We start from the raw sequence: 115,343 nt of genomic DNA on the forward strand, positions 1-115,343 counted from the left end.
CCGTTGCGTGCCCTTTATAAGCCCGGCCCGCGTGCTGGTCTGGAACTTGTCGAACGTCCTGAGCCTGAGCCTGGTCGGGCGGAGGTGAAGATCCGGGTGTTGACTACGGGGATTTGCGGGACGGATCTGCATATCCGTAATTGGGACTCCTGGGCGGCCTCGATGGTGACTGCTCCCTATATTCCCGGGCATGAGTTCTATGGCGAGGTGGTGGCCGTGGGGGATCTGGTGCAGGACGTCAAGGTCGGGGACAGGGTCTCTGGTGAGGGTCATATCGTGTGCGGGACCTGCCGCAACTGTCGCGCCGGGCAACGCCAGTTGTGTATCCGCACCATCTCGGTGGGGGTGCAGCGCGACGGGGCTTTCGCTGAGTTCGTGGTGATTCCGGCGGAGAATGTGTGGGTGCACACCTTCCGGGAGGGGCAGCAGCCCATCACTGCCGAACTGGGTGCGATCTTTGACCCGTTCGGTAATGCGGTGCATACCGCGTTGAAGTTCTCGGTGGTGGGTGAGGATGTGCTGATCACCGGCGCCGGGCCGATCGGGTTGATGGCCGCGGCGGTGGTGCGTCATGTGGGTGCCCGGTACATCGCGATCACCGATGTGTCCGCGCCCCGGTTGGCTCTGGCCGAGCGGATGGGGGTGGACCTGAGTGTGGATGTGTCCAAGACCAGCATCGAGTGGGCTTTCGGGGAGTTGGGGTTGAAGGAGGGGTTCGATGTGGGCCTGGAGATGTCCGGGCACCCCGATGCGCTGCCGGAGATGATCCGGGATATGAACCACGGGGGTCGTATCGCGCTGCTGGGGCTGCCTACTGCCTCCATCGATATCGACTGGTCGGTGGTGGTGACGCACATGCTCACGTTGCAGGGGATCTACGGGCGGGAGATGTTCGAGACCTGGAACGCGATGGCCGCGATGCTGAGTTCGTCCACCTGGCTGCACCACACCATCTCCTCGGTGATCACCGACGTCCTACCCGCCACCCAGTGGGAGCGCGGCTTCGAGATCGCCGCCAACGGCACCAGCGGCAAAGTCGTCCTGGACTGGTCCACCCTCTCCTAGCGAAACGCGGGGCAGGTCTCGCGTTCCATGACCGTCCTGTTGTCACAACCCGAAGGAGCCACGTGCGACGTATCGCCTACCGTCGGGCCTCCACTGGATGGCTCGACGCCCTGCCGCTGGGTAACGGGCGGGTCGGTGCGATGGTTTTCGGCGAGGATGATGGCGTCCGCCTACAGCTGACGGAGGGCACCGGATGGTCCGGCTCCCCAGCGAGTGAGCACCGCGACGGTCGCATCGACACTGCGGCCGCGGTCACAGCCCGCCAGGAGGCCCACCACCTCTTCGATGCCGGCCAGGTCGTTGCTGCCGAAGAGGTTCTGCGCCGTGTGCAGTCCCGCCAGCCCCAGGCACTCCTTCCCTTCGGTGACGTGGAGTTGCGCCACCGCACGGGCGACGTCACCCGCATCCTGGATCTGGCTGATGCGGTCCACACCGCAAGTGTTGGCGCTGTGAAGCATGAAAGTTTCGTCAGTGCGCCGGACAATGTCATGGTCCACCACCTCATCTCCAAGTCGCCGGTGGACGTGACCGTGCGGGGTTCCACTCTGCTGCGCATCCTCGACATCTCGGCGGACGCCTATGGCTTGGAGATCTTGACAGCCCTCCCGGAGGATTACGACCGCACGCCCACCGACGAGGGGATGATCCGGTGGACCGGTGCGGGGGTAACTCCGGTGCGTGGTGCTCTCAGCCTCCGTTGGGAGCACGACGGGATCACCGCCGTCAGCCCGGATGAGCAGACCGCGGCTGAGATCGACGTGAAACTTCTCGGCGTGCGCAGGTTGGTGCTCGTCGCGGCGATCGAGACCACCTTCGATCAGATCGGTGCTCCGACGCGTGGGAGCCTCGAGAGGGCGGCGGAGTGCGCGCGAGCGCGCGCGCACCGGGCCCTGCGCGTTGGCCATTCTTCCCTGCGAGAGCGCCATGTCAGCGAGCACCGTGCCTTGTTCGACCGCGCGGGGCTGCGGCTCACAGCGACTGACATGATCACCGATCCTGATCAACTCCTGGCCGCGCACGGCAACGGCGCTGATCCGGTGATGTTGGAAGCGCTGTTCGACTATGGGCGCTATCTGCTCATCGCTTCCTCCCGCCCCGGTGGACTGCCGGCTACCTTGCAAGGGCTCTGGAACGGTTCACTCGAGCCACCGTGGTCTTCGGCCTACACGATCAACATCAACACCGAGATGAACTACTGGCTCGCCGGGCCAACGAACCTGCCGGAGGCGGCTGAGCCCCTCATGAACCTGGTGGAAGCACTCGCGAAGCGGGGCCGGGAGACCGCACAGCGGTTGTACGGCGCCCGGGGTTGGGTGGCACACCACAACACCGATGCCTGGGCCTTCTCCACACCCACCTCAGGCGACGCCTCGTGGGCTCAATGGCCCATGGGAGGTGTGTGGCTGGTCTGCGAACTCGACCGGCTGCGCGGCTACGGCACATGTCCGGCGACATGGGCGGACCGGTTATGGCCGCTGGCTATAGGCGCGGCGGAGTTCGTCCTCGACCTGCTGCAGTCAGGGCAGGACGGATGGAGGCACACCTTCCCCTCGACGTCGCCGGAGAACCGGTACCACACCCCCGATGGCCCGGCGTCGGTCTCGGTGGGCACTGGCATGGATCGGACCTTGATCACCGAACTCTTCGCCGTCGTGCAGGGTTTGGCGGCCGTTACCGGCAACACCGACCACCCAGCGCTACCCGAGGTACACGCAGCAAGCGAGTGGATCCATCCGCCGATCATCGACGACGACGGCACCGTTCGCGAGTGGCACGCCGGTGCGGTGGCTATCGACCCGCACCACCGGCACCTCTCCCACCTGGCCTTTGCCTACCCCGGTGGCACGGACCTGGACGCGGATGATGGTGCACTCGCCGCCGCCGTCGACCGGACGTTGCGTGCTCGTGGGGACGAGGCCACCGGATGGTCGCTGGCCTGGAAACTCGCGCTCCGGGCACGACTGCGCCAAGCCGATTCCTTCACCCGGTTATTGCCGCTGCTGTGCCGACCGGCGGGGCATCGGAGCGCAGGTTTGTACAGCAATCTCTTCGCAGCCCATCCCCCGTTCCAGATCGATGGGAACCTGGGCTTCACGGCGGCCATGTGTGAGGCGTTGTTGCAGAGTCACCGCGAGGAGATCGAGGTGCTGCCTGCGCTGCCTGAGAAACTGGGGTCCGGATCCTTCCATGGCCTGGTCGCTCGCCCGGGCCTGAGCGTGGACCTGACCTGGGAGAACGGGCGCCCCATCTCGGTGGTCCTTCGTGCCCTGAACACGTCCGCGGCGGGCCCTCACCAGCTGCGGCATGGCGACACAGTCTTGTCCGTCGACGTCCCGGCCCACTCTGTCGCCGGATACGCATGGCCCAGGTGACACCGTCGCTGAAAGTTGGCAGGGTCGCCCAACAACTACCCGGAGGTTGAACGTGTCAGTAAGCATGACGAACGCGAGGAAACGGCCGGCCACGCGTCCAAACATCATGGTGATCTGTGTCGACCAATGGCGCGGTGATGCGCTCACTGCCGCCGGCCACCCCCTCGTGCGAACGCCGCACCTCGACGAATTGGCTGATCAGGGAACCAGGTTCGCCCGTGCCTACTCAGCCACCCCGACCTGCGTACCCGCTCGGGTGGCCCTGTTCACCGGCCAGTCACCCGAGCGGCACGGACGCTATGGATACCGCGAAGGGGTGCCGTTCGACCTGGCTCACCCGGTCACGATGCAGGGGACGCTGCGGGAGGCGGGGTATCAGACCCATGCCGTGGGGAAGATGCACGTGTACCCCGAACGGGCTCGCTGCGGCTTCGACGAGGTGAGGCTGCACGATGGATTCATGCATTTCGGGCGCGGGTACGGGCATCGGAACCTGGAGGCGCATGACGACTACGTCACCTGGTTGCGTCGTCAACCCGGCATGCACGCCGGGGCCGACTACTTCGATGACGGCCTCGGCTGCAACTCCATGGTCGCGATCCCATGGAGTCGTCCAGAGGAACTCCACCCGACCAACTGGGTGGTCAGCGAGACGCTGGACTTCCTGCGTCGGCGGGACCCGACAGTGCCGTTCTTCAGTTGGGTGTCCTTCCATCGGCCGCACGCACCTTTCAATCCACCGCAGTGGGCGTTCGACCAGTACCTGCACGGTGATGTCCAGAGGCCGCCGGTGGGTGATTGGATCTCCAATTTCGACGAGTTCCGCCGGGACAACCACCACCAGACGGTGCTCGGCCGTCTCCAGCCTGATATGCACCACCGTGCGATGAGCGGCTACTACGGGAACATCACCCACATCGACCTGCAACTGAACCGGCTGTTCGAGGGCCTCGGGGAGTACGGGCTGGCGCAGGACACCACCATCATCTTCACCTCTGACCACGGCGAGATGATGGGCGACCACGACATGTACCGCAAGAGCGTGGGCTATGAAGGGAGCGCACATGTACCTCTCATCGTGCGACCTGCTCCGGCCTTCTTCCCGGACGCTGTCCGCGGCCGGGTCGTCGAGGACGTCACCGAGCTGCGAGATGTGATGCCCACCGTGCTGGACACCGCCGGGGTGGCCGTCCCAGACTCGGTCGACGGCTTGAGCCTGGTCCCGCACACACTGGGCCAGTCCCCGTCCTGGCGTCAGGAGATCCATGGTGAACACGTCCACTTCGGGCAGTCGCTGCAGTGGGTGACCGATGGTCGACGGAAGTACCTCTGGGCCTCAGGGCGTGGCATTGAACAGTTCTTCGATCTCGAGGAGGATCCCCACGAGGTGCATGACCTCATCACCGATTCTGATAGGCAAGCGGAGATCGAGGCGTGGCGGCAGCGCCTGGTGGGCTACCTTGATGGCCGGCCGGAGGGCTTCGTGGCTGATGGGCGGCTCGTTCCGGGCTGCCCGGTGCGCTCTGAAGCCCCCCACATCTCCGAACTCGTGGGCCAGTGACTGCCGGCGCGGCCGACCGCTCGGCTACGGTTCGACGTCGGCGCAGCCGACTTCCATGGCTGGTTCGCCGTGTGTCCTGACGAATTTCAGGTACGGCCCGGCCTGGAACGTCGATGCTTCAAACGGGCGTAGGCGTCGACCACGATGCCGGAGGAGAAGTCCGCCTACTGCCCCTTGACGTTGATGATCTGGCGCAGCACGTGGTCCACTTCCACCAGGTCCGCGGCATCGTCCATCACCTGGTCGATGTCCTTGTAGGCATCGGGGATCTCATCGATGAAGGCTGCGTCGTCGCGGTACTCGATACCGGCCATCCGCCGGCGCAGATCATCCTGGCTGAACGTCTGGCGGGCCTTGCGTCGGGAGTACATCCGCCCCGCGCCGTGTGGGGCCGAGCACAGCGACATCTCGTTGCCCTTGCCCGTCACCACGTACGAGGCGGTGCCCATCGAACCGGGGATCAGCCCACGGGTCCCGGCGTGCGCGGCGATCGCGCCCTTGCGGGAGACCACCAGGTTCTGCCCGAAATGGGTTTCGGTGGCGGTGTAGTTGTGGTGGCAGTTCACCTCCTCCAGGCGCTGCACCTCCTGATCCATGAACGTCCCGAGTTGATCGATCACCCGGTCCATCATCACCTCCCGGTTCAGCCGGGCGAACTCCTGGGCCCAGTGCAGGTGTGACATGTACCCCGCGTAGTGGAAGTCGGTCATGGCCAGGTGCGCCAGGTTGGCATCGGGTAGATCAGGGTCGCGTTTGGTGGCGTACTTCTTGGCCTGCTTGATGTAGCGCTGGGCGATCTTGTTCCCCACCCCGCGGCTGCCGGAGTGCAGGAACGTCCACACCGCGCCGGTCTCATCAGCGGTGACCTCGATGAAGTGGTTCCCCCCGCCCAGCGACCCCAACTGCAATCGCCAGTTCTTCGCGAACTCCTCCGGCGTCACGCTCTCTGCTGCGGCCAACTCCTCCAACTGGGCCACCTTCGGCGCCGTGGCCTCCTGCACCTTGCGGTTGTGCCGGCCGGGGCTGAGGGGAACGGCCCGTTCGATCCGCTCCCGTAGGTGCGACAGCGGCCGGCCGGCGGCGCGCAATTGCTCAACGGAGAACTGGGTGCGCACCGCCACCATCCCGCACCCGATGTCCACGCCGACCGCCGCGGGGATCACAGCCCCCTGGGTGGGGATGACCGAACCGACGGTGGCGCCCATCCCCACATGCGCATCCGGCATCAGCGCCACGTGCGGGGTCACGAAGGGCAGCGCGGCCGTCAGCTCGGCCTGCGCGAGCGCATGCTCGTCGATGATCGAGGCCCAGGAGTACAGCTTCTCGCTGATTTGCTTCATGCGCGCCACCCTCTCAGGTGCGCCCCCGCCCAGCACCCCCGCCCCGCGCACCCCAGCACCGCCGCCCCGCACCGCCGCCCCGCGCCGCCGCCCCGCGCCGCCGCCCCGCGCCGCCGCCCCGCGCCGCCGCCCCGCGCCGCCGCCCCGCGCCGCCGCCCCGCGCCGCCGCCCCGCACCGCCGCCCCACGCCCTCGTGCCGCCGTGGCAGCTTGGCAAGCGCCGAGGGCGATCCTGGTGGCCGAGGACGAGTGGCAGAAGGCTCGTCCTCGGCGGCGGGGCTCGCCCTCGGCGGATCCGGCGACGGTAGCCGCTGGGCTGCGGACGCTCGCCCAGCCGCGGCCAGGCGCCGCCAGCCGCGCCGCCGCCCAGCGCCGCAGCGCGCCGAGGGCGATCCTGGTGGCCGAGGACGAGTGGTAGAAGGCTCGTCCTCGGCCGCGGGGCTCGGTCTGGGCGGATGTGGCGGCGGGAGCCCTGGCACCATGGCCGCGGGGCTCGGTCTGGGCGAATGTGGCGGCGGGAGCCCTGGCACCATGGCCGCGGGGCTCGGTCTGGGCGGATGTGGCGGCGGGAGCCCTGGCACCATGGCCGCGGGGGCTCGCTCTCGGCGGGAGTTGTGAGGGGAGGGGGTCAGGGGAGGCCGTGCACCGCGGAGCCGTGCGGGTTGGTGCGTGCCCGGGGGATGCCGTCGACGGTCAGCAGGAACCGGCCGTCGTCGGGGGCGTCGTCGGCCTCGCCGTCGGTGCGCTGCGTGGAGGCACCCGGCGGGGAGCCACCCTGCGTGGAGGCATCCGGCGGGGAGCCACCCTGCTCGGAGGCACCCGGCGGGGAGCCACCCAGTGCAGCGGACGGCAGGACCGGGGCGAGCACTGAAGCGCCCTCGTTGCTGATCCAATGTCCGGGGAGACCGCTGACCACGTCCACGAACTTGGCCCGTGCGTCGGTGTCCAGATAGGCCAGCACCGCGGAGTGGAACACCACCAGCGTGGCCTCCGGTGGGGCCTGGGCGGCCAGGGACGGCAGCGCCTCGCCCAGATCACCGGCGACCAGGTGCAGGCGCTCGCGAGCGGCGATGTCCAACGCGGCCCGCAACCGCTGGCGGCGGGCCTGTTGCCCGGGCCAGATGAGGGTCTCCAGCCATGCCCGGGCATCGGGGTCGGTGGCATCGATGGGGTTCAGATCGATTCCGGCGCGCCAGGCGATCTGCGGCATCGCGGGGGCGGGCACACCGGCACCCAGGTGAGCCTCGATCACCACCGGGGAGGGACCGCCGTCAGGGTCGAGGCGGGTGCCGTCGTCGTAGGCGTAGGAGTAGTGGTCCGGCAGTAGGCAGAGCCCGGCGGCGGTACCGACCTCGATCAGGGCCAACGGTTGGGGAAGTTCGGCCAGGAACGGGAGCAGGGTGGCGCAGCGAGCGGCCTCGTTGGTCTGGGTCGCCCTGGCCATGATGGTGGCGCGGACCTGATCCCAGCGCTGCAGCACCGTCTCCCGGAAGGAGGCATAGGACTCCTCCGCCCCGTGCCAGCGGGCCGCCGCGAAGACCAGGTTCGGCTGTCGCTTACCCCCGGGCAGCCTGGAGAGAAGGTCCAACACCTCCCCGTCCTGGGCGACCGCGTGCGCCCAGTCCGCATAGACCGCCGAGACCCCCCGCGCCTCCCGTTCGGCGAACAATCGGTAGCCCTCGGCGAGGGGGCGCCGGCCCAGATGAATAGATGGATCCATCGGGCCATCCTGCCCGGGACCACCCGCTGGTGGGCAAGCCCTTACTGCCCTGCGCCCTCAGCCGCCAAGGGGTTGAGCACCCGGCGCAGGAAATCGCGGGTGCGCGGCATCTGCGGGTCGCCGATCAGTTCGGCGGCCGGTCCCTCCTCCACCACCACGCCCTCGTCCAGGAAGACCACCCGGTCGGCGACCTCCCTGGCGAAGCCCATCTCATGGGTGACCACGAGCATGGTCATCCCGGCCTGCGCCAAGTCCCGCATGGTCGAGAGCACATCGCCCACGGTCTCGGGGTCCAGCGCGGAGGTCGGTTCGTCGAAGAGCATCAGTTCCGGTTTCATGGTCAGTGCCCGGGCGATCGCCACCCGCTGCTGCTGACCGCCGGAGAGTTGCGATGGCCGCCGCTGCGCCAGGTCCTTCAGACCCACCAGGTCCAACTGGTGCATCGCCTCGGTCTCCGCGGCCTCCCGGGAGAGTCTGAGCACCCGGCGGGGAGTGATCGTGCAGTTCTCCAGCACGCTCAGGTGCGGAAACAGGTTGAACTGCTGGAAGACCATGCCGATCCGCCGGCGCATCGCATCAAGGTTCACGTCCAGGTCGGTGGCATCGAACTGCCCCACGGTGATCCGGCCGGAATCGGGGTCCTCCAACCGGTTCACGCAGCGCAGCAGGGTTGACTTGCCCGACCCGGAGGCCCCGATCAGGCAGACCACCTCCCCGGGGTCGACGGTGAGGCTCACGCCCTTGAGGACCTCGTTGTCGCCGAAGGACTTGTACAGGCCGGAGATGGTGACCCCGGAATACTGCTCGGCCGGCGCGCTCGGCTGCTTGCTCATGGCACTCCCTGGGTCGCCGGTGTGGTCGTGATGGGTTTCTTGCGCCGCCGGGCGGGTTTGCCCGAGCCGCGGCTCTCCATCCGGCGGGCGAGCAGCGCCAGCGGCACCGTGATGATCAGGTAACACGCTCCGGCGACCACCAGCGGGGTCATGCCTGCCTGGTACATGGTGATGCCGTCGCGGCCCATCTTGGTCAGCTCCGCCGCGGATCCGGCCATCCCCACCACGTAGATCAGCGAGGAGTCCTTGGTCAGCAGGATCGCCTCGTTCGTCAGCGGGGGCAGCACGATCCGGAAGGCCTGGGGGATCTGGATGGTGATCATCGCCCGCCACGCCGGCATGCCGAGCGCCCGGGCGGCTTCCACCTGCCCCTTGGGCACTGCCTGCAGGCCGGCGCGGATGGTCTCGGCGATGTAGGCGCTGCCCACGATCGCCAGGGCGGTGGCCGCGGTCTGCAGGGTGCTCAGGTTGAGCCCGAACGCCAGGCTGGCCCCGAATCCCAGCGCGATGAACACCAGGATCGCGGGGATGCCGCGGAAGAACTCGATATAGCCGGTGGCCAGCCAGCGATAGACCGGGAAACTGGCCATGCGCATCAGCGCCAGCAGAGTGCCCGCGAGCAGCCCGAAGACGAACCCGAAGAACGTGTACTGCACCGTGTTGACCAGGCCGGTGGTGATCACCCCGGGGAACATGGAGCTGATCCGCTCGAAGTTGAAGAAACTCTGCTGAACGGCGCCCCAGTCGATGAGGACCAGCAGGGTGACCACCACGACGACGAACAGCAGGGACTGGATCCCCAGGCTGATCCTGCGCCGCTGACGGTTCGACAGGGCCATGGGGCTTAGGCGTCGTCCCCGGTGTCGCCCTCTTCAGGAGTCTCGGAGTGGAACCAGGCCTCCTCGATCTCCTCCAGGCCGCCACTGGACCTCAACTCCGCGAGGACCTCGTTGACGGCGTCGATGAGTTCGGTGTTGTCCAGTTGGGCCGCGATGCCGAGTTGCTCCCCGGTGTCGATCTCCTCCACGAACACGTACTGCGGATCCTCCCCGGCCTGGTACCCGAGAATGGAGATGTTGCCGATCAGGGCCTCCACCTGGCCCGCCTGCAGACCCTGGAGCATCAGCCCCGAATCCTCGTACTGCACCACGTCCAGACCCAGTTCCTCGCTGGCGTAGACATCACCGGTGGTGGCGGCCTGAACGCCGACCGAGACCCCTTCCAGATCATCGACGCTCTCGATTCCGGAGCCCTCGGTGGCCAGCAGCCCCAGGTTGTCGTCCAGGTAGGGGTCACTGAAGAGCATGTTCCCGCTGCGATCCTCGGTGATCGTCATCCCGGAGATCGTCAGGTCGCAGTCCTGGGCGTTCAGGGCCACACCGGACTCCAGACCGTCCCAGGAGGATTCGATGATCTCCAGGTCCAGGCCCAGGCCGTCGGCGATGGCAGAGGCGATGTCGATGTCGAAGCCGACGACGTTGCCGTCGCCGTCGTAGTACTCGAACGGCGGGTAGGGCACGTCGGAGCAGACCTGCAGGGTGCCTTCGTTGAGCGTCTGGACCTCAGCATCGACGCTCACGTCGGCGTCGACCTCGGATTCGGCGTCGACTCCGTCGCCGTCAGCACCGTTGCCGCCGCAGGCGGTCAGTGCCAGGGTCGCGACGGAGGCGAGTGCGAGGCCCTTCAGCCAGGGCCTTGCGTGAATCTGTGCGGTGTTGCGCATGCGTCTTTCCTCCGTCGGATGGTGGAGCGCTCAGGTGCCTGGTGGGTGAGGCTGAGTATAGATCGGCGGAACCGCGAACCGGCGCGATAGCGTGGCGCACAGTTCGCCCGATGGTCACCTGCACTGGAGGAACGATGTCCACCCCACCCCTGCCGCACGTCACCGAGGACTGGGACCGGGCCCTCGCCGTCGTTGCCCACCCCGATGACATGGAGTTCGGCTTCGCCGCCGCCGTGGCCCGCTGGACCTGCCAGGGCAAACAGATCACCTACTGCATGGTGACCTCCGGGGAGGCCGGCATCGACGGCATCGAACCCGGGGAGGCCGGGCCGTTGCGGGAGGCCGAACAGGTCGAGGCCTGCCGGATCGTGGGTGTGGCAGACGTGGTCTTCCTACGCGAAGGGGACGGTGTGCTGGAGTACGGCCTGCACCTGCGCCGGCGCATCGCCCACCAGATCCGCCGGCACCGCCCCCAGATCGTCATCACCAACAACTTCCGCGAGTCCTGGATGGGCGGCGGACTGAACCAGGCCGACCACATCGCCACCGGTCAGGCCACCCTGGACGCCGTGCGCGACGCCGGGAACCGCTGGGTCTTTCCCGACCAGGTCAGCGAGGGCGGCCTGCAACCCTGGGACGGGGTGCGCCAGGTGTGGCTGCCCGGCTCACCGCAGGAGAACCACGGTGTGGACGTCAGCGGCACGATGGACGACGGCGATGCCTCCCTGCGTGCGCATCGCGCCTACCTGGAGGGGCTGGGTGGGGACTTCGACTTCCCTGCGATGATCCAGCAGAACGCCCGGGCCACCGGAGAGCGGATGGGTGTGGCCTTCGGTGCCGGGCTGGAGGTATTGGAGCCGTAAGCGGCGATGACCGTTGCGCAGTAGTCGATCCTGCGGGTGTCGCAGAGCGCCCCCACCAGCGGGCGGAGTTCAGCGGTACTTGTCGGCCTCAGCGATGGCGGCGGCGAACACCTGCTCCTGCTTGCGCACCTTCTTCTTCGCATCCTTGGCCGCGGCCCTGGCCTGCGCGAGCGCCTCCTCGCTCATCGTCTCGGCCAGCCGCCGCTTCTGGGTCGCCACCTTCCACCGGGGCGTGGGCCAGGCCAGGTCGAGGTCGATGAGCGCCTGGGTGAGCAACTCGGAGACGGCCAGCCGGGCGTACCACTTCCGGTCGGCAGGGATCACGTGCCAGGGCGCGACCTCGGTGTGGGTGCGGGCGAACACGTCGGCGTAGGCGTCCCGGTAGTCCTCCCACTGACGGCGCGCGTCGACGTCGGCGGGGTCGAACTTCCAGTACTTGTCGCTGCGGTGCAACCGCTTCATCAGCCGCAAGCCCTGCTCCTCATGGGAGATCATCAGTGCGACCTTGACGATGGTGGTGCCGGACTCGGCGACCGTCTCCTCGAACTGGTTGATCTCCTCGTACCGCTTCTGCCAGACGGCCTCCTCCACCAGGCCGTCCACGCGCGCGATGAGGACGTCCTCGTAATGGGACCGGTCGAACACCCCGATCTGACCGCCGGCCGGTAGGGCCCGACGGATCCGCCACAGGAAGTGATGATCCAGTTCCTCCTGCGTGGGCCTGCCGAAGGCGCGCAGCGTCACGCCCTGGGGATCGACCATCCCGATCACGTGCCGGGCGATGCCACCTTTCCCGGAGGTGTCCATGCCCTGGATCACCAACAGCACCGACTTCTCCCCACCGCTGCGGCCGTGGGCGTACAGACGCTCCTGCAACTCCGAGAGCAGCCCGCCGCGATGCGCCATGAACTCGCGCGCGTGCCGCTTCTTCCCCGACCAGCCCGGGGTGGAGCGGTGGTCCAGATCGGCCAGGGAGAAGTCCTCACCGGGGCGCAGCAGGGTGCGCGGGTGCTCGGTCCAACGATTCTTCGGTGGCATGGCGATCCTTCGTCGGGGCTGGCTCGGTACGCTAGCGCGCGGCGCCGCTACGCGCTCGCCGTACCTTCGGGTGACCTGCTCCGGCAGGCTCACCTGCCCCGACAGAGAGGCCCGGATGACTGAGGATCGCGCGCCCGCAGACGTGCTCCGGGCCGCACTGGCCGCAGCGACCGACACCCGGGTCCTGACCGCGGGCACGGACGTGCTGGGACGCACCGGTTCGGTGTTCGCCGAGGCCTTCGGCACACCCACCGGGTCGCCATCGGCGCAACTGATCGCCGACGGGAACACCTGGGCCGTGGCCGGGGAGCAGGTCGGTGCTGCGCTTCGCCAGGTCGGGGTGGAGGTGGGCGAGCCGCTCATCTTCCCGGCCGTCCCCACGGTGTACGCCTCCTACGACAACGTCGAACAGATCCGGGAGCACCTGCGCACCCGGGACGGCGTACCGGTGGTGATCGGCTCGGGCACCCTGAACGACCTGGTCAAACTGGCCGCGTGGGAACTGGAGCGGGAGTACCTGGTGGTGGCCACCGCCGCCTCGATGGACGGCTACGCCGCCTACGGCGCCTCCATCACCAAGGACGGCTTCAAGATCACCCGATACTGCCCGGCACCGGCGGCGATCGTGGCCGACTACGGACTCCTAGCCGCCGCCCCGGGCCGGCTGACCGCCACCGGTGTGGGTGACCTGGTGGAGAAGATCCCGGCCGGCGGGGACTGGATCCTGGCGGATGCCTTGGGTATCGAGGCGATCGACGACGACGTGTGGCACCTGGTGCAGGGCCCGCTGCGGGCCTCGATCGCGCACCCGGAACTGATCGCCGCCGGTGACCCGGGGGCGATCAGGGGGCTCTCGGAGGGGTTGTTGATGTCCGGCCTGGCGATGCAGGCGCACCAGTCCTCCCGGCCGGCCTCCGGCGCCGGACATCAGTTCTCCCACCTGTGGGAGATGGAAGGGCTCGGCCTCGATGAGGAGCCCCCGCTCTCCCACGGGATGAAGGTGGGGTTGGGCACCATCTCCCTGTGCGCGCTGTACGAGGTGGCCCTGAACCGGGATCTGGCGACCCTGGACGTCGAGGCGGCCGTGGCGGCCTGGCCGACCTGGGAACAGATGGAGGCGCGGGTGCGCGGGGCCGAGTTGCCGCCGGAGGTCACCGAGGCGGCCGTGGAACAGTCGCGGCTGAAGTACCTGGCGGCGCCGGAGCTGCGGGCTCGACTGGAGCGCCTGCGGGACCTGTGGCCCGGGCTCGCCCAGCGCCTGCGGGCCCAACTGCTGCCCGCGGCCGACATCCAGCACCGCCTGGCGACGGTCGGCGCGATCACCCACCCGAGCCAGATCGGGGTGGATGAGGCCCGCTTCCGGGCCACCTATGTGCGCGCGCAGATGATCCGCAGCCGCTACACCCTGCTCGATGTGCTGCTGGAGGCGAACCTGCTGGAGGAGTGCGTAGCCGACCTGTTCGCCCCCGGCGGTTTCTGGGGCTCCCAACCGTGGCGGGCGCCCGGGGAACTCACGAACTGACCGCGTCAGCCTCCTCCTGGGCGGCCAGAACGGCCTGGGCGGCGGCGAACCGGGCGATGGGCACCCGGTAGGGGGAGCAGGAGACGTAGTCCAGCCCGATCCGGTTGAACAGGTCGATCGAGGCCGGGTCCCCACCGTGCTCACCGCACACCCCCAACTTCAGTCCCGCCTTGGCGGCCCTGCCCTTGGTGGCACCGATGCGCACGAGTTCGCCCACGCCGTCGGCGTCGATCGTGGCGAACGGGTTCTCCGGCACGATCCCGCCCTCCTCATAGGCCGCCAGGAAGGAGCCCTCGGCGTCATCACGGGAGATGCCGATCCCGGTCTGGGTAAGGTCGTTGGTGCCGAAGGAGAAGAAGTCGGCGTGCTCGGCGATCTCATCGGCGGTCACCGCCGCCCGTGGCAGTTCGATCATGGTGCCCACGCTGATGTCCAAGTCCGCCCCGGCCGCGGAGAGTTCCTCCGCCACGGTCTCGGTGACGATCGCGCGCATCCGGCGCAGCTCCTCGGCGAAGGCCACCAGCGGCACCATGATCTCCACCACCGGCTCCCCGCCGCCCGCCCGCACGGCCAGGGCGGCGCGCACGATGGCGCGCACCTGCATCCGGGCGATCTCGGGGTACAGCAGTGCCAGGCGCACCCCGCGGGTGCCCAGCATCGGGTTCATCTCCGTGAGCGAGCGCACCTGCCCCAGCAGCCGTCTGGCCCGGGCCAACTCGGCGGCGTTGTCATCGCCGCTCAGCTCCAGGCGCTGGACGGTCAGGGCCTGGGTGACCAGATCCGGCAGGAACTCGTGCAGCGGGGGGTCCAGCAACCGGATCGTGACCGGCAGGTGGGACATCGCCGAGAGGATCTCGGTGAAGTCGTCCTGCTGCATCGGCAGCAACGCCTCCAGCGCCTGCGCACGCTCGGAATCGTCGGCGGCCAGGATCATCGCCCGCACCGCGGGCAGGCGGTCCTCGGCCATGAACATGTGCTCGGTGCGGCACAACCCGATGCCCTCGGCGCCGAACTCCCGGGCCTTGGCCGCGTCGGCACCGGTGTCGGCGTTGGCGCGCACCCCCAACGTCCGGATCTCATCGGCCCAGCCCACGATCGTGGCGAAGTCCTCACCCAGTTGCGGTGGCACCAGGTCCAGCGCCCCGGCGAAGACCTCACCGGTGGACCCGTCCAGGGTGATCAGATCACCCTCGTGCAGCACCACATCCCCTACGGCCAGGGTGCCGGCGTCGGTGTCGATGCGGATCTGCCCGGCCCCGGCCACGCACGGTTTGCCCATCCCACGGGCCACGACCGCCGCGTGGGAGGTCATCCCCCCGTGTGCGGTGAGCACACCTTGCGCGGCGAGGGTGCCGGCGATGTCGTCGGGGGTGGTCTCCCAGCGCACCAGCACCACCGGGGTGCCGGCCTTGCCGCGCTGCTCGGCCACATCGGAGTCGAACACGATCTGGCCCACGGCCGCCCCGGGGGAGGCGTTCAGCCCGCGGGTGAGCACCTCGCGGTGGGCGCCGGGGTCGATCGCCGGGTGCAGAAGCTGGTCCAGGTGGGCCGGTTCGATGCGGCGCAGCGCCTCGGCGCGGTCGATCACGCCGTCGGCCTCCAGGTCCCGGACCACTTTGAGCGCCGCTGCCGCGGTGCGCTTACCGCTGCGGGTCTGCAGCAGGTACAACGACCCTTCCTCCACGGTGAACTCGATGTCCTGCATGTCGCCGTAGTGGACCTCCAGGCGGTTCATCGTCTCCACCAACTGCGCGAACGCCTCGGGCAGCACCTCCTCCATCTGGGCCAGCGGCAGCGGTGTGCGGATCCCGGCGACCACGTCCTCCCCCTGGGCGTTCAGCAGGAACTCCCCGTAGAGTTCCTTGGCGCCGGTGGAGGGGTTGCGGGTGAAGCACACCCCGGTGGCGGAAGTGTCGCCGCGGTTGCCGAACACCATCTGCATCACGTTCACCGCGGTGCCCAGGTCGTCGGGGATCCGGTGCGCCCTGCGGTACACCCCGGCGCGCGGGTTCTGCCAGGAGGCGAACACCGCCTCGATGGCCCGTTCGAGCTGGGTGTGCGGGTCGGTGGGTAGGTCGGTGCCGATGTGCTCGGCCGAGACCCCCTTGAACGTCTGCACCAACTCGCGCAGGTCCGCGGTGGTCAGATCGGTGTCGTTGTGCACGCCCCGGTTGCGCTTCATCGCGCTCAGGGCGTCCTCGTAGGCATGCGCCGGCACCCCCTCGACCACCTCGCCGTACATCTGCAGGAACCGGCGGTAGGAGTCCCAGGCGAACCGCGGGTCGTCGGCCTCGGCACCCAGGGCCTCCACGGTGTCATCGGAGATCCCCAGATTCAGGATGGTGTCCATCATCCCCGGCATCGAGACCACCGCCCCCGAACGCACCGACACCAGCAGCGGGCGCTGCGACCCGCCCAGGGTGCGGCCGGTGCGTTCCTCCAGGGACGCCAGCGAGGCGCGGATCTGTTCGGCCAGCCCATCGGGCCACTGTCCGCCGGCCCGGGTGGCCGCCACGCAGGCGGTGGTGGTGACGGTGAACCCGTCCGGCACCGGGATACCCAGGTTGAGCATCTCCGAGGCGTTGGCACCCTTGCCGCCGAGCAAGTCCTTCAGGTGCGCCCCGCCCTCGGCGAGGTCGTAGACGTAGCGGTTTGCGTCGTCCTCGGCCCTGCCCTGATCGGAGCCGCCCGCCCGGGAGGCTTCCTGGACCCCGGTTGCCCCCGGCTGGTTCTGGTTGGTCATCTGTTCCTCCTGCTCAACTGCCCGTCAGGGCCCGACGCCGGTTCTCCACGAGTTCGATCACCCGCACCGCGGCTTCTTCCAGCGCCAACTCGGTGGTGTCCACCACCGGGCAGCCGAGGCGCCGCTGGATCGCCTTGGCGTGGTCGAGTTCGTCGTAGATCGCCGCCAGGTCCGAGTACCCCTCGTTCACCCCGGAGGCCCCCATCGTGCGCAGCCGGCGCTGGCGGATGTGCAGCAGACGTTCGGGGTCGATGCTCAGCCCGACCACGTGCCAGGGGGTCACCTTGAACAACTCCTGCGGTGGCGCCACCCCGGCCACCAGCGGGATGTTCGCGGTCTTGTAGCCCAGGTATCCCAGGTACATCGACAGCGGGGTCTTGCCGGTGCGCGAGACGCCCACGAGCACGATGTCGGCCTCGGGCAGGGAGTCCGCGCGTTGGCCGTCGTCCAGGGCGATCGCGAACTCCATCGCCTGGATCTTCTTGAAGTAGTCGGCGTCTATGCCCACCGGGCGGATCTTGCGCCGCGGTGCGGTGCCGGTGACCCGTTCCATCGCCTGCATCGCCGGCAGCAGCAGGTCCACGTGGGAGATCCGGTGCTCATCGCACAGGTCATCGAGCAGGCTGCGCAGCCCGTCGTCGACGAGCGTGGAGAAGACCACCACGTTCTCCTCCGCACTGGTGATGTCGCGGAACGCTGCGCGCAGCACCGCGGAGGTGCGGATGCGCGGGTGGCGCACGATCCGGGTGTCGAAGTCCTCGTACTGCACACGTGTGGCCCGGGCCACACGTGCGGCGGTGTCCCCGGTTGAATCGGCCATCACGTGGATCGCGATCGGCACCTCGCTGACCATGGGCCTCACAGTACGGCCAGAACCTCGTCCGGGCTGCACCCATGGGGGAGTGGAACGGTTCAACGGATGGTCCGTCTTGCCCGCGCGGCCTCGTGGCTGCGATAGCGGTACCACTGCGGGGCCGGGGGCACCAGGAAAAGAACGACGACGAGGGCCGGGATGAGCACGGCCAGCGCGCTCTCCACGGTGGGCACCTCCACCACGGCCGGCAGGGCACTCAGCGCGGCCAGGCCGATCAGGATCACCAGCACCCAGCGGGCCCCGTTGGAGCCGCGGAAGGCGCCGACCGTCAACGCGCCGAAGACCAGGCCCATCGCGATGGCGAAGGCGCCGATGAGGCTGATCAGGATCGAGAAGCCGGTGTGGAACTCCGGGATCATGAACGGCAGCGAGACCAGCAGGTCCGCGGCCCGGCCCCGGACCACCAGCACCCCGATCCCCGTGACAAGGGAGGCGGCGCAGGCCAGCCACACCAGGATCGAGCCCAGCAGCACGGTGATCGGGCGGCGTGGCGGTGGGCCCTGAGGATGGTCAGCGGTGGTGTGCATGCCCTGATGGCCGGGTGGGGCGTAGGGGTACTGAGGTGGTGCCGGTTGCGTGCCGGGCTGGGCATAGCCCGGCTGGCCGTAGGGGTACTGAGGTGGTGCCGGTTGCGTGCCGGGCTGGGCATAGCCCGGCTGGCCGTAGGGGTACTGAGGTGGTGCCGGTTGCGTGCCGGGCTGGGCATAGCCCGGCTGGCCGTAGGCGGGGTGGATGCCCGGCTGACTGTGTGGGGACTGGCCGTAGGCGGGCTGGCCGTGGGCGGAGTGAGCGCCGGGCGGCGGGCTCTGTGCGGCGTCGCCGTCACCGCCCCGGGTGCCGGGGTGCCCGTAACCCGGTGGCGTTGCGTCGGGCTGGGCGGGCGGGTTCTGCTCGGGCCCGCCGGTCCACTGCCCGCCGTCGTGCTGCTGCGGGTATGGATTCGTCACGGTCCCCTCCACGCCGTCGTCCTCTCGGCCGCACCCAGCGAGGGGTGCTCCCGCGCCAGCCTAATCTCGGCGGGGTCGGTTCCGGGCTCATTCGGCAGCGCCGCAGGCAACTTTCCATGGCCGACGGCTACCTGCCCGGGGACGCTGGGTGGCCCGGTCGTGCTGGGCGCCCCGGGGGCGCGTCCCCTCCGGCGCCCCGGACGGCGCTGGATCTCGATCAGGTGGCGGTTCCACTGCCGCCGGGATGTCTGGTGCCGGTACCAGGCCGAGGCCGGCGGGAGTAGGAACAGCAGGATCACCACCGCTGGACCGAAGCCCACGAGCAGGCTCACCGGGTGCGGGTGGACGGCTCCGGCGAGCAGCGTCGGCAGCGACCAGAAGCCGAGCAAACCCACCAGCACCCACCGGCTTGCGTTCGACCCCTGGAAGGCGGCCACGGCCAGCAGTGCGAGGGTGAGCATCACCGCCATGGCGGCCAGGTACAGCGTGAGTTCCAGGATCCTGATACCGGTGCCGTGCGGGGGATGGCCGAAGAGGAACCGCGGCAGCAGTTCACGGACGAGCAGATCGTCGGTGGCCAGGGCCAGCACGCCCACACCGAGCCCCAGGGCGCCGGCCACCCACATCAACGCAGCGGCGATGGTCACGGCGAGCGGTCGCCGTGGTGGCGGCGCCGCGCCCCCGGGCCGTACCCCACCCGGTGGGTGGTGCCCACCGGGCGCCCCGGGTGGATGGTGGCCAAGGTGCGGATTCGGCATCGGCTGCTCCCGCCGTCGTCCTCCGGGAGCACGCGCGCCCCACCGGAGGGAGGGACCTGACGAAGCCCGACGGTACGAACCGCACCGGCCACCCCGCCCGCGCCTCACCCGGCCATGTGGACAACGAAGAGCGGGGCCACCCGTTGTGGATGTACCCCGCCGGGGGATCAGTCTCTGTCCGGTGCAGCCGGCCAGTCGGCGCAGCCGGCGCCGGAGGTGCGGGTCAGCGCCGGAAAGGGGCCGACGACGGCGGCTCGGTGCCGTAGCTCGTCGCGGGCCCGTGCGGCCCACCCCTTGGTCCACCGGGGCCACCGGCGGCGCCACCGTAGCGGCCGCCGTCACGACCCGCGGTCTGCGGGCGTTGACGCTGGAGGTACCACTGCCGGGAGGAGGTGACGTGGAACAGGATCACGGCGACACCGGTCCAGGAGGCGGCGATGAGGGAGAGCAGTTCACCGGCGAGCAGCAGGATCGAGATCGCCAGCACGAAGACGATGCCCATCACCGTCACCCCCCAGACCGCTGCCCGGGAGCCCCGGAAGGCGAGCACCGCCAGCAGGAACACCACCGCGCCCCAGACCAGCGAGACCACCCCCGCCGCGGTCATGATCGGCGACAGGTAGGGCAGCGCCTCGCGCAACAGCGCCAGGAAATCGGCCGCCTGCGAGGGGTGCACCCCCACATCGACCAGCCCCTGCTCACCACCGGCGATCAGGTCCGCGATCATCGCCAGCAGGGAATCCCGCGCCATCAGCAGCACCGCCCCACCCACGATCGGCAACAGCGCGCCGAACCAGGTCATGAGCGAGGCGGCCGCGACCGTGCCGGGTCGGTGGGTCTGTTCAGCCGCGTTGCCGGGGTGTCCTTCGGTGATCGAGCCCATCCAGGAGTTCAGCGGGTGTAGTTGCCGGGGTTGAACTGGGTGGTCTTGCGGGCGTTGTACCAGTCCCGCGACTTCGGGGCCAGGAACAGCCCCACCGACAGGCCCACCCAGATGATGGAGATGAGAGCGAGCGCGTTGCCGTCGAAGAGGTTGAACAGGCTGCCGGCGATGGCCAGGGCACCGAACACCACCAGCACCCAGCGGGCCCAGTTGGCACCACGGAAGGCGAAGATCGCCATCACCAGCACCAGCACACCCCACACGGCGGCGCCCACCCCAAAGATGGCGATGAACTGCAGCACCACGCCCTCGTCGGCGCTCAGGCCGAGATCGGCGGGGTCGAGCGCCTGGGCGAACATCAGCAGTAGCCCAAGGATGATCATGACCGCAGAGCCGATCCAGGCCAGCACCGCCCCGCCGGTGACCGTCCCGGGCCGGAAACTGCGGGAGCCTGCGGCCGAGCCAGCGGGACCGGAGCCGTAGGGGGCGCTCTGGGCGTACTGGGCGCTCTGGCCGTACTGGGCGCCCTGGCCCGCCTGCTGCGTGTACTGGCCCGGCTGCGACGGCTGCCCCGGCTGTGGCGGCTGGCCGGGTTGAGTGGGCTGGCCGTACTGCCCGGGCTGAGCCTGCGGCTGCTGGCCGTACTGATCAGGTTGCGGCGTACCGGATGGCGTGGTCATGGTGTCCTCCCTCGTCCGTGCGTCCATCATGACGCATTCGGGGCCAATCGTGTCGGATGAGTTCAGCGATACCGATGGGCAGATCTGCCCGGAGCAACACCGATCGGGCGCCCGTTCCGCGCTCACGCGCCCACCCGCCCGTTCCGCGCTCACGCGCCGGCCCGCACGGGCGTAGGGTCGGCACTGTGAGAGTCACCGAGGATCTGCTGGCGCAAGTGCGCGACGTCGCCGCCCCGGCCGCCTGGAGCACCGATCAGGCCACCCGGACCGCGATTGCCCATGACGCTTCGCACTACCTGCTCACCCCGCGTGCGGTGCACACCCCTCGCACGCTGGGCGAACTCACCGCCGTTCTGGCCCGCGCGAGCACCGCCGGGGTGCCGGTGACCTTCCGCGCGGGCGGCACCAGTCTGTCCGGGCAGGGCGTGGGCGATGGGGTGCTCATCGACGTGCGGCGCCACTTCGCCGGGTTCGACGTGCTCGACGACGGCGCCCGGGTGCGCTGCGAACCGGGGGTGCTGCTGCGCAAGGTCAACGCCGCGCTCATGCCGTACGGGCGCCGGCTGGGACCGGACCCGGCCAGTGAGATCGCCTGCACCATCGGGGGGGTGGTGGCCAACAACTCCTCCGGGATGACCAGCGGCTCGGCCGCCACGGCCTATCACACGATGGAATCCGCGGTGTTCGTACTCCCCTCGGGAACGGCGATCGACACCGCCGCCACGGACGCCGACGCCCGCCTGCGGGAGCAGGAACCAGCCCTGCACGCCGAACTTGCGCGGATCCGGGACACCATCCGCACCACCCCGGCGCTGCGCCGCACCGTCGAGCACCAATTCTCGATGAAGAACACCATGGGTTACGGGCTGAACGCCTTCCTGGACCACCACGAGCCGGTCCAGATCCTGGCGCACCTGATCGTCGGGTCCGAGGGCACCCTGGCCTACCTGGCCTCGGTGGTGCTGGCCACCGTGCCCGCCCACCCGCACGTGGCGACCTCGCTGCTGGTGTTCGACGACATCAACCGAGCCACGGACGCGTTGCCGGCGATCCTGGGCGCCGGCGCCCGGGCGGCCGAACTCATGGACGCCCGCGCGCTGCGGGTGGCCCAGCGACTTCCGGCGGCACCGGAGCCGATGCGCGGGATCGACGTGGATGCCCACACCGCCCTGCTGGTGGAACTGCAGGCCGAGCAGGAGACCGAACTGACCGAGCAGAGTCAGGACCTGCTCGCGGCACTGGCCGACGCCCGGCTGTCGATGCCGGCCGAACTCAGCCAGGACCGCGCCGCCCGCGCGGCTATGTGGACGGTGCGCAAGGGGCTCTACCCCGCGGTGGCCGGGGCGCGCCCACCCGGCACCACCAACCTGCTGGAGGACGTCGCCGTCCCCGCCGAACACCTGCGGTCCACCGTGGGCGACCTGGCGGAGTTGTTCGTGCGGCACGGGTATGACGACGCGGTCATCTTCGGCCACGCCCGCGACGCGAACCTGCACTTCATGATCAACCCGCGCTTGGACGATCCGGCGCAGGTGGACACCTACGCCGCTTTCACCGAGGACATGGTCGGGATGATCCTGGGCGCCGGCGGCACGCTGAAGGCCGAGCACGGCACCGGGCGGATCATGTCCGCCTACGTCGAGCGCCAGTTCGGCCCGGAGTTGTACGCCTTGATGCGCCGGATCAAGGCGGCCTGCGACCCCGCCGGCATCCTCGCCCCCGGGGTGGTGCTGAACGAGGACCCGCTGGCCCACCTCAAGCACCTGAAGACGATGCCCACCGCCCACCCGCTCGTGGACGCGTGCGTGGAGTGCGGGTTCTGTGAGCCGGTGTGCCCCTCCCGGGACGTCACCACCACCCCGCGCCAGCGCATCGTGCTGATGCGGGAGATGGCGGTGGCCGACCCCCAGCGCCGGGAGGAGTTGGCCAAGGCGTTCGAGTACCAGGCGGTGCAGACCTGCGCCGGGGACTCCATGTGCGTGACCGTGTGCCCGGTGGGCATCGACACCGGCGCGGTGATGAAGGGCATGCGCGCCGAGGCGGCACCCCCGGTGGCGCAACGGGCCGGACGGACGGCCGCGATGCACTGGGCGGGCACGACGACGGCGGTGCGGGCCGGCCTGGGCGTCGCCTCGGTGCTCCCTGGCGGAGTGCTCGCGGCGGGCAGCCGGGCGGTGCGCACCGCGGCGCCCCACGACCTGGTGCCCGAGGTGGGCAAGGACCTGCCCGGGCCCGGTACGAGACGCTCGGCGCTGCGCCTCGGCGCGGTGACCACACGTACCCCCGCGACTGGGGGTGCCACGGCTGACCAGGGGGCTGTTGGCGTCGTCCTCTTCCCCTCCTGTACCGGGGCGATGTTCGGCTCGGACTCACCCGGGGCCGCCCAGGCCTTCCTGGACCTGTGCGCCCGGGCCGGGGTGCACGTGCGGATCCCGGAGCAGATCGACTCCCTGTGCTGCACCGTGCCATGGACCTCCAAGGGCCTGACCGATGGCGCCCGGACCATGGCTGAGCAGGTGCGCCAGGTGCTCACCGAGGCGAGTGAGGGGGGCCGGTTGCCGGTGGTGACCGACGCGGCCTCGTGCACCCTGGGTCTGGTGGAGTCGGACTCTGGCCTGCAGGTGATGGATGCCCTGGCATTCGTGCGCGCCCACGTGCTGCCGAGGGTGCCGGTGGACCCCGGCCGGCGCCTGGCCTCGGTGGCGGTGCACCCCACGTGTGCCACCACCCACCTGGACGTCACCGATGACCTGCTCGCCCTGGCCCGCTCGGTGGCGCGGCAGGTGACCGTTCCGGTGAGTTGGGGGTGCTGCGGGTTCGCCGGTGACCGGGGCATGCTGCACCCCGAACTGACCGCTGGCGCCACCGCACCCCAGGTGGCCGAAATCGCTGCGGCCGAGGCCCGGCACGGTGTGTTCGATGCCTACATCTCCGCCAACCGCACCTGTGAGATGGGGATGAGCCGGGCCACCGGGCGCACCTATGAGCATGTGCTGGAAGTGCTGGCGCGCCTGGTCCACTGACCCGCTGCCGGACCTCACGAAATGAGGCGTTGCAGTGTCTACCGGACAACAGCGGGAGGAGGGGACGATGATGACCGAACACTTCCTGCCCGCCCGCGGCCCGTGGGATACCCGCGCGACCCTGACCACACTGGGCTACCACAGCATCCCCGGTGCACACCGCACCGACCCCGCGAGGGGGACTCACTCCCGGGTGCTGACGCTCGGTGGAGGCCACCACATCATCGAGCTGCGGCTCACCCCGGACGGCGTGCACTGGCGCGTGCCCGGCCGCGACCGGGCCGCCGGGGTGCCCGGAGAGAGTGCCCTGGAGCCACTGCTGCGCTGGTGGTTCGACCTGGACGCGAAGATCCAGTCCATCGACGCCCGCCTGCGCGGCGATCCACTGCTGGCGGGGCAGGTCGCGGACCGACCCGGCATCCGCATCACCCGTCATCCCGACGCGGCGTCCGGGGTCCTCACCACGATCCTCGGTCAGCAGGTGTCCCTGGCGGCCGGGCGCACCTTCGCCGGGAGGTTGGCGGCTGCCTACGGCGATGAGACCGCCGGCCTGCGGGCCTTCCCGACGCCCGCGCGGATCGCGGCGGTGGAGGCGGAGGACCTGCGGGCAGCGATCGGCCTGACCAGTGCGCGTGCCCGCACGCTACGGGAAGCCGCCGCGCTGCTGGCCGAGCAGCCGGCGCCTGCCGACGCGCCGCACCTGCTCGAGCAGGACGTGCTCACCCGGCTCGCCGACCTTCCCGGGATCGGCCCGTGGACCGTCTCCATCCTGGCGTTACGCGGTAGCGGCGACGGTGATGCGCTGCCGGCCTCCGACCTGGTGCTGCGCCGCAGCATGGGCGGTCTGCCGGCGCGCGAACTGCGGGTCGCGGCCGAGGCTTGGCGCCCATACCGCGGCTACGCCGTCGTGCGGCTGTGGGCACAAGCCGGCTACCGCGCGGGACGGCGGGAGGCCCGCGGAAGTGATTCCGGCTAGCGGGTGATGTCGCCGAGGTGGTGGATGACGTCGTGCAGGTGGTACTGGGCGAGGGTGACAGCGGTGAACTGCGCGCCGTCGGAGCGGCGGCCGGTGCGCTGCCACTGGTCCCGGGTCAGGTCCTGGTACCGCTGGGCGATGGCATCGGCGTGTTCGCGCGACTCCGCCAGGACCTGATCGGGATCCTCCTGGGCGTAGTTGCCCTCGATCGCGGCGGCGTCCTGGTCCCAGTTGGGGAACGTGGGGTCCTCCTCGGTCTGCATCAGCCCCAGGCGCTCGGTGAACACCCCGTGCACATCGCGCACGTGCGCTGCGTACTCCAGCGGTGACCACGTCTGAGCGTTCGGGCGCTGGGTCCACCAGTGGGCGTCGGTGCGCGCCCGCACCTCCTGCCATTGCCTGGCGTTGTCCCGCAGCATCTGGGGGATCAGCTCCGGCACCACGGTGCCCGCCTCGAGCCCGCACTCATCGCAAGGTTCGCGCAGCACCCAGGTCCAGTCCTTGGCATCGGGTTCGATGCTCATCGGTTCCTCACCTTCGCCAGTGCCGATCGCGGGCATGGATGGAGTCTGCCAGCCATCGGGTGGGCCCGGTACCCGCTGCCTAGAAGAGGGTCGCCGGGACGAGTGGCGGCGGATCCTTGGGGCGACCGGGATCCGACCCGCGGCGGCCGGTTCGAGCGGGCTCGCGTGCGGCGTCGGTGGCCCCTCCGCACCGGCGGCACACCCGTTGCCGCTTGGCCCGCCGGGCTGCGTCGTGCAGGGCCCGATGGTAGGTGGGGCCGGGTTGCATGGGCTCGCCGTCGCGGGTCCAGATGATCAGGTTCGCGATGCAGAACTGCGGGCAGCACCGGCTGCAACTGACCGGGCGCGCCGGCTTGCGGAACCGTCGGTGCTCGTGCCCGCCGGGACAGTGGCCCTCCCACGGCGCCGGCGGCAGCGGGGCTTCAGCGGGCAGGGTCCGCTCCGGGCGGGCACCGATCCGGCCGGCGACCTGGCGCCACTGGGTGCCGTGCCCGGCATCGGGGCCGGCCAGGGCGTGGGCGATCTCGTGCAGCACGGTATCCCGCACCAGATCGTCGGGGTGCAGTTCGGTCAGGTGCCGGCTCAGGGAGATGGTGCGGGTGTGGAACCGGCATAGTCCCGCGCGGCGTTTGGCGCGATCGAAGGCGAAGGTCCAGTCCCTCAGGCCGTGTTCGGCCATCAGGTCACGGGCCATCGACTCGGCTTGCTCCAGATTCACCACATCACCCCAACTGCACCGGTTGGTGCCGACTCTAATCGCTGCCACCGACACCCTCCGGCACCGCTGGTCCGGCCTCAGGCCGAGCCGACCTCGGCGAGGGCCTTGCGGATGCGCTTGGCCGAGACCGGGGTCGCGGTGCCCAGTTGTTGCGCGAAGAAACTGACCCGCAACTCCTCCAGCATCCACCGCACCTGCGCCAACTGCTCGGCGTGGTCCGGGTCGGTGGTGGCCCGGTCCGCGGCCCACCAGGCATCGTGCAGGTCCCGGATCTGCCAGGCCAGATCCGCGTCCCGGTTCGGGTTCTCCGCGGCCTTGGCCAGCCGCATCGTGGCCGCCTGCAGGTACCGGGGCAGATGCGTCAGTTGCTCCGGTGGGGTGGTGGTGAGGAACCGGTCATGAATCAACGCGGCGTGCTGGTCGCGCACATCCGTGAGCACATCGAGCAGTGCCATGGAGGTGGTGGCCTTGATCTGGGCCTGCAGCTCCCGGGAGGCATCCAGGATCTGCACCGTCAGGGCCGCCAACCGGTAGATCTCATCCTCCAGCCGGGCCCGCACATCGGCCTGGACCTGCGCGAACGCCTCGGCGGTGCGCACCTGCGCCAGGTCCCTGGTCGCGGTGAGGGAGGCCACCGCGGCCCGGTGCAAACCGGTGACCAGGGCGGCGGTGTCCCGGTACGGGCTGGCGGCCAGCGACAGCGCCTCCCGTCCGCCCCACCGGCTGGAGACCCGCCCGGTGGGCAGAGCGGTGCTGTCGGCCAGCAACCGCCGCACACCGGCGCGGTGGGCGCCGGGCTGGGCCGCGGCATCCTGCAGCACCCGTAGCGACACCCGGCCGGTGGCCTCACCCTCCACCACCAACGCCGGGTGGCCGCGGATCTCCAACCCGCCGGCGCCGGTGGCGGTGACCACGTCGGGGATCTGGCCCATCGAAGGCCATCCGGTCAGGTTCTTCTCCTCAGCCAGCCCGGCGCGCACGCCGCCCTGCGGGGAGGCCGAGCGGTCGCCGCCGCCTTCCGCCGCCCCGGCACCGGCTGATGCCGCGCCGGCACTCGCCGCTCCAGCACCCGCCGATGCCGCGCCGGCGGTTCCGGGCCCGGCAGCCGGGGACCCGGCGCGTTTCTGGGCCGCCAGCAGCGCCGACTTCACCGCCGTGCGCACCGCGTCGCCGGACTGCCGGGACAACTCCCGCTGTAACGCCTCCAGATGTTGACCGGTGCCCAGCACCGCCCCGCGCTCGGCGTGCACCTGGAAGGTGATGCGCAGGTGCGGGGGCAGTTTCTCCGGATCGCGGTCATCGGCGCTGATCTCCAGCTCCGGGCGCACCTGCCGGGCGGCGGCGGCGAAGGCCTCGGCGTAGGAGACCGCTCCCTCTCCGGCCGGGGCCATCTGCTCCCACGGCGGCAACAACTCGGCGATCGCGCGGGCGGTGTCCGGCGCCGGCACCAGATGCTTACGGATCGGCTTGGGCAGCGCCTTGATGCTGGCCACCGTCAGTTCCTGCAGGAGTCCGGGCACCAGCCAGTCGAATCCCTCCGGCCGCACCCGGCTCAGCACCGCGATCGGGATGTGCACGGTGACCCCGTCGGCCTCGGTGCCCGGTTCGAACTGGTAGGACAGCGGCAACGTCAGGTCCCCCTGCTGCCACACCTGCGGGTACCGGCCGGAATCGAGTTCCTGCACCTGCGGCACCAGCAGTTCCACGCTCAGGTTCAGCAGGTCCGGGTGCTCGCGGCGGGTCTGCTTCCACCAGGTGTCGAAGTGGGCGGCGGTGACCACGTGCTCGGGGATGCGTTCGTCGTAGAAGTCGAACAGGCCGTCCTCATCCAGCATCAGGTCCCGCCGGCGCTCGCGGGCCTGCAGTTCCTCGGCCTCGGCGATCACACCGGCGTTGTGCTCGACGAAGGCGTGGTGGGTGCGCCACTCACCGTCCACCAGGGCGCGGCGGATGAACATCTCCCGCGCCGCCGGGGCATCGACCCGGGCGTAGGGGACGGGCCGGTCGGCCACCAGGGTGAGCCCATAGAGCATCACCTTCTCCTTGACCATGCCCGCACCCTGCCGGGTGGACCAGTACGGCTCGGAGTAACTTCGTTTGATCAGGTGGGCCGCCAGCGGCTCGACCCACTCGGGGCGGATCCGGGCCGCGGTGCGGGCGAACAGCCGCGAGGTCTCCACCAGTTCGGCCGCCATCACCCAATCCGGGCGCTTCTTCGCCAGGTGGGAGCCGGGGAAGATCACGAACCGGGCCCCGCGGGCGCCGAGATAGTCCCGTTTGCGCTCATCCCAGGAACCGATCTGGGTCAACAGCCCAGTCAGCATCGCCTGGTGCACCGCGTCGGCGTCGATGTCCCCGGGTGCCTGCAGACGACCCAGGTGGATGCCCAGCGGCTTGATCATCTGCCGCAGTTGGGTGTGCACGTCCTGCCACTCCCGGATCCGCAGGAAGTGCAGGTACTCCGCCCGGCACATCCGCCGGAACGCCGAGGACGACAACTCGGCCCGCTTGGTGCGCAGGTAGTCCCACAGCCGCAGGATGGACAGGAAGTCGGATGTCTCATCGGCGAACCGGCGGTGCTTGGCGTCGGCCTGCTGCTGGGCATCCGGTGGGCGCTCGCGCACGTCCTGGATGGACAAGGCCGCCACGATCACCAGCACCTCGGCGGCCACCCCGAGCCGGTCGGCCTCCAAGAGCATCCGGCCCAGGCGCGGGTCGATCGGCAGGTGCGCCAGGGAGCGGCCCACCTTGGTCAGGCGCAGCCCGGGAGTGGCCGACGACGACGCGCCCCGCGGGGCTGTCTTCGCTGCGGTGGGGTGCAACTCACCCGGGTGAGCTGCGTCCGCGGGACCCGGACGGGCGGGCCGGGCACCGTCGTCCTCGGTGATCGCACCCAGTTCGGTGAGGAGGGCTACCCCGTCCCGGACGGAGCGGGTGTCGGGCGGGTCGACGAAGCCGAACTTGGCGACCTCCCCCAGACCCAGGGCGGTCATCTGCAGGATCACCGAGGCCAGGGAGGTGCGCAGGATCTCCGGTTCGGTGAACTCCGGGCGGGATTCGTAGTCGGCCTTGGAGTACAGCCGGATGCAGATGCCGTCGGCCACCCGCCCGCAGCGGCCGGCGCGCTGGTCGGCGCTGGCCTGGGAGACCGGTTCGATCGGTAGTCGCTGGACCTTGGTGCCCTTGGAGTAGCGGGAGATGCGGGCGGTGCCCGGGTCGATCACGTACCGGATGCCCGGCACGGTCAGGGACGTCTCGGCGATGTTGGTGGCCAGCACGATGCGCCGGTTGGAGTGCGCGGCGAAGACCCGGTGCTGGTCTGCCGCAGACAGCCGCGCGTACAGCGGCAGGATTTCCACCTCGGGGCCCGGGCGGCCGGACAGGTGATTGGTGAGGGCCTCGGCGCCGTCGCGGATCTCGCGCTCCCCGGAGCAGAACACCAGGATGTCGCCGGGTCCCTCGGCCATCAGTTCATCGGCGGCCAGGCAGATGGCGGTGGCCTGGTCCAGGGGTTCGCGCTCGCCTGAGTTTCCGCGGGAGCGTGTGGCAGCGGCGCTTCCGCGGGAGCGCGCGGGGTCGCCTGCGCCGGCCCCAGCGCCGGTGCCGCCCGCGCGGCCGGGTGCTTCGTCGTCGTCCGGGGTTGTCTCCGTGTCCGGCACCAGGGGGCGGTAGCGCACCTCGACGGGGTAGGTGCGTCCGGACACCTCGATCACGGGGGCGGGGGTGCCGGGGGAGCCGAAGTGCTCGGCGAAGCGCTCCGAGTCGATGGTGGCCGAGGTGATGATCACCTTCAGGTCCGGGCGCTTGGGCAGGAGTTGGTGCAGGTAGCCGAGCAGGAAATCGATGTTGAGGGACCGTTCGTGGGCCTCGTCGACGATGATGGTGTCGTAACGGCGCAGCATCGGGTCGCGCTGGACCTCGGCCAGCAGGATGCCGTCGGTCATCACCTTGATCAGCGTGGTCTCGGAGACCTGGTCGGTGAAGCGCACCTGGTAGCCCACGGCCTGGCCGACTTCCGTGCCCAGTTCCTCGGCGATGCGTTCGGCCACGGTGCGCGCGGCGATCCGGCGGGGTTGGGTGTGCCCGATCGTGCCCTCGATACCGCGGCCCAGGTCCAGGCAGATCTTCGGCAACTGGGTGGTCTTGCCCGACCCGGTCTCCCCGGACAGGATCACCACCTGGTTCTTCTCGACGGCCTCGGCGATCTCCTCCCGGCGGGCGGAGACCGGCAACTGCTCCGGATAGGCCACCTTCGGGACGGCGTCCCTGCGCCGCTGGAGTAACTGGGGACCGGGCTTTCGGTAGCCCTCGCGGCGGCGCCGGGGTCGGCGACGTCGTGACCCGCGCTCGGGCCGCCTCTGGTTGTGCTTCGTCTCGGTCACCGCGCGCCATTGTCTCAGGCGGGCAGGCGGCGGTGAACTCAATAGTGGGTTCGAACCGGCGTGGCCATGGCGTCAGGGCAGCATGCGCGGAGCGTGCTCATAGTCCGAACGCGGGGGTGGGGCGGAGCCGTAACCGTCGCGGTTGACGGTCCGGATCGCGAAGGCCACCAGGGACAGGATCAAGGCGAGAACAACGATGAGAGTAAGCATGGCAGTTATCGTGCGCCCATCGCGTCCCTGCCACCAGTGGCAGATATGCCAACATCCGTTTAGTTTCTGCCAACCGTCCCGAGGCCTCATCGGACGATGCGGTGGCAGAGATATTGCTACCCATTGATTTCCTGCCATCGGTGCAGGATGCTGGGGTGATGCGAAAGGTCGCGGTGATCGTGCAGGACGGCGTCGAGCCGTTCGGGCTCGGCGCGTTGTGTGAACTCTGGGACGAGCCCTACCACCCCGATGACGACAACCCGGTGTTCGACTTCGTCGTCTGTGCTCCCGAGCCGGGCCGGATCCGAGCCAACTCCGGTTTCGATGTGCACGTCGAGTACAGCCTGGATGCCGCGAGGGATGCGGACCTGATCTGCGTGGCCCCGAAGCGGGATATCGACGCCGATCACCCGGACGTGCTGGACCTCCTCCGCGAGGCCGATGCCGAGGGCCGGAGCCTGTTCTCGCACTGCACCGCGGCCTTCACCCTCGGACGGGCCGGCCTGCTGGATGGTCGGCGGTGTGCCACGCACTGGCGTTATGCGGACCGTCTGATCGCCATGTTCCCCGAGGCCGTGGTGGACCGGGACGTGCTGTACGTGACCGACGGCAGCCTGACCACCGGTGCCGGTGCGGCCGCGGTGCTGGACGCCGGCCTGCACCTGATGCGTGAACTCTTCGGTGCGGGTACCGCGGCGACCGCGGCCCGGCGGATGGTGGTGCCCCCGCACCGCTCCGGTGGCCAGAGTCAGTACATCGCCCGAGCGGTCCCGGACTGCCGGGCCGAGACGCTCGGACCCCTGCTGACCTGGATCGTGGCGAACCTGCAGGAGGATCTGAGCGTGGAGGCGCTCGCCCGCCGTGCGCACATGTCGGCGCGCACCTTCGCCCGGCGCTTCCGGGCCGAGACGGGTCAGACACCGCACGCCTGGGTGGTCAGTCAGCGAGTGGCCGCGGCCGAGGAGATGCTGGAGAGCGGCGACGGGTCCGTGGAGTGGGTCGCCGACCAGGTCGGATTCGGCAACGCCGGCACCCTGCGTCAGCACTTCCTGCGTGAACGAGGTGTGTCCCCGCAGGCCTACCGGCGCACGTTCGGGACGCTGGAGAAGGCCGGGCGCTGACCGGCAGCGATGTCGCAGGTCTGGTACGTCAGTTACGGCTCGAACATGAGCCGGCAGCGGTTGCTGTGCTACTTGCAAGGCGGCTGCCCTCCGGGTGGAGCTCGAACCTACCCCGGAGCGCGGGACCCGAGCCCGCCCACCCGGGCTGTGGCCGTCCATCTGCCCGGGCGAATCTACTTCGCCGGGCGCTCGCTGACCTGGGGCGGTGGGATGGCCTTCTACGACCACCACCAGCCCGGCCCCACGCCCGCGCGGGCCTACCGGATCACGGTCGGGCAGTTCGCCGATATCACCGCCCAGGAGATGCGGAGGGAGCCGGTGGCCGACGGCCGGCTGGAGCAACTCCTTGCCCGCGGCCTCACCGACTCCAGCCACCGGGTCGGGCCCGGTCGGTACGAGACGTTGGTGGACGTCGGTGCACGGGATGGGCTGCCGATGCTGACCTTCACCAGCCCGGGCGGGCTCGATCACACCGAGCAGGTCGCCCCTACCCCGGCCTACCTGGCCATGCTTGCTCAAGGGCTGCGGGAGGGGCACGCCTGGACCGACGAGCGCATCGCCCGCTACCTGGAGGACGTGAAGCCCTGAGCGTCCGTGTGGGGGCGCATGGTCGCAATCAGGCGTGCCCGGGCCGCGGCAATGGTGCGGGAGCCGCGGCCCGGTGCTGCCAGTGCCCCGGCGCCGAGACGTACACACGACCTCCTCTCCGTCACTCGGCCCTCGCAGGGCCCGTTGCCGTCGGCGCCTGTAACACGGGTGCGTCATCGGGCAGAGTCCGCCCCTCGTCGTCGGACTCGTCGTGCCCGCTCGGAGGGCTGTCGCCGTCGACTTCCTCGACGCCCGGGTCGGAGTCGATGCGCGCGTGCCGTAGGCCCCACAGGATCACCGCCGCGAGTACCGCTAGACCGAGGGTCGCGAAGGCATAGGTGTTCCGGGTGGCGACGGCGAAGGCGTCGATGGCGGCAGCGTGCAGCGGCACGCCGAGTTCGTCCGGTAGCGACCGGGCGGCCGCGAGTGCCGAGCCGATGCTCTGCAGGCTCAGTTCGCGCGTGGCCTCATCCAGACCGGCCGGCAGGGTACCGCCGAGTCTGCTCTGGTAACTGACGAAGGCGATCGTTCCCCCGGTGGCCAGTCCGATGGTGTTCCCGAGGCTCCCGGCGACGTCGGTGCTCGCCGAGGCCGAGCCGGTCTGCGCCGCGGGGGCGCTGTTGACGATGATGACCGCGCCGAGCGCGAAGACTGGTGCTGCGCCGGCAGCGATGATCGATACTGCCGCAAGGGCCGGTGCCACCGACGCCTCGCCCTGGAGCAATACGGCCATGAGGAGCGCTCCACCGGCGGCGATCAGGACGCCTGTTCCCATGACTGCGCTCGGCCGGACCCACCGTAGGAGTGATGGCGCCAGAACCGTCGCGACGATGGAGAGGGTCGCGGGGATGATCAGCAGCATGCCGGCGGTGAACGGGGAGTGCCCGAGCCCGACCTGCAAGTACTGGGCGAACTGCATGTCGGCACCAGCGGTGGCAAGGATCACCAGCAGGATCGCCACGAGCCCCACGGTGAACGACCGGGAGGCAAACAGTGCCGGGTCCAGCAACGGCGCGGTCAGCCGGAGTTGACGCCGGATGAACAGCAGGCCCGCGACGAGACCGACGGCGACCGCTGCCACCTGCGGCAGTCCCACGTTCCGGGAGGCGAGTTCCTGGCCGCCGTAGACCACGAGGGCCACCGCGGTCAGGGACAGCAGCACGCTCACGGTGTCGATCCGTCCGGCCCCGCTCCCGGGGACCTTGGGCAGGGTCGGCGCCAGCAGTGCTACGAGGAACGCGATCGGCACGTTGAGCAGGAAGATCGACCCCCACCAGAAGTTCTCCAACAGGGCGCCGCCGATGGGTGGGCCGAATGCCACCCCGCCGGAGAACGCCGACATGAAGATGGCCACGGCGCGGGAGAACTGGGCATCGGATGTGAACATGCGCCGCAGCAGGGCCATCCCTGCCGGGATCATGGAGATAGCCGAGAAGCCGATCAACGCCCGGGCGGCTATCAGGTACTCGATCGAGGGGGCGTAGGCGGCCAGCAGGTTCGCACTGCCGTAGGCGAGTGCGCTGATGACCAGCAGCCGTCGCGGGCCGAACCGGTCCACCAGGCGCCCGGCGGTCAGCACCAGCCCGGCGCCGACCAGGTCTCCGATGTGCAGCATCCATAACTGCTGGGTGGCAGTGGGTTCCAGAGCTGCGGCGATCGTCGGGGTGGCCAGGAAGAGCACGGTCATGTCGATGGCGACCATGAACACCGGGACGGTCAGCAGGGCCAGACCTGCCCATGCGGCCAGGTTCGCCCGCGCAGGACGTGGAGTAGTCATCTCAAGTCTCATAACGTTACGTAATGGAACGTTATGAACGTAGGCGATGCGCGCGTCGGCCGTCAACCCCCTCGGCAACACGATCGGGCGATCCAGGGGCTCTACGTCCACTCACGTCCGCACCGGTTCGCGGGAACTTGCTCCGATGTATTAGTGCCCTACTCCGCCGCTTCGGGGATAACGTCACCGGATCGTAATCAAACATCGGAGCGCTCAACCCTTGTTGGCCAACTTGTGTCCAAGTAGGGTGACGGCCAACCACCGAGATCAATGAGGCTTCGATGACGACCAAGGCTCGCCAGTCGCTGAGCGTGCAGATCTACACCGAACTACGTCACGAGATCGCCACGCTGCAGTTGCGGCCCGGCACGATGCTGTTCGAGAACTCCCTGGCGGCCCGGTACGAGACCAGCCGGACCCCGGTGCGTCAGGCCCTGACCCGCCTGGAGCAGGAGGAGTTGATCGAGGTACTGCCTCAGCGCGGGGCGCAGATCGCCCCCCTCTCGATCCAGCGCATCCTCGAAGCCCAGGAGATCCGCAACAGCCTGGAGGTTACCGCGATCCGTAAGGCGGCGGAGCTGTGGCGATCGTCGGAGTTGAGGTTCCGTCGCTACGACGAGCAGATCCGGGAGAACCTGCGCGAGCAGGACCACGCCTCGAGCCAGGGCGACCTGGCCTCCTTCGCCCGCCTGGACGGGGAGTTCCACGCCATCTTCATGCGGGTGGCCGGGAACCTCCTGCTGCTGCACATGGTGGAACAGGCCCGGGTGCACCTGATGCGGATGCGTTACCTGGAGTTGCGCACCATGCGCCACGACGAGAGGGCCATCGCCCAGCACCGCCGGCTCCACCAAGCCGTGCGGTCCAACGACGCCGAGCGTGCCGTCCTGATCCTGATCGACCACCTGCAACTGCTCACCGCCGCCCGTGCTGAACTCGTCGCCGCCCATACCGAACTGTTCTCCGCCTGAAGGCAAGGAGCCCCATGTCCCGAATCACCGATGTCTCGGTCCGCATGCTCGACATCCCCGTCGAGGTGCCCCGCTCCGACGCCATCCAAGCCTTCACCTCCCAGGAGACCCCGTTCGTTGAGATCCGCACCGACGACGGGCTCACCGGCCGCGGATACACCTACACCATCGGCACCGGTGGCAGCGCGGTGATGGCCCTGCTGCGCGATGTGTTCGCGCCCCAGTTGCCCGGTCAGGACGCCCGCCGGATCGAGGCGATCTGGTCCGCCCTGCACGGCTCCACCCGCGCCACCACCACCGGTGCGCTGACCTCCCTGGCGCTGGCCGCCGTCGACACCGCTCTGTGGGATCTGAAGGCCCAGCGGCAGAACGAACCACTGTGGATCGCCGCCGGCGGGTACCGCCGTCAGGTCCCGATGTATGACACCGAGAGCGGTTGGCTGCACCTGGACGCCGACGACCTCATCACCGGGGCGCAGGCGATGCGGGACAAGGGCTGGAGCGCGCTGAAGGTCAAGGTCGGCAAACCCACCATGGCCGAGGACCTGGAACGGCTCCGGGCGGTTCGCGAGGTGGTCGGTGACGACGTCGACATCATGATCGATGCCAACCAGGCCTTCACCGGAGCCGAGGCGCTGCGCCGCATCACCGCCTTCGACGCTGCCGTCGGGATCGCCTGGTTCGAGGAGCCACTCCCGGCCGACGACGTGCTCGGCCACGTGGAGCTGGCCCGGCGCACCTCGGTGCCGATCGCGGTGGGGGAGACCCTGTACAGCCCGGCCCAGTTCCGCACCTACCTGAACAGCAACGCCGCTGCCATCGTGCAGGTCGATGTGGCCCGCGTCGGGGGTATCACCCCCTGGCTCAAGGTCGCCCACCTGGCCGAGGTCTCCAATGTGGATGTGTGCCCCCACTTCCTGATGGAACTGCACGTGAGCCTGGTGGCGGCCATCCCGAACGGGCGCTACGTGGAGCACATCCCGCAACTGACCACCCTGACCCGCACGCACGTGGAGATCGAGGGGGACCGGGCCAGCGCCCCTCGCACCCCCGGCCTGGGTATCGACTGGGACCTGGACAGGGTTGAGGAGTTGACGATCGCATGAGCAGAGTCCGCCTCGACGTCGACCACGCCCGGGATGTGGCGGCCGCGCTGCTGCGCGGCGCGGGAGTGCCCGACGACGACGCGCACCTGACCGCCGACTGTCTGGTCTACGCCGATCGCCGTGGCACCGCCTCACACGGTTTGCTGCGCCTGCCGCTCTACCTGAGCGCACTGGTAGCCGGGGGCATCAACCCGCGGCCCCAGGTGCGCTGGCTCAACTCCCACCCCGGCGGTGGCCTGCTGCACGCCGACGGCGCCCTGGGGCAGGTGGCGATGGGACAGGCTGTGGAGTTCGTCGCCGAACGGATCGAGGCAAGCCCGGTGGTGGCCGTCGTCGTCCAGGACTCCACCCACTACGGCGCCGGCGCGTACTGGTCCGACCTCATCGCAGACCTGGGCTGCGTGGCCCTGATCACCTCCACCACCGGCCCGGTCGCCACCCCGCACGGGGCGCACCGCACCATCCTGGGCTCCAACCCCTTGACCATCGTCCTGCCCGCCGGCACCGAGGGCCACCTCACCGCAGACATCGCCACCAGTGCCGGTGCCTACGGGAAAGTGGTGGAGGCCGCCAACGCCGGGGAGCAGATTCCCCCCGGCTGGGCGGTGGACTCGGCCGGACGGCCCACCACCGATCCCGACCAGGCCCTGCGTGGGGCCCTGATCGCGATGGGCGGCCACAAGGGCTCGGCGCTGATGGTGGCCCTGGAAGGGCTGTCCGCGGCCCTGGGGTCGGCGGCCTACGCCTTCGAGACCGAGGACATCTGGGTCAATCCCGCCTCCCGGATGAACGTGGGCCACACGCTGATCGCGTTGAACCCGGCCTTCTTCGGTGGCACCGACCACACCGCCGCCCGGGTGGAGACCCTGCGGCAGGCCGTACGCGACGCCGGCGAGCCGGGAGCGGTGCACGCACCGGGAGATATCGAACTGGCTCGCGCTGCCCGGAACACCCGCACCATCGAGGTGGCCGAGTCCACCGTGACCGCCGTCAATGACCTCGCCCTGGCCCACCACACCCCCCTCCTGCGCCCCGACAACCAGCCCGGGGATGGCCCCGCCTCCTAGAGAAGCCCCTACCACCCACCTTCCGAACCCGAACCACTCAGCAGTTCAAAGGAGAATGAGATGAAGACCCGCACCCGCACCATCGCCAGCCAGGTGAGCATGCTCGCCGCGATCGGCCTGGTCGCCACCGCCTGCGTCTCCAGCGAGGCACCCGGCTCCGGCGACGCCGAACCCGACACCGACGACAACGGCACCGAGGTGACCGAGGACGACGCCGAGCCGGGCGATGACGTGGAGACCACCACCGCCCGGTTCGCCTACGTCTACGACCCCTCCCACCCGGTGGGAAGCTGCGGCGTCCCCGCCATCCAGGACGGGCTCGAGGGCAGCGGCATCTCCATCGACGACTACCCCGCGGCGCAACTGGGCAACGAGGCCGAACTGCTCGAGCAGGTGGCCAGTGGTGGCCTCGAACTGGCTGTGGCCGGCCCCTCCTTCCTCGGGGTGTGGCACGAGGAGGCGGCAATGTTCGACGCCCCGTTCCTGTTCCGGGACGTGGACCACTTCCAGGAGACCCTCGATGGCCCCATCGCCGAGGACGTCTGGGGTGACCTGGCTGAGGCCTCCGGCCTGAACGTGCTGTCCTCCTGGTACTACGGCACCCGGCACGTGACCTCGAACATGGAGGTGAACACCTCCGCCGACCTGCAGGGGGTGACCCTGCGCGCCGCGGACGCCCCGCTGTACCTGACCATGGCCGAGATCATGGGCGGCTCACCCACACCGATGGCTCTGGACGAGGTGTACCTGGCACTGCAGCAGGGCACCATCGACGCCCAGGAGAACCCGATCCCGACCATCGCCAGCCAGGGCTTCCACGAGGTGCAGGACTACATCAACCTCACCGGCCACATGATCCAGGGCGTCATGGTGGTCACCAGCGACCAGTACCTGGACTCCCTCTCCGATGAGGACCGCACCGCCCTGGAGGAGGCCATGGTCGGGGCAACCGAGGCCGTGCGCGACTGCATCGAGCAGCAGGAGAACGACTTCCTCGAGGAATGGCGCGAGACCGGTGAGATCACCGTGAACGACGACGTCGACCACGACCACTTCCGCGAGCGGGCGATGGAGATCGTGCCGGAGAACTTCGCCTGGGGTGACCTCTACCTCGAGATCCAGGGTTCCTGACGGTGACGGCGGCGCCCTCGGACCAGGACTACCTGGAGAAGAAGTCGCGGATATACGGCGCGGTGGTGTTCATCGAGCGTGTGCTCTCGATGTGGTTGCTCACCGCGTTGCTGGTGCTCATCGGGATCCAGGTGTTCACCCGGTACGTGCTGAACTCCCCGTTCGTCTGGACGGAAGAGTTAGCCAGGTTCGTGTTGATCTGGTTCGCGTTCATGTCCGCGGCCTTCGTCATGGCGCGCCGCCGTCACATCACCGTGCTGCTCTATTCGGCCCGCTCCTCCGGGCGGGTGATCGCCGCGATCGATGCGTTCGCCTACTTCGTGGTCCTGATGGTCTCGGCGGTGATGACCTACGGCGGTTGGGACCTGGTGCGCGCAACCGGCCGGCTGAATGCCCCGGCCACCGACATTCCGCTGAGCGTGGTCTATGCGGCGTTGTTGGTCGGGTCGGTACTGATGACGCTGCACGCGGCGTTCAACCTGTACCTGGCCGCGCGGTACCCGGGCCGGTACCAGGAGTCCGACGACATCGAGAAGATCGGACTCTGAGATGACCGTTCTGTGGATGATTCTGGCCCTGTTCCTGCTCCTGGGGCTGCGCGTGCCGGTGGCGTGGGCCCTGCTGGTCCCGGCCCTGGTGTACGTGGCGTTGGACGGTTCGGCGAGTTTCCAGATCGCCGCCCAGCAGACCGTCTCCGGGGTGAACACGTTCCCGTTGCTGGCGGTGCCGTTGTTCATCATGCTGGGCAACATCGCCAACGTCTCCGGCATCTCCGACCGGTTGTTCAACGCGGCCACCGCGCTGCTGGGTCACTTCCGCGGCAGCCTGGGCTACGTCAACGTGTTCACCAGCTTCGGGTTCGCGTGGATGAGCGGCGCGGCGATCAGTGACGCCGCGGCACTCGGCCGGGTGCAGGTGCCGGCGATGCTCAAGCGGAACTATCCCGAGGGCCTGACGCTGGGTATCACGGCCGGTTCCTCGCTGATCGCCCCGATCCTGCCGCCGTCGATCCCGGCGATCATCTACGCCGTCACCGCCGGGATCTCGGTGGGTGCGCTGTTCATCGCCGGGATCGTGCCCGCGCTGCTGCTGCTCACGGTGCTGTGCGTGACGGTGTTCGTCTCCCTGCGCAAGCGCAACGACCTGCGCCTGGCCAAGGCCAGTGTCCGGGACCAGGTGACGCTGTCACTGAAGGCCCTGCCGGCGCTGGGCGCGGCCATCGTGGTGCTCGGCGGGATCCTGGGCGGGATCTTCACCCCCACCGAGGCCGCCGGGATCGGCGTGGTCTACATGACCGTACTGGCGATCTTCTACGGGGCGATGAACTGGCACAACGTCAGGCGCGTGCTGCAGAACACGGTGGAGACCACCGGGTCGGTGCTGATCATCGTGTGCGCAGCGGCGTTGTTCGGTTGGGTCCTGGCCCGTGAACGGGTTCCGCAACTGGCCGGGGAGTTCATCTTCGGCCTGACCGAGAACCCGATCGTGTTCCTGCTGCTGCTGAACGTGCTGCTGTTCATCATCGGGGCGATCATCGAGCCGACCGCGGCGATCCTGGTGCTGGTCCCGGTGCTGGCACCGGTGGCCACCCTGTACGGGCTCGACCCACTGCACGTGGGCTCGGTGATTATCTTCAACCTGATGCTGGGCCTGCTCACCCCACCGGTGGGACTGGTGCTGTTCGTGCTGTCCAGCGTGACCGACATACCGGTCTCACGGATCATCCGCGGAGTGGTGCCGGTGTACGTGCCGCTGGTGGCCGTGCTCCTGCTGATCAGTTTCATCCCGTTCTTCACCACCTGGCTGCCCGGAGTGCTCGGGTAGCCGCCCGTTAACCGAAAGGACCTTCATGACCACCATCGCCTCGGTGCGCACCGACGACGTGCGGTTCCCCACCTCCCTGGAGCTGGACGGCTCCGACGCGGTCAATGTGGACCCGGACTATTCCGCGGCCTACGTGCAGATCACCACCGAGTCCGGGGAGAGCGGGCACGGCCTGGTGTTCACCGCCGGGCGCGGGAACGAGATCGTGGCCCGGGCCATCGACTCCTACGGTGACCTGCTCATCGGCAAGGACACCGATGAGTTGCTGGGTGACCTGGGCGCGGCAGCGAAACTGCTCGTGCACGACTCGCAGATGCGCTGGCTGGGCCCGGAGAAGGGGGTGAGCCAGATGGCCGCCGGGGCTCTGATCAACGCCCTGTGGGACCTGGCCGCCCGCCGCGCCGGCACACCGCTGTGGCGGTTCATCGCGGAGATGAAGCCGGAGGAGATCGTGCGTGCGGTCGACTTCACCCATATCACCGACGCGCTCACGCCGGAGGAGGCCCTGGAGATCCTGCGTAAGGGGCAGGAAGGCAAGGCCGAACGGATCGAACAGCTCCAGCGCGAGGGCTTTCCCGCCTACACCACGACCCCGGGCTGGCTGGGCTACTCCGATGAGAAACTCCTCCGGCTGAGCAGGGAGGCTGTGGCCGAGGGGTTCGACCTGATCAAACTCAAGGTCGGCGGCTCCCTGGAGGACGACCGGCGCCGCATGGCGCTGGTGCGCAGCGAGTTCGGCCCGGACCTTCGGGTGGCCATCGATGCCAACCAGCGTTGGGACGTGAACGAGGCGATCGAATGGGTGAACGCGCTGGCCGAGTTCGACCCGTGGTGGATCGAGGAGGCCACCAGCACCGATGAGATCCTGGGGCATGCGCGGATCCGCGCCGAGGTGGCGCCGGTGAGGGTGGCCACCGGTGAGGCGGTGGCGAACCGGATCGTGTTCAAGCAACTGCTGCAGGCCGGGGGGATCGACATCATGCAGATCGACGCCACCCGGGTGGCCGGGGTGAACGAGAACCTGGCGAACCTGCTGCTGGCCGCCAAGTTCGGGGTTCCGGTATGCCCGCACGCCGGTGGGGTGGGGTTGTGCGAATTGGTGCAGCACTTCTCCTTCATCGACTATGCGGTGGTGTCCACCTCCCAGCAGGACCGATACATTGAGTTCGTCGACCACCTGCACGAGCACTTCGTGGAACCCGTGCGGGTCCGCGGTGGCCGTTACCAGGCACCCGTACAGCCCGGCATCGGCGCCGAGATGCACGCCGCATCGCGGCAGCGCTGGACCTTCCCCGACGGCCCCGGGTGGCAGGAGGTCGCAGGCCGGGCGGCAGTGACCGGTGCCACGCGCGCCCACGCCGACTCCAGTGCCGACACCGACACCAACCCCATGGAGACGTCCCGATGAGCGCGGACCTGAACGAGACCCTCACCGCCGCGAAACTGCTGCCCGACGACGTCGGCAACGCCACCCTGATCGGGCGGGTCTGGGACCCGGCGGCCGGGGGCCCCTCGGTGGTGCGGGTGAGCGCCGACGACGTGATCGACCTGAGCGGTTCGGTGGCCACGGTGCGCGACATCACCGAGCACCCCGACCCGTCCGGCTACGCGGCCGGACTGGACGGGCCGAGCCTGGGGTCGCCGTCGGCGATCGTGGCCAACACCCCGCCGGAGCGGCGGGATGCGTCCCTGCCCGGGTTCCTCTCGCCGGTGGATGTGCACGTGGTCAAGGCCGCCGGGGTGACCTTCCCGGTGTCGATGATCGAACGGGTCATCGAGGAGCGCGCCCATGGCGACGCCGGCGCCGCGGCGAAGATCCGTGAGCAGATCGGCGCGGTGGTGGGCGGGTCGCTGCAGGACCTCAAGCCCGGCTCGGAGGAAGCGGCCCGGGTCAAGGACATGCTGGTGGAGCGGGGCTGGTGGAGCCAGTACCTGGAGGTCGGCATCGGCCCGGATCCCGAGGTGTTCACCAAGGCACCGGTGCTGGCCAGTGTGGGCACCGGGGTGGAGGTCGGGCTGCACGCGGACTCGGCCTGGAACAACCCCGAGCCCGAGGTGGTGCTGGTGGTCTCCTCCACCGGGCGCGTCGTGGGGGCCACGCTCGGTAACGACGTGAACCTGCGCGATGTGGAGGGTCGCTCCGCGCTGCTGCTGCCCAAGGCCAAGGACAACAACGCCTCGGCCGCGATCGGCCCGTTCCTGCGCCTGTTCGACGAGGGCTATCGGATGGATCAGGTGCGCGCAGCGGACGTGACGCTGACCATCGAGGGCACCGATGGGTTCCGGCTGGAGGCCAACAGCCCGCTGTCGAAGATCAGCCGGGACCCGGAGGACCTGGTCTCCCACGTGATCGGTGACCATCACCAGTACCCCGACGGGTTCGCGCTGTACCTGGGCACGCTGTTCGCACCCACCCAGGACCGCGGGGAAGGTGGTTCGGGCTTCACCCACTCCCTGGGCGACATCGTCACCATCAGTGAGCCCGGTCTCGGGTCGTTGGTGAACCGGGTGACCCACAGTCACCAGGCCGAGCCGTGGACGATGGGGATCGACGCCTTCTACCGCAACCTGCTGCAGCGGGGTCTGTTGCGCTGAGGTGGCGCGGGGTCTGGGCGCAAGGCGGGTCGCTGCCGTTGGGCCTGCCGCAGTTTGCCGACTGTGCCAAGGTGAACGGCATGGGCGATGTGCAGCTGATCACCAGCCGGGAGGTGCCCCTCGGGGGGCCGCGGGCGATGCGGGTGCGCCGGACCTTACCGCAGCGGGCCCGCTCGCTCATCGGCGCCTGGTGCTTCGTCGATCACTACGGTCCCGACGATGTCGCGAGCACTGGTGGGATGGATGTCCCGCCGCATCCGCACACCGGCCTGCAGACAGTCAGCTGGTTGTTCACCGGAGAGATCGAACACCGCGACACCACCGGTGCCCACGCCCTGGTCCGACCAGGGGAAGTGAACATCATGACCGCCGGGCACGGCGTGGCCCACTCGGAGGTCTCCACCCCCGCGTGTGGCACCTTGCACGGGGTGCAGTTGTGGACCGTGCTGCCCGAGGCCTCCAGGCACTCCACCCGGGACTTCACCCACCACGTCCCCGAACCGCTCACCCTCCAGGGTGGTGAGGCCCGGGTGCTGATCGGGTCGTTGGCCGGCCATACCTCCCCGGTGCCGGCTTACAGCCCGCTGCTGGGTGCTGAACTGACGCTCGATCCCGGCACCGGGATCGCCCTCGACGTCGAGCCGGACTTCGAGCACGGAGTGCTGGTGGACGCCGGGCCGGTACGCCTGGAGCAGACGGAGTTGGAACCGAGCGAACTCGGCTACCTGGGCACGGGCCATGACCGGCTGAGGCTGACCAACCCGACCGACCGGCCCGCCCGGGTGATGCTGCTGGGCGGTGAACCGTTCCCGGAGCCGGTGATGATGTGGTGGAACTTCATCGGCCGCACCCATGAGGAGATCGTCGACTACCGCACGGCATGGGAGGCGGGCTCGGAACGATTCGGACGGGTCCAGGGCTACACCGGCACTGTGCAGCGTCTGCCGGCCCCGCCGATGCCCAACGTCCGTCTGAAACCCCGCATGAACCCGCCCGGTGACGGCGACCCGAGCGCCTGGGGCTAGGACGGGACCGCCACGAGCGTGGTGCCTCAGTCCCCGGTGAGGCGCGCGGCGCCGTGCAGCCAGTGCTCCACACCGGCGATGTGCGCTGCCGCCTGGGCGCGGGCCAGGTCCGGGTCGCGCACCTCGATCGCATCCAGGATGGCGGTGTGGTCGGCCAGGGTGCGTTCGACGACGCCGGCCTGGGTGATGCCGCGCCAGATACGGGCGCGCACGGTGGCACTGGAGATGGAGTCGATCAGGCTGCCCAGGTAGTTGTTTCCGGCCGCGTCGGTGATGCCCTTGTGGAATCGCAGGTCGTGCTCGACCAGCTCCTCCACCGTCGCGGCCTTGGCCACCTGGTCCAGGTCGGCGCGCAGGGCGGCGATCTGCTCGTCGGTCATCCGGCTGGTGGCGCGCGCCGCGGCAGCCTCCTCCAGCACCCGCCGCACCTCGAAGATCTCCAGCACCGAGGCGTCGTCGTGCAGGTCGATCACGAACGAGATCGCCTCGAGCAGTAACCTCGGATCCAGGCTGGTGACGTAGGTGCCGTCGCCGCGGCGCACGTCCAGCACCCGGATCACCTCCAGGGCCTTGACCGCCTCGCGCATCGAGGAGCGGGAGAGCCCCAGGCGCTCGCTCAGTTCCTTCTCCGGCGGCAGCCGCATCCCGGGCTTCAGTTCACCGCTCATGATCATCGACTTGATTTTGGTGATCGCGTGGTCGGTGACTGCCATAGCGTTGAGCATAGTGAGGGGGTGGGATCGCCTGGGGCTGTACCGCGCTGAACGTACCGGCCTCAGGAAGGCATGCGCAGGTCGTTCATCCCGCCGTCGACCGACAGCGAGATACCCGTCACCGCTCCGGACAGCGGCGAAGCCAGGTAGGCGATCGCGCGTGCCACGTCGATCGGTTCGACCAGCTCATTGGTGGGCTGGCGAGCACGCAACTGCGCGAGCATCGTCTCGGGGTTCTCGGCCGAGGCGAGCAGCCGCTGCACCCACGGTGTGTTCACAGTGCCGGGGGAGACGCAGTTGACCCGGATGCCCTCACGCACGTGATCGGCCGCCATCGCCCGGGTCAGCGCCAGCACCGCGCCCTTGGAGGCGGTGTAAACGGCCCGCTGGGGCAGCCCCACCAGCGCGGCGATGGAGCAGGTGTTGACGATCGCGGCAGCCCGGGAGCGGCGCAGGTGCGGGATCGCTGCCGCGCTGACCCGGGCGATACCGACCACGTTGATGTCCAGTACCTGCAGCCAATCCGCGGAGGAGTTCTGGGTGACGTCGCCCTGGGCGCCGATCCCGGCGTTGTTGACCACGATGTCCAACCCGCCGAGATCAGCAACGACCCGTTCGATCGCGGCTTTGACCTCGTCATCGGACTGCACATCGGCCCGGTACAGGGGCAGCCCCTCCGGTGGTGCGCCCTCGTCACGGTCCAGGAGCGCCACCCGCGCCCCACGCTCGGACAACTCGACGGCGGTGGTGGCTCCGATCCCGGAAGCACCGCCGGTGACCACGGCCACCAGACCCGAGAGGTCCTGTGCCGGGGCGCTCATGCCTGCACCAGTTCCTGGCGCTGACGGCCCAGGCCCTCGATCTCCAGTTCCATCACGTCACCGGCGCGCAGGTAGGGCTGGCCGGGCAGGCCCATCGCCACGCCGGCCGGGGTGCCGGTGTTCACCACATCACCGGGGTGCAGCACCATGAACTGGCTCAGGTAGTGGATGATGTGCCCGACGCCGAACACCATGTCCGCGGTGGTGCCGTCCTGGCGCAGTTCCCCGTTCACCCACAGGCGCAGATTCAGGTTGCCCGGGTCGGCCACCTCATCGGCGGTGACCAGGACCGGGCCGAGCGGGTTGAACGTCTCGCAACTCTTGCCCTTGTCCCACTGCCCGCCGCGCTCGAGCTGGAACTCCCGCTCCGACACGTCGTTGGCGATGGCGTACCCGGCCACGCAGTCCAGGGCCGCCTGCTCATCGGGCAGGTACCGGGCGGTGCGACCGATGACGACGGCGAGTTCGACCTCCCAGTCGGTCTTGACCGACTCGCGGGGGATGAGCACCTGATCATCCGGGCCGACGACGGTAGCCGGGTCCTTCATGAACAGCACCGGTTCGGCGGGGATGTCCATCCCGGACTCGGCGGCGTGGTCGCGGTAGTTCAGGCCGATGCAGACAACCTTGCCGGGCCGTGCGATCGGGGCGCCGATGCGGCCGGGCTCCAGCGGCGGCAGGCCCCCGAGCACCTCGGCCCAGTCCACCTCACCCTGTCGGCCGAGGAACTCGCCGTCGACCTCCTTGGTCACCGAGCGCAGGTCGCGCCAGGTGTCGCCGTCCAGTGCTGCCGGGACCTCAGCCCCGGCGGGTCCTACTCGTCCGAATCGCATGGTGTTCTTTCCCTGCTCTGGTGTGGTGTTATCAGGCCTGCCCGGGGATTCCCAGATGCCAGCCCAAAGCCTAGTCATCCGATGTTTAGGGTGTCGACCTTGACCGGATGGCGGAACCTCGGGCTCGAGGTCGGGTGTGCCATCCACCTGCGGACCGATTCTCCGACTGAATCGGCTGTGGGTGTCTGTCGCTCAAGGCGTGTTGCTCGGGCGGAACCTCAACCCGGGCGGGATGACTCAGGCGCCGAGCCGTTGATCCCACTGCTCGAGTTCGCTCAGCAGCGACCACTCCCAGCCGGTCAGGCCTTCGCCGTCCAGCCGTGCCCGCAGGCCGTCCTCGTCCCCGCCGATCAGGTGCAGGACCGCGTCGCGTTCAGCGCGCGCCTCGGCCTCGGTGGTCTCGGTGTGGTCCCTGTGCTGTGTCATGATTTCCTCCGCATCCGCGGGCGATCGGCGCCGGCGTCCAGCCGATGCCATCTGCCTCCAATGTCGCACCCGCTCAGCATGCACCCCGGCACCGACACTCCGCCGGAAGCGTTCTGTTTCACACGTTGCGCCGGTACTGGCCGCCCACCTCGAAGAATGCCTCGGTCACCTGCTGCAGGGAACACACCCGGGCCGCGGCCATCAATTCGGCGAAGGCGTTCTCGCCGGTCACCGCCACCCGCTTGAGCCGCTCCAGCGCCTCGGTGGCCTCCTCGCGGTGGCGCTCCTGGAAGTCGGCAACACGCTCCAACTGGGAGCGCTTCTCCGCTTCGGTGGCGCGGGCCAACTCCACCGTGGCGTCCTCGGGCTCTTCCGAGGGCGGACGGCGGAAGGTGTTCACGCCGATGATCGGCAGCGTGCCGTCGTGCTTGCGGTGTTCGTACAGCAGTGATTCGTCCTGGATCTTGCCGCGCTGGTACCCGGTCTCCATCGCGCCGAGCACGCCCCCGCGTTCGGAGATCCGGTCGAACTCGGCCAGCACGGCTTCCTCGACCAGGTCGGTGAGTTCATCGATGATGAACGAGCCCTGGTTGGGGTTCTCGTTCAGCGCCAGCCCCCACTCGGAGTTGATGATCAACTGGATCGCCAGCGCCCGTCGCACCGACTCGGCCGACGGGGTGGTCACCGCCTCGTCGTAGGCGTTGGTGTGCAGGCTGTTGGCATTGTCGTAGATGGCGATCAGGGCTTGCAGGGTGGTGCGGATGTCGTTGAAGTCCATCTCCTGGGCGTGCAGGGAGCGCCCCGACGTCTGCACGTGGTACTTCAGTTTCTGGCTGCGCTCCCCGCCGCCGTACTTCTCCCGCATCGCCACCGCCCAGATGCGGCGGGCCACCCGCCCGATCACCGAGTACTCCGGGTCCATCCCGTTGGAGAAGAAGAAGGACAGGTTGGGTGCGAAGTCGTCGATGTCCATCCCCCGGGCCAGGTAGGACTCCACGTACGTGAACCCGTTGGCCAACGTGAACGCCAACTGGCTGAGCGGGTTCGCCCCGGCCTCGGCGATGTGATAACCGGAGATCGAGACCGAGTAGAAGTTGCGTACCCCGTTGTCGATGAACCACTGCTGGATGTCGCCCATCATCCGCAGCGAGAACTCGGTGGTGAACAGGCAGGTGTTCTGCCCCTGGTCCTCCTTGAGGATGTCGGCCTGCACGGTGCCGCGCACGTTCGCCAAGGCGTGCCCGCGTAACTCCTCGGCTTCGGCGGCGCAGGGCTCGCGCCCCTCGTCCTGGCGGAAGGCGTCCAGTTGCTGGTCGATGGCGGCATTGAGGAAGAACGCCAGCACGGTGGGTGCCGGCCCGTTGATCGTCATCGACACCGAGGTCGCCGGCGACACCAGGTCGAAGCCGTCGTAGAGGGCCTTCATATCCTCCAACGAGGCGATCGAGACACCGGAGGTGCCGACCTTGCCGTAGATATCGGGCCGGGCGGCAGGGTCGTGACCGTAGAGGGTGACCGAATCGAACGCGGTGGACAGCCGAGTGGCCGGCTGGCCCTCGGAGAGCAGTTTGAAACGCCGGTTGGTGCGGAAGGCGTCGCCCTCACCGGCGAACATCCGGGTCGGATCCTCATCGGCTCGCTTGAACGCATAGAGCCCGGCGGTGAACGGGAAGCGCCCGGGCAGGTTCTCCCGGCGCCAGAAGCGCACCATGTCCCCGGCGTCGCGGAAGCGCGGCAGCGCCACCCGGGGCACCTTCGTGCCGGACAGGGATTCCCGGGTCAGGCGGGTGGTGATGTCGCGCTCGCGCACCCGCACCGTGTGCTCGCTCCCGGAGTAGACCTGCACCGTCGCCGGCCATTGCTGCTGCTGCTGGAGCACCTCGGCCGGCAACGCCCGGCGTGCGTCCTCGGCAAGCCGGGCCACGTCGTCGTGCGCTTTGCCTGCCGCGGACAACTCCTCGAGCGCGAACTCCAGGTGCTGCACCCGGCTGGCCGCATCGGCGTAGGTCTCGGTGTCGGCATGGTAGCCCCGGACCGTCTCGGCGATCTCGGACAGGTAGCGCACCCGGGCCGCGGGGACCACCGGGGTGATCATCGAGGAGTACTGGACGTCGACTCTGGGCAACGCGCCCTCGCCCACCTCCAGCCCGCGTTCGCCGAGCCGGTCGCGCAACTCCTGGTACAGCGCCGTCACGCCGTCGTCGTTGAAGGTGGCCGCGGAGGTGCCGTAGACGGGCATGTCCTGCGGTGTGGAACCGAAGGCCTCCCGGTTGCGCACCATCTGGCGGCCCACATCGCGCAGCGCATCCATCGCTCCGCGGCGCTCGAACTTGTTGATCGCGACCACGTCGGCGAAGTCGAGCATGTCGATCTTCTCCAGTTGGCTGGCCGCTCCGAACTCCGGCGTCATCACATACAGCGACACATCGGCCAGCGGAACGATGCCCGCGTCACCCTGCCCGATCCCGGGGGTCTCGACGATGATGAGGTCGAAACCCGCGGCCTTGAGGATCTCGAGGACGGCCGGTACCGCCTCGGGCACCTCGCTGTGCCCGCGGGTCGCCATGGACCGGAAGTAGGTCTGCTCACCGCCCAGTGCGTTCATCCGGATCCGGTCGGCCAGCAGCGCACCACCACCCTTGCGGCGCGTGGGGTCGATGGCCAGCACCGCGATGCGTAACCGGTCGCCCTGGTCCACCCGGAAGCGGCGCAGCACCTCATCGGTCAGGGACGACTTGCCTGACCCCCCGGTGCCGGTGATACCCAGCACCGGCACCGGATTGCGCCCGGCGGCCTCGGCGTACCGGCCTCGGTCGGCCTCGCTGATGCGCCCCAGTTCGGCGCCGGTCACCGCCCGGGCCAGCGCGGTCCGGTCACCGGCCAGGACGTCGTGGACGTCGGCTCCACCGAGTTCCCACAGGTCGACGTCGGCCTGTTCGATGACCTGGTTGACCATCCCCGGCAGTCCGAGTCGTTGACCGTCCTCGGGGGAGAAGATCGTCACTCCCGATTCGCGTAGCCGAGTGATCTCCTCGGGCACGATCACGCCGCCCCCGCCACCGACCACCTTGATGTGGCCGGCACCGCGCTCGGCGAGCTGGTCGACGAGGTACTCGAAGTACTCCACGTGCCCGCCCTGGTAGGAGGAGACGGCAACCGCCTGGACGTCCTCCTCCAGGGCGGCTTCGGCGACCTCCTGCACCGACCGGTTGTGGCCCAGGTGCACCACCTCGGCGCCCTGGGACTGCATGATCCGGCGCATGATGTTGATCGAGGCGTCGTGCCCGTCGAACAGGCTGGCAGCGGTGACGACGCGGACCGGGTGCTCCGGCACATGCAGGGGTCGTGCGTGTTCGGTCATGGCGTCCTCGGCTCACCGTCGGGTGCATCTACTCCAGATACTAGGACATCCAACTATTCCTCGATAGGGGGTGGCTGCACCTGATCGCCGCCGTCGGCGCGCATCAGGCCCAGCAACTTCGTCAGTTCCCGAACCTGTTCGGGCGGCAGACCGGGCCGGGCGAAGACCTCGGCGTTGAGCGCGCTGGTCGCCTCCTCCACGGCCGTCCTCCCGGTGACGGTCAGGGAGGCCAGCACGACCCGGCCGTCGGAGTTGCTGCGCACCCGCTCCACGTAGCCCTGCCGCACCAGCCGCTCGACCAGGCTGGTCACGCTGGTCGGGTGCACCTGCAGCAATGAGCCCATCCGGGACATCGCCATCTCCCCTCCGGCGGCGAACGACAGTAACCGGAGCACCTCGTACCGGGCGAAGGTCAACTCCATCGGGCGCAGGACCGCATCGATGCGCTCGGCCAGCAACTGGTTGACCCGCACGATCGAGGTAACCAGGGCCATGCCGTCGGCGGCTTCGGCCCAGCCGTGCCGGACCCACTGTTGATGGGCCTGATGGATCGGGTCCCGGTCGGCGCGCACGCGACCACCCTACGGCGCAAGCCGAGTGCGCCCCGGGGGCGTTGCGGAGTGCTCACGAGCGTCACGGCGCCAGCCAGACCGGAATCTCAGGGGATGAGACAGGCGGGCTTTACTCTTGTGCCTGCCAGGCAGCAGGCCCGTAGTCTGGCTACCGACCATCCAGAGCGGCCGAGAGACCTGGCTCCACGACGCCGCAGCAACCCCCAACGGAAGCCTCCCGCGGGAAGGGTGCTCACGCCAGGACCGATGGAGTTCTTCATGCAGGCATCCCCCGACGGGCGCATCCGATGAGCACGGCTAGCCTTCTTCGTGTGCCCTCCGACCGACCGACCATCTCCTTCGAGCTCTACCCCCCGCGCTCGGAGAAGGGTGAGCGCGTCCTGGTGCGCACCCTCGCGGAACTGGCCGCGGCACAACCGGACTTCTTCTCCATCACCTACGGCGCGTCCGGCTCCACCCGGGAGACCTCACGGGAGTTGATCCGGCGGGTCGTCACCGAGACCGAGGTCACCCCGATCGCCCACCTGACCTGTGTGGGGGCCTCCGAGGAGGAACTGCGCGGGGTGATCGAGGACCTGCTCGACGAGGGGGTGCGCGACTTCCTCGCCCTACGCGGGGACCCGCCCGCGGGGCAACCGGACTGGGAGCCGCACCCGCAGGGGCTGACCCGCTCCAGCCAACTGGTGCGCCTGCTGCGGTCCATCGAGGCCGAACGGTTCGGCGATGCCGGTGCCACCACCGGGCAGGTGAACCCGCTGAGCATCTCGGTGGCGACCTATCCCGGCGCACTGCGCGACAAGACCGGCAACCCGGTGGTCGACCCGCGTGACATCGCCGCCCTGGTGGAGAAGCAGGAGGCCGGTGCCGACTTCGCGATCACCCAGATCTTCTACGACGCCGGGCACTACGCCGCGTTGCTGGAACAGGCCCGATCGGCCGGGGTGCACATCCCGATCCTGCCGGGGGTGATCCCGTTGACCGACCCGCGCCGGCTGCGCAAACTGCACCAGCTCACCGGCGTACGCCCCCCCGAGGAGCTGTTGGCCACGCTGGATGGAGCTGCCTCCAAGCAGGAGGCCTACCGGCTGGGCCTGCGGGCCACCCGCTCGCTGGTCAACGACATCCTCGCCCTCGGGGCACCCGGCCTGCACGTGTACACCTTCAACACCGCCACGCCGGCACTGGACCTGCTCTACGGGTCCGGGCTGCGTCCGGTTCCCACCCTGGCCTGAGCCTCGGCGAGGAGCGCACCCGCCCGGCCCCGCCGTCGTCGGCTTGATCTTCAACCGCACCCGAACAGGAAGTCTCATGACACAGCACACCCCGTTCCCCGCCGCCACCATCCTGGGCTACCCCCGGATCGGCCCGGATCGCGAACTCAAACGAGCCGTGGAGTCCTTCTGGGCCGGCCGCACCGACGCCGCCGAACTGACCGCCTCCGCACGCGCGCTGCGTGCGGACCTGCGCTCCCGCCTGCGCGGCCTGGGTCTGGACGCCCAGGACGCCTCGATCCCCTCCGACTTCACCTTCTATGACCAGGTGCTCTCGGTGGCCGCACAGGTGGGGGCGATCCCGGAGCGGTTCGAGGACCTGCGCGATCAGAACGGATCGCTGGACCTGGCCGGGTACTTCACCGTGGCCCGCGGGGAGGGTGACCGGGCACCGCTGGAGATGACCAAGTGGTTCGACTCCAACTATCACTACCTGGTGCCCGAGATCGGCCCGGAGACCACCTTCGATCTGGTTGAGACCCCCAGCGTGACAGCGTTCACCGAGGCCGCCGAGGACGGCGTGATCACCCGCCCGGTGCTGGTGGGTCCGATCACGTTCCTGCTGCTGTCCAAGGCCAGTGAGGCGGCCCCGGACGGCTTCAACCCGCTGGACCGTATCGATGACCTGACCGCGGTGTACGCCCGGTGGCTGGCCGCCTTCGCCGAGGCCGGTGCTCCCTGGGTGCAGCTGGACGAGCCGGGGCTGGTCTCCGACACCTGGCCGATCTCCCGGGCCGAACTCGGCGAACTGGTCTCCCGGGTCTACACCACCCTGGCCGGGGCGAGGCAGCGACCGGCGCTGTTCGTGGCCGCGCCCTACCACCGGCTGGGCAGCGCGTTCACCCCGTTGGCGGCCAGCGGGGTGGAGGCGATCGGGCTGGACCTGGTGCGCGGGGACATCCCCGACGGCGTGGCGGGCGCGGACCTGTCCGGGGTGACCCTGGTGGCCGGGCTGGTCGATGGGCACAACGTGTGGCGCACCGACCTGGACACCGCCCACGAGAAACTCACCGCCCTGCGCAGCGCTGCCGGGCCGGAGGCCACCGTGGCGGTGTCCACCTCCACCTCGCTGTTCCACGTGCCGCACACCGTGGCCGATGAACCCCAGCTGCCCGAGCAACTGCGGTCCTGGCTGGCGTTCGCCGATGAGAAAGTCGGTGAGGTCCGGGCCCTGGCGGCCGGGCCCGAGCAGGCCGCCGAGGCGTTCGAGGCCTCCCGCGCGGTGCGGGCCGATCGGGCCGGGGCCGAGGGGGTCAGGGTGTCCGCGGTGCGTGAGCGCACGGGCCGGCTGTCGAAGGCCGACTTCGCGCGCAGCGATTACCCCACCCGACAGGCCGCCCAGCGGGCGGCACTGGACCTACCGGAGTTGCCGACGACGACGATCGGGTCGTTCCCGCAGACCGCCGAGGTGCGGCGCGCCCGGGCGCAGGCACGACGCGGCGACATCACCGGCGAGGAGTACCTGGCGGCGATGCGCGCCGAGATCGACCGGGTGATCGCACTGCAGGAAGAGTTGGGCCTGGACGTATTGGTGCACGGCGAGCCCGAGCGCAACGACATGGTGCAGTATTTCGCCGAGAACCTCGACGGTTTCGCCGTCACCCAGAACGGGTGGGTGCAGTCCTACGGATCACGGTGCACCCGGCCCTCGATCCTGTGGGGTGATGTGTCCCGGCCCGAACCGATCACGGTGCAGTGGTCCACCTACGCCGCCTCCCGCACGGACAAGCCGGTCAAGGGCATGCTCACCGGTCCGGTGACGATCCTGGCCTGGTCCTTCGTGCGCGATGATCAGGCTCTGGGTGAGACCGCCAACCAGGTGGCCCTGGCGCTGCGCGATGAGGTGGCGGATCTGGAGGCGGCCGGGATCGGGCTGATCCAGGTGGATGAGCCGGCGCTGCGGGAACTGCTGCCGCTGCGCCAGGAAGAACACGAGGACTACCTGGACTGGTCGGTCAACGCGTTCCGGCTGGCTACCGCCGGCGCCGGGGACGCCACCCAGGTGCACACCCACCTGTGCTACTCCGAGTTCGGTGAGGTCATCGGGGCTATCGATGGCCTCGATGCCGACGTGACCTCGGTGGAAGCGGCCCGGTCCAAGATGGAGATCGTCCCGGACATCGCCGCCTCCTCCTTCGCCCGGGGGATCGGGCCGGGGGTCTACGACATCCACTCACCCCGGGTGCCCAGCACCGCCGAACTCACCGGACTGCTCCGGATCGCGCTGGGATCGGTGGACGCGCACCAGTTGTGGGTCAACCCCGACTGCGGGTTGAAGACCCGTGGCTATGAGGAGACCACGGCCTCGCTGCGCAACCTGGTGGCCGCGGCCAAGGAGGCGCGGGCGAGCGTGCGGACCTGATCCGGCCGGGGTTCATGCCGCGGGCCGACTCATGCCACAGCCCTCCCGGGGTGCGGTCGTGGCGAGCAGCGCTAGCGTTGGAGACCCAAAGACGATGAGGGAGTGGATGCCATGAAGGGCAAGGTCCTGTTTGTGCTGGGCGCCGCCGTGGGATACCTGCTGGGTAGCCGCGCCGGCCAGGAGCACTACGAGAAGGTCAAGGAGCAGGCGAAGAGCGTCTGGGAGAACCCGTCGGTGCAGGAGAAGGTCAACGCCGCGGAGAGCAGGATCGGTACCGTGGTGCGCGAGCAGGGCTCGCACGTGGCGGAGAAGATCAGCGGCACGGTCAAGAACAAGTTCGGCTCCGACTCCTCCGACTCCGTCGGCTCCGAGGATGTCCAGGCCCCGGCGGAGCCCTACCCTCCGGCCCCCCGTCCCCACGACTGAGAAGGTGCGCTCACCGAGGCCGGGTCGGGCTGCCGGGACCGGCCTCGGGCGGTGGCAACTCGTCAGCCGGCCGGGCAGGCTCGGACGACCTCGGTGAGCGCGCCCAGCTCCTCCGGGGTCACGCCCAACCGGTAGGCGTCCTTGATCAGCACCTGCTGCACGGCATAGGCGCAGTGGAACCGCTCATCGGGCGGCAACCAGTGCGCGGCATCGGATGCGCCCTTGTCCTGGTTGGCCGCGCCGTCCGCCGCGATCAGATTTCCCGGATCGTTGGCGAAGACCAGGGCCACCGACGGCGGCCAGGTATCGGCTCCCTTGCTCCACGCATCGGCCAGGGCGACCACATGATCAATCTGCACCGCCGAACTGGTGTCCGGCCCGCGTTCGAACTCGATCCGGTGCCCGGTGTAGGGGTCGTGCAGCACGCCGGCCACCACCACACACGGTTGCACCGGGTCGAGGGAGACCTCGATGAGCCAGTGCGCGAGTTGGTCGTTGCGGGTGTCGCAGCCGTTGCCGTCCACGTCGAACCAGGCCGGGCCGAAGTGGTCCCGGTCATAATTGGTTAGCGGTCGCGGCTCGCCCACCACCACCAGCCGGGTCAGCGCCTCCGTCGCGGCCTGCACCCGCTCGGGTGGGACCGTCCACGCCGGGGCCGGGGTCACCTGCGCCCACCACGTCGGGGCCACCAGCGCGAACACCACGCACAGCACCGCCACGGCGAGGGCATGCAACACCCGCCGCACCAGGCCGGGCTCCCACGCCAGCAGTTCCGCCAGTCTGTTCACCACCAGGAGCCTCACACGGCACACCCGGCCCGGGCCCGCGTCGCCGAGTCGGGTGTGGACCCCGGGATCGCCCCGGGCAACCCTGTGGACACCGGCGCGGCGCCGTCATCGGGTGTACCCCGGGATACGCAACACTTGTCCCCATGTCCAACTCTTCCTCGCGCAAAGCCCAGGTGCGCCGGTGGCGCCGCTACCTGGCCGAGGAGCAGGCCGAGGCCAAGGTCTACCGGGCGCTCGCGCAGCGCCGCAGTGGTGAGGAGGCGCAGATCCTGAACGCCCTCGCCGAGGCCGAAGCGCGCCATGCCGCGCACTGGGAGCACCTGCTGGCCGATTACCCCGGCCGCGCCCGCGGCCCTTCGTTGCGGTCACGCCTGTTGATCCTGCTGGCCGGATGGTTCGGCTCGGTGTTCGTGCTCGCCCTGGCCCAGCGTGCCGAGTCGCGTTCGTCCTATGCCGAGGACGCCGACGCCACCGACGCCATGGCCGCTGACGAGCGGATCCATGCCGAGGTGGTGCGTTCGCTGGCGGTGCGGGGCCGGGCCAGGATGTCCGGTTCGTTCCGGGCCGCGGTGTTCGGGATGAACGACGGGCTGGTCTCCAACCTTGCTCTGGTGCTGGGGATCGGCGCGGCGGGCACCTCCACGACCGTGATCCTGCTGACCGGGTTGTCCGGGCTGTTGGCCGGGGCGTTGTCGATGGCGGCGGGGGAGTACGTCTCGGTGCAGTCCCAGCGGGAACTGGTCGACGCCTCCGCCCCGAGTCCCTCGGCCCACACCGTGATCGAGCACCTGGACGTCAACGCCAACGAACTGGCCCTGATCTACCGGGCTCGGGGCATGTCGCAGGAGGACGCCGCCGCCCGGGCCGCCGAGCGGCTGGCCGTGGCCGACCCGGAGCGTCAGCAGCCGCTCCGGGCGGGCTCGACGCCGGTGGAACTGGGGTCCGCGCTGAGTGCGGCCGTGGCCAGCTTCTTCCTCTTCGCCGCCGGCGCGATCATCCCGGTGCTGCCCTACCTCTTCGGCGCCACCGGCACGACGGCGGTGCTGCTGGCCGCGGTACTGGTCGGGTTGGCCCTGGTGGTCACCGGGGCGACCGTGGGGTTGCTCTCCGGCTCCTCGCCCTGGTTGCGGGCGCTGCGCCAACTGGGGATCGGTTGGGGTGCGGCGGCGGTCACCTATGCGCTGGGCCTGGCCTTCGGGGCGTTGGTGGGCTGAACGCGGGCAGGTCCGCCGGCGCGCCGAGTGGGCGCTGCGTTGTTCAACCCGTGGAAGCCGGCTCCGGTACCTGGTCCCGCAAGGTGGCGACCACCCGGGGGGCCAGGGCCACGCCGTCGCCGCCGTGAGACGTGGGCACGCCCCCGTCCCCGCTGCGGCGCCTGGTCTCGGGGATCGCCACCGGGGTGCCGTGGGACAGGATCTGCTCACCGGGGGTGAGTTGGCGGATCGCGATCGCCGCCACTGCCTCGGGGAACTCCTGGGCGAACTCGGCGTAGATCGCCGGATCGCGCTGGCCGTCGTCGCCCACCAGCACCCAGTGCACGTGGGGAAACTCGGTGCGCAACCGGCGCAGGGTGCGCTCCTTGTGCTCCCGGCCGGAACGGAACCAGCCGGTATTGGTCGGGCCCCAGTCCGTCATCAACTTCGGGCCGAACGGATAGTCGTGCTCGTGCAGGAACTCCGCGATCGCGGGCACCACGTTCCACGCACCGGTGGACAGGTAGAACACCGGGAGATCGCCGACGTGCTCCTCGACCCGGCGGTAGAACCGGGCCATCCCCGGAACGACACGGCGGCTGCTGTGGTGGCGCACGAAGGTGTTCCACACGGCGATCAGCGGGCGCGGTACGGCGGTGATCATCACGGTGTCGTCGATGTCGCTGACCAAACCCACTCGTGCGCGCGGGGAGATGATGCGCACCCGGGCCGGGACCGGCGTGCTGGCCCGGGCGCGCAACGTGACCTGGTGCCACCCGGGCTCCAGACCGTGATCGGGCACGGACAGGTCGATGTAGCCGCCACGGTCGGCGCGGGTGTGGTGATCACGGCCGTTGACGGTGACCGTCACCGGGATCATCCCCACCGGCGCGGTCACGTACGGCCGCCAGCCCCGCACCGGTTTGGCCGGGGCGTCGGCCTCGGCGTCGGCCTCCGGCAGCGGGTTACGGGTCATCACCACCCGGCCCAGGATGCGCACGAAGTCCGGTGAGCCGTACCCGGTGTGGGCGATGGTGCGGGGGCGCCATCCGCGGTTGCGGAGGAAACTGATCAACCTCCGGTTCAGCGCGTCCTCGACGGCGGCGGCAACGTGAGTACCCGATGGCATGTGATCGGCGTCCGCTCCGGTGCGCCGGCTCAGACCCGCGGTGCCGGGGGCGGGCCCTCGTCGCGGCGCTCCACCACCTCACGGTGGGAGGTGTTGGCCCGCTGACCCTGCAGCACCAGGGACAGTACGATCGCCAACACACCGGCACCCATGCAGATGTAGCCGATCATGGTCAGGTCCACGGCGTTGATGTTGTCCCTGACGGCGAAGCCCAGGATCGCTCCGACCACCAACAAGAAGACTCCAAGTCCGATCCTCATCTGCCAACCTCTCTCTCGGTTCGGCGCCGGGGCTCGGCGCGTGGCGCGCGGTGGCGCCGACACCATGGTGGCGCACGTCGGCCGGTCCGGCATGTTGAGCGGCGCTCGCGGCCTCCGCCGGCACCCCCGGGCGCGTCCCGCGGGGGCGAGCCCCGTCGTCGCGGGCTACCACGGGCGTGGCTCACTCGCCGGGCGACCCCCGCCGTCGTCCGGGGTTGACCGTGCCCAGCACCGCCCCGGGGGTAGCGCCGGCGGCGCGGGCGCGTTCCTGCAGCGTGTGCGCCTCGGCCTTGGTCATCGGGTTCCGGGCACCGCAGAAGACGCACTCCACCTCATACTTGGTGGAGACCGTGGCGGTAGGGATGAAGAACAGCGTGAGTTTGCTGATGTCCTCGATCAGCCGGTGCGCCGCCGGGTTCTGGCAGTGCCCGCAGATGAGCGTGACCGTGGCCAGCACGGTGCGGTAGGGCTTCACCCCGCCGATCAGGATCATGCCACCAGGGTACGCGCGCGGGCAGAGCCACGGGCCCGCTCGCGCGCACCACGCAGGTCAGGTCAGGTGCACCTGACCGTTCGAGGTTTGCAACCGGGCGTGCAGGGCGGCACTCGCCCCGGACTCGAGGCTCAGGTCCACCCCGAGCAGGTCCAGCACGCCACGCACCCGATCCGGTTCCGGGTGCGTGGCGTGCACGCCGAGCAGTTCCACGGTGGGGATCTCGCTCAGGGCCGGATGGTTTGTGCTGCCCCAGTCGATCAGGAACGGCACCACCGGGGAGAGAGCCTCGGCGCGGGAGAGCCGCCAGTGCAGTTCGGTACCGTCCGGGGTGCGTCGCGACAATGGTTCGATCGAGCCGGGGTCGTACCCACCGGCCCGGGCCCGCTCGATCACCGACTCCAGGTCCGGCGGGTGCACGGCGAAGGTGACCAGGCCGGCGTCGTCCAACTCATCGATGCCGAACGTGGTGATCGGTTCGGTGGACGTGCGGTCCGGGTCCGGACCGATGATCTCCAGGTACCCACGGGTGCGCTGCCCGCCGACGGTGAAGGCCACCAGGTAGTTCGCGGTGCCGCGGGGGTGCCTGCCTCCCGGCGCGGGAACAACCCCGGTGCGTTCGGTGAACCCGGCCACCGCGGCGTTCAGGTCCGGTCCGGCGTAGACGAGGTGGTCGAAGTGGGTCGGTACGGGGGCGTTCATAGCGGCAACCGTAGGCGGGGGCCGACGACGACGCACCGGACCCGGTTCCTGTCTCACCTGACGGTCGGCACACCCCGGGGCGGCCGAGGGGATCGGGCGCGGCTGTGCCGGTTGGGGCTACCGCAACAGGCTGCGCACTCCGCGCAGGGCCACCGACAGCGGTGCCAGGCCGGGGGAGTCGATCGCCAGGATATCGGCCAGGGACTCCTCCACCCGGCCCACCGCGGCACCGATCTGCTCGGCCCAGTTCTCGATCCGAGCCGGCGCCGCATCCTCCTCGGTCTCACGCATGATCACCGCGCTGAGCAACTCGGCGGTGGCGTAGAGGTCATCGCGCATCGAGGCCCGGGCAAGGGTGGCCCAGCGTTCGTCTCGCGGCAACCCGGCCACCTCGATGAGAAGATCGTCGATGCGGAACCGTTCCGAGACCGCGAAGTACAGTTCCGCGGACCGCTCCGGCGGGCACTCGGCCTCATCGGCGAGCTGGACCACATCCAGCAGCGACAGGCTGGGCAACAAGCCGGCGAACTGCTGCGCCAGTTCCTCCGGCACCCCCGCCTCGCGCATCTGCTCGGCGCGGGCGTGGAAGCGCTCCAGTTCGGACCCGCGCAGGAACTGCGGCAACTGGGCACGCAGCGCCGTGACCCGCTCGGAGAAGCGTTCGATCTCCGCGGCCACGTCCAACTGGTCGTGCCGCTGGTGGGCGAACCAGCGGGTGGCCCGGTCCAGCAACCTGCGGAAGGACAGGTACAGCTCGGCCTGGGTGCCGGCGTCCACCTTGGTGTCCAACGCCTCCACCGCGCTGGTGAACTCGACCAGATCGAAGATTTCCCGGCTGGCTGCGTAGGCCCGCGCCACCTGCTCGCTGCTGGCGCCGGTCTCATCGGCAGCCCGGAACGCGAAACTGATGCCACCGCGGTTGACCATCGAGTTCACCACCGTGTTGATGATGATCTCGGAGCGCAGCGGGTGGGCCTCGATCGCGTCGGCGTACTTCTCGCGCATGGCGGTGGGGAAGTACTCGGCCAGGGTCTTGCTGAACCAGGAGCCATCGGCGATGGAGGTCCGGGCCAGGTCGTCCTTCAGGGCGATCTTGGAGTAGGCCATCAGCACGCTGAACTCCGGCTGGGTGAGCCCGTGCCCGGCCTCGGCCCGGGCGTCCAGCTCCTCCTCATCGGGTAGGAACTCCAGCTCCCGGTCCAGGTCGCCACGCTTCACCAACCACTGGATCAACCGGCGGTGCACCCCGAGCATCTGCGCGGACTGGGCGCGGGAATTGGACAGCAGCACGTTCTGTTCGTAGTTGTCCCGCAGCACCAGTTCGGCGACCTCATCGGTCATCGAGGCCAGCAGTTCGTTGCGCTCGGATCGGTCCAGACCCCCATCGCGCATCACCTCCCGCAGCGGGATCTTGATGTTGACCTCAAGGTCCGAACTGGACACGCCCGCAGAGTTGTCGATCGCGTCGGTATTGATCCGCACCCCGTTCATCGCGGCCTCGATCCGGCCCAACTGGCTGGCCCCGAGGTTGCCGCCCTCGCCCACCACCTTGACGCGCAGGTCCCGCCCGTCCACGCGGATCGCGTCGTTGGCGCGGTCGCCGATGTCGCTGTGGGACTCGGCCGAGGACTTGATGTAGGTGCCGATCCCGCCGTTCCAGAGCAGGTCCACCGGCGCCAGGAGCATCGCCTTGATCAGCTCGGTCGGGGCCAGTTCGGTCACGTCCTCACCGAGCCCCAACGTGGCGCGTACCTGCGGGGTGATCTCGATGGACTTGGCGGTGCGCGGGTACACCCCACCCCCGTCGCTGATGAGGTCGGTGTCGTAGGACTCCCAGGTGGTGCGGGCCTCGGAGAACAGTCGCTCGCGTTCGGCGAAGGAGGTGGTGGCATCCGGGTCCGGGTCCAGGAAGATGTGCCGGTGGTCGAAGGCGCCCACCAGGCGGATGTGTTCGGACAGGAGCATCCCGTTGCCGAAGACGTCCCCGCTCATGTCCCCGATACCCACCACGGTGAAGTCCTCGGACTGGGTATCCATCCCCCGCTCGCGGAAGTGCCGCTTGACCGACTCCCAGGCGCCCCGGGCGGTGATGCCCATCGCCTTGTGGTCATACCCGGCCGAGCCACCGGAGGCGAAGGCGTCGTCGAGCCAGAACTCGTACTCGGCGGAGATCTCATTGGCCACATCGGAGAAGGTCGCAGTGCCCTTGTCCGCAGCCACTACCAGGTAGGGGTCGTCATCGTCGTGGCGCACCACCCGCTCCGGTGGCACCACCTCGTCGCCGCGCCGGTTGTCGGTCACGTCCAACATGCCGCGGATGAACGCCCGGTAGGAGGCCTCGCCCTCGGCGAGCCAGGCGTCCCGGTCCGCTGCCGGGTCGGGTAGTTGCTTGGCGTAGAAGCCGCCCTTGGACCCGCCGGGCACGATCACCGCGTTCTTGACCATCTGAGCCTTGACCAGGCCGAGCACCTCGGTGCGGAAGTCCTCCCGGCGGTCGCTCCAGCGCAGCCCACCGCGGGCCACCTTGCCGAATCGCAGGTGCACCCCCTCCACCTGGGGGGAGTAGACCCAGATCTCCGCGGTGGGCACCGGGCTGGGGATACCGGGCACCTGGGCGCAGTCGATCTTGAAGGAGATGTGCTCGACCGGGTTGCCCTCGGCGTCGGTGCAGAAGTAGTTGGTGCGCTGGGTCGCGCCGATCACGCCCATGTAGGCGCGCACCATCCGGTCGTGGTCCAAACTCGGCACATCGTCCAGGGCGGTGATGATCTCGGAGGTCAGCGTCTCCTCGGCGTGGCGCCGGGCGGTCATGTCCGTACCCGAGGGGTGGTCCGGGTCGAACCGGGCCTCGAACAGGCGCACCAGTTTGGTGGCCAGTTCGGGGTTGGCCACCAGCCCGGCCTCCAGGTACTCCACCGAGAAGATCGAGCCCACCTGGCGCAGGTAGCGGGCGATGGTCCGCAGGACCACGACCTCGCGCCAGTCCAGGCCGGCGCTGAGCACGAGATGACCCAGCACGTCGCTCTCGGCCAGCCCGGCTCGCGTCGCCAGGAACGCCTCGGTGAAGCGGCGTTCCCGGTCATCGGTGACCCAGAGATCCTCGCTGCCGGCCCGCAGGCCGAAGTCGTAGACGAACGCCTCCGCCTGGGTGTCGGTGGCACGGACCCGGAAGGGGCGCTCGTCCAGGACCTCCACACCAAGGTCGGTGAAGGTGCCCAGCACCTCGGTCAGGGACACCGGGCTGCGGCGGTACACCTTCAGGCGTCGCTCACCCGGGTTGGCCTCCTCCGGGCGGTACAACGCCAAGGCGGTGTCGTCGTCGTCGGCCAACCCCTCCAGGGCGAGCAGGTCCGAGACCGCCGCATCCGGGGAGACCATCTCCTTGTAGGCCTCGGCGAACCGGCCGGTGTAGGTCGCCACGAGGTCGTAGGCCTGCTCCTGCGGTACCCGGTCCAGGGCGGCCTCGAGCACCTTCTCCTCCCAGGTGCGGGTGGCCCGCACCAGTTCGGACTGGATCTGCTCCACATCCACCTCGGGCAGCGCCCGCCCGTGCCGCACCCGCACCACGAAATGCAGCTGCGCCAGCGGGGAGTCGGCCACCCGGGTGGTGAACTCCACCGTCTCGGCTCGGTAGGCCTTGCGCAGCACGTGCTCCATCGCCAGGCGCACGGCGGTGTTGTACCGATCGCGCGGGATGAAGACCAGGGCGGAGACGAACCGGCCGAACTCATCGGTGCGCAGGAACAGTTTCGAACGGCGCCGTTCCTGCAGGTACAGGACCTCCTGGGCGACCTCGGCCAACGTGGCCACGTCGGTCTGGAAGAGCTCGTCGCGCGGGAAGTTCTCCAGCACCTGCAGCAGATCCTTGCCGGAGTGGGAGTGGGCGCTGAACCCGCTGCGGTGCAACACCTCGCGCACCTTGTCGGCAGCGATCGGCAGGCGCAGCACCGACTCGGCGTAGGCCGAGGAGGTGAGCATGCCCAGGAAGCGCCGCTCCCCGGTCACCGCACCGGAATCGTCGAAGGTGCGGATACCGATGTAGTCCAGATAGGTGGACTTGTGCACGGTGGCACGGGAATTGGCCTTGGTGATCGTGAGCAACCGGGGCTCGCGCGCGGTGGCCTGGGCCTGCGGCTGCAGCCGGGTGTAGGGCTTCTCCGGTTCCCCGCGCAGGATGCCCAGCCCGCTCTCGGGTACCGGGCGCAGCACGTCCTCACCGTCGACGGTGTCCAGGCTGTACTCGCGGTAACCCAGGAAGGTGAAGTGGTCATCGGCGAGCCAGGTAAGGAACTCCCGGGTGGGCCCCACCTCGGCGGAGTCGACGGTGTGCGGCACACTCCGGACCAGGTCGGAGGTGATCTGCTGACACTTCTGCCGCATCGCCTGCCAGTCCTGTACCGACTTGCGGACGTCCTCGAGTACCTCCTCCACCCGCTGCTGCAGGCGGTCAAGGCGGTCGGCGTCGGTGATCCGGTCCACCTCGAGGTGCATCCAGGACTCGGCGATGCCCTGGTCCGCGGGCGGGCGCTCGCTGAGTACCTCGCTCAGGTTCCCGTCCCGGTCGCGCCGCACCATCAGTTGGGGGTGCACCACCAGGTGCACGGAAAGGCCCTCCGCGGCCGCGGCTGCGGCGAGGGAATCGACCAGGAAGGGCATGTCGTCGGTGCACACCAGGACCGAGGAGTGTGGGGAGGTCCACCCGTTGGCCTCGCGCTGGGGGGACAGCACCCGCACCAGGGTCTGCCCCTGCCGGCGGGTACCGGCGAGCTCGTACATCGACTGCACCGCCCCGGCGAGGTCCGCCGGCTCACGTTCGGCCAGGTCCTCCGGAGCCACGTGCTCCAACACTCGCGGCAACACGTCCGCTACCTGGTCTTGCCCCTGCTCGGCCGCCAGATCCGCAGCGCCGCGAAGGATCTCGTCCCGATCGGGACTAGGTTCGCGCAGGATCGACTGGTTCATCTTCCATCCCTGATCGGAGTACGTCGGTGTACCTGTGGAGCCTATCGCTGATCGGCGTGCCGGCAGCCCGAAGGGGGTGGCGGCGGAGGGGAAGCCGACGCCGGCTGCCGTTCTCAGGTGCCGGGGTGGCGTGGCCGCCGGCTACGACAACCGGCACATTCACGCAGGGGTGTCCACCCAGGTGGAGCCCGCCGGCACCGGCTCCACCGTTCCGCCGGTGAGTTCGGCGACCAGGGCGCCCAGCCCCTCGGATCGCTGCCTTGGCACTCCCAGGCGCAGCGTGGCCGCGGCGGAGTAGGTGGTGTCGAGTATCTGCACACCCCGGGCCCGCAGGTCCGCCTCGACCTTCCCGGCGGTGGCGTGGTCCAACTCCAGGGTGTACTCCAGGAGCAGTTCCCGGGCCACCAGCCCGGCGCCGTCCAGGCCCGCCCGGACGGCGTCGGAGTAGGCGCGGATCAAGCCGCCGGTGCCCAGCAGCACCCCGCCGAACCAGCGGGTCACCACCGCCACCACGTCGGAGACCTCCCGGCCCCGCAGCACCTCCAGCATCGGTGCCCCGGCGGTGCCGGCCGGCTCGCCGTCGTCGGAGGACCGCTGCACCCCGGCATCGGGCCCGAGCACGAACGCCGAGCAGTGGTGAGCGGCGTCCCAGTGCCGCTTGCGCAGCCCCTCGACGACGCCCCGGGCCGCCTCCTCGGTGCTCACCCGGGCCAGGGTGCACAGGAAGCGGGAGCGTTTGACCTCGATCTCCGCCTCACCGGTGGCGGCGAGGGTCAGGTATCGGGTGGTCACCGTTCCATTATCACCGGCTGCGCCCTCGGGGCCGGGACCGGGGCCGGGTGACCCGATGTCAGGCGGGGCGACCAGGCGCCTTGCGCAGCGTGGTGGTGGTGAACTTGTGGGCGAAGCCCAGGCGTTCGTAGAGACGGTTGGCGCCGGTGGGGTTGGTCGAGTCCACCTCGAGTTCAACCACGTCGAAGTCGCCGGAGTCGATCGCGGCGCGCAGGGTGTGGGCGATGCTGGCTCTGGCCAGACCGCGGCCGCGGTGCTCGGCGCGGGTGCCCACGGTGGTGATGAACAGTTCCCGCTCCAGCCATTGCCCGCACAACACGTAACTGAGGACCCGACCCTGATCGTCGACGGCGACGGTGGACACCGCGTGCCGGTTGCTGCTCGAGGACCAGCGCCGGGCCCACAGTTCATCGGTGACGGGGGTGGAGCCCCAGTGGTCGGTGAACGCCGCACGATGGGCTGCCAGCACGGCGTGCTCGTCACCGGACCGAACCGTGCGGACGGTGACGCCGGGGACCGGGGCTGGTTCGTCGTCGGACCTCAGCGCCGCTCCGGGCAGGGGACGGGTGAGGACTTCGAAGTAGCGCACCACCTGGTACCCGCGGGAGGTGAGCATCGCCTCGGCCGAGGAGTCGCGGAGCCCGCCGCTGGCCTGGAAGTAGAAGCCGGTGCCTGGATGGCGCGCGGTTGCGGATTCGACGGCGCGGGCCTCGAGACGGTCCATGATCTGGGTGCCCAGGCCGCGGCGTCGGTGGTCGGTGTGAATGCCCCCGATCAGCGAACAGCGTACTCGGCCCTCGGCGTCCGGAGTGGCGCTGACCCAGACCTGGCCGAAGCCCACCATCTGCTCGCCGTGCCAGAGCGCCCAACTGTCCCGTCCGTTGTCGATGTTCGGGGAGGTGAGCTCCTCGGTCAGGTCGGTGGTGGAATAGAACTCCTCGGTGCCGTCCACCTGCGCCAGGTGGTTGACCAACTGAGTCCATGCCTCGACGTGCGGCAGGGTCAGGGCGCTCCAGCGGTAGTCGGGCGCCGTGGGTGTCGCTGCGGGGGAGGTGGCTGGGGTGGAGGTTGCCGCGGCAGGCGTTGCCGTCGCGGCGTCGGGGGCCGATGGGGACTGCGGTGCGGAGGTCACAGTGCATCAGCGTGCCGCATCGCGAGATAGGTGTGCGAGGCATTTTGCGCAGGGGCGTGGCCCGCGCCGGGGGTGGCCCGCGCAGGGGCGTGGCCGGTAAGGCCGCCGAGTTCGACCCCACTGGTCGACGTCGAGGGTCCGGGCACTCGACGTCGACCACCAGCGTCGAACTGGACGTGCGGTGCTGTGACGAACACGCCAGTCAGCGCCGGGCGTCGGGTTGGGCTTCAGTCCTGCTCACCCATGGGTTGCAGCGGCACCCGCTCGGGGGCCTGGGTGCGCGCCCGGACGGCGTCGTCGTCGGCCAGGGTGGACAGTGCCTCCTCCTCGGCTCGGGCCAGTGCCCGGTAGGAGTCGATCTCGGCGGCCTTGGTCTCGGCGTCCCAGCCCAGCAAGGGGGCGGCGATGTCGGCGATCTCGGGCAGCGCCCCCAGGCCGCGGTCGCGGGATTCATAGAACAGCCGGACCCGCCGCTGCAGGATGTCCTCCAGGTGCAGGGCTCCCTCGTGGGTGATCGCCCAGGCCACTTCCGCGCGCAGGTACGCAGGCGCGGCGGCCAAGGGCTCACCCAGGCCCGGATCGTCCTGCACCGCCGCGCTGATCTGGGCCAGTTCGGTGCCGTAACGGCCCAGCAGGTGCTGCAACCGGTCCCCGGTCCACCCGTGCCGGGCACCGATCCGGCCGGCCTGGGCGGTGATCGCCTCCAACCCGCTCGCGCCCACCAGCGGGGTGCGGGCGGTGACCGAGGGACGCGCCTTGGCACGCTCGGGGCCGATCGCGTTGTCCACCGCGTGCTCTGCCATCAGCCGGTACGAGGTGAGTTTGCCACCGGTGATCACCGTCATCCCCGGTGCCACCTCCAGCACGGTGTGGTCGCGGGAGATCTTGGTGGAGGCGGCGTCCTCGCTTGGCTGCACGAGCGGACGCAGCCCGGCGTAGACACCGATGATGTCCTCGAAGGTCAACTCCGAGCGCAGCACCCCGTTGGCGTGCTCAAGCAGGTAGTCCACGTCCGGGCGGGTGGCCACCGGCCGCAGGGGCTCCTCGCTCCAGGGGGTGTCGGTGGTGCCGATGATCCAGTACCGCTGCCAGGGGATGATGAACAGCACCGACTTCTCGGTCCGCAGGAAGATCCCGGCCCGGCCCCGGATCCGGTTGCGCGGCACCACGATGTGGATGCCCTTGGACATCAGCACCTGCACCTTGGCCTCATCGGCGGCCAGGGCCTCGGTGTCCTCGGTCCACACCCCGGTGGCGTTGATGACGTGCTTGGCGTAGACGCGGTGACGCTGACCACTCTCCAGGTCCACCACCTCGGCGCCGACCACGCGGGGGCCGTCCTTGATCAGGTCCACCATCTGGGTGCGCGAGGCGGCGTGGGCACCGTAGGACTGGGCGGTGCGGATCAGGGCGGTGACCAGCCGGGCGTCATCGACCCGGGCGTCGTAGAAGCGGATCGCACCGATGAGTTTGTCCGGGCGGATGTCGGGGAACAACTGCAGCGCGCCCCGCTTGGAGTAGTGCTTCTGGAGCGGCACGGCCCGCCCACGGAATCCGGCCACGGCCATCGCGTCGTACATGCCCACCCCCACCGCGGAGTAGGCCCGTTCGATCACCCGGCGCTTCAGCGGCCACAGGAACGGTTGGGCCTGGACCAGGTGCGGGGCGGTGGTGGTCAGCAGCAGCGCGCGCTCCCGCAGCCCCTCGGCGACGAGTGTGAAGTCCAGGTTGTACAGGTAGCGAAGCCCGCCATGTACCAGTTTCGATGACCAGGCGGAGGTGCCGCCGGCCCAGTCCTGCATATCCACGATCCCGGTGCGCAGGCCCCGGGTGACCGCGTCCACCGCGACCCCGGCGCCGGTGACCCCACCGCCGATCACCAGCACGTCCAACTGCTCGTTGCCCAGCGCGGCCAGGGCATCAGCCCTGCTTCGGGGGGTCAAGGCTGAGAACAAGGCAGTTCCTCCACGGCTCGCACGGACACGAGCCCGGGGTACACGCAAACCCCGGGCCGGACTGTGCCCTATGTTTCTCCTAATCGCACCCTTTGTGCAACGCGGCCGCCCTGCCGAGCAACGCGGCCGCCCCGCCGACCAAGGAGTCCCATGCCCGGCCCAGTCCGCACCGGACCCGCCCCCACCGGTCTCTTCCAGGCCTACATCTTCGACATGGACGGCACGGTCTACCTGGGTGAGGAGATGCTGCCCGGTGCCACCCGGTTGATCACCGAACTGCGCCGGCGGGGACTGCCGGTGCGGTTCCTGTCGAACAACCCCACCAAGGACCCGGGGCAGTACGCCGAGAAACTGGACCGGCTGGGCCTGCCCACCCCGGAGGACGAGATCGTCAACACCGTGGTGACGATGACCCGGTGGCTGCAGACCCATCACCCACAGGCGAAGGTCTACCCGATCGCCGAGGAGCCACTCGTGCGGGCGTTGGGCGAGGCCGGCATCGCGATCACCGACGATCCGGCCCAGATCGACATCGTGATCGCCTCCTACGACCGCACCTTCACCTACGCCAAACTGCAGATCGCCTTCGATGCGCTGTGGTTCCACGGCCGAGCGATCCTGGTCACCACCAACCCGGATCGGTACTGCCCCTTCCCCGGCGGACGCGGGGAACCCGACGCGGCCGCTATCGTCGCGGCGATCGAGGCGTGCACCGGGGTGAAACTGAGCAAGAACGTGGGCAAGCCGGATCCGGACATGCTCACCGCCGCGCTCGCCGGCCTCGATGTGGACCCTGTCAACGCCCTGATGGTGGGGGACCGGTTGCACACCGACATCCGGATGGCAACTGACGCCGGCATGCCCTCGGCGATGGTGCTGACCGGGGACTCCAGCGCCGACGAGGTGGCCGAGACCGATCCCGCCCACCGGCCCACCTACGTGCTGGACCGGGTGGACCACATCCTGCCTGCCGCCCTGCGGGCGGAACTCGGCTGGGTGGAGTAGCCGGGTAGGAGAACGGTCGGCTTGCCGACAGCGGGGACGAGGCCGGGGGGTGCCCCCGGGTGCAGGTCGCGCGAGGGCGGGGCTCACCTCAGGTTGACGGCGCCGGCCTGGCGGCGCGGGTGATCCCTGGCAGACTGTGGGCGTGCCTTCCTCGACCGCGGTATCGGACCCCGATGGTGACCACGGCTCCACCGATATCGAGGCGCACGTGCGCCCTCGCCGCGACGGCGATCGGGGGACCGCCTCCACTCGCGGGGCCCCCAACAGTGCCGGGAGCACCAACGATCGGCCCGCGACCGCCGCCGATGCCGTCCACGACATGGACGTGGTGCCGCCGGGCTGGCATCGCAAACTGTTGCCGGCATTCGGGGTGAGCCTGTCGGCGTTCCTGCTCTTCGGCATCGAGGTGGGCTGGCCCGGCCATGCGGTGCTGATCGTCAGCCTGGGGGCGGCCTACCTGGTGGACCGCGCCCTGGCCAAGGACCTGCTGCTGATCGGCGCGGGTATCACGGTCGTGTCCACCACATCGGTAGCGGCCGATGTGAGTTGGGACCGCTTCTTCACGATCGGGATCGTGCTGGCGCTCGCGGTGGCCACCCCGTTCCTGATCGACCGGCTGATCTACCGGCGCAAGGCCATCCGGTTCCCCTGGCGGGGCCACCGCAAGTGGACCCCGGTGCAGAAGGGATACATGCTGCTGGTCCCGTTCCTGGGCTGGCTGATCCTGCCGTTCTACTTCATCCGATCCGGGGCCTACCAGAACTGGCCGGCGATCACCGACACCAGCGAGTTGGTCCGCTTCTTCATCGGCGTGAACTACGTGGGCACCTGGGATGAACTGTTCTTCATCTGCACCTGCTTCGTGCTGCTGCGCCGCCACTTCCCGATGTGGACGGCCAACATCCTGCAGGCCATCATCTTCGTCTCCTTCCTCTACGAACTGGGCTACACCCACTGGGGCCCGCTGTTGACCGCACCGTTCGCGCTGCTGCAGGGCTACATCTTCACCAAGACGCGCTCGCTGACCTACGTGGTGATCGTGCACCTGCTCTTCGACGTCATCGTCTTCCTGGCGATCGTGCACTCCCACAACCCGGACTTCTTCCCCTACTTCCTGTACTGAGTCCGCGTTCACCGCGCCGGGGTCACCCGGGAGGCGGCACCGGATCTTCCACCGCTCGTTCGGCAGCGGATTCGCCGGGGGACTTCGCCGGCAGCGATGTCACAGGTGGGGCATACGGTCGATCTCGTTGCTGACGAAAGCCGAGGAGTGTCGATGACCGCTGTGTCCTGCCCGCCCGGGGTGACGCGTGAACGTGCGGGGGCTGCGCCGTCGTCGGTCGTCGTGGGCGTGGGCGAGTCGGGACCGGCCGTTGCGCGGGGTAAGCTGGCCAGCATGCTGGGCGGTAGTGGTGAGGCGGCGTTCGACTTCGTCGACCTCTTCGCCGGTGTCGGCGGGTTCCACGCCGTCCTCGGCGCCCTGGGCGGTCGGGCCACATTCGCCTCCGAGATCGACCCGGTGGCCGCCCGGGTGTACCGCGACAACTGGGACATGGGCGTGCACGGGGACATCATCCCGCTCACCGCCGAACGCATGGACGTGCCTGACCATGACGTGCTGGCCGCCGGCTTCCCCTGCCAACCGTTCTCCAAGTCCGGCTTCCAGAAGGGGATGGAGGAGACCCGCGGCACGCTGTTCTTCAACATCGCCCGGGTGCTGGAAGAACGTCGGCCCACCGCGATCCTGCTGGAGAACGTGCGCAACCTGGCCGGGCCGCGGCACCGCGACACCTGGGCCACCATCATCCGCACCCTGCGGGACCTGGGCTACCAGGTCTCGACCACCCCCACGATCTTCTCCCCGCACCTGCTCCCACCCGAACTGGGCGGACGCCCGCAGGTGCGTGACCGGGTCTTCATCACCGGAACCTACGTGGGGCCGCGCCGGGCGTGGGCGCAGTCCTGGGACGAGCCCGTGGTGCCCAACCGGCCGGTGGCCCGGCCCGACGGCGGCCTCTGGGACCCGCACCGGTGGGATCTGCGGTCCGATCTACCGCTCCTGAGCGAGGAGGAGATCCCGGACCTGCAGCGCTACCGGCTCAGCCCCACCGAGACCGAGTGGATCAGCGTGTGGGATGAGTTCGTGCAGATCATGCGCCCGCGGGTGGCCACGCTGCCGGGCTTTCCGATCTGGGCCGATGCGTTCCTGCCCGAGCCGCAGATCGCCCAGGGAACCCCGCTGTGGAAGGCGAACTTCTTGCGGAAGAACGCCGAGTTCTACCGCCGCCACCGGCGGGTGCTGGACGGCTGGCTGCAGCGGCATCAGCACCTGGCCCACTTCCCGGCCTCGAGACGCAAACTCGAGTGGCAGGCCCAGGACGCCGAGTCGCTGTGGTCCACGATCATGCACTTCCGGCCCTCCGGGATCAGGGCCAAGAGGCCCACCTACGTGCCGGCCCTGGTCGCGATCACCCAGACGACCATCCTGGGGGACAAGCGGCGCCGGCTGACCCCGCGCGAGGCCGCCCGGTTGCAGGGCCTGCCCGATGAGTTCACCTTCGGCGACCAGCCGGCAGCCGCCTCCTACCGGCAGATGGGCAACGGGGTGAACGTCGGGGCCGCCTACTACGTGCTGCGCCAACACCTGTTGCGCACCATCGATGAGGTCGAGGACCGCTCACCCGGGCTGGCCCGCGCGGTGCGGCAGGCGCCGGCCAACCCCGACGTGGCGATGGCGCCCGGCTCGGCCCTGGCGCAGGCCGGCGTCGCCTGAGAACCCAGGCATGGGCGCACAGGTGGTCGACCAGATCGGCCCGGACGGCACGGTGGTCCAGGACACCGACGCCAGGATCCGCCCGGCGGAGCGCTTGGCGATCCTGGGACGGTATCTGCCGGAGGTCTATGTGCAGCAGGTGGGCTCCGAGAAGGTGCTGATCGCCGGGGACAACGCGTTGCTGGTGCGCCAGGTGCACCATCTGGGCCATCCCTGGCCGGGGTTCAAGAAACGGATCCAGATACCGAACCAGTGGATCCGCATCCATCACCTGCTCCGGGAAGGTGGGCTGCGTCCGCGCTTCATCGGCCTCTACCACTACGAAGGCACCACGATCTTCGTGGACTTCGACCCCGACACCTACGTGGCGCGAAAGGCCAACAACTCCGCCGCGCACGTGTCCACCAATGATCTGTTCCAGGCCCAGACGCGTGGCTCCTTCAGCCGTCGGGACCGGAACGGCAACCGGCTCACCAGCGTACGCGCGGACTCCTTCGCGCGCTATCTGCGCACCGGCGCCGTGGGGACCGATCCGCATCTGGAGGTCCTGCAGCAGTTCAACGAGGTATTCATCGACGGTCAGCTGACCATGGCGAGGACCGCGGTGCAGCGGATGCACCGGGCCGCCTGGCCCGATCGGTTCCAGGGCGAGTGGCCGGGTTTCTACCTGGAGTACCGGCTGGAGGAGTTCCTCCGCGCCGGCGGCCACACCGATCGGGTGCGTCACCTGAAGAACAAGACCCCCGGCGGGTTCGATTACGACCTGCAGTTCCGTGACGGCCCCACCATCGCCCACTACGGGGACCTGAAGGCCTCCGACCATGGGCAGAAGGAGGCCCCGGGTAATGACGCGGCCTCGGTGCGGGCGTGCGTGCAGGAGTACGACAAGTTCTGGTTCGTGCTCTATGAGCACCAGACCTGGAAGGCCAAGGACAACCAGAACCTTGCCACGATCGAATGGAACAGGTGGCGCCGGGACGCCGGGTACGAGGCCCGCAAGGGGTTCAACGAACTGTCCTACGCCGGCCGGTTCAAGGAAGCGGTCCGGTTCTTCTCCATGAAGGTGCTGGAGGTCAACACCGGCAACTTCCACACGGTGCTCGGCGATTTCGCTCAGGGCCGCCAATCCAGCGGCGATGCGCGGGCGCTGAAGGTGATGATCCGCAAGGACCGGATCGACAATTTCCTGGTGCACAGCCACCAGGTGGAGGTCCCCGGACCCGAACCGCTCGCCCCGGGCCGGTTAACTCCCCGCGCCGACGCCACCCTGTGGTGAGGCCGGCGGCCCGGTGCGGTCCCGGCCCATGATCACCGCGGCCGGGCCGCTGTCGCCGTACCGGAAGTCCGGCAGGAGCTCAACGAACCCGGCCCGTTGGTACAGCCGGCGTGCCGGGTTGGTCGGGGCCGTGGCCAGCAGGACGCGTTGGTGCCGGGTGGTGTGTACCAGGTGATGCAACAGCATGGCCCCGGTGCCCTTGCCCTGGTGCTCGGGGGCCACCACCAGTTCGGCGAGTTCGAAGGCGTCCTGCATCCATTCCGCGTTCCCGGTGGCCCGCAGGGCGGGACCGATCTGCTCGGGCCACCAGTGGCCACGTTCGAAGGTGAATCCGAAACCGAAGCCCACCGACGCTCCGTCCGCCCGCGCCAGCAGCAGCCGCGCTCCGTGGTATTCGCGCATACACCGGGTGTAGGTGTCGGTGAACCGGCGGGTGACCGAGGAAGGGTAGCCGAACGCGGCGGCGTAGAGGGTGGTGACCTCGTCGGCGCCTGTCACCGCCTCGGCGCGGGTCAGGTCGACGATCACCTCCTGAACCCTAGTCCCATGTGGTGGGTGCCTCGCGACCCGGCTTACCCGCGCCTGGACCTGCCGTCCTCCGCACCGGGGAATGCCGCCCTGCTGCACCGGCCATCGGTGTGCACGCCCCGCCCGTGGTGCCACGGCAGGGCACCTGGGCACGTACCCTCCTTGCGGGAAGGGAGTGTGCATGGAAGCGATCGAACGGGAGCAGCGCACCGGGGATGCGCCGCTCGTGATCCGCAGGGTGCGGTTGCCAGGGCCGGTGGCAGCCGACGACGGCGCACCCGGCCGGGCCGGGGGTGATCACCCTGCCGCTGGGGGCGGCACGGGCGAGGAGGTGTGGGACGCCGCGATCGCGGACGGTCGGGTTGCGGAGGTGGTCCCCACCGGGCACCTGGAGGCACCGGCCGGCTCCGCGGAGATCGACGCCGAGGGCCGCTACCTGCTCCCGGGCCTGTGGGATGAGCACACCCACATGGTGCAGTGGGCCCTGGCGATGTCCCGGTTGGACCTGAGCGGGGCGACCTCGGCGGCACAGGTGATGGACCTGGTGCGCTCCGCCCTGCCTACGGACCGCCCCGTGGTGGGTTACGGGTTCCGTGACGCACTGTGGCCCGACGTTCCGAGCCGGGATCTCCTCGATCAGGTAGCCGGTGCGGTGCCCGTGGTGCTCGTCTCGGGTGACCTGCACTGCGCCTGGGTGAACACCGCCGGCGCGGACCTGCTGCGGGTTGCGGTCGGGGCCGACGGGCTGGTCCGTGAGGGTGCGTGGTTCGAGGCGATGCCCCGGCTGGACGCGGCAACCGTAGCCGGTGCGCAAGACGCCCTGGCCAACGCGTTGCCGCTGTTGGCGGCCCGCGGTGTGGTCGGCGTGGTGGACCTGGAGTGGGCGGACAACATCAGCGACTGGCGCACCCGGCTCAGCGCCGCCGTGCCGGCCCTGGTCCGAGTGGAGGCCGGGATCTACCCCGACCGGCTCCCGGCCGCGCTGGCCGAGGGTTGGCGCAGTGGCCAGGTGGTGCCCGGAACCGGTGGGCTGGTGCGGGTGGGACCGCTGAAGATCCTCTCCGACGGGTCGCTGAACACCCGCACCGCGCTGTGCCGCGACCCCTACCGGGGATCAGCCCAGGTGGACCGGGCCCCCGGCGGGGGCTATGGGTACCGGGAGTACGACGTGACCGAGATGGTGGAACTCCTCCGGCGGGCAGCCGGTGGAGGCATCACCGCCACGGTGCACGCGATCGGGGATCTGGCCGTCACCGCCGCGCTGGACGCCTTCGAGGCCACCGGTTCCGGCGGCCGGATCGAGCACGCCCAATTGGTGCACCCCTCCGATCATGCGCGGTTCGCCGCCCTGGGCGTGGTGGCCGGTGTGCAACCCGAGCACGCCATGGATGACCGGGATCTGGCCGAGCAGTACTGGCCCGAGCGCACAGGGTGGTGCTTCCCGCTGGCGGACCTGGCCCGGGCCGACGCGACGATCCGCTTGGGCTCGGATGCGCCGGTGGCGCCACTGGACCCGTGGGTGACGATCAGCGCCGCGGTGACCCGCAGCCGGGACGGCCGGGAGCCGTGGCACCCCGAGCAGGCGCTACCGGTCTCGGCGGCGCTGGCGGCCAGCGCGCGCGGGAGGGCGCGCGTGCGCACGGGCCAGGACGCCGACCTGGTGCTGACCGACGCCGACCCCCACACCGCGGACCCTCAGGCGCTGCGGACCATGCCGGTCTGGGCGACCATGGTCGCCGGCCGGTGGACACACGGGCCGACCTGACGGCGGGCACCGGCCGGCCGGAGCCGGTGCCCGCCGGAGGGACGGGTCCCGGGCCGGGTGCGTACCCGGCGCGTGCGCGTCAGTCAGCGCGCAGCGCGGGAGGCGAGCAACCAGCGGATCCCGGCTATCACCAGGACCAGCAGCAACACGAACATGATGGTGCTGGCGATGATCGCCCCGGGGTTGTCAGCATCCCCGGCGAACAGGTCGCCCAGGCCCATGAGGTTCGGCAGGGAGCCCAGCGCGCCCAGCAGCGCCAGCACCAGGGCCACGATCAGGGCGGGCTTGCGGGCCGTCGTCCCCCGTGCGATCAGGGCACAGACCAGCAGCGCCGCCCCCACGAAGGCCGGGATCAGTGCGGTGATGCTGGCGGCAGCGGTGGCGATGTAGGCCACGGCGCCGGTGGCGATCAGGGCGATGGACACGAGCAGGGTCAGGGTAATCACGGATCTTGCCTCGGTTCGGGGCTGATGGCCGATTTGATCCTACCGGCTGTAGGAGTCGATATCCGCCACACTCCCACCCGGGCGGTCGCCGCCGGCTCAACCCGCGGCGTGCTCACCCCACTCCAGCGTCCGAGCCAACGGCACTCCGGGCCGGTAGGCCAGGTGCATCCGGTTCGGGGCGTCCAGCACCGCCAGGTCCGCCCGCGCCCCGACCCCCAGGTGCCCCACGTCCTCGCGCCGCAGCGCCGCCGCGCCACCGGTGGTGGCCGCCTGGATCGCCTCGTCCACACTCATCCCCATCTCCCGCACCGCCAGCGCGATGCACAACGGCATCGAGGAGGTGAAGGAGGTGCCGGGGTTGCAGTCGGTGGACAGCGCCACGGTGACCCCGGCGTCCAGCAACCTGCGCGCATCGGGGTAGGGCGACCGGGTGGAGAACTCCACCCCGGGCAGCAGTGTGGCCACGGTGTCCGAGCCGGCCAGGGCCATCACGTCCTCATCGGACAGGTACGTGCAGTGGTCCACGCTGGCCGCCCCCAGTTCCACCGCCAGTTGTGCCCCGGGCCCGTTCCCGAGTTGGTTGCCGTGCACGCGCAGACCCAGGCCCGCCCGGGCGCCCGCCTGCAGCACTGCCCGGGCCTGCTCGCCGTCGAAGGCCGCGGCCGCCGCCGGTTCACAGAACACATCCACCCACCGGGCGTGCGGGGCGCACGCGCGCAGCATCGGCCCCCTGACCAGGTCGACGTAGGCGTCGGCCCGCCCGGCGAACTCCGGTGGTACCACGTGCGCACCCAGGAAGGTGACCTCCGGGGTCACCTCCGCCGCCAGTTGCAGCGAGCGCACCTCGTTGGCCACGTCCAGGCCGTAACCGGACTTGACCTCCACCGTGGTGGTGCCCTGGGCGCGGGCCTCGGCCACGAACGCCCGGAGCCGCTCACGCAGCACCCGCGTGGAGGCCTCCCGGGTGGCCGCCACGGTCACGGCGATCCCGCCGCCGTCGTAGGACTGCCCGCTCATCCGGGCGGCGAACTCCGCCGAGCGGTCCCCGGCGAAGACCAGGTGGGTGTGGGAGTCCACGAACCCCGGCAGCACGCATGCCCCGGCGACGTCGATGCGGGCGTCGGCCGCGGGTGTCACCCGGCCCCGGCCCACCCAGACGATCCGCCCGCGCGGGCCGGTGACGCCGTCACCGGCCACCGGAGCCGGCCCGCCGGGCGCGGGCAGACCGCCCGCCGAGGCCGCGTCGTCGTCGGTCTCGATGACGAGGGCGGCGTCCTCGAGCACCCCCAGCGGGCCGGTGCCGAGGGTGGGGTCACCGGTCACCAGTTCTGCGATCCCGGTGATCGCGATGGCGGCCATCAGGTCTGCGAGCCGGGCGCGGTGTGCATCGGGATCGGGACGCCGTGGTCACGGGCTACCTGCTCGGCGGCCTCATACCCCGCGTCCACGTGCCGGATGATGCCCATCGCCGGGTCGTTGCTGAGCACGCGCTCCAATTTCCGGGCGGCCAGTTCGGTGCCGTCGGCCACGCTGACCTGGCCGGCGTGGATCGAGCGCCCGATGCCCACCCCGCCGCCGTGGTGCAGCGAGACCCAGGTGGCCCCGGAGGAGGCGGCGACCAGGGCGTTGAGCATCGGCCAGTCCGCGATCGCATCGGACCCGTCGGCCATCGCCTCGGTCTCGCGGTAGGGGGAGGCCACCGAGCCGCAGTCCAAGTGATCCCGGCCGATCACGATCGGAGCGCGCAGGGAGCCGTCGGCCACCATCTCGTTGAACCGCAGGCCCGCGCGATCGCGTTCACCGTGACCGAGCCAGCAGATCCGCGCGGGCAGCCCTTCGAAACTGACCCGCTCCTGGGCGGCGCGGATCCACCGGCGCAGGTGGTCGTTCTCGCCGAAGAGGTCCAGGACGGCCTCATCGGTCGCGGCGATATCGGCGGGGTCCCCGGACAGCGCCGCCCACCGGAAGGGGCCCTTGCCCTCGCAGAACAACGGGCGGATGTAGGCCGGCACGAACCCGGGGATCTCGAAGGCCCGGTCGTACCCGCCCTTGCGTGCCTCGTCGCGGATGGAGTTGCCGTAGTCGAACACCTCCGCGCCGGCATCGGCGAAGCCGACCATCGCCTCCACGTGCGCCGCCATCGATTCCTGGGCGCGGGCGGTGAACTCCTCGGGTTTGGCGGCGGCGTAGTCGTGCCAGTCAGCCAGGTCCACACCCTGGGGAAGGTAGGAGAGCGGATCGTGCGCCGACGTCTGGTCGGTGACCACATCGATGGCCACGTCCCGGCGGAGCAGTTCGGTGAACACGTCCGCGGCGTTGCCCACCACGCCCACCGAGACCGCCTCGCGTGCAGCCCGGGCCACCTCGACCCGGGCGACGGCGGCATCGAGGTCATCTGCGACCTCATCCAGGTACCGGGTGCCGACCCGACGGCGCAGCCGGGCCCCGTCCACGTCCACCACCAGGCACACCCCACCATTGAGCGTCACCGCCAGGGGTTGCGCCCCGCCCATCCCGCCGCACCCAGCGGTCAGGGTCAGTGTCCCGGCCAGGGTGTCGCCGAACCGCTTCGCGGCCACAGCGGCGAAGGTCTCGTAGGTGCCCTGCAGGATGCCTTGGGTTCCGATGTAGATCCAGGAGCCGGCCGTCATCTGTCCGTACATCGTGAGCCCGAGTTGCTCCAGGCGCCGGAACTCCGGCCAGGAGGCCCAGTCGCCCACCAGGTGGGAGTTGGCGATCAGCACCCGCGGTGCCCATTCGTGGGTGCGCATCACACCGACGGGTTTACCGGACTGGACCAGCAGGGTCTCATCGGCCTCCAGGCCGGTCAGCGTGGCCACGATCGCGCGGTAACTGGGCCAGTCGCGCGCCGCTCTGCCGGTGCCGCCGTAGACCACCAGGTCCTCGGGGCGTTCGGCCACCGCTGGGTCGAGGTTGTTCATCAACATCCGCAGGGGTGCCTCGGTCTGCCAGGACTTGGCGGTCAGGGCGGTCCCGGTGGGGGAGCGGACGACGTCGTGACTGCTCATGGCCACGACGGTACCGAAGTGGGCCGCGGCGCACCCGGGATCGAACGGCCTGAACCGCCGGCCCCGGGATGCGGCCCGGGGTGTCAGTGGTACTGCGGCTGGGCGGAGCCGGAGGTGCCGGCATCGCCGGTGCCGGGCGCGTCATGTCCGGCGGGATGCCCGACGACGGGTTCGGCCCCGGTCTCGGAGTAGTCGGCGTAGCACCGGGCCCGGCCCAGCACCGCCACCGTCACGCGCGTGCCTGGTTGCAGTGCCGCCTGGGGGCCGTCGACCACCCGGGAGAGCACCGTGGTGTGATCCCCGGCGCGTAGGATCACCAGGGCGTCGTGGCCGTAGTAGTCCACCGACACCACGGTGGCCGGAGCGCCGGGATCGGTGGCGGGGTGGATGGTGACCTGCTCGGGGCGCAGCATGACCTGGGTCTGCCCGGGACCGGGTGTCTCGGTGACACCCAACCAACCGAGCACCGTGCGCACCCGCTGCCCGTCGCGCTCCAGGACCGGCAGCAACTGCGCCTCGCCCACGAACCCAGCCACCCAGGGGTCCACCGGAGCGCGGTAGATCTCAGCGGGACGGCCCGCCTGCAGGATCCGCCCGGCGCGCATCACCGCGATCTCATCGGCCATCGACAACGCCTCGGCCTGGTCGTGCGTGACCATCAACGCGGTGGCCCCGTCCTCGGCCAGGGCCTGGCGCACGACCTGGCGCACCTCGGTGCGCAGGGTGGCGTCCAGGGCGCTGAACGGTTCATCCAGCAGCACCAGCGGGGGCCGGGGCGCGAGTGCCCGGGCGACCGCCACGCGCTGCTGTTGTCCGCCGGAGAGCTCGTGCGGCATCCGGCTGCCGAGTCCGGTCAGGCCGACCAGGTCCAGGCATTCGGCGACCCGGTCCCGGGTGCCGCGGCGGCCCAGTTTGCGCCGGCCCAGGCCGAACGCGATGTTGTCGGCCACCGACAGGTGCGGGAACAGGCCGCCGTCCTGCGGCACGATGGCTGCGTGGCGCCGGTGCGGCGGCAGGTGCACCCCGGGCAGGGACACCGCCCGACCTTCCAGGGCGATGCGGCCGGCGTCGATCTGCTCGAACCCGGCGAGGACTCGCAGCAGTGTGGTCTTGCCGCAGCCGGAGGGACCGAGCACCGCGAGCAACTTGCCCGCGCCCAGGCTCAGGTCCACGCCGTCCAGGGCCTGCACCTGGCCGAAGGCCTTGTGCACCTGGACTACTTCGACAGCACTCACGGTTCCACCCTCACACTCTCCGGGGCCACCTGGGGGTGAGGTTCCTCACTGCTGACGCCGGCCCCGCGGATCCCGCTGCGGACCGTCAGCAGCCAGGTGGGCAGCGCGGCGAGCAGGACCAGCAGCACGGCGTAGGGCGCGGCCTCGGCGTAGCGCTGCACCTCGGTGGCCGACCACAGCCGGGTGGCCAGGGTCTCCATCCCGGTGGGCCGCAGCAGCAACGTGGCCGGCAACTCCTTCATGCACGCCAGGAATACCAGCGCGGCCCCGGCGCGCACACCCGGGAGCGTGAGCGGGAGGGTCACCCGTGCCCAGGTGCGCCCCGGGCCCTCCCCGAGGGAGTGGCTCACTTCCTCCAGGCCGGGCGGTGCCTTCGCGGCGGCCCCGGCCACCGCGGCCAGGGCCAGGGGCAGGAACAACGTGGCATACCCCACGGCGAGCAACCAGACGCTCTGGTAGAGCGGGAGCAGCACTGCCACACCCAGGAACACCAGTGACAGACCGACCACCACTCCGGGCAGGCCGTGCGCGAGATAGGCGGCGTGTTCCAGCGCCCGGGCCAGCCGGCCGGGGTGACGGGCCACGTACAGCCCCACCGGGATCGCCAGTGCCGTGGTCACCAGCGCACCCGCGAGGGCCAGCCCGATAGACCCGGACGCTGCGCTGAGCACCTCCCCGACCGAGCCGGGCTGGGACAACCCGCGGGCGGACCAGCGAGCCATCGCGACCGCCGGGACCCCGAGGGCGACCAGCGCGGTGCCCATCATGGTGGCGTAGGCGACCCAGCGCCCGTACCTCCCGAGTTGGTGCATGGGGGCGGAGCGACGAACCCCGCTGCCGGTGCGGGCGTACCGGGCGCCACGGCGGCGGGTGCTGTGCTCGATCGCCAGGATCAGCAGCGTGAGCAGCACGAGCATGCTGGCCAGGCTGAGTGCGCCGATCCGGTCGAAGCCCGAACCCAGGGCGGTGAAGATCGCGCGGGTGAAGGTGTCCACCCGCAGCAGCGACACCGCTCCGAAGTCGGAGAGCGCGTAGAGCACGGCGAGCAGCCCACCGGCGGCGATGGCCGGGCGTACCTGGGGAAGGGTGACGGTGATCAGGGTCTGCCACGGCCCCCGGCCCAGAGAGCGGGACACCTCCTCCTGCCCGGCGTCGGTGGCGGCAAGCGCGGCGGCCACCGGCAGGTACACGTACGGCGCGGTGTAGAGGGTCAGCACGAGGGCGGCGGCCCAGAACCCCTCGAACCTGGCGGTTGAGGACCACAGGTCCGCCACCGCCGACCAGCTGAACGCCGCGACGTAACTGGGCACCGCCAGCGGCAACGCCGCCACCACCGCCCAGAGGCGCCGCCCCGGCAGATCGGTGCGGGTGACCAGGTAGGCACTGCCGACGCCGAGCACCAGGCACCCGATCGCCACGACCAGGGCGAGCAGCATGGACGTGGCTGCCAGTGTCCCCACCCGCGGGCGGGTCAGCGCGGCGAGCCAGGCATCGGGCCCGGCGCCGACGACGCGCGCGATCAGGTAGGCCAGCGGCACCAGTGCCACCGCGGTGGCGACCAGGGCCGCCGCGGTCAGTGCTGGGTGCGCGCGCTGGGTCAGGACAATCCCGCCTCACTGATCATCTCGACGGTGGTCTGCAGGTCGTCGAGGTCGTTCAGGTCGATCTCGGGCTGGTCCAGGCCGGTCAGGGGCGGCAACGCCTCATCGGCCTCGATGCCCTCGACCATGGGGTACTCGTGGGTCTCGTCGCGGAAGTACTCCTGCCCGGTAGGGCTGAGCAGGTAATCGATGAGTTCCTGGGCGGCCGGTGAGGGCTCCTCACCCAGAGCGCCGATCCCGGAGATATTCACCAGGCCGCCGGCATCACCGCCGGCGAAGAAGTGCTGGGCCACGTCCAGGTCCTCCGGTTCCACGCCCTCCTCCTCGGCCTGTTCGAAGAGGTAGTAGTGGTTGACCAACCCGACGTCGAACACCCCCGCGTTCACGTCCGCGACGATCATGCCGTTGCGTTCGCGAAGTTGCGGGTCGTTCGCAGCCAGGTCCGAGAGCCACTGCCGGGCCACGTCATCGCCCTCCATCAGCCGGATCGCGGTGACGAACGCCTGGAAGGAGGCGTTGGTCGGTGCGATCCCCACCCGGCCCCGCCATTGCTCCTCGGTCAGTTCGAAGACGGACTCGGGCAGTTCCTCGGCGCTGACTGCGTCCTTGTTGTAGACCAGCACCCGGGACCGGCCGGTGAGCCCGATCCAGGTGCCGTCGGCGGAGCGGTAGGCGGCCGGGACCAGGTCGAGCGTGTCCTGTGGCAGCGGCGCCAGCAGCCCATCGGCAGCGAGTGCCCCGAGCGCGCCGGCGTCCTGGGCGAGGAAAGCATCGGCAGGGCTGCGGTCCCCTTCCTCCAGGAGTTGGGCAGCCATCTCCGCAGTCCCGCCGTACCGCACCGAGACCTCGATCCCGGTCTCCTCGGTGAAGGAGTCCAGCACCGGCTGCACCAGGGCCTCGTTACGGCCGCTGTAGAGCGTCAGGGACTCCTCGTCGGAGCCGTCACCGGAGCCGCACGCGGTCAGCCCGGCCAGGACCAGTCCGGCGACCGCGGTCGGTGCCAGCCATGCGGTGCGCATCGTGGGTACTTTGAGAGGCATCGAGTCTGTTCTCCTGTGATCGGGGGCCCGACCGGGCACGTCTTAAGTAAGGCTAACCTTACTAGCCGGTGGTGGGAAGCCGTGCCGGAGGTGCTCAGGCCAGGGAACCGGTGACCTCGCTCACTGCGGTGAGCAGGGAACCGTCCAGGAGCACCTGGTGGGCCGCCTCGATCTGGGGGCTGAGATGCTCGTCCGGGCCGGGCTCGCTGACGCCGGCGGCGCGCAGTACGCCTCTGGCTGCACCGGTGGCCGGGCCCGGCTGCAGCGGCCGGCGCAGGTCCATGCCACGTGCGGCGGTGAGGATCTCGATCGCGAGCACGCGGCGCAGACCGTCCACGGCGCGGCGCAGTTTGCGGGCCGCGGCCCATCCCATCGAGACGTGATCCTCCTGCATCGCCGAGGAGGGGATGGAGTCCACGCTGGCCGGCACGGCCAGGCGTTTGAGTTCGGAGACGATCCCAGCGGCGGTGTACTGGGCGATCATCAGCCCGGAGTCCACGCCCGGGTCCTGGGCCAGGAACGCCGGTAGGCCAGCGTTGCGGGCGGTGTCGAGGAAGCGGTCGGTGCGCCGCTCGCTCATCGAGGCGACGTCGGCGGCGGCGATCGCCAGGAAGTCCAGCACGTAACCGACCGGGGCGCCGTGGAAGTTGCCGTTGGACTCCACCCGCCCGTCCAGGGTCACCACCGGGTTGTCGATCACCGAGGCCAGTTCCACCTCGAGGACACCCCGCGCGTGGGACAGGGTGTCCCGGGCGGCCCCGTGCACCTGGGGAACACATCGCAGTGAGTAGGGGTCCTGCACGTGGGAACAGTCCGGGCCGCGGTGGGAGGCCACGATGCCGGAGCCGGCCATCAGGGTGCGCAGGTTCGCGGCCGAGGCCGCCTGTCCCGGGTGCGGGCGCAACGCCTGCAGGTCTGCGGCGAAGACTGCGTCGGTGCCCAGCAACGCCTCCACGCTCATCGCCGCCGCGACGTCGGCGACCTGGAGCAGGTGCCTCAGGTCGGCACAGGCCAGGGCCAGCGTGCCGGTCATCCCGTCGGTGCCGTTGATCAGCGCCAGGCCCTCCTTCTCGGCCAGTTCGACCGGTGCCAGACCGGCGCGGACAAGTGCGGTGCGCGCCGGATGGGCGTGGCCGTCCCGGGTGCGCACGGTGCCTTCGCCCATCAGGGCCAGCGCCGCGTGGGCCAGCGGGGCGAGGTCGCCGGAACAGCCCAGCGACCCGAACTCGTGCACCACCGGGGTCAGGTGGGCGTTGAGCAGGTCCGCGTAGGCACGCACGGTGCTCTCGCGCACGCCGGTGCGGGCCGAGGCGAGCGTGGCCAGGCGCAGCAGCATCAGCGCACGGACCACCTCGGTCTCCACCTCCGGTCCGGTGCCGGCCGCATGGGAGCGGATCAACCCTTGCTGCAGCCGGGTGCGCCGTTCGGGTGGGATGTGGGTGGTGGCCAGGGCCCCGAACCCGGTGGAGACCCCGTAGTGGGGCCGTTCGGCGTCCACCAGTGACTCCACGTGCCGGCGGCTGTCGGCGACCTCGGTCAGGACCTCGGACGGCAGGTGGACCGGGGCGCCGTCGCGGGCCACGGCCACCACGTCGTCAACGCTCAGCGGGATGGTGCCGAGCGTGACCGCGTTCGCGATGGGTGCATCGTGCATGGGCTTATCCCATCACGCCCGGCCACCTGCGTGGGGGAGTCCGCCGGCTCGCCCCGGGTGACAGGTCACTTCGCCGGCTATCCCGCCGGGCCGGGCTGCCCGGCCGCGAAGTAGCCCACCAGCTCGGCATCGAGGGCGGGCACCTCCACGACGCCGCGACCCTCGCGCAGCGACCGGGTGGCCATGAGGCCGGCGGCTACCGCATCGCGGGCAGCGACCGGGGAGGTGGAGGTGATGCCGCCCTCGACGGCGAACCGGAGGAACTCATCGACCAGTAGTCGGTCCGCCCCGCCGTGACCGCCCTCGGCCGCGGGCACCTCGAACGTCTCATCGGGTGGTGCGCTGCCCTGGTGGCGCCGATTCCACAGATGCACCTGGGAACCAGGTGTGTCGCCCATGTTCTCGATACGTCCGTGCGTGCCGATCACCGTGTAGTTGCGCCAGTAGTCGGGGGTGTAGTGGCACTGGTCGTAGGTGGCCAGCACCCCGTTGCCCAGTGCGAGCTGGACGTGCGAGAGGTCCTCCACATCCACCACCGGGTTCAGTCCGGTGTGGGCGGTGGCCGGCCAGTTCTCCAGGGACCACCAGTCGGTCATCCGTTGCCCGCTGCGGTCGGTGCGGTCGGGGTTGTGGGCGTACACGCTCATCGCCCCCATCGCCTGCACCTGGGTGGCCGGGGCGCCGGCGAGCCAGTGGATCACGTCGATGTCGTGGGCGCCCTTCTGCAGCAGCAGGGAGTGGCTCCTGGACCGGTCGGCATGCCAGTCCTTGAAGTAGTAGTCCCCGCCGTGGCCGACGAAGTGCCGGCACCAGATCGCCTTGACCGCCCCGATGCGGCCCTGCTCGATGACGGAGCGCATCAGCGTGATCACCGGCAGGTGTCGCATGTTGTGTCCCACGTACAGCCGTGTGCCGGTGCGCCGGGCGGTCGCCAGGATCTGATCGGCCTCGGCCAGGTCCACCGTCAACGGCTTCTCACAGAACACCGGCAGCTTCGCCTCCAACGCTGCCAGCACCGGGGCGGCATGCAGGTGGTCGGGGGTGAGCACCATGACGGCGTCGACGTCGGAGGTGAGCAACTCGTCCAGGTCCGCGGTCAGCAGCACGTCGCCGAACGCCTCGGCAGCCTCGGCCCGCGAGCGCTCACTGGGGTCGCATACCGCGGTGACGACCGAGCCCGCACCGGGGCGGTGGGCCTCCCTGGCGATGCTGCCCCGCAATCCGTAACCGACCACGCCTACGCGGATGACCATCCATCTCTCCTTCGCTGCATCACTTCTCCTGGCGGTGACTGGCCCAGTCCGGTTCCGTCGTGATGCTCCAACCGCCGTCCCGATGATTTCGGCCCGGTGCTGCAACCGGTGTGCTCGAAGCGCAGAAGCCGATCACCTCGGCCGCTTTCCGTGGTGCGCCCGGGCCGCGGCTGCCGTTGGTTCGCCGGTGCTGGTCCTGGCACGCTGGTCCCATCGCCGACAGTACCGGGAGGTCGCTCACCATGCTCAGCGCACATCACGGAGACATCACCGCCGAGGACGTCGACGCCATCGTGAACGCCGCCAACTCCTCGCTCCTGGGCGGTGGTGGGGTGGACGGCGCGATCCATGCCGCAGCCGGGCCGGACCTGCTCGCCGAATGCCGGCGGCTTCGCGACACGGCTCTCCCCGAGGGCCTCGGCGTGGGGGAGGCGGTCGTCACCGGTGCCGGGAACCTGGCCGCCCGGTGGGTGATCCACACGGTGGGCCCGAACCGCCACCGCGGCCAGCGGGACCCGAATCTGCTCGCCGCCTGCTTCACCAACTCGTTGCGCCGGGCGGCGGGCGTGGGCGCCACCTCGGTGGCCTTCCCGGCGATCGGCGCCGGTGTGTACGGGTGGGATCCGGAGCAGGTGGCCCGGGTCGGCGTGAGCGCGGTGCGAGCGTTCCTGGCCGAGGACGACGCCATCACCCAGGTGCGGTTCGTGCTGTTCAGCCGGGACGTCCTGGCGCACTTCGAAGCCGCCTTGGCGAACAGTTCGACCTGAGCCGGTCCATCGGGCCGGGCACGCAGCCCGGTTACACCGAGACCGCCCGCAGCCGGGCGCCCAACCCGGCGGCCGCCTCCAGCACGCACAGGGCCGCCAGGCGTACGGTGCGCTGGTCGGTGGTGTCCGCGGTCGCATCGACCTCGGTGATATCCACTGAGCGCACGGCCGGGTGGGCCCCCGCCGAGCGGGCCGCGACGCGCAGGTCGTGGGCGCTGATACCCCCGGGCACCGAGGCGGGGCACGCTGGCGCCACCGACCGGTCGCACACGTCCACGTCCAGGTCCACGTGTACCGGACCGCCGCCGCCGGAGGCGATGGTCAGCGCCCTGTCCATGACCTCCGTCATATGGGTGTGCTGCAGTTCGTCGCGCTCGATCACGGTGATGCCGTACTCCCTCGCACGCGCCCGGTAGTAGGCGGAGTTGGCGAAGTCGGAGATGCCGATCTGGACCACGCGCCGCCCGTCCAGGCCACCCTCCTCGATCAGGCGCCGCACCGGGGACCCGTTCGAAACCCCGTCCCGCAGGTCGTGATGGGCGTCGAGGGTGACCAGTCCGGCGCTGCCGGCGCGGGTGCCCCACGTGCCCAGTGCAGCCGGGACGGTGGCCGCGTTGTCCCCGCCCAGGGCGATGAGCAGGCGTGCCTGCGCGGCCGCTACGGACACCGCGCGCACCGCCTCGGCCTCCCCCTCCCCGTCGGGCTCGGGGACGTCGCCGGCGTCGGCGATGCGCAGTGAAGCCAGGTCGGTCCCATCGGCCAGGGCGGTGCTGTAGCGCTGCAATGCGGCGCGGACCGCGGCCGGGGTGGCGTGCGCACCGGTAGGGGAGAGGGACGTGCGGTGGGTGCCCAGGCCGAGGATGACGACGTCGCAACCGCCCTCGGGCGGGCCCCACCGGCCGGCCCTGGGCCAGTGGGGGTCGTGGGAGAGGCTCATCCGGTCAAACTACCGGCCGGCACCGGAGCCGGCCCGGCGTCGGGTGCGTTCAGATCTCCGGCCGGGGGCTGAGTTCGCGCCGGTGCAGCGGCTCGCGGCCGAAGGGCTGGCGCACGGGCTCCACCTGAGGTGGGGGCGGGACGGGCAGGGTGACGGGTCGCCCCGCCTCCAGGTGGACCTTCTCCCCGTGGTGCCAGGTACGCATCGCCGGTCCTTCGAGCAGCTCATACGTCGTCTCCTCCGGCGAGGATGAGCCGTTGCGACGGGTGTCGAGTTGGATCACCCGCCCGGCGAAGGTCATCTGGAACCGGATCCGGGTCAGTTTCTCCGGCAACCGGGGCGCGAACGTGAGTTTGCCGTCGTGATCGCGCATCCCCCCGAAACCGGCCACCGCCACCTGCCACGCCCCGCCCATGCTGGCGATGTGCAGGCCCTGCTGGGCGTTCCCGTGCAGGTCCCCCAGATCCACGAACGCCACCTCGGACCAGTAGGTGTAAGCCAGATCCAAGTGGCCGGTCTCGGCGGCCATGACCGCCTGCGTGGCGGCCGACAGCGAGGAGTCCCGGGCGGTCCGCGCCTCGTAGTAGGCGAAGTTCGCCGCCTTTTCCTCCGGCGTGAACAGGTCACCCCGCAGGTGCATGGCCAGCACCAGGTCGGCCTGCTTGATGACCTGCTTGCGATAGAGTTGGAAATACGGGAAGTGCAGCATCAGGGGGTACTGGGACGCCTCGGTGCCCTCGAAGTCCCACTCGTCACCATCGGTGAAGCCCTCGGACTGCTCGTGCACACCGGCGTCCTCGGAGTAGGGCAGCGCCATCTGGTCCGCGGCGCGGCGCCAGGCCTCCCGCTCCTGCTCGGTCACCCCGAACAGGGCGCTCACTTCCATCCGGCGCTCACACGCCGATGCGGCCTCACGCAGATTGCGTTGGGCCATGGCGTTGGTGAAGAAGTTGTCGTTGACCACCGCGGTGTACTCATCCGGCCCGGTGACCCCGTCGATGTGGAAGCCATCCTCGCTGAAGTGCCCCAGCGAGGCCCACAACCGTGCCGTCTCCACGAGCAGTTCCACACCGAACTCCGCCTCGAAGTCGACGTCCTGGGTCGCTGCCAGGTAACGGGCGGTGGCATCGGCGATGGCGGCGTTGATGTGGAAAGCGGCGGTCCCGGCCGGCCAGTACCCCGAACACTCCCGCCCGGTGATGGTGCGCCAGGCGAACGCTGCCCCGTCCAGGTTCAACTCCCGGGCCCGTTCCCGGGCCTGGTCCAGCATCGTGTGCCGCCATCGCAGGTGGTCGCGTACCGCGTGCGGCACGGTGTAGGTCAGCATCGGTAGCACGAACGTCTCGGCGTCCCAGAAGGTGTGCCCGTCGTAGCCCAGGCCGGTCAAGCCCTTGGCCGCGATGCCCTGCCCCTCACCCCTGGCCCCGGCCTGGAGCACGTGGAACATGGAGAAGCGCACCGCCTGCTGCAGGCCGGTGTCCCCTTCGATATCGACGTTCGCCCGGTTCCAGAACTCATCGAGGTACTCCTCCTGCTCGGTAAGCAGGCCCTTCCAGCCGGTCAGTCGGGCCACGGACACCGCGGCTTCGACCTGGTCCCGGAGCGCCGGTGCGGAGCGGCGGTGGGACCAGCCGTAGCCGAGGAACTTGATCAGCCGCAGGGTGGAACCGGCGGGCAGCCGCGCGGTGACCGAGTAGCGGGCCAGATCCCCGGCGGCCTCGATGGTGTCGTGGAACTCATCGGGCACCTCGATGATGTGATCCATCGCTGTCGCCAACGTCAATTCCGAGCGGTTCGTGGTGTGCACCAGCGTGGCCCGGGCCTGACGGGCTGCGGCGAGCACCCCGGTCAACGGGCGCTCCAGCAGTGCTCCGGCGCGCGGGTCGCGGGAGGCGGCGGCCCCGGGCTCGTTGGTCAACAGATCCGACTGCAGCGCGACCATCAGGTCCTGATCCAGGGCGGTGACCTCATAGCAAATCGCTGCCACCGAGCGCTGTGTGAAGGACACCAGCCGCTGGGAGCTGACCTTGACGGTGTTGCCGTTCGGGGACACCCAGGTGGTGTTCCTGTTCAGCGTGCCTGCGCGCATGTCAAGGGTGCGCTCGTGGTTGAGCAGATGCCCGTAGCGGATGTCGAACGGGGCGTCCCCCAGCATCAGTCGGATCAACTTGCCATCGGTGGCGTTGAGGAGAGCCTCGCCGACCTCGGGATAGCCGTATCCCCGTTCGGCGTAGGGCAGCGGGATCTCCTCGTGCACCCCGTTTACGTAGGTGCCCGGCAGGTGCTGGGGTTCGCCCTCGTCGAGGGACCCCCGCAGCCCGATGTGCCCGTTGGACAGGGAGAACAGCGACTCCAACTGGCCCAGGTTGTCCACGTCCAGGCCACGGTAGGTCACCCGCCACGGGTCGATCTCGTACGGGTTCGGCGCGGTGTGCTGACTCATTGCTGCTCCATCAACTCGGCCAGGTCGGCCACCACCACGTCGGCGCCGGCCCGGGACAACTGCGCCCGCTGGTCCAACCGGTCCACACCGATCACGTAGCCGAAGCCGCCAGCACGCCCGGCCTGCACCCCGGCGATGGCATCCTCGATCACCACGGTGTGCTCGGGCGCGACCCCCAGCAGGTCGGCACCGGCCAGGAAGGTATCCGGAGCGGGCTTGCCGGGCAGGTTGCGCTCCGCCGCGATCACACCGTCGATGCGTCCGTCGAGCAGCCCGCCCAGCCCGGCGGACTCCAGCACCGCCTGCCCGTTCGCCGAGGCGGTGACCACGGCCGTGGCGAGTCCGGCGGCGCGCACGGCCTCGAGGTAGGCCACGGTGCCCGGGAAGGTTTGCACACCCTCGGTTGCCAGGGCACGCGTGATGGCAACGTTCTTCCGGTTCCCGACCCCGCAGATGGTCTCCGCCTCGGGAGGGTCGGAGGGCCTGCCCTCGGGCAGGGTGATACTGCGGGAGGTCAGGAACGCGCGCACCCCGTCGTACCGTCGACGTCCGTCCACGTGCGCGGCGTACTCCAGTTCGGTGAACTCCTCCTGCCCGGCCCCGGCCAGGATCGGGTCGAAGGTGGCTTTCCAGGCGCTGCGGTGCAGGGCTGAGGTCTGGGTCAGCACGCCGTCCATATCGAACAGGGCCGCGCGAATCGACTCAGGTAGGCCCAACCGAGCCAGCGATGAGGGGGAGACTGCCATGCCACTGACGCTATCGCCCACCACGGCCGGATTCGAAAGTGGGCCCGGCGTGCCGGTGCCTCGGCGTGTCGCCGCGGCACCGGCGGGCGCCGCGGCCTGATCAGACCGTGCGCAGGCTCGTTGGGAAACTCCGGAGTGGCGGGTCGGATCAGGAGCCGGGCTGGACCACGCCGGACTCATAGGCGGCTACCACGATCTGGGTCCGATCGCGTAACCCGAGTTTGGTGAGGATCCGGCTGACGTGGGTCTTCACGGTCTGCTCGGCGACGAAGATCTCGGCGGCGATCTCGCCATTGGACAGACCGCGCGCCACCCACCTCATCACCTCCAGTTCCCGGTCGGTCAGGTCGGCCAGTTCCTTGACGTCGGGGCCCGAGGGGGCGGGCCGGGAGACGAACTCGGCGATCAACGATCGCGTGATCGAGGGCGCCAGCAGCGCCTCCCCGCCGGCCACCACCCGCACCGCGTGGATCAGATCCTCGGCCGGGGCGTCCTTGAGCAGGAATCCGCTGGCACCGGCGCGCAGGGCGTCGAAGACGTACTCATCCAGATCGAACGTGGTCAGGATGATGATCCGGGGTTGGTGATCGGGCAGGGCGGCGATCTGCCGGGTTGCCTCCAGGCCATCGACCCTGGGCATCCGAACATCCATCAGCACCACGTCCGGGTCGTGCTCGCGGACCAGGTCGGCGGCGTAGATCCCGTCATCTGCCCCACCGACCACCTCGATCCCATCCTGGGCATCGAGTAGGGCGCCGAAGCCGGCTCGCACCATCGCCTGGTCGTCGATGATGAGCACGCGAATCGCGGCGGTGACCATCCGTCCTCCGATCGGTTGAGATGGGTCGACTGTATCCGGCGATCACCCCAGAGGATGAGCAGGTATGTGGCTCCGTAGGGTGATGCCATCGACGCCCCCTACTCGTACGTTCGGTATGTGCAGACCCTCCAGACCGAACTCCCGCTCAGCCCGATCCACGGCACGAGTCGGAATGCGCCGTCACCGGCAGTCCGTCCGGCGTGGGCGCGGTTGTCGTGGACGGGGACGTTCCGGGGCCTTGCCCACCTCCTGACCGCCTTCGTTCTGTCGGTACTCGGCTTCGTGCTGCTGGTGCCGCTGTTCGTTCTCGGTTTGGTCACCGCGGTAACCTGGGCCGGGGTCCCCATCCTGGGCTTCACGCTGCTTCTCGCCAGCGGCTTCGCGCGGGAGGGGCGCGACTTGTTGGCCCGGTCCACCGGTGACTCGTTCCCCGCCCCCCGGTACCGGCAGTCGGCCACCGGGCCCGTGCGGCTGGTCCGGATGGTGGCCGACCCGCAGTTGTGGCGGGACATGGTGCATGCGGTTCTGGTGGCGTTGCCACTGCGGATGGGGACCTTCGTCGTCGCCGCCTCGTGGCTGGCTGCGGGCGTCGGCGGGGTGACCTCCTGGCTGTGGTCGGTGTTCGTGCCCGGTTATCAGGGTTTGGCCTCGCTGCTGTTGCCGCTCCTGGCGCCGCAAGTGACCCTGCACGCACACCTGGCCGATTCCCTCGTGCACGGCGTGCTGGGCGCAGTGCTGCTGCTGACCACGCCGGCCCTGGTGCGGTTGTTGGTGACCCTCGATGCGGTGAGTAGTCGGGCGCTGCTGGTTCAGCGGTAGCGTGGAGCGGCCATGACTGAGCAGGAATCGACGTCCCGGCGTTCCCTCGATGACGGGTGGACGGGCACGCGTGAGCCCACCAAGGACCGTGTGGTTCCGCGGTGGTTCGATGGCGCGATCCCGCACCCGGGCTCGCGTTTGCTCTCCAGCCAGTGGCTGACCATCTTCGTGTGGCTCTCCGGGTTGGTGGCACTGGCGGTCAATGCGGCGACGATGCCCACGCTGTACCGTGCTTTCGTCCCCCTCACCCTGGTGGCCTCGATGTTGCACGCGGTGAGCCTGCCGGTTGCGCTGAAGCGCCCCAAGGTTGCGGTGGCACTGTCCACCATCGCCCTCGGCGGCACCACGGTGCTGACGATGGGCCGGGAGGTGTTCCCCTGGCCGATCCCGGTGGTTTCACTGGTGATCACATCGCTGCTGTGCGCAATCCTGGCGCTGCGGGAGCGCTGGCCCTACGCGATGGTGGGCAGTCTGCTCGCCGTGGTGGTACCGGGACTGTGCGCGACGGTCGTGGCGCTGTTGCGCGACGAGTGGCGACCGATCCTTCCGAACCTGCTCACCGCTGCCTCGGTCCTGGCACTGGTGACCACGTTCGGGGTCCTCATCCGGGAGTCGTTGATGAGCAGGGCCGAACTGCTCGCGCAGCAGGAACGCACCGCCGCGGAACAGGAACGGCGTCAGTTGGTGGAGGAACGCACCCGTATCGCCCGTGAGTTGCACGACATCGTGGCGCACAGCCTGTCCATCATCTCGATCCAGGCCTCCACCCTGCGCTACCGGGTGGAAGGGGTCACCGAGGAGGTGCGGACCGAACTCGATCAGATCACCGAGTCCGCCCGCACCGCCCTGGTCGAGATGCGCGACCTGCTCGCGGTCCTGCGGCAGGAGGACGCCGAGCAGGAGTTGGCACCGCAGCCCACGCTGAGTCGGATCCCCGAACTCATCGGGAACGTCCGGCGCAGTGCCGCCGTCGTGTCGCTCGAGGTCCAAGGTGATCTGGACGACGAGGCTGTCCTGGACGTGACCGGGATCAGTGCCTACCGCATCGTGCAGGAAGCCCTGAGCAACGCCGTCCGGCACGCTCCCGGCGCCCCGGTGGACGTGCGGATCGAACTCGGGCAGGACGTGCTGGTGATCGACGTGCGCAACCCCGGATCGGTGGTCCAGGGTTCCCGGCCCGGTGCTACCACCCCATCGAGTCCTGCTCCCGTCGATCAGCGTGGCGATGGTTCGGCCGACGTTCGTGCGGGCGGCTTCGGGCTACGCGGTATGCGCGAGCGGGCCACCTTCGCCGGCGGCCGGCTGCACGCCGGCCCGCTGTCCGATGGAGGCTTCAGCGTGCACGCCGAACTGCCGCTGCACGGCGCGGGAGCACCCGGCGGGTTCGAGGGCCAGTCCCCACCTGCGTGAGGTGTGGCTCACGGCCGCACGCGAACCCTGGATCTCCGGGTGCCTACCGGAGTGCGCCGGGCCAAGTGGGTGCGGCCTCGATGGCGAACGGGTGCCGCTCCCAGGTGCGCCACCACTGGTCGGCGGACGGAGGCAGATGTGCCGACCCGGGATCGGCGATCAGGTCCCGCAACTGGATCTTCAGTTCCGCGATGTCCGCTATGGTCGCCTCGCCGTCGGCGTCGGGTCCGAATACCTCGTCCTCACTGGTCCAGATCAGTCGGCGCAGTTGGATCACGTTGCGGGTGCGTTCCTGCCGGGCGGTATCGGCCGCCTCGCAGACGTCCGCAGCGCGCAGGTAGCCGTAGTCGATCGCGATGGAGACCAGCCCTGGGTCGATCGTGACCATGTCGTGGATATCCAGCTCCGGTTGGATCACCACCGCCCCGCGTTCGCGCGCGTACCGGACCTCGTCACGCTGGACCTCATCAGGACCGATCTGCGCGGTGGACCGCATCAGGATCTCCATCAGGTCCTTCTGCGCGAAGTCCGACATGGTGGCCACCCCTTCGGGAGCGGCGACGACGACGAAGCACCGGTCCACGTCCCTGCGGTCCAGGACGATGGCGGCCGGCACGTTCTCGCGGACCCCGCCGTCGATGTAGTGCTCACCGGCCAGCGGGACCGGGGGGAAGACCCCGGGGATCGAACAGGAGGCCAGCACCGCCTCGAACATGCCCACCGGCTCCAGGTCGGCCAGCACGGCGTCGGACCTGTCCCGAAGGCGCCCGTGCTGGTCGACGTACCGCAGTTCCCCGCTCTCCAGGCTGACCACCGCGACGCGCAGGTCAAGTGCAGATCGGCCCAGCCGCTCGGCCGAGAACACCTCCGGGTCCAGCAGCCGGTCCACGATCGTTCCGGGGCGGAAGGCGGAGCGTTGCTGCTGGGCGCCGCGCAGGATGAACTCCAGATCGGTGCTCGAGCGGCCCGCCTCCCATAGGGTGCTCAGGGTCTCCAGTGCGTGCGCGGGGCTCCAGTGCCGTTCGTGCTCGGGTGGCGTGTCGGTACCGGTGTTGATGTCGGTCGCCGGTGCGGCCTCCTCGGCGCCGGCCGCGGGCGTGATCCTCGCCGCAGCGGCTGCGCCCACCTCCACGGCCGCGGCCTCAGCGACCTGGCCGCTGCCGGGACCGTTGGTGCCGTGAGGGTGCGACGGCTGTTCCCCGTTCTCGCGGTCTCCGGTGATCCGGGCCACCGCCTCCCGTGGTTTGGCGAGCAGGTCCGCCAGGCCCGCGGCCAGGGAGGCGCGGTTGGCCCGCCGCTGACGCAACTCGACCACCTTGCGCCAGGTGGGGATGTGCTCGCGCAGAGCGGTGAACCATTCCTGCTCGGCGAACATGTCCGAGGACTGGCGCATCTGCGCCCAGATCTCCTCCATCTGTTCCAGCGCCCGGAGTTGGTCCGCGGCGTCTGAGTGCTGGGCCAGCACCGCGGCCAGGATGGAGCCGGCAGAGGTACCGCTGATCACCACCGGGTCCAACTCCTGATGCCGGTACAGGTACTTCAGTGCGCCGATCTCGAAACTGGACCGGGCTCCACCGCCGGCAATGACCAGGGCGGTGCCGGTGCCGCCGGAGCCGGGGGATACGGTCCCCGAACTGCTCGCAGCGGGAGGGGTGTTCGGGTCGATCCACCGAGCAAGCCGGGTGCGCAGGCGGTACATCGCGGAGTCACTCACACGGCCCAGCGTACGGAACCGCCGCCACGGCGGCCCGGAATATTCAAACCCCCGCCCCTGCGGCCCGCGCGGATCGCCCACGCCCACCGGGCTATCACGCGTCGCTGTTCCCGCACGTGGTGGCGCGGCCCGGCTCGCCGGCCGCCCGGATCGTGCCGGTCACCCGGGTCAGCACCGGGGTCGCCCCGACGCGGCTGGGGATACGGGAACCGACCTCCACGCAGGCGACGTTGACCACCACGACCCACCCGCCGTCGTCGGCCCGGCCCAGGCCCAGCCCGCACACACCCGGTTCATCGGCCAGGTCGGCCCCGAGCGCTTCCTTCGCTTCGCGCGCCTGCGCTCGAGCGACCCCGGCCGGCGCCTCGTCGCCTCGGGGCGATCCGGTAGTCACGGTCCCGCGCCCTCTCCACGGTGCCGGTCCGGGGCCGCTACCTGTGCGCCGTCGCCCCTGGCGAACAAGGAGACATCCAGACGGGTCAGGACCTCCTGAATCGGGTTCAGGTAGGTCAGCCCCTGACCGGCGCTACCTCCGCCGGTGCTGCCGGCGAACAGCAGCCCCACCGCTGAGGTGTCCTCGCTGAGGTAGACGAGGGATCCGGAGTCCCCGCCGGCGGAGAAGGGGTCCGCCCCGGTGCCCTCCACCTCGATCTGGCCGTCGAAGGCCAGCGTGCCCAGGCCGGTACCGAAGTCCACCGGCAGTCCATCCAATTCGATCGCGGTGACCACGCCGTGGGTGAGGCCGGTGGTGCGCCCGATCTTAGCCACCTGCTCTCCGCCGTCCACCAGCGTGGAGCCGGTCAACTCACCACCGGGGTGGGCGGTGACAGCCTCGGCGGTGAGGTCCGGCTCGAGGGCCGCGATGGCGGCGTCAACCGTGGCGCCCCGCCCGGGCACCAGATCGACCAACCCTGCCAGGGCGCCGATCCGGTCGGCCGGATCCGTCCCGCCATCGGCCGGGCCGGGCTGCACAACCGGATCACCGAGCGTTCCGGCCTCCCCGACCAGCACGTGGTGGTTGGACAGCACGTGCATAGCCCCCTCGTGGCGCACGAACGCCCCCAGCGTGCCGGCACTGACACCGGTGTGCGCCACCGACAGACCGGGCCGCAACGGCCGGGTGCGCTCGGTCAGTTCGGCTGCGATCGACCGGGGCAACCCCACCCCGGCCGGTGCGGGACCGGGCCACGCACGAATCCTGCCGGTGTGCCGCGCGTCCAGATCCGGCCCGAACTGCTCGCTCAGGCGGCGGGCGGCCATCCTGGCAGTCGGGGTGCCCAGCCGGTACCGCAACGCCAACCGGTAGGAACCGTCGGCGGCCGGGGCCAGGCCGAGTGCGATCCCCACGGTGGCCGGCCCCGGGATCGTCCCGATCGTGGACCCTCCGTAGCGGTGGGCCATCGTCACGTCCAGATGACCGACCAGGTCGGTCACGTAGTCGGCTGCCTGCGCCTTGACCTGCCGTGCCTGCTCGCGGTCCCAGCCCATGGATCACTCCGTCCTGCCTCGGTGCGGCGCTGCTTCCCCTACCCAGCAGTCTGCGTGCCGCGGCCCCGGACTGCTACCCGGGGTGGCGACATCGGTGCGCCGGCCCTGCCGGCGGGCTTCGGCGCTCACAGCAGGTCTGCGAACCGCGTGCCGAGGCGGCTCCAGGGCCGGCGACGACGGTGCCGGCGGCCGGTCAGCACGCGTTGGTCATGATCGAGCCGGCGCAGTCTGATGTTGCCCGCTAGCCCGAGAAGCGTGGGGAGGGAGGTCGCGAACGGTAGCGAGAGGCCCACCGAAGCCCCCAGCATCAGCAGGCTCATCACGATGTACCGGGTCCATGACGTCTGCCGCGGGTGGCGGTGGTGCTCACCGTCCATGGCTGTCCAGGACATGACCTGGATCGACTCGCCCGCGTCCACCTGGGTGGTGCCCTCCGCCAGCCACACATGTGAGGAGTTCGGCAGGGCGACCTGTGGGCGCCACGTCGAGTTGTGCCGGATCCCTACCTGTTCCAACAGTCCGTCGGAGTGCTCGGTATGGACCACATCGACCACCTCCGCCCACGCGGGGCCCTCCTCCCAGGCCCATGCGGTGCGTTCAGCGGGCAGGACACCCAGGCCCTGGTAGGTCCCGGGGAAGGTGACCAGCAGCGCGATGATCACTCGGGCGCTGGGACCCAGCAGGGACTCAATCGGGCGCAGGTCGGGGACGCGCCGCCAGTTCGGTGTGCTGGGCCCGACCTCGGGCAGAGTTGCATCATGGGTGCCGGGCTCGGCCCGGGCACCGGCCGAGACGGGCGCGGGCATGGCGCGGCGGAACCGGCGGGGCAGCAGCATCCCGGTGACCGCGCCGAGCACCCGGGCAGTGAGGTACCCGATCAGGGCCAGCGGCGACAACAGCAGGAGCGGGAACAGGTACAGGCGTAGGTCCGTGCGCACTCCCTTGCGGAACGGGGTGGCCATCATCCGCAGGACCACCCGCCAGTCGGTGACCGCCAGATCGAAGGCCCACAGCAGCACCCGGATCCTGGCGGTGCCATCGCGCAGGTCGGGGCCTACCTGCTGGACCAGGTCCTGCGGGGCCACCCCGGCCGGGGTGAGAACGAAGCACCAGCGCCATCCGCGGATGGTCACGGGATCCTGTGCGCGGTCCGACCGGCCCTCCAGGTGGAGCACAGTGGGCACCGGCAGGCCCTGTGCACGGGCCTCCTCGGCCACCTGCACCACGTAGCCGTCGTCGGGAAGGGCCCGGTGGTCGCCACGATCCAGAACCGCTGCGCGGGCCGCCGAGACGGTGTGCACCACCAGCACCACGCCGACGATCACCACCAACGTCCCCGCCACCCGGTAGGGCACGGCGACGAGCGCGAACATCAGCGCGATCGGGGCGATCCGGGCCACGGTGAGCGCCAGTGCCAGCCACACCGCCAAGGCGGCATTGCCGATGCTCCGTACCGTGCGCATGGGAACGCACTGTAACGATCGCGCCGCTCATGGGTACCTCTCCCCATTCCGCGCCGGTAGCGCCCGCAGTAGCCTGCGAACCGTAGTGGCGGGGAGTTCCCTGTGGTGACCGGAGGTTTGAATGACGGAGTTCATGGTCGATCCCGACACGCTCGAACTCATCAAACAACTGGCCGAGCGCCAGGGTGAGCACGTTGACGCGATCAGGGCCCACCTGGAGAGCCACACCACGTTGAACGACGTAGGCGGGCTGATCATGGCCTTCCTGGCACCGATGTATGACTCCGGGCGGGAGAACGCGGTACAGGGATTCGACCAGGGTAAGGCGGTGTGCGAGGCCGTCGCCGAGGTGGCCGAAGAGTCCAAGCAGGCCTACCTGGACGCCGATGAGGAGTGCCGGGCCGGACTGGAGGATGCGTGCGCGGGCTCCGGTATCGACGTCCCGGCCGCCCCGCCTCCGGGCTCCGGTGTGGAGTTGCCTCCGGCGACCGGAGTGATCGGTCCCGGTGCGGCGTCGGAGGGCTCCAGCATCTGGTCCAATCTGCGCGAGCACACCGTCAGTTCGATCGACACCACGCGTTCCCTGGTCCACGATGCCGGTAAAGCCGGTGCCGACGACTACGCCAACCGGGTACTGCCGCGCGCTGAGTTGCCTGGTGGGGTGCAGGCTTTCGACAACGTCCGGGTGCGCCGCCCCTTCGACGTCATGATGGACAACGCCGTGGATTCTGCCTGGGAGGCCGCGGACGACCGCTGGGGCCAGCACGGTGCCACCTCCAGCCTTCGGGACCGGTTCGAGCAACGCCAGTACGCCGCGTGGGGGGAAAGTTACGACAGCGGCCTGACCACCACGAGCAGGACCCCAGAGACTCCGTACGCGAGTTCCTGGGTGGACAACAACATGAGCGTGCGTACCTGGCAGGCGGGTCAGGACGTGGCCGGGCTGTACGGACAGAGCCGGGGAGCCTACGACGCGGTCAATACCGCGATGGAGACGGGGGAGTCCCTGCAGACGGTGCGCGCTACGGCCGGTGGGCCGGACAACACCGCCTCTCACGATTGGGCACAGGACCGATGACGGTACGTGAACTCGAAAACGCCTCGTTGGGCCTGATCAGCCCCGCCCCCACCACGGATGACTTCGGCGAGGGGCTGCGGTGGAAGGCCGGACCGTTGCTGGGCGGGTTGGACTGGCTGCTGGAACAACTCACCGGGACCTCGGCGATCCGAAGTCTCGTGGAGCCCATCGCCGGCGACTGGGTGGGTCTCTCCTCGGGGGAGCAGGCGTGGAGCCACGCCCAGCACGCATCCGAGGCGGTGGGCCGCAACTTCGCCGCGGCGGCGAACCCGGCCGGCTGGACGGGGGAGGCCGCTGAAGCCTATTCCGAGCGGATGCAGGAGATCGGGGACAGTTTCACCCAGTACGGCGAGGGCTGCGCGGCGATGGCCGAGGTGACCGGGGCGCTGGTGGAACTGACCAAGTCCACCGCCGAGGCCATCGCCGGCATCCTGGGCTTCCTGGGCGACTGGCTCACCCGCGCCGCCGCCCAGATGGCGGTCCCGGTGGTGGGCTGGGCAGTGGGGGCCATCGATGGCGTGATCAGTTCGGCCACCGCGATCCGCAAAATCAACCAGGGCATCCGGCTGATCCAGACGGTGGTGGACACCGTGGAGCGGTTCCGCAGCGTGATCGTGGTGCTCACCCGTCTGGCCTACCTGATCAAGGTCATCGCGCAGAGCATTTCCCACGTCAACCGGGTGCGCACGGTTGCCGCCGGAGACACTGCCACCGCCACGGCATTCGGAGTCCAACCATGAGTTTCGACCGCAGTGAGATCGACGAGTTGCTGGCCGATGTCCGCGCGGCCACCGAGGACGCCCGCCAGACCGCGCAGGAGCAGGCCGCCGAGCGTGAGCGGTTCGCCCAGGAGAGCAGGCAGATGGACGCCGAGCGGGCGGCTGCTGCCCGGCGTGGGGAACACGGGCGTGACTGGCAGGACTTGCAGGGCCGGATCGACCGGGGGGAGACCACCCTGGCCGCGGTGCTCTCCGGAGAGGATGACTCCCCACTGGCTCAGCGGATCCAGGACGTGACCGCCCAGAACCTGGTGACGATCACCGCCGAGATGGCCGAGCACGATGAGGCCACCGGTGGCGAGCGCTTCTCCGAACTCAACGAGGCCTTCGCCGACCTGCGAGTCAGCATGGAGCGCGCCGCCGAGGCCGCCGAACAACTGCGCGGCCCGGGTCCGGAGTGAGTAGGAGCACGGAATGAGCGAGCCGATCGTCGTCACCTTCGATGTGGTGCACCAGGCGGCGGACGACCTCGAGGCTGCCACCACCGCGATGCGCGAACTCCTCGACGGGATGGTGGCGCAACTGCGTCCGCTGGAAACGGAGTGGACCGGTGCCGCCGCGCAGGCCTACCAGGCGCGGCAACGGGAGTGGGACATCGAGATCACCGAGATGGTGGATCTGCTCGGGGTGCTGGCCGGGAGGGTGGAGGCCTCCGCTCAGACCTACCAGTCCACCGAGGGGGACGTGCGCTCGGCCTGGGCCTGAGTCCGCAGCATCTGCGCACCGGACCTGGTCCACATCCGGCGGTTCGGCGCAACCACAGGCAGTAGTGTCCCCCTGTAGGCAGACAAGCGCATACCGCCGGGCCGGGTGGTCCGGCCCAGGCCGACGGGATGAGTGGGGTCAACGATGAAGATCACGAAGTACGCACACGCCTGCGTCGCGCTGGAGGATGAGGCCGCCCGACTGGTCATCGACCCGGGTTCGTTCACCACGCTTCCCGAACTCACCGGGGTGGTCGCGGTGATCCTCACCCATGAGCACCCCGACCACGCCGGCACCGACAATCTGCAGGCACTGCAGGAGGCAAACCCGGGCGCACCCATCCTTGGTCCGGAGGGTGCCGCCCAGGCCCTGCCCGCGGTCGAGGTGCAGGTGGTCCAGCCCGGCACCAACGGCCGGCTCGGGCCGTTCGACGTCACCTTCGGGGGCGGGCGGCACGCGCCTATCCACCACAGCATCCCGCAGGTGGACAACCTGACGGTGCAGGTCGGCGAGGACTTCTACCACCCCGGCGACAGCCTGGAGGCACCCACCGAGCCGGTGGCGGTGCTGGCCGCGCCGATCAGCGGCCCCTGGCTGAAGTTGGGTGAGGTGATGGATTACGTGCTCGCCGCGCAGGCGTCCAGGGTGATCCCGATCCACGAGGTGCATGCCTCCGAGCCCGGTCGCGGCATCGTCTATGACCGCCTCGGTGAGGTGGCCGCCCAGCGTGGCGGGGAGTTCATGGTGCTGGCCCCGGGGCAGAGCCTGAGCACCTGAACCCGGGCAGGCGACGTCACGTCGGACCGCAGAAGGTGTTAGGTGACCAGCGCGTCGGTGACCACGCCGCGCGCGGCCTGCTGGACCTGCTCCAGGTGGTCGGCGGAGACGAAGGACTCGGCGTAGATCTTGTACACGTCCTCGGTGCCCGAGGGGCGGGCGGCGAACCAGGCGTTCTCCGTGGTGACCTTCAACCCCCCGATCGGGGCGTCGTTGCCCGGGGCGCGCACCAGCCGGGCCGTGATCGGGTCACCGGCCAGTTCCGTGGCGGTGACCGCCTCCGGGCTGAGCCGGCCGAGCGTCGCCTTCTGGTCCCGGGTGGCCGGGGCGTCCACGCGTGCGTACCAGCTCTCCCCGAACGTGGCCGCCTGTTCCTCGTGCAGTCGGGACGGCGACCGGCCGGTGACCGAGTGGATTTCCGCGGCCAGCAGCGCCAACAGGATGCCGTCCTTGTCCGTGGTCCACACCGAGCCGTCACGGCGCAGGAAGGAGGCGCCGGCCGACTCCTCCCCCCCGAATCCCAGCGAGCCGGCGAGCAGGCCGGGCACGAACCACTTGAACCCGACCGGAACCTCCACCATGTCTCGCGCCAGGCTCGCAGCGACCTTGTCGATCAGGGCCGAGGAGACCAGCGTCTTGCCGATCCCGGTGCCCGCCGCCCAGTCGGGGCGGTTGCGGTACAGGTAGTCGATCGCCACGGCAAGGTAGTGGTTGGGGTTCATCAACCCGCCGTCGGGGGTGACGATGCCGTGCCGGTCGGCGTCGGCATCATTGCCGGTGGCGATGTCATAGGGGGCAGAACCCCCACCGGCGGCCATGGTCTGCAGCAGTGAGGCCATCGCGTGGGGGGAGGAGCAGTCCATCCGGATCTTGCCGTCGGTATCCAGGGTCATGAACGCCCACCGCGGGTCCACCTGGGGGTTCACCACGGTCAGGTCCAGTCCGTAGCGCTCGGCGATGGCGCCCCAGTACTCCACTGAGGCGCCACCCATCGGGTCAGCCCCGATGCGTACTCCGGAGGAGCGGATCGCCTCCATGTCCAGCACCGATTCCAGGTCGTCGATGTAGGCGAGCATGAAGTCGTGCCTGTGCACCCGCTCGCCCGCACGGGCCTGCTCGTACGGGACGCGGGGGATGCTGCCGATACCGCCGCGAAGGAGTTCGTTGGCACGATCGGCGATCCAGCCGGTGGCATCGGAATCAGCGGGCCCGCCATGCGGTGGGTTGTACTTGAAGCCGCCATCACGCGGCGGGTTGTGCGAGGGGGTCACCACGATCCCGTCCGCCCGCCCCGGGCCGCGGGTTCGCACCCCCTCGGAGCTCCCGGCACCGTTGTGCCGCAGGATCGAATGCGACAGCGCCGGGGTGGGGGTGTAGGAGTCGCGGGCGTCGATGTGCACGTCTACCCCGCCGGCCACCAGTACCTCCAGCGCGGTGCGGGCCGCCGGATCCGACAGGGCGTGGGTGTCCCGGCCCAGGTAGAGCGGGCCGTCGATGCCCTGGTCGGCGCGGTATTCCACGATCGCTTGGGTGATGGCCACGATATGGCCCTCGTTGAAGGCACCGTCGAGGCTGGAGCCGCGGTGCCCGGAGGTACCGAAGGACACCTGCTGGCTCGCGTCGCCCGGATCGGGGGTGACGTCGAAGTACGCGCTCACCACCGCGTCGACGTCGATCAAGTCCTCGGGAAGGGCCACGGTTCCGGCGCGTTCATGCATGGATCGATCCTGCCACCCCCGGGCGGGCGCGGGCCAGCGCTGCTCTAGGGTGTGGGGTTATGGCGAAACGCTCCAAAGGACGGTCCAAGGAAGTCAATCCCAAGGTGGCTGCGCGGCGCGCTGCGCGCAAAGCCGCGCAGGAAGCGTTCCAGCAGGGTGAGGTGAGTGGCCCGCTGCGCGCGTTCGAGGGGCTGCCCGGTGAGGTCGACTGGGTGGCGCTGCGGGAGGTGGTGCCCGCGGCCACGGCCACGGCGCGCACCACCGCCGAGTACGGGTCCCGGGACGTCACGGTGGTCACGTTGCTGCCCGGCCTGCTCGCCGCGATGCACCGCAAGGACGGGCAGATCCTGGTCGCGCTGCAGACGCCGTCCAGTTCCGCCGATGCCAGCCGCGACGTGGCCACCGCGCTGCTGGCTGCCCTCACGGCCGAGCCCGGCACCGCCCTGACCCAGGTGGACCTGGACCCCGAGGGTCCCAGGCTGCAGGACGTGCTGGACCCCTCGGTGGACTTCGAGGTCACCCTGCACGACAACTTCGATTACGCCCTGGACCCCGAGGAGGAGATCACCGGGGATGTCAAGGACGCGCTGGAGCAGTTCGCCGAGTCGATCGTGCCCACGGTCAAGGTGGCGGGTGTGGAGGGCGCCTATTGGTGCCGGATGAGCGGGCGGGAGTACCTGCGCTGGTCCCGGCCGGAACCGGAGGAGGAACTGCTCGATGCGCTCGCTCGCCTGCACGCCACCGGGGAGTCGGTGCTGGAGCAGGGCACCCGCCTGATCGGTACGTTCCGTTCCTGTGGTCTGGTGATCCCGGTGTGGGAACTGGTGCGGGGCAGCGAAGCCGATGAGCTGGGGCCACTGCTGCCCCCGTTCCAGGAGCGGCTCACCGAGGCACTGGCACGGACCGGTGAACTCGGACCGGATGAACGCCGCGCCCGCGCCTCCCTGGTCTCGCGCCAGGTCACGCTGCGGTAGACCCGGCTCGCACCACCGCACCCGGGCGAGCCGCGCCGGCGCCGACGTACGCCGCGAACCGCTGATGCCTACCGGGCACCTCAGGGACGCTTCCTTTTCGTTCCCTTGACCTGGCCATAATGGGCGGCACGCGCGCCTTTGAACTCCCGCCCCCGGCAGGTCATCCTGCGTTGCCTGCCCTAGCCCATTAGGCTGGTGTTCGTGAGCGGGGAGCAACCATCGAGTGAGCGCCGACGGCCCCTGCGCGTGATCCGACGACGCACGGCCGGACACGCCGCGCGTGCAGAAGCCTCCGGTCAAGTCCGCGAGCAACGCGTCGCGGTGGTGATCCCCGCCAAGGATGAGGCCGAACGCATCGCCGAGACCGTCTACGCGGTGCGGGCCATCCCGTACGTGGACCTGGTGCTCGTGGTCGACGACGGCAGCGAGGACGACACCCAGCATGCCGCTCGCGCGGCCGGGGCGGTGGTGGTGCGGCACTCCCAGAACCGTGGCAAGGCCTCGGCGATGGAGACAGGTGCCTCCGTGGTCGCAATGCGCGACCTCGAGGACGGGCCGGCCCGGTTGCTCCTCTTCGTCGATGCCGATCTGGGCGCCACCGCTGTGAACGTGGCGCCCCTGGTGCCCCCGATCGTGGCCGGACGGGCGGACATGTCGATCGCGGTGTTGCCGCCGCAGGCCGGGGCGGGGGGCCGGGGGTTGGTGACGGGCCGGGCCCGCAAGGCGATCCAGCGCGCTACCGGCTGGACGCCCCGGCAGCCATTGTCCGGGCAACGTTGCATGACGCGTGAGGCGTTCGACGCCGCCACCCCGTTGGCCCGGGGCTGGGGGGTGGAGGTGGGGATGAGCATCGACGTGCTGATGCAGGGCTTCGCCGTGGTGGAGGTGCCCTGCGACCTACGTCACCGCCCCAGCGGGAACGATCTGCGCGGACAGTTGCACCGCGCGGCCCAGTACCGGGACGTGGCGGTGGCGATCGCCACCCGCCGGTTCCGGCACTACAAGCAGAAGGTGGTGCGCGAGATCGACACCGCTGAGACCGCTCAGGGCGGGATCGTGACCGCCACCTCGGTGCAGTCGGGGCCACGCCCGGAGGAGGCCGTGGTGGCCGACGTCTCCGAACCAGCCGACGGTGACGGCGACCTGACCGAGCATCTCGGTGAGACCACGGCGGACGCCGCTGAGGCGCCCGTTTACCCCCGGGCCGAGGGCACGGACCAGGCCGAGGACGGCGCCCCGCCGAGCGTCGATGGCGCGGCACACGGGGATGAAGGCGCGAAGGCCGAGTAACCCCGGAACCCGGTCACGGCGGGCCCGGGCAGAACTGAACAGCCCGCCCCGCCTCCCCGGGCAGGCCACGGCGGCCGGGTGAGGCCTTCGCCTTCGCCGGTTACGTCGTCCTCGGGCGTGAGTCCGCCGGCGGCGTGTCGCGGGCGCGGCCGGCGTCCTCCTCGGCCGCCGTGGCGGGTGCGGGCACTCCCACGTAGGCACCGAGTTTCACGCGGGAGGTGCTGGACAGGCCCAGCATCCAGGTGCAACTCGCCGCGACCAGCAGGGGCACGCTCACCGCCACACCGACCGCGGGGATCGCCACACCGGAATCGTTCACGGCCATGCCGATACCTAGTCCGACCGCGATCGCGATGATCCCGGCGGGCAGCATCGGGGCAGCCTTGGCCATATGCGACACCGGGGTGCCGCGCGAGAGGGAGTCGGGGATCCCCGGGTCGCGGATCGCTCCGCGGATCGGGCGGGCGAACACGAACACCACCGTGAGCACCCCGCTCAGGGCCAGCAGGGTCAAAGGGGTGTTGCCGAACAGGATCGCCAGGTTCTGGCCCAACTTGCGCCAGACCACGTCCCACAGGCCGCCGTCGAGCACTGTCTGGAAGAACGCGCCCATGTGGGTCCGGTCCTGCACCGGGCGCAACCAGTCCACGAACGCGAAGGCCATCGTGGCCACCGCCGACCCACCCAGCACCACCCCCACCCGCAGTACCGACAACCGGATCCCGGCAGCCATCAGCGCCAGGAGGGCGAAGGCCGGGAGGAGTGCCGGCGGTCCGCCGAAGTCCGCGCCCAGGCCCGGTGCGCCGTCGAAGATCGCCGCCGCCACTCCGAGCACGCCGGTGATCACCCCGGCCAGCACGCGTCGGTCGCGTTGGACCAGGTGATTGGCCAGTGTGATCGTGACCATCAGCGTGGACACCGTGAACAGTGTGAAGGCGGTGTTGTTCATCCCGTACATCCGCCCGGCCACCAGCGTGGAAACCCCCATCACCGCATCCACCTGCAACCGGGCGCCGGTCGCGATGTCCACGGTGAGCACCGCCGCGGTGATCCCGGCCACCACGGTAGGGGCGCCCAGCACGTGCCGGCGCCACGGCCCCACCAGGGCGATCGTGACGATCGCGGCCACGAACAGGGCGATGTAGGCGACCAGTCCGAGTGCCGGTGGCGTGCTGCGCCACCACGGCATCATGTTCGCCAGGAACGAGGACACCGGGAGAGCCGCGATGCTCAGGGCTGCGATCCGCAGACCGCGCAACACCGTGCGCCGGTGCACGGTGAAGGCGGTGAGCCGGGCGGCCACCGAGGGTACCCGGCGCTGCAGGAACTTGCGCACCCGTTCGGCCGCGGGACGCTTGAGGCCCACGGCAAGGGCCGCGAACAGTGCCAGATTCATCAGCACCAGCACCAGGTAGTAGGTGGGGGTGATCGGGCGCACGGCCTGGGCGTGGACGGCCTGGTCGATCAACTGCTCGTGGCGCTCGGTGGCGTCCAGGTCCGCCGGCTCGATGCGCAGTGCCGAGCCGATCACGTCCCCGCCCACCGGTTCGCCGTCGAGCATCGACAGCAGCGAGGGGAACACATCGGTGACCATCACGTAGCCGCTTTGCCGGGTGGCCGCGCTGATGCCCAGGCCCACCTCGCCGTCCGCCCCGGTGATGGACAGCACCCGCAAGCCCGCCGAGCCGTCGTCGGCCAGGCCGGCCAGGACCACGATCGGGTCCACCCCGGCCCGGTCCAGTCCGGTCAGCACCGAGCCGACCCGCCGATCGAGCAACTCCAACTGCTCAGCCCGGTACACCCCCGGGCCCATCGGGTTGATCATCGGCTGGTTCTCGTCGGTAAAGCGTTCCCTGCGTTCGGTCGGCAACGGTCGCAGCGACCCGGCGTCGATGACCAGTAAATCTGTCGTGGCCACCGCCTCGCTGACCTGGTCGATCAGGTCCTCCCCGGCGCCCGCCCGCGCCCGGTGGTCAGCGGGGACACCCTCGGGGTCGGCCAGCGCGATCGCCGCGCCCGGGCCGATGCCAGTGGCCGTGATCTGCTGGTCGGCCAGCGCCTGACCGAACGTGCCCGGGCGGGCCCGGTAACTGAGTTCGGTGGCCGAGTCCAGGTAGTCCTGCCAGCCCGGCACCACGCCGTCCTCCCCGGGCTCGGTCAGGATGCGGCAGCGGCCGTCGAGGTCCCCGGCCCGGTTCCCGGCGGACAGGCCCAGCCACCCATCGGCCGGGCAGGCGCTGGCGCGCACCGAACGCACGATCAGTGAGGCCTTCGACTCCTGCGCAAGCAGGCCCAGGTTCGGGGTGGTCGAGGTGATGTCCTCCCATGCCAGGCCGGCCACGCCGAGCAGCACCACCGGGCGATGGGCGATGTTCTCCGGGGTCTCGCCCTCGAGGTCCTCCTGCGAACCGGGGTCCTCAGGTGCCTGGGCCAGCGGGGTGGCCGGCGTGCCCGAGGCGGCGGCCGGGAGGCCGATGGAGAGCACCAGGACGGCGACCAGGACCGCCAGCACGGCCATGATCGTCCGCGGCAGCGCCCGGTCCGTTCGGCTCATCACTGTCCAAGCCTAAGCGCGGCTAGGCTCGGCATCGGCCGCTGTGGGGCGATTTCACAGGGGCCACACCCGTTCATCACTTCATGGATCCGCACGGAGGAACGTGATGCGTTACGCCTACCTCGGCCCGGCCGGTACCTTCACCGAGGCCGCGCTGCTGCAGGTTGCCGACCCCGGTACCGATGAGTTGCTGCCGCGGGCCGGCGTGCCCGCCGCACTAGCAGCGGTGCGCGACGGAAGCGCGGACCGGGCGATGGTGCCGATCGAGAACTCCGTGGAGGGCGGGGTCAGCGCCACCCTGGACGCACTCAGTTCCGGGGTTCCGCTGGTGGTGGTCGGCGAGGCGCTGGTGCACGTGGAGTTCGTCCTGGTGGCGCGTCCGGGAACCGCACTGCACCAGGTGCGCCAGGTCGCCACGCATCCCCACGCCTGGGCCCAGTGCCGGCGCTGGCTGGAGCTGAACCTGCCTGAGGCCGCTCACGTGCCGGCCACCTCGACCGCCGCCGGGGGCGCGCTGCTCGCCGGGGAGGAGCCGGTGGACTTCCAGGCCGCGATCACTGCCCCGCTGACTGCCCAACAGTACGGCTTGGAGGTGCTGGCCGCCGGGATCGGCGACAACCCGCACGCGGTGACCAGGTTCGTGCTGGTCTCGCGCCCCGGCCCGATCCCGCCCCGTACCGGTGCTGACAAGACCACTCTGATGGTGCACCTGCCGGACAACGAGGCCGGCGCGTTGCTGACCATGCTGGAACAGTTCGCCGCCCGCGGGGTGAACCTGTCCCGGATCGAGTCGCGCCCGATCGGGGACGCCCTGGGCCGGTACTCCTTCTCCATGGACGCCGAGGGCCACATCGACGACGAACGTATCGCTGCCGCGTTGGTCGGGTTGCATCAGGTGTGCCCGCTCGTGCGCTTCCTCGGGTCCTACCCCCGGGCCGACGGCGGAACGGCGGGTAGCGTGCCGGCCGGATTCAGCGACGAGAAGTTCCGCGCGGGCCGCGAATGGGTGGAGCAGTTGCGGTCGGGTGTGCACCCCACCGACTGAGATGCCGAGTTGACCTCAAGTAGGGTTGAGGTTCTACGGTCGCAAGTGTCTGTGTCCGGACGAGGTGAGGTGGAGTCATGACCTATGTGATCGCGCAGCCGTGCGTGGACCTGAAGGACAAGGGCTGCATCGACGAGTGCCCGGTGGACTGCATCTACGAAGGCGACCGGATGCTCTACATCCAGCCCGATGAGTGCGTGGACTGCGGGGCGTGTGAGCCGGTGTGTCCGGTGGAGGCGATCTTCTACGAGGATGACGTGCCGCAGCAGTGGGCGGACTTCTACGAGGCGAACGTGAACTTCTTCGACCAGATCGGCTCCCCCGGTGGCGCCGCGATCACCGGTCCCATCGCCGGGGACCATCCGATCGTGGCCGCGCTGCCGCTGCAGGTGACCGAGTGAACAGCCGCGTGGACCTGCCCGCCCGTGCGGAGATCGTCGCTGGCGCCGGGCTGCCGCCCCCGGACGATCAGGCTGCACCGGTCCCGACCGCCCGGGACTTCAAGGATGTCTTCCGGGTGCACCCTGCCGGGGTCGCCCTCATCACCGCCATTACCCCCACCGGCCCGGTGGGCTTGACCGTATCGAGCGTGGCCTCGGTCAATCCCGATCCACCGGCCCTGTCCTTCTCCCTCACCCGCGCCGGTACCAGTGCCGCAGCGATCCTGGCCGCCCGCACATTCGTGGTGCACCTACTGGACCGGTACGACGTAGAGATCGCCACCGTCTACGCCCGGTCCGGCACCGAGCGATTCACCGCCGGGCAGGGCTGGTCCGAACTCGCCACCGGGGAGCCCTACCTGCCCAGCGCGCGTGTGGCGCTGCGCTGCCGTCCCATCCGGACCGTGCCGGTGGGTGGCTCCGAATTGGTGGTCGGCGAGGTACTCGAGGTCCATCGCGGGCGCGCCTCCAGCCCGGTGGTGTACTACGACCGCCGCTTCCATCCGCTGGGCGAACCCTGAGCCGGTCCACGCCCCCCTGTTGCACAGCAGCGACCTGCCGCCCGTGCCCCGGCTCACCGCTCAACTGCGGATCCGGACAATCAGTGCGTTGTGATCCACTCGCACGCTCAACGACTGCGCCTCACCGATGAGATCCCCGTCCACCTGGAGTGGTCCGGGCCGCTGCAGCCGAACGTGGATATCGCGCCCCCGCCAGAACGTGATCGAGGACGGGCTGCCGGGCAGGTCCCGGCGGAACCCGATGCCCTGCAGGACGACCTTGCCGAACAACGAGGCCCACCCCAGGATGCCCTGGCGGGTGTCGATCGCCGCCACGTCCAACCAGCCGTCGTTGATCTCGGCGTCCGGAAAGAGCACCATCCCCCCGGGCAGGCGCCCACAGTTGGCGAACAGCAGGGTGCGTAGCCGCAACTGGTGCCAAGGGGCGTCCCCGATCTGCATCTGGACCCGGATCTTGCGCCCGTGCAGGTGTCTCATCCCGGCCACGAAGTAGGCGAACCAGCCCATTCTGGCCTTCAGGTTGTCATCGGCCCCGGCCACCATGGCCGCATCGAACCCGATCCCACCCATCACCAGGAACAGGTGCTCACCGCGCCTGGTGAGGGCGTCGGGGGGCTGCTTCTGCGCGGAACCGGCCGGCCCGTCGTCGTCGGCTGCCTTTGGATCCTGGCCGCTCGCGGCGCGCACCTGCGCTGCCTCGACGTCCCCGATCGCCCCCCTGGCCTGAGCCTCCTCGGCCGAGAGCAGTTCCCGGGCCCGGATCCACCCCACGTCCATCGGATGGTCCACGCCCGTCAGGGCCGTCTGGATCAGCGCCTGGGTGCCTTCCACCGGCAGATCCACGTTGCGGGCCAGCAGGTTCCCGGTCCCCATCGGCACCAGGCCCATCGGCACACCCGAACCGGCCAGGGCGGTCGCCACCGCGCGCACCGTGCCATCTCCCCCGGCGGCCACCACCACCGAGGCACCCTGTTCGAGTGCCTGCTCGGCCTGCCCCAGGCCGGGATCGGTGGCCGTCGTGGTGAACCAGAGCGGCTCGGCCAGGCCCAGTTCCCGGCAGATCTGGGTAGCCGTGGTCCGGAACCGCTCCGGGTCGGGTGTCTTGATCGGGTTCACCACGAACGCGGGCGGGCCGTCCTGGGCGTCGTCGGAGCGTTCGGTCGACTCACCCAGGGAGGGCACCTTCGCACCACGCGCCCGGATGTGCCGCAGCACGATCACCCCGACCACGACGGACCCGAGGGCGAGCACCAGAGCGATGATGCTGACCCACTGCTCCCATGTCATAGCCGTCAACGTAGTGCCCGGGAGGGGCGATAGCACTCCCGGCGGCATTAGGGTCTGAGGTGTGATTGATCTCAAGCACCTGCGTGAAGACCCCCAGACCGCTCGGGACAGCCAGATCGCCCGGCAGGCCGACCCCATGCTGGTGGACCGGGTGCTGGCCGCTGATGAACAGCGCCGCGCCCGGCTGAACGAGTTCGAGTCGCTGCGCGCCGAGCACAAGGCGCTCTCCCGCACGATCGGTCAAGCGAACCCGCCGGAGCGCCCGGCGATCCTGGCCCGCGCCAAGGAACTTGCCGAGCAGGTCAAGACCGCCGAGAACACCGCCGCGGAGGCTGCGAGCGAGTTGAACCGGTTGCTCGAAGACTTCGACAACATCGTCCACCCCCAGGTGCCCCCGGGTGGTGAGGCCGATTTCGTGGTCCGCTCCACCCACGGCAGCCCGCGGGACTTCACTGCCGAGGGCTTCGCGCCCAAGGACCACCTGGACCTGGGGGAGGCCCTGGGTGCCATCGACACCGAGCGCGGGGCGAAAGTCTCCGGGTCCAGGTTCTACTTCCTCACCGGTGTGGGGGCGCGGCTGGAGCTGGCGATCCTGAACGCCGGGATGGACAAGGCCATCCAGGCCGGATTCACCCCGATGATCACTCCGACCCTGGTGGGGCCGGACGTGATGGCCGGCACCGGGTTCCTGGGCGATCACGCCGCCGAGGTGTACCACCTGCCGGCCGATGACCTCTACCTGGTGGGCACCAGTGAGGTGGCCCTGGCCGGATACCACGCCGATGAGATCCTGGACCTGTCTGCCGGGCCCAAGCGGTACGCCGGCTGGTCGGCCTGCTACCGGCGAGAGGCCGGTTCCTACGGTAAGGACACCCGCGGGATCATCCGGGTGCACCAGTTCCACAAGGTGGAGATGTTCACCTACACCACCCTCGATCAGGCCGAGGCCGAGCATGAACGCCTGCTGGGTTGGGAGCAGGAGATGCTGGAACTGATCGAGGTGCCGTACCGGGTGATCGACGTGGCCGCCGGGGACCTGGGTTCCTCGGCCGCTCGCAAGTTCGACTGCGAGGCGTGGCTGCCCAGCCGGCAGCAGTACCTGGAACTGACGTCCACCTCGAACTGCACCACGTTCCAGGCCCGGCGCCTGGCTGTGCGTGAGCGGGGACCCAGCGGGACCCGCCCGGTGGCCACCCTGAACGGCACCCTGGCGACCACCCGGTGGATCGTGGCGATCCTGGAGAACCACCAGCGCGCGGACGGTTCCGTGCACGTGCCCGAGGGGCTGCGGCCCTACCTGGGCGGGATGACTAGTTTCGACCCGGTGGCGTGAGGGTGGCGGAGCGGCCAGCCTTCGAGAACCTGCCCGCACACCTGCCGCGAGGCTCGGACCTGCTCGTGGCCCTGGACATCGACGGCACCCTGCTCGGCCATGACGGGTCCCTGTCCGAGGGGGTGCGTGAGGCGGTGGCCGAGGTGGACGCCTCCGGCGCCCACGTGGTGCTGGCCACCGGCCGTTCGATCATCTCGGTGACCCCGGTGCTGGAACAACTGGGCCTGCGGCACGGCTGGGCGGTGTGCTCCAACGGAGCGGTCACGGCCCGGCTGGACCCGGCCGCGGCATCAGGTTACGAACTGGCCGAGGTGATCACCTTCGACCCCGAGCCACCGCTGCGGACGCTGCGCGGGCACCTGCCCGACGGGCTGTTCGCGGTGGAGGACCTGGGCCAGGGGTTCAAGGTCAGTGCCCCCTTCCCCGCCGGGGAGTTGCAGGGCTCGGTGCAGGTGGTGGACTTCGCCGAACTCTGCGCGGCACCGGCATCCCGGGTCACCCTGCGCGCACCCGACCTTGATGTCGACCACTTCCACGAGGTGGTCGCCCGCACCGGGCTGCACGGGGTCTCCTACGCCATTGGTTGGACAGCCTGGCTGGATATCAACCCCGAGGGGGTATCCAAGGCCAGCGCGCTGGAGCAGGTGCGGGCGCACCTGGGGGTGGCCCCCGGTGCAAGCGTCGCGGCCGGTGATGGACGCAACGACATCGAGATGCTCGGTTGGGCCGGCCTCGGGGTGGCGATGGGAGGGGCCGACGGCGACACCATCGCGGCCGCCGACGTCACCGCTGCGGGGGTGAGCCAGGACGGGGTGGTGCCGCTGTTGCAGGCGGTAGCCGGTCCGGGTGGGCGTTGAGGGTGATCCGGGCGCGCTGGACGCTAGGCCGCGTTGAGCGCGAACCACCCCACCACACGGGACGTGCGGTGAGGCGGCGGTGACAGTAAGGGTTGCTCAGGACAGCCGGGCGGCGAGCATCTGCTTGCCGAGTTCGGCGCCCTTGGTGCTGTCGGCCTGGGCCTTGCGGAAGAACTCGGCGAGCTCGTTGTCGCCGTCGCGTTCGGCGTCGGCGATGTACTGCTCCAGACGCAGGGCGTTGGACAGGCAGGCCTCGGTGAACCAGAGAAGGTTGTAATCCTTGTCCTTGGTTCCGGTCACGTCACCGGTCTCTGGGCGGATATCGGTCATTGTGTCCTCCTCGGGTGATCGATCGACACGGGCTCTCCGTGCGGTGTGATCCACGGTAGGTCGGTCCCGGCCGATGTGCGCGTTGAGCCCGAGACCTTGCGAAGGGACCCGAAGAGGAGAGTCTGCGGCAGGCTTAGAGGTACTGACCGGTGCCGCGGTGCTCGGAATCTTCCCCCGGCCGGTTCACGATCAGGCCCGGGGGCATCTGACCGGGGGCCACACCCGGCGGGAGCGCCTTGCGCATCTGCGACAACTGGCTCTGCGCGGCCATCTGCTGTGCCACCAGGGCGGTCTGGATGCCGTGGAAGAGCCCCTCCAGCCACCCGACCAACTGCGCCTTCGCGATCCGCAGTTCGGCGTCGGAGGGGGTGCGATCATGGTCGAAGGGCAGCGCGATCCGGTGCAATTCGCCTACCAGTTCCTCACTCAGCCCGGACTCCAACTCCTTGAGTGACTGCTCGTGGATGCGGGCCAGACGGTCCCGGGCGGCCTCATCCAGGGGGGCGCTGCGCACCTCTTCGAGCAGTTGCTTGATCATCGAACCCAGGCGCATCACCTTGGCCGGTTCCTCCACCGCCGCGGTGGGGTCGGCCTTCTTGTCGCCGTCGGCCTCGGCGATGCCCAGCCCGCTGGGGCTGGTCACGACGATCCGTGGGTTGGCCTCGTCCTGGTCATCCTCGGTGGTCTCATCGTCACGCGATCCGGTGTCAGTCTCCGGGTCCCGTGCGCCATCCCGGGCGTCGGCCCGGTCGGGGTGCGCATCAGCGGCATCAGCGCCGTCATGATCCTGGGGTGAAGCGGGGTCCTGGGGCTGGTGCTGCTCGGGAGTCATGGGTCTATCATGCCAACACCCCACCCCGTGAGCGTCCCGGGTTCACTCAGCGCTGATCGAGCCGGGAACTGAACCCGCCGTCGGAGGAGACCTCGATGCCTGAGCGGTCGATCGACCTGGCCCACCAGTTGGCTGAGCAACTGCGGTTCCACTGGGAGACGGCAGCCCGGCCCCGCCTGCACGGGCTCAGTGATGCCGAGTACCTCTGGGAGCCGGTGGAGCAGATGTGGGGCGTGCGCCCGCGCGGGAGCAGTGAGGCGCCAATCCAGGGCGGCCGCGGCGACTGGGTGATCGAGTTCGCGGTGCCCGAACCTGAGCCGGCGCCGGTCACCACGATCGCCTGGCGGATGGGCCATGTGATCGTGGGGGTCTTCGGCACGCGCAACCACTCCCACTTCGCCGGTCCGCCGATGGACTACTTCGACTTCGACTACGCCGGCACCGCGGCCGATGCGCTGATC

98 protein-coding genes and 1 riboswitch (1 of these 99 running past the window's edge) are annotated in these 115,343 nt (G+C 70.0%); of the genes, 44 read left to right on the forward strand and 54 right to left on the reverse strand.

All coding sequences use genetic code 11. From position 1 onward, the window contains the following. Positions 1–3 precede the first annotated feature (3 nt). The 3 genes from tdh (at position 4) to ACO0LU_RS15660 (ending at position 4,998) form a co-directional block, all read left to right on the forward strand. Positions 4–1,065, forward strand: coding sequence for an L-threonine 3-dehydrogenase (tdh, locus tag ACO0LU_RS15650; protein WP_424789386.1), 1,062 nt, complete (start codon positions 4–6; stop codon positions 1,063–1,065). 62 nt (positions 1,066–1,127) lie between these two features. Then, positions 1,128–3,437: a glycosyl hydrolase family 95 catalytic domain-containing protein gene (locus tag ACO0LU_RS15655; protein ID WP_424792282.1), complete on the forward strand. Its 2,310-nt coding sequence runs from the start codon at positions 1,128–1,130 to the stop codon at positions 3,435–3,437. A gap of 64 nt (positions 3,438–3,501) precedes the next feature. After that, a complete protein-coding gene (locus tag ACO0LU_RS15660; RefSeq protein ID WP_424792283.1) occupies positions 3,502–4,998 on the forward strand; it encodes an arylsulfatase in 1,497 nt (498 codons plus the stop codon). Positions 4,999–5,162: 164 nt separating this feature from the next. On the opposite strand, the gene ACO0LU_RS15665 is transcribed toward ACO0LU_RS15660, so the two are convergent. Further along, the gene (locus ACO0LU_RS15665) at positions 5,163–6,338 is read right to left on the reverse strand and encodes an RtcB family protein (protein ID WP_424792284.1); all 1,176 of its coding nucleotides are present in this window, start codon (positions 6,336–6,338) and stop codon (positions 5,163–5,165) included. Between the two features lie 201 nt (positions 6,339–6,539). Between ACO0LU_RS15665 and ACO0LU_RS15670 the strand changes: the two genes are divergently transcribed. Further along, positions 6,540–6,755 carry a hypothetical protein gene (locus ACO0LU_RS15670; protein ID WP_424792285.1) on the forward strand — a complete coding sequence of 72 codons (216 nt, stop codon included), beginning with the start codon at positions 6,540–6,542 and terminating at the stop codon, positions 6,753–6,755. Between the two features lie 210 nt (positions 6,756–6,965). Here ACO0LU_RS15670 and ACO0LU_RS15675 read toward each other — a convergent pair whose 3' ends face one another. The 4 genes from ACO0LU_RS15675 to ACO0LU_RS15690 are packed head-to-tail and all read right to left on the reverse strand — an operon-like array spanning position 6,966 to position 10,613. Continuing rightward, positions 6,966–8,057, reverse strand: coding sequence for a DUF2332 domain-containing protein (locus tag ACO0LU_RS15675; protein WP_424792286.1), 1,092 nt, complete (start codon positions 8,055–8,057; stop codon positions 6,966–6,968). Between the two features lie 41 nt (positions 8,058–8,098). Further along, positions 8,099–8,890 carry an amino acid ABC transporter ATP-binding protein gene (locus ACO0LU_RS15680; protein ID WP_424792287.1) on the reverse strand — a complete coding sequence of 264 codons (792 nt, stop codon included), beginning with the start codon at positions 8,888–8,890 and terminating at the stop codon, positions 8,099–8,101. Further along, positions 8,887–9,729 carry an amino acid ABC transporter permease gene (locus ACO0LU_RS15685; protein WP_424792288.1) on the reverse strand — a complete coding sequence of 281 codons (843 nt, stop codon included), beginning with the start codon at positions 9,727–9,729 and terminating at the stop codon, positions 8,887–8,889. Before ACO0LU_RS15685 ends, ACO0LU_RS15680 begins: the two co-directional genes overlap by 4 nt. A gap of 5 nt (positions 9,730–9,734) precedes the next feature. After that, positions 9,735–10,613, reverse strand: a complete 879-nt coding sequence (locus ACO0LU_RS15690; protein ID WP_424792289.1) for a transporter substrate-binding domain-containing protein — start codon at positions 10,611–10,613, stop codon at positions 9,735–9,737. Between the two features lie 134 nt (positions 10,614–10,747). Between ACO0LU_RS15690 and ACO0LU_RS15695 the strand changes: the two genes are divergently transcribed. Further along, a complete protein-coding gene (locus tag ACO0LU_RS15695) occupies positions 10,748–11,476 on the forward strand; it encodes a PIG-L deacetylase family protein (RefSeq protein WP_424792290.1) in 729 nt (242 codons plus the stop codon). Positions 11,477–11,545: 69 nt separating this feature from the next. Here the strand turns inward: ACO0LU_RS15695 and ACO0LU_RS15700 are convergent, their stop codons facing one another. Beyond that, complete coding sequence (locus ACO0LU_RS15700; RefSeq protein WP_424792291.1) at positions 11,546–12,514, reverse strand: PPK2 family polyphosphate kinase; 969 nt, start codon at positions 12,512–12,514, stop codon at positions 11,546–11,548. 115 nt (positions 12,515–12,629) lie between these two features. On the opposite strand from ACO0LU_RS15700, the gene ACO0LU_RS15705 reads away from it, so the two are divergent. Then, a complete protein-coding gene (locus ACO0LU_RS15705; protein WP_424792292.1) occupies positions 12,630–14,036 on the forward strand; it encodes a sn-glycerol-1-phosphate dehydrogenase in 1,407 nt (468 codons plus the stop codon). Here the strand turns inward: ACO0LU_RS15705 and ppdK are convergent. From ppdK to ACO0LU_RS15735, 6 genes are all read right to left on the reverse strand, one after another. Beyond that, positions 14,026–16,779 (reverse strand): pyruvate, phosphate dikinase, encoded by a 2,754-nt coding sequence (gene ppdK / locus ACO0LU_RS15710; RefSeq protein ID WP_424792293.1) that lies wholly within the window; start codon positions 16,777–16,779, stop codon positions 14,026–14,028. The two genes, ACO0LU_RS15705 and ppdK, sit on opposite strands and share 11 nt — an antisense overlap. 13 nt (positions 16,780–16,792) lie before the next feature. Further along, positions 16,793–17,632 (reverse strand): pyruvate, water dikinase regulatory protein, encoded by an 840-nt coding sequence (locus tag ACO0LU_RS15715; RefSeq protein WP_424792294.1) that lies wholly within the window; start codon positions 17,630–17,632, stop codon positions 16,793–16,795. 59 nt (positions 17,633–17,691) lie between these two features. After that, the gene (locus ACO0LU_RS15720) at positions 17,692–18,600 is read right to left on the reverse strand and encodes a hypothetical protein (RefSeq protein ID WP_424792295.1); all 909 of its coding nucleotides are present in this window, start codon (positions 18,598–18,600) and stop codon (positions 17,692–17,694) included. Then, positions 18,597–19,247, reverse strand: coding sequence for a hypothetical protein (locus ACO0LU_RS15725; RefSeq protein ID WP_424792296.1), 651 nt, complete (start codon positions 19,245–19,247; stop codon positions 18,597–18,599). Before ACO0LU_RS15725 ends, ACO0LU_RS15720 begins: the two co-directional genes overlap by 4 nt. Positions 19,248–19,581: 334 nt before the next feature. Then, the gene (locus ACO0LU_RS15730; protein WP_424792298.1) at positions 19,582–20,241 is read right to left on the reverse strand and encodes a hypothetical protein; all 660 of its coding nucleotides are present in this window, start codon (positions 20,239–20,241) and stop codon (positions 19,582–19,584) included. Between the two features lie 8 nt (positions 20,242–20,249). Next, a complete protein-coding gene (locus tag ACO0LU_RS15735) occupies positions 20,250–20,921 on the reverse strand; it encodes a hypothetical protein (RefSeq protein WP_424792299.1) in 672 nt (223 codons plus the stop codon). Positions 20,922–21,106: 185 nt separating this feature from the next. On the opposite strand from ACO0LU_RS15735, the gene ACO0LU_RS15740 reads away from it, so the two are divergent. Then, the gene (locus ACO0LU_RS15740) at positions 21,107–23,944 is read left to right on the forward strand and encodes an FAD-binding and (Fe-S)-binding domain-containing protein (RefSeq protein ID WP_424792300.1); all 2,838 of its coding nucleotides are present in this window, start codon (positions 21,107–21,109) and stop codon (positions 23,942–23,944) included. Positions 23,945–24,011: 67 nt separating this feature from the next. Continuing rightward, positions 24,012–24,920 (forward strand): DNA-3-methyladenine glycosylase family protein, encoded by a 909-nt coding sequence (locus ACO0LU_RS15745; protein WP_424792301.1) that lies wholly within the window; start codon positions 24,012–24,014, stop codon positions 24,918–24,920. On the opposite strand, the gene ACO0LU_RS15750 is transcribed toward ACO0LU_RS15745, so the two are convergent. The 4 genes from ACO0LU_RS15750 to ACO0LU_RS15765 form a co-directional block, all read right to left on the reverse strand. Continuing rightward, entirely contained in the window at positions 24,917–25,444 is a 528-nt protein-coding gene (locus tag ACO0LU_RS15750; RefSeq protein WP_424792302.1) for a DinB family protein, read from the reverse strand. The genes ACO0LU_RS15745 and ACO0LU_RS15750 overlap by 4 nt on opposite strands. Positions 25,445–25,523: 79 nt before the next feature. Beyond that, positions 25,524–26,210, reverse strand: coding sequence for a SprT-like domain-containing protein (locus ACO0LU_RS15755; RefSeq protein WP_424792303.1), 687 nt, complete (start codon positions 26,208–26,210; stop codon positions 25,524–25,526). A 29-nt stretch (positions 26,211–26,239) separates the two neighbouring features. Continuing rightward, on the reverse strand, positions 26,240–30,544 hold the full coding sequence (locus tag ACO0LU_RS15760) for a DUF3418 domain-containing protein (protein ID WP_424792304.1): 4,305 nt from the start codon (positions 30,542–30,544) through the stop codon (positions 26,240–26,242). A 72-nt stretch (positions 30,545–30,616) separates the two neighbouring features. After that, the gene (locus tag ACO0LU_RS15765; protein WP_424792305.1) at positions 30,617–30,754 is read right to left on the reverse strand and encodes a hypothetical protein; all 138 of its coding nucleotides are present in this window, start codon (positions 30,752–30,754) and stop codon (positions 30,617–30,619) included. Positions 30,755–30,909: 155 nt separating this feature from the next. Between ACO0LU_RS15765 and ACO0LU_RS15770 the strand changes: the two genes are divergently transcribed. After that, complete coding sequence (locus ACO0LU_RS15770; RefSeq protein WP_424792306.1) at positions 30,910–31,875, forward strand: GlxA family transcriptional regulator; 966 nt, start codon at positions 30,910–30,912, stop codon at positions 31,873–31,875. 9 nt (positions 31,876–31,884) lie between these two features. Further along, complete coding sequence (locus tag ACO0LU_RS15775; protein ID WP_424792307.1) at positions 31,885–32,463, forward strand: histone deacetylase; 579 nt, start codon at positions 31,885–31,887, stop codon at positions 32,461–32,463. 121 nt (positions 32,464–32,584) lie between these two features. On the opposite strand, the gene ACO0LU_RS15780 is transcribed toward ACO0LU_RS15775, so the two are convergent. After that, the gene (locus ACO0LU_RS15780; protein ID WP_424792308.1) at positions 32,585–34,240 is read right to left on the reverse strand and encodes an MFS transporter; all 1,656 of its coding nucleotides are present in this window, start codon (positions 34,238–34,240) and stop codon (positions 32,585–32,587) included. A 281-nt stretch (positions 34,241–34,521) separates the two neighbouring features. Between ACO0LU_RS15780 and ACO0LU_RS15785 the strand changes: the two genes are divergently transcribed. The 9 genes from ACO0LU_RS15785 (at position 34,522) to ACO0LU_RS15825 (ending at position 43,959) form a co-directional block, all read left to right on the forward strand. Beyond that, entirely contained in the window at positions 34,522–35,211 is a 690-nt protein-coding gene (locus ACO0LU_RS15785) for a GntR family transcriptional regulator (protein ID WP_424792309.1), read from the forward strand. A gap of 14 nt (positions 35,212–35,225) precedes the next feature. Continuing rightward, entirely contained in the window at positions 35,226–36,317 is a 1,092-nt protein-coding gene (locus tag ACO0LU_RS15790; protein ID WP_424792310.1) for a mandelate racemase/muconate lactonizing enzyme family protein, read from the forward strand. Continuing rightward, positions 36,314–37,384, forward strand: a complete 1,071-nt coding sequence (locus tag ACO0LU_RS15795; protein WP_424792311.1) for an Ldh family oxidoreductase — start codon at positions 36,314–36,316, stop codon at positions 37,382–37,384. Before ACO0LU_RS15790 ends, ACO0LU_RS15795 begins: the two co-directional genes overlap by 4 nt. Positions 37,385–37,444: 60 nt before the next feature. Continuing rightward, entirely contained in the window at positions 37,445–38,515 is a 1,071-nt protein-coding gene (locus ACO0LU_RS15800; RefSeq protein ID WP_424792312.1) for a DctP family TRAP transporter solute-binding subunit, read from the forward strand. A gap of 2 nt (positions 38,516–38,517) precedes the next feature. Continuing rightward, positions 38,518–39,063, forward strand: a complete 546-nt coding sequence (locus ACO0LU_RS15805) for a TRAP transporter small permease (RefSeq protein WP_424792313.1) — start codon at positions 38,518–38,520, stop codon at positions 39,061–39,063. A gap of 1 nt (position 39,064) precedes the next feature. After that, on the forward strand, positions 39,065–40,339 hold the full coding sequence (locus ACO0LU_RS15810; RefSeq protein WP_424792314.1) for a TRAP transporter large permease: 1,275 nt from the start codon (positions 39,065–39,067) through the stop codon (positions 40,337–40,339). Between the two features lie 25 nt (positions 40,340–40,364). Then, on the forward strand, positions 40,365–41,747 hold the full coding sequence (locus ACO0LU_RS15815; RefSeq protein WP_424792315.1) for an enolase C-terminal domain-like protein: 1,383 nt from the start codon (positions 40,365–40,367) through the stop codon (positions 41,745–41,747). Beyond that, a complete protein-coding gene (locus ACO0LU_RS15820) occupies positions 41,744–42,934 on the forward strand; it encodes a fumarylacetoacetate hydrolase family protein (protein ID WP_424792316.1) in 1,191 nt (396 codons plus the stop codon). Before ACO0LU_RS15815 ends, ACO0LU_RS15820 begins: the two co-directional genes overlap by 4 nt. Before the next feature lie 80 nt (positions 42,935–43,014). Beyond that, positions 43,015–43,959 carry a pirin family protein gene (locus ACO0LU_RS15825; RefSeq protein WP_424792317.1) on the forward strand — a complete coding sequence of 315 codons (945 nt, stop codon included), beginning with the start codon at positions 43,015–43,017 and terminating at the stop codon, positions 43,957–43,959. A 26-nt stretch (positions 43,960–43,985) separates the two neighbouring features. On the opposite strand, the gene ACO0LU_RS15830 is transcribed toward ACO0LU_RS15825, so the two are convergent. The 6 genes from ACO0LU_RS15830 to ACO0LU_RS15855 form a co-directional block, all read right to left on the reverse strand. Continuing rightward, entirely contained in the window at positions 43,986–44,672 is a 687-nt protein-coding gene (locus tag ACO0LU_RS15830; RefSeq protein ID WP_424792318.1) for a FadR/GntR family transcriptional regulator, read from the reverse strand. Between the two features lie 62 nt (positions 44,673–44,734). Further along, a complete protein-coding gene (locus tag ACO0LU_RS15835; RefSeq protein WP_424792319.1) occupies positions 44,735–45,493 on the reverse strand; it encodes an SDR family NAD(P)-dependent oxidoreductase in 759 nt (252 codons plus the stop codon). After that, positions 45,490–46,326 (reverse strand): fumarylacetoacetate hydrolase family protein, encoded by an 837-nt coding sequence (locus tag ACO0LU_RS15840; RefSeq protein ID WP_424792320.1) that lies wholly within the window; start codon positions 46,324–46,326, stop codon positions 45,490–45,492. The genes ACO0LU_RS15835 and ACO0LU_RS15840 overlap by 4 nt, the downstream gene beginning before the upstream one ends. A 237-nt stretch (positions 46,327–46,563) precedes the next feature. Next, positions 46,564–46,752, reverse strand: coding sequence for a hypothetical protein (locus ACO0LU_RS15845; protein WP_424792321.1), 189 nt, complete (start codon positions 46,750–46,752; stop codon positions 46,564–46,566). Positions 46,753–46,870: 118 nt separating this feature from the next. Beyond that, a complete protein-coding gene (gene icmF, locus ACO0LU_RS15850; protein WP_424792322.1) occupies positions 46,871–50,113 on the reverse strand; it encodes a fused isobutyryl-CoA mutase/GTPase IcmF in 3,243 nt (1,080 codons plus the stop codon). A gap of 53 nt (positions 50,114–50,166) precedes the next feature. Then, positions 50,167–50,685: a MarR family winged helix-turn-helix transcriptional regulator gene (locus ACO0LU_RS15855; protein ID WP_424792323.1), complete on the reverse strand. Its 519-nt coding sequence runs from the start codon at positions 50,683–50,685 to the stop codon at positions 50,167–50,169. A 152-nt stretch (positions 50,686–50,837) separates the two neighbouring features. Beyond that, positions 50,838–50,938: riboswitch (SAM riboswitch) on the forward strand. A gap of 58 nt (positions 50,939–50,996) precedes the next feature. Here ACO0LU_RS15855 and ACO0LU_RS15860 point away from each other — a divergent pair. The 3 genes from ACO0LU_RS15860 to ACO0LU_RS15870 all read left to right on the forward strand — a co-directional run bounded on the left by ACO0LU_RS15860 (position 50,997) and on the right by ACO0LU_RS15870 (position 54,744). Further along, on the forward strand, positions 50,997–51,917 hold the full coding sequence (locus ACO0LU_RS15860) for a methylenetetrahydrofolate reductase (protein ID WP_424792324.1): 921 nt from the start codon (positions 50,997–50,999) through the stop codon (positions 51,915–51,917). 76 nt (positions 51,918–51,993) lie between these two features. Next, positions 51,994–54,318: a 5-methyltetrahydropteroyltriglutamate--homocysteine S-methyltransferase gene (gene metE, locus ACO0LU_RS15865; RefSeq protein ID WP_424792325.1), complete on the forward strand. Its 2,325-nt coding sequence runs from the start codon at positions 51,994–51,996 to the stop codon at positions 54,316–54,318. Between the two features lie 111 nt (positions 54,319–54,429). Further along, entirely contained in the window at positions 54,430–54,744 is a 315-nt protein-coding gene (locus ACO0LU_RS15870; protein WP_424792326.1) for a YtxH domain-containing protein, read from the forward strand. Positions 54,745–54,806: 62 nt separating this feature from the next. Here the strand turns inward: ACO0LU_RS15870 and ACO0LU_RS15875 are convergent, their stop codons facing one another. After that, positions 54,807–55,532, reverse strand: a complete 726-nt coding sequence (locus tag ACO0LU_RS15875) for an HNH endonuclease family protein (protein ID WP_424792327.1) — start codon at positions 55,530–55,532, stop codon at positions 54,807–54,809. A 143-nt stretch (positions 55,533–55,675) separates the two neighbouring features. Here ACO0LU_RS15875 and ACO0LU_RS15880 point away from each other — a divergent pair, with 143 nt between their 5' ends. Then, positions 55,676–56,746 (forward strand): VIT1/CCC1 transporter family protein, encoded by a 1,071-nt coding sequence (locus ACO0LU_RS15880; RefSeq protein ID WP_424792328.1) that lies wholly within the window; start codon positions 55,676–55,678, stop codon positions 56,744–56,746. A gap of 43 nt (positions 56,747–56,789) precedes the next feature. Here ACO0LU_RS15880 and ACO0LU_RS15885 read toward each other — a convergent pair whose 3' ends face one another. The 8 genes from ACO0LU_RS15885 to ACO0LU_RS15920 all read right to left on the reverse strand — a co-directional run bounded on the left by ACO0LU_RS15885 (position 56,790) and on the right by ACO0LU_RS15920 (position 68,150). Next, positions 56,790–57,854 (reverse strand): App1 family protein, encoded by a 1,065-nt coding sequence (locus tag ACO0LU_RS15885; RefSeq protein WP_424792329.1) that lies wholly within the window; start codon positions 57,852–57,854, stop codon positions 56,790–56,792. A gap of 29 nt (positions 57,855–57,883) precedes the next feature. Then, on the reverse strand, positions 57,884–58,114 hold the full coding sequence (locus ACO0LU_RS15890) for a DUF6458 family protein (RefSeq protein WP_424792330.1): 231 nt from the start codon (positions 58,112–58,114) through the stop codon (positions 57,884–57,886). Between the two features lie 181 nt (positions 58,115–58,295). Beyond that, positions 58,296–58,607 (reverse strand): hypothetical protein, encoded by a 312-nt coding sequence (locus ACO0LU_RS15895; protein ID WP_424792331.1) that lies wholly within the window; start codon positions 58,605–58,607, stop codon positions 58,296–58,298. A gap of 57 nt (positions 58,608–58,664) precedes the next feature. Continuing rightward, a complete protein-coding gene (locus ACO0LU_RS15900) occupies positions 58,665–59,309 on the reverse strand; it encodes a VOC family protein (RefSeq protein WP_424792332.1) in 645 nt (214 codons plus the stop codon). 117 nt (positions 59,310–59,426) lie between these two features. Next, on the reverse strand, positions 59,427–64,271 hold the full coding sequence (locus ACO0LU_RS15905) for an NAD-glutamate dehydrogenase (protein ID WP_424792333.1): 4,845 nt from the start codon (positions 64,269–64,271) through the stop codon (positions 59,427–59,429). 159 nt (positions 64,272–64,430) lie between these two features. Further along, positions 64,431–65,063, reverse strand: a complete 633-nt coding sequence (locus ACO0LU_RS15910; RefSeq protein WP_424792334.1) for a YigZ family protein — start codon at positions 65,061–65,063, stop codon at positions 64,431–64,433. 58 nt (positions 65,064–65,121) lie between these two features. Further along, positions 65,122–66,195, reverse strand: a complete 1,074-nt coding sequence (locus ACO0LU_RS15915; RefSeq protein ID WP_424792335.1) for a GNAT family N-acetyltransferase — start codon at positions 66,193–66,195, stop codon at positions 65,122–65,124. Positions 66,196–66,422: 227 nt separating this feature from the next. Then, positions 66,423–68,150, reverse strand: a complete 1,728-nt coding sequence (locus tag ACO0LU_RS15920; RefSeq protein ID WP_424792337.1) for a glycerol-3-phosphate dehydrogenase/oxidase — start codon at positions 68,148–68,150, stop codon at positions 66,423–66,425. 150 nt (positions 68,151–68,300) lie between these two features. Here ACO0LU_RS15920 and ACO0LU_RS15925 point away from each other — a divergent pair, with 150 nt between their 5' ends. The 4 genes from ACO0LU_RS15925 to ACO0LU_RS15940 all read left to right on the forward strand — a co-directional run bounded on the left by ACO0LU_RS15925 (position 68,301) and on the right by ACO0LU_RS15940 (position 73,204). Continuing rightward, a complete protein-coding gene (locus ACO0LU_RS15925; protein WP_424792338.1) occupies positions 68,301–69,155 on the forward strand; it encodes an HAD-IIA family hydrolase in 855 nt (284 codons plus the stop codon). 142 nt (positions 69,156–69,297) lie between these two features. After that, positions 69,298–70,278, forward strand: coding sequence for a type II CAAX prenyl endopeptidase Rce1 family protein (locus tag ACO0LU_RS15930; protein WP_424792339.1), 981 nt, complete (start codon positions 69,298–69,300; stop codon positions 70,276–70,278). A 153-nt stretch (positions 70,279–70,431) separates the two neighbouring features. Then, positions 70,432–71,928 carry a DNA cytosine methyltransferase gene (locus ACO0LU_RS15935; RefSeq protein WP_424792340.1) on the forward strand — a complete coding sequence of 499 codons (1,497 nt, stop codon included), beginning with the start codon at positions 70,432–70,434 and terminating at the stop codon, positions 71,926–71,928. A gap of 10 nt (positions 71,929–71,938) precedes the next feature. Then, the gene (locus ACO0LU_RS15940) at positions 71,939–73,204 is read left to right on the forward strand and encodes a hypothetical protein (RefSeq protein ID WP_424792341.1); all 1,266 of its coding nucleotides are present in this window, start codon (positions 71,939–71,941) and stop codon (positions 73,202–73,204) included. On the opposite strand, the gene ACO0LU_RS15945 is transcribed toward ACO0LU_RS15940, so the two are convergent. Beyond that, positions 73,172–73,732, reverse strand: a complete 561-nt coding sequence (locus ACO0LU_RS15945) for a GNAT family N-acetyltransferase (RefSeq protein WP_424792342.1) — start codon at positions 73,730–73,732, stop codon at positions 73,172–73,174. The two genes, ACO0LU_RS15940 and ACO0LU_RS15945, sit on opposite strands and share 33 nt — an antisense overlap. A 181-nt stretch (positions 73,733–73,913) precedes the next feature. Between ACO0LU_RS15945 and ACO0LU_RS15950 the strand changes: the two genes are divergently transcribed. Then, positions 73,914–75,497 (forward strand): amidohydrolase, encoded by a 1,584-nt coding sequence (locus ACO0LU_RS15950; protein WP_424792343.1) that lies wholly within the window; start codon positions 73,914–73,916, stop codon positions 75,495–75,497. A gap of 83 nt (positions 75,498–75,580) precedes the next feature. Here ACO0LU_RS15950 and ACO0LU_RS15955 read toward each other — a convergent pair whose 3' ends face one another. From ACO0LU_RS15955 to ACO0LU_RS15990, 8 genes are all read right to left on the reverse strand, one after another. Then, entirely contained in the window at positions 75,581–75,943 is a 363-nt protein-coding gene (locus ACO0LU_RS15955) for a hypothetical protein (RefSeq protein WP_424792344.1), read from the reverse strand. Positions 75,944–76,039: 96 nt separating this feature from the next. Beyond that, positions 76,040–77,302 (reverse strand): imidazolonepropionase, encoded by a 1,263-nt coding sequence (gene hutI, locus ACO0LU_RS15960; protein ID WP_424792345.1) that lies wholly within the window; start codon positions 77,300–77,302, stop codon positions 76,040–76,042. Beyond that, entirely contained in the window at positions 77,302–78,972 is a 1,671-nt protein-coding gene (locus ACO0LU_RS15965) for a urocanate hydratase (RefSeq protein ID WP_424792346.1), read from the reverse strand. Before ACO0LU_RS15965 ends, hutI begins: the two co-directional genes overlap by 1 nt. 83 nt (positions 78,973–79,055) lie before the next feature. Beyond that, positions 79,056–80,207: an ABC transporter ATP-binding protein gene (locus tag ACO0LU_RS15970; RefSeq protein ID WP_424792347.1), complete on the reverse strand. Its 1,152-nt coding sequence runs from the start codon at positions 80,205–80,207 to the stop codon at positions 79,056–79,058. After that, complete coding sequence (locus ACO0LU_RS15975) at positions 80,204–81,754, reverse strand: ABC transporter permease (protein ID WP_424792348.1); 1,551 nt, start codon at positions 81,752–81,754, stop codon at positions 80,204–80,206. Before ACO0LU_RS15975 ends, ACO0LU_RS15970 begins: the two co-directional genes overlap by 4 nt. Before the next feature lie 50 nt (positions 81,755–81,804). After that, positions 81,805–82,848, reverse strand: a complete 1,044-nt coding sequence (locus ACO0LU_RS15980) for an iron ABC transporter substrate-binding protein (protein ID WP_424792349.1) — start codon at positions 82,846–82,848, stop codon at positions 81,805–81,807. A 94-nt stretch (positions 82,849–82,942) separates the two neighbouring features. Beyond that, entirely contained in the window at positions 82,943–84,502 is a 1,560-nt protein-coding gene (gene hutH, locus ACO0LU_RS15985; RefSeq protein ID WP_424792350.1) for a histidine ammonia-lyase, read from the reverse strand. Between the two features lie 77 nt (positions 84,503–84,579). Beyond that, positions 84,580–85,755, reverse strand: a complete 1,176-nt coding sequence (locus ACO0LU_RS15990) for a Gfo/Idh/MocA family protein (RefSeq protein ID WP_424792351.1) — start codon at positions 85,753–85,755, stop codon at positions 84,580–84,582. 242 nt (positions 85,756–85,997) lie between these two features. On the opposite strand from ACO0LU_RS15990, the gene ACO0LU_RS15995 reads away from it, so the two are divergent. Then, the gene (locus ACO0LU_RS15995) at positions 85,998–86,522 is read left to right on the forward strand and encodes an O-acetyl-ADP-ribose deacetylase (protein ID WP_424792352.1); all 525 of its coding nucleotides are present in this window, start codon (positions 85,998–86,000) and stop codon (positions 86,520–86,522) included. A gap of 31 nt (positions 86,523–86,553) precedes the next feature. Here the strand turns inward: ACO0LU_RS15995 and ACO0LU_RS16000 are convergent, their stop codons facing one another. From ACO0LU_RS16000 to ACO0LU_RS16015, 4 genes are all read right to left on the reverse strand, one after another. After that, positions 86,554–87,459, reverse strand: a complete 906-nt coding sequence (locus ACO0LU_RS16000; RefSeq protein ID WP_424792353.1) for an arginase family protein — start codon at positions 87,457–87,459, stop codon at positions 86,554–86,556. 49 nt (positions 87,460–87,508) lie between these two features. Then, a complete protein-coding gene (locus ACO0LU_RS16005) occupies positions 87,509–89,902 on the reverse strand; it encodes a glycoside hydrolase family 65 protein (protein WP_424792354.1) in 2,394 nt (797 codons plus the stop codon). Continuing rightward, entirely contained in the window at positions 89,899–90,648 is a 750-nt protein-coding gene (locus ACO0LU_RS16010; RefSeq protein WP_424792355.1) for an HAD family hydrolase, read from the reverse strand. The genes ACO0LU_RS16005 and ACO0LU_RS16010 overlap by 4 nt, the downstream gene beginning before the upstream one ends. Positions 90,649–90,796: 148 nt before the next feature. Then, the gene (locus ACO0LU_RS16015; RefSeq protein ID WP_424792356.1) at positions 90,797–91,468 is read right to left on the reverse strand and encodes a response regulator; all 672 of its coding nucleotides are present in this window, start codon (positions 91,466–91,468) and stop codon (positions 90,797–90,799) included. Positions 91,469–91,585: 117 nt separating this feature from the next. On the opposite strand from ACO0LU_RS16015, the gene ACO0LU_RS16020 reads away from it, so the two are divergent. Beyond that, positions 91,586–92,287, forward strand: a complete 702-nt coding sequence (locus tag ACO0LU_RS16020) for a sensor domain-containing protein (protein WP_424792357.1) — start codon at positions 91,586–91,588, stop codon at positions 92,285–92,287. 12 nt (positions 92,288–92,299) lie between these two features. Then, complete coding sequence (locus ACO0LU_RS16025; RefSeq protein ID WP_424792358.1) at positions 92,300–93,697, forward strand: sensor histidine kinase; 1,398 nt, start codon at positions 92,300–92,302, stop codon at positions 93,695–93,697. Between the two features lie 43 nt (positions 93,698–93,740). Here the strand turns inward: ACO0LU_RS16025 and ACO0LU_RS16030 are convergent, their stop codons facing one another. From ACO0LU_RS16030 to ACO0LU_RS16045, 4 genes are all read right to left on the reverse strand, one after another. Beyond that, entirely contained in the window at positions 93,741–95,411 is a 1,671-nt protein-coding gene (locus tag ACO0LU_RS16030) for a patatin-like phospholipase family protein (protein ID WP_424792359.1), read from the reverse strand. A 94-nt stretch (positions 95,412–95,505) separates the two neighbouring features. Next, positions 95,506–95,805 carry a hypothetical protein gene (locus tag ACO0LU_RS16035; RefSeq protein ID WP_424792360.1) on the reverse strand — a complete coding sequence of 100 codons (300 nt, stop codon included), beginning with the start codon at positions 95,803–95,805 and terminating at the stop codon, positions 95,506–95,508. Then, positions 95,802–96,899, reverse strand: coding sequence for a hypothetical protein (locus tag ACO0LU_RS16040; protein WP_424792361.1), 1,098 nt, complete (start codon positions 96,897–96,899; stop codon positions 95,802–95,804). Before ACO0LU_RS16040 ends, ACO0LU_RS16035 begins: the two co-directional genes overlap by 4 nt. A gap of 125 nt (positions 96,900–97,024) precedes the next feature. Next, positions 97,025–98,362, reverse strand: coding sequence for a hypothetical protein (locus ACO0LU_RS16045; RefSeq protein ID WP_424792362.1), 1,338 nt, complete (start codon positions 98,360–98,362; stop codon positions 97,025–97,027). A gap of 121 nt (positions 98,363–98,483) precedes the next feature. On the opposite strand from ACO0LU_RS16045, the gene ACO0LU_RS16050 reads away from it, so the two are divergent. The 5 genes from ACO0LU_RS16050 to ACO0LU_RS16070 all read left to right on the forward strand — a co-directional run bounded on the left by ACO0LU_RS16050 (position 98,484) and on the right by ACO0LU_RS16070 (position 101,701). Next, positions 98,484–99,440: a hypothetical protein gene (locus ACO0LU_RS16050; protein WP_424792363.1), complete on the forward strand. Its 957-nt coding sequence runs from the start codon at positions 98,484–98,486 to the stop codon at positions 99,438–99,440. Continuing rightward, a complete protein-coding gene (locus ACO0LU_RS16055; protein WP_424792364.1) occupies positions 99,437–100,180 on the forward strand; it encodes a hypothetical protein in 744 nt (247 codons plus the stop codon). The genes ACO0LU_RS16050 and ACO0LU_RS16055 overlap by 4 nt, the downstream gene beginning before the upstream one ends. After that, positions 100,177–100,620, forward strand: a complete 444-nt coding sequence (locus tag ACO0LU_RS16060) for a hypothetical protein (protein ID WP_424792365.1) — start codon at positions 100,177–100,179, stop codon at positions 100,618–100,620. The genes ACO0LU_RS16055 and ACO0LU_RS16060 overlap by 4 nt, the downstream gene beginning before the upstream one ends. 13 nt (positions 100,621–100,633) lie before the next feature. Beyond that, a complete protein-coding gene (locus ACO0LU_RS16065; RefSeq protein WP_424792366.1) occupies positions 100,634–100,924 on the forward strand; it encodes a WXG100 family type VII secretion target in 291 nt (96 codons plus the stop codon). Positions 100,925–101,068: 144 nt separating this feature from the next. After that, positions 101,069–101,701 carry an MBL fold metallo-hydrolase gene (locus ACO0LU_RS16070; protein ID WP_424792367.1) on the forward strand — a complete coding sequence of 211 codons (633 nt, stop codon included), beginning with the start codon at positions 101,069–101,071 and terminating at the stop codon, positions 101,699–101,701. Between the two features lie 38 nt (positions 101,702–101,739). On the opposite strand, the gene pgm is transcribed toward ACO0LU_RS16070, so the two are convergent. Continuing rightward, positions 101,740–103,419, reverse strand: coding sequence for a phosphoglucomutase (alpha-D-glucose-1,6-bisphosphate-dependent) (pgm, locus tag ACO0LU_RS16075; RefSeq protein ID WP_424792368.1), 1,680 nt, complete (start codon positions 103,417–103,419; stop codon positions 101,740–101,742). A gap of 59 nt (positions 103,420–103,478) precedes the next feature. Here pgm and ACO0LU_RS16080 point away from each other — a divergent pair, with 59 nt between their 5' ends. Further along, on the forward strand, positions 103,479–104,393 hold the full coding sequence (locus tag ACO0LU_RS16080; RefSeq protein ID WP_424792369.1) for a DUF5926 family protein: 915 nt from the start codon (positions 103,479–103,481) through the stop codon (positions 104,391–104,393). Positions 104,394–104,594: 201 nt separating this feature from the next. Continuing rightward, positions 104,595–105,683 carry a glycosyltransferase family 2 protein gene (locus ACO0LU_RS16085; RefSeq protein ID WP_424792370.1) on the forward strand — a complete coding sequence of 363 codons (1,089 nt, stop codon included), beginning with the start codon at positions 104,595–104,597 and terminating at the stop codon, positions 105,681–105,683. Between the two features lie 100 nt (positions 105,684–105,783). Here ACO0LU_RS16085 and ACO0LU_RS16090 read toward each other — a convergent pair whose 3' ends face one another. Continuing rightward, positions 105,784–108,237, reverse strand: a complete 2,454-nt coding sequence (locus ACO0LU_RS16090; RefSeq protein ID WP_424792371.1) for a hypothetical protein — start codon at positions 108,235–108,237, stop codon at positions 105,784–105,786. A 106-nt stretch (positions 108,238–108,343) separates the two neighbouring features. Between ACO0LU_RS16090 and pheA the strand changes: the two genes are divergently transcribed. The 3 genes from pheA to ACO0LU_RS16105 all read left to right on the forward strand — a co-directional run bounded on the left by pheA (position 108,344) and on the right by ACO0LU_RS16105 (position 110,243). Continuing rightward, positions 108,344–109,282 carry a prephenate dehydratase gene (pheA, locus tag ACO0LU_RS16095; RefSeq protein WP_424792372.1) on the forward strand — a complete coding sequence of 313 codons (939 nt, stop codon included), beginning with the start codon at positions 108,344–108,346 and terminating at the stop codon, positions 109,280–109,282. Between the two features lie 77 nt (positions 109,283–109,359). Beyond that, positions 109,360–109,683, forward strand: a complete 324-nt coding sequence (gene fdxA / locus ACO0LU_RS16100) for a ferredoxin (protein WP_424792373.1) — start codon at positions 109,360–109,362, stop codon at positions 109,681–109,683. A 50-nt stretch (positions 109,684–109,733) separates the two neighbouring features. After that, a complete protein-coding gene (locus tag ACO0LU_RS16105) occupies positions 109,734–110,243 on the forward strand; it encodes a flavin reductase family protein (protein ID WP_424792417.1) in 510 nt (169 codons plus the stop codon). A 60-nt stretch (positions 110,244–110,303) separates the two neighbouring features. Here the strand turns inward: ACO0LU_RS16105 and ACO0LU_RS16110 are convergent, their stop codons facing one another. Continuing rightward, a complete protein-coding gene (locus tag ACO0LU_RS16110; RefSeq protein ID WP_424792374.1) occupies positions 110,304–111,530 on the reverse strand; it encodes a diacylglycerol/lipid kinase family protein in 1,227 nt (408 codons plus the stop codon). A gap of 61 nt (positions 111,531–111,591) precedes the next feature. Between ACO0LU_RS16110 and serS the strand changes: the two genes are divergently transcribed. Together serS and ACO0LU_RS16120 are read left to right on the forward strand one after the other, a co-directional pair. Continuing rightward, the gene (gene serS / locus ACO0LU_RS16115; protein ID WP_424792375.1) at positions 111,592–112,863 is read left to right on the forward strand and encodes a serine--tRNA ligase; all 1,272 of its coding nucleotides are present in this window, start codon (positions 111,592–111,594) and stop codon (positions 112,861–112,863) included. Between the two features lie 2 nt (positions 112,864–112,865). Beyond that, a complete protein-coding gene (locus ACO0LU_RS16120; protein WP_424792376.1) occupies positions 112,866–113,720 on the forward strand; it encodes an HAD family hydrolase in 855 nt (284 codons plus the stop codon). Between the two features lie 96 nt (positions 113,721–113,816). On the opposite strand, the gene ACO0LU_RS16125 is transcribed toward ACO0LU_RS16120, so the two are convergent. Together ACO0LU_RS16125 and ACO0LU_RS16130 are read right to left on the reverse strand one after the other, a co-directional pair. Then, positions 113,817–114,050 carry a hypothetical protein gene (locus ACO0LU_RS16125; RefSeq protein WP_424792377.1) on the reverse strand — a complete coding sequence of 78 codons (234 nt, stop codon included), beginning with the start codon at positions 114,048–114,050 and terminating at the stop codon, positions 113,817–113,819. Positions 114,051–114,183: 133 nt separating this feature from the next. Next, on the reverse strand, positions 114,184–114,882 hold the full coding sequence (locus ACO0LU_RS16130; RefSeq protein WP_424792378.1) for a bacterial proteasome activator family protein: 699 nt from the start codon (positions 114,880–114,882) through the stop codon (positions 114,184–114,186). 95 nt (positions 114,883–114,977) lie between these two features. Here ACO0LU_RS16130 and ACO0LU_RS16135 point away from each other — a divergent pair, with 95 nt between their 5' ends. Next, on the forward strand, positions 114,978–115,343 hold the 5' portion of the coding sequence (locus ACO0LU_RS16135) for a DinB family protein (RefSeq protein WP_424792379.1). It continues 201 nt past the right edge of the window; the window shows 366 of its 567 coding nt (coding positions 1–366); it begins with the start codon at positions 114,978–114,980; the stop codon falls past the right edge of the window.

Origin of the sequence: Pseudactinotalea sp. Z1748 (assembly GCF_049725185.1) — a bacterium.
Lineage (GTDB): Bacteria > Actinomycetota > Actinomycetes > Actinomycetales > Beutenbergiaceae > CALKWS01.

Coding starts and splice junctions, on each gene's coding strand:
- ACO0LU_RS15790 (WP_424792310.1), top strand. CDS start 35,226: ATGTCCCGAATCACCGATGTCTCGGTCCGCATGCTCGACATCCCCGTC.
- ACO0LU_RS15950 (WP_424792343.1), top strand. CDS start 73,914: ATGGAAGCGATCGAACGGGAGCAGCGCACCGGGGATGCGCCGCTCGTG.
- ACO0LU_RS15745 (WP_424792301.1), top strand. CDS start 24,012: ATGATGACCGAACACTTCCTGCCCGCCCGCGGCCCGTGGGATACCCGC.
- ACO0LU_RS16040 (WP_424792361.1), bottom strand. CDS start 96,899: ATGGGCTGGGACCGCGAGCAGGCACGGCAGGTCAAGGCGCAGGCAGCC.
- ACO0LU_RS16045 (WP_424792362.1), bottom strand. CDS start 98,362: ATGCGCACGGTACGGAGCATCGGCAATGCCGCCTTGGCGGTGTGGCTG.
- ACO0LU_RS15750 (WP_424792302.1), bottom strand. CDS start 25,444: ATGAGCATCGAACCCGATGCCAAGGACTGGACCTGGGTGCTGCGCGAA.
- hutH (WP_424792350.1), bottom strand. CDS start 84,502: ATGCACGATGCACCCATCGCGAACGCGGTCACGCTCGGCACCATCCCG.
- ACO0LU_RS15735 (WP_424792299.1), bottom strand. CDS start 20,921: ATGACCACGCCATCCGGTACGCCGCAACCTGATCAGTACGGCCAGCAG.
- ACO0LU_RS16055 (WP_424792364.1), top strand. CDS start 99,437: ATGACGGTACGTGAACTCGAAAACGCCTCGTTGGGCCTGATCAGCCCC.
- ACO0LU_RS15935 (WP_424792340.1), top strand. CDS start 70,432: ATGACCGCTGTGTCCTGCCCGCCCGGGGTGACGCGTGAACGTGCGGGG.
- ACO0LU_RS15730 (WP_424792298.1), bottom strand. CDS start 20,241: ATGGGCTCGATCACCGAAGGACACCCCGGCAACGCGGCTGAACAGACC.
- ACO0LU_RS15825 (WP_424792317.1), top strand. CDS start 43,015: ATGGGCGATGTGCAGCTGATCACCAGCCGGGAGGTGCCCCTCGGGGGG.
- ACO0LU_RS16070 (WP_424792367.1), top strand. CDS start 101,069: ATGAAGATCACGAAGTACGCACACGCCTGCGTCGCGCTGGAGGATGAG.
- ACO0LU_RS15835 (WP_424792319.1), bottom strand. CDS start 45,493: ATGAGCGCCCCGGCACAGGACCTCTCGGGTCTGGTGGCCGTGGTCACC.
- ACO0LU_RS15810 (WP_424792314.1), top strand. CDS start 39,065: ATGACCGTTCTGTGGATGATTCTGGCCCTGTTCCTGCTCCTGGGGCTG.
- ACO0LU_RS15660 (WP_424792283.1), top strand. CDS start 3,502: ATGACGAACGCGAGGAAACGGCCGGCCACGCGTCCAAACATCATGGTG.
- ACO0LU_RS15675 (WP_424792286.1), bottom strand. CDS start 8,057: ATGGATCCATCTATTCATCTGGGCCGGCGCCCCCTCGCCGAGGGCTAC.
- ACO0LU_RS15715 (WP_424792294.1), bottom strand. CDS start 17,632: ATGGTCAGCGAGGTGCCGATCGCGATCCACGTGATGGCCGATTCAACC.
- ACO0LU_RS15885 (WP_424792329.1), bottom strand. CDS start 57,854: ATGCCATCGGGTACTCACGTTGCCGCCGCCGTCGAGGACGCGCTGAAC.
- ACO0LU_RS15880 (WP_424792328.1), top strand. CDS start 55,676: ATGTCCAACTCTTCCTCGCGCAAAGCCCAGGTGCGCCGGTGGCGCCGC.
- ACO0LU_RS15820 (WP_424792316.1), top strand. CDS start 41,744: ATGAGCGCGGACCTGAACGAGACCCTCACCGCCGCGAAACTGCTGCCC.
- ACO0LU_RS15780 (WP_424792308.1), bottom strand. CDS start 34,240: ATGACTACTCCACGTCCTGCGCGGGCGAACCTGGCCGCATGGGCAGGT.
- ACO0LU_RS15695 (WP_424792290.1), top strand. CDS start 10,748: ATGTCCACCCCACCCCTGCCGCACGTCACCGAGGACTGGGACCGGGCC.
- metE (WP_424792325.1), top strand. CDS start 51,994: ATGACACAGCACACCCCGTTCCCCGCCGCCACCATCCTGGGCTACCCC.
- ACO0LU_RS16050 (WP_424792363.1), top strand. CDS start 98,484: ATGACGGAGTTCATGGTCGATCCCGACACGCTCGAACTCATCAAACAA.
- ACO0LU_RS15830 (WP_424792318.1), bottom strand. CDS start 44,672: ATGGCAGTCACCGACCACGCGATCACCAAAATCAAGTCGATGATCATG.
- ACO0LU_RS15765 (WP_424792305.1), bottom strand. CDS start 30,754: ATGCTTACTCTCATCGTTGTTCTCGCCTTGATCCTGTCCCTGGTGGCC.
- pgm (WP_424792368.1), bottom strand. CDS start 103,419: ATGCATGAACGCGCCGGAACCGTGGCCCTTCCCGAGGACTTGATCGAC.
- ACO0LU_RS15990 (WP_424792351.1), bottom strand. CDS start 85,755: ATGGTCATCCGCGTAGGCGTGGTCGGTTACGGATTGCGGGGCAGCATC.
- ACO0LU_RS15965 (WP_424792346.1), bottom strand. CDS start 78,972: ATGAGCAGTCACGACGTCGTCCGCTCCCCCACCGGGACCGCCCTGACC.
- ACO0LU_RS16125 (WP_424792377.1), bottom strand. CDS start 114,050: ATGACCGATATCCGCCCAGAGACCGGTGACGTGACCGGAACCAAGGAC.
- fdxA (WP_424792373.1), top strand. CDS start 109,360: ATGACCTATGTGATCGCGCAGCCGTGCGTGGACCTGAAGGACAAGGGC.
- ACO0LU_RS15700 (WP_424792291.1), bottom strand. CDS start 12,514: ATGCCACCGAAGAATCGTTGGACCGAGCACCCGCGCACCCTGCTGCGC.
- ACO0LU_RS16110 (WP_424792374.1), bottom strand. CDS start 111,530: ATGACATGGGAGCAGTGGGTCAGCATCATCGCTCTGGTGCTCGCCCTC.
- ACO0LU_RS15840 (WP_424792320.1), bottom strand. CDS start 46,326: ATGCGATTCGGACGAGTAGGACCCGCCGGGGCTGAGGTCCCGGCAGCA.
- ACO0LU_RS15900 (WP_424792332.1), bottom strand. CDS start 59,309: ATGAACGCCCCCGTACCGACCCACTTCGACCACCTCGTCTACGCCGGA.
- ACO0LU_RS16000 (WP_424792353.1), bottom strand. CDS start 87,459: ATGAGCCTCTCCCACGACCCCCACTGGCCCAGGGCCGGCCGGTGGGGC.
- ACO0LU_RS15775 (WP_424792307.1), top strand. CDS start 31,885: ATGTCGCAGGTCTGGTACGTCAGTTACGGCTCGAACATGAGCCGGCAG.
- ppdK (WP_424792293.1), bottom strand. CDS start 16,779: ATGACCAACCAGAACCAGCCGGGGGCAACCGGGGTCCAGGAAGCCTCC.
- ACO0LU_RS15665 (WP_424792284.1), bottom strand. CDS start 6,338: ATGAAGCAAATCAGCGAGAAGCTGTACTCCTGGGCCTCGATCATCGAC.
- pheA (WP_424792372.1), top strand. CDS start 108,344: ATGCGTTACGCCTACCTCGGCCCGGCCGGTACCTTCACCGAGGCCGCG.
- ACO0LU_RS16080 (WP_424792369.1), top strand. CDS start 103,479: ATGGCGAAACGCTCCAAAGGACGGTCCAAGGAAGTCAATCCCAAGGTG.
- hutI (WP_424792345.1), bottom strand. CDS start 77,302: ATGGCCGCCATCGCGATCACCGGGATCGCAGAACTGGTGACCGGTGAC.
- ACO0LU_RS16065 (WP_424792366.1), top strand. CDS start 100,634: ATGAGCGAGCCGATCGTCGTCACCTTCGATGTGGTGCACCAGGCGGCG.
- ACO0LU_RS15815 (WP_424792315.1), top strand. CDS start 40,365: ATGACCACCATCGCCTCGGTGCGCACCGACGACGTGCGGTTCCCCACC.
- ACO0LU_RS15870 (WP_424792326.1), top strand. CDS start 54,430: ATGAAGGGCAAGGTCCTGTTTGTGCTGGGCGCCGCCGTGGGATACCTG.
- ACO0LU_RS15940 (WP_424792341.1), top strand. CDS start 71,939: ATGGGCGCACAGGTGGTCGACCAGATCGGCCCGGACGGCACGGTGGTC.
- ACO0LU_RS16130 (WP_424792378.1), bottom strand. CDS start 114,882: ATGACTCCCGAGCAGCACCAGCCCCAGGACCCCGCTTCACCCCAGGAT.
- ACO0LU_RS15795 (WP_424792311.1), top strand. CDS start 36,314: ATGAGCAGAGTCCGCCTCGACGTCGACCACGCCCGGGATGTGGCGGCC.
- ACO0LU_RS16005 (WP_424792354.1), bottom strand. CDS start 89,902: ATGAGTCAGCACACCGCGCCGAACCCGTACGAGATCGACCCGTGGCGG.
- ACO0LU_RS15845 (WP_424792321.1), bottom strand. CDS start 46,752: ATGACACAGCACAGGGACCACACCGAGACCACCGAGGCCGAGGCGCGC.
- ACO0LU_RS15705 (WP_424792292.1), top strand. CDS start 12,630: ATGACTGAGGATCGCGCGCCCGCAGACGTGCTCCGGGCCGCACTGGCC.
- ACO0LU_RS15925 (WP_424792338.1), top strand. CDS start 68,301: ATGCCCGGCCCAGTCCGCACCGGACCCGCCCCCACCGGTCTCTTCCAG.
- ACO0LU_RS15995 (WP_424792352.1), top strand. CDS start 85,998: ATGCTCAGCGCACATCACGGAGACATCACCGCCGAGGACGTCGACGCC.
- ACO0LU_RS15800 (WP_424792312.1), top strand. CDS start 37,445: ATGAAGACCCGCACCCGCACCATCGCCAGCCAGGTGAGCATGCTCGCC.
- ACO0LU_RS16090 (WP_424792371.1), bottom strand. CDS start 108,237: ATGAGCCGAACGGACCGGGCGCTGCCGCGGACGATCATGGCCGTGCTG.
- ACO0LU_RS16010 (WP_424792355.1), bottom strand. CDS start 90,648: ATGGCAGTCTCCCCCTCATCGCTGGCTCGGTTGGGCCTACCTGAGTCG.
- ACO0LU_RS15890 (WP_424792330.1), bottom strand. CDS start 58,114: ATGAGGATCGGACTTGGAGTCTTCTTGTTGGTGGTCGGAGCGATCCTG.
- ACO0LU_RS15690 (WP_424792289.1), bottom strand. CDS start 10,613: ATGCGCAACACCGCACAGATTCACGCAAGGCCCTGGCTGAAGGGCCTC.
- ACO0LU_RS15680 (WP_424792287.1), bottom strand. CDS start 8,890: ATGAGCAAGCAGCCGAGCGCGCCGGCCGAGCAGTATTCCGGGGTCACC.
- ACO0LU_RS15685 (WP_424792288.1), bottom strand. CDS start 9,729: ATGGCCCTGTCGAACCGTCAGCGGCGCAGGATCAGCCTGGGGATCCAG.
- ACO0LU_RS15905 (WP_424792333.1), bottom strand. CDS start 64,271: ATGAACCAGTCGATCCTGCGCGAACCTAGTCCCGATCGGGACGAGATC.
- ACO0LU_RS16025 (WP_424792358.1), top strand. CDS start 92,300: ATGACTGAGCAGGAATCGACGTCCCGGCGTTCCCTCGATGACGGGTGG.
- ACO0LU_RS16060 (WP_424792365.1), top strand. CDS start 100,177: ATGAGTTTCGACCGCAGTGAGATCGACGAGTTGCTGGCCGATGTCCGC.
- ACO0LU_RS16015 (WP_424792356.1), bottom strand. CDS start 91,468: ATGGTCACCGCCGCGATTCGCGTGCTCATCATCGACGACCAGGCGATG.
- ACO0LU_RS15895 (WP_424792331.1), bottom strand. CDS start 58,607: ATGATCCTGATCGGCGGGGTGAAGCCCTACCGCACCGTGCTGGCCACG.
- ACO0LU_RS15785 (WP_424792309.1), top strand. CDS start 34,522: ATGACGACCAAGGCTCGCCAGTCGCTGAGCGTGCAGATCTACACCGAA.
- ACO0LU_RS15980 (WP_424792349.1), bottom strand. CDS start 82,848: ATGCCTCTCAAAGTACCCACGATGCGCACCGCATGGCTGGCACCGACC.
- icmF (WP_424792322.1), bottom strand. CDS start 50,113: ATGACCGAACACGCACGACCCCTGCATGTGCCGGAGCACCCGGTCCGC.